The organism is Pseudotabrizicola sp. L79 (assembly GCF_036553525.1).
Classification (GTDB): domain Bacteria; phylum Pseudomonadota; class Alphaproteobacteria; order Rhodobacterales; family Rhodobacteraceae; genus Pseudotabrizicola.
In genome coordinates, this window is record NZ_JAZHDA010000053.1 from 166,890 (window position 1) to 277,618 (window position 110,729).

Genomic DNA, 110,729 nt, shown 5'->3' on the forward strand with positions numbered 1-110,729 from the left:
TGGCGCATCCGGATGGCGCGCGGCATGCCAAGGTTTTCCAGCACTTCGGCCTGCTTCTGCATCGGATCGGCGGGCGGGGTGCCCACATGGAATTCCAGATCCACCATCGCACTGGCAACGAATTCGACCGTGGCAAAGCCTTGATCATAAGTGCCCGCCGCCAGCAGCCGGTCAAGCATGTCGCGCGGCATGGCCGTGCCGGTCTGCCAGTGCCGGGCATGGGTCTCCAGCACTTCGGGCACTTCCAGCCAGTGTTCATACAATTGGCTGGGCAGTTCGACAAAATCACGCGCAACCGAAGTGCCGCTGACAAAGCCATGCGTCACGTTTGACAGCATCTGATGCAGCGCATGGCCGAATTCGTGAAACAACGTGCGCGCATCATCATAAGACAGCAGCGTCGGCGTGCCCTTGGCAAAATTGCAGACATTGACCACGATGGGCCGCACCTCGCCGCCCAATTTGCGCTGCGACCGCATGGCCGAACACCACGCGCCCGAACGTTTCGAAGCGCGGGCGAAGTAATCGCCCAAAAACACCGCCACATGCGCCCCGTCTCGCGTCACTTCCCAGCCACGCACATCGGGGTGATAAAAGGGGCCGTCGATTTCGCGGAACGTCAGGCCGAACAGGCGGGTTGCACAGTCAAACATCGCGGCCAGCATGTGATCGAGCGACAGATAGGGCTTGAGCGCGGCCTCATCCAGATCATGCTCGGCCTTGCGGCGGCGTTCGGAATAATAGCGCCAGTCCCAGGGTTCCAGCGGGGCGGCGTTGCCATCGGCCACCAGCATCGCTTCCAGCACGCCCGCATCTTCGGTGGCCTTGCGCTTGGCCGGTTCCCACACCGCCATCAGCAGATTGCGCACCGCATCGGGCGTCTTGGCCATTTCGGGTTCCAGCTTGAAATCGGCAAAGCTGTCATAGCCCAGCAGTCGCGCGCGTTCATGGCGCAGGGCCAGAATCTCGGCCGCAATGGCGCGGTTGTCATGGGCATTGCCATTCGCCCCCCGCGCCACCCACGCGTCATAGGCCCGCTGGCGCAAATCGCGGCGGGGCGAGAATTGCAGAAACGGCACAATCAACGACCGGTTCAGCGTGACCACCGGCCCGGCCTTGCCACGCTCGGCCCCTGCGGCGCGGGCGGTTTCCACCACGAAATCGGGCAGGCCCACCAGATCGGCCTCGGCCAGTTCCATGAACCAGTCACGTTCATCTGCCAACAGGTTCTGGCTGAACTGGGTGCCCAGAACCGCAAGCCGTGCCTTGACGGCCGTCAGCCGCTCGGCAGCCTCGCCCTGCAACAGCGCGCCCGAGCGGACGAACATCTGCCGATACAGCGTCAGCACCCGCATCTGTTCGGGCGTCAGCGCCAGATCATCGCGGCCCTGCCACAGCGCCTCGATCCGGGCGAAAAGCGCCTTGTTATTGGTGATTTCGCTGGAAAACGCGCTCATCTTCGGGGCCAGATCACGCATCAAAGCCTCACGCGGGTCGGTCGAATCTGCCCCGGCAAGGTTGTAAAACACCCCGGCAACGCGGTCGAGCAGACCCTCGGCCAGTTCCAGCGCCTCGATCGTATTGGCAAAATCGGGGGCGTCGGGATTGGCGGCGATGGCGGCAATATTGGCCCGCGCCTCGGTCAGCGCCGCGTCAAAGGCGGGGCCGAAATCCTCATCCCTGATCGCGGCAAAGGGCGGCAGGGCAAAGGGGGTAGACCAGTCGGACAACAGGGCATTCATGCGAAATCTCCTTTGCCCGGAAAGCTAGGCTTGCGGGGGGCAAAGGTCCAGCCCCCCGGCGGGGGCAGCGTGCGCCGGGTAAGGTTACTTGAAACGATCCAGCAGCTTTTGCATCGGGCTGCGGCTGTCTTCGGGCGGCGATGGCGCAGGTTTTGCTGGCTTTTCAATCCCTTCGCCCTTGCCCGAAGACCGGGGCGGGGCTGTGCGCAGGGCCACTGCATTCATGAATTTCGCCCCATCGCCCGCCGCAAGTGCCGCTGCGCCATCAGAAATGCCGCGCAGCAGATCGTCCAGCCAATCCTGATCGGCCTTGGCAAAATCATGCAGCACATAATGGGCCACCGCATCCTTGTGGCCGGGATGGCCAATGCCAAGGCGCACCCGGCCATAGGCCTCGCCGATATGGGCGTGGATCGAGCGCAAACCGTTGTGCCCGGCATGACCGCCGCCCTGTTTCACGCGGCATTTGCCGGGGGCCAGATCAAGCTCGTCATGAAACACCACCACATCGGCGGGGGTCAGTTTGTAGAAATCAATCGCGGCCCGCACCGACTCTCCTGACAGGTTCATAAAGGTCATAGGCTTGAGAAGTAACAGTTTTTCACTGCCCAAACGGCCCTCGCTGACCAGCCCCTTGAAGGCCGATTTCCAAGGGCCAAAGCCATGATCCCCGGCCATCCGGTCAAGCGCCATAAAGCCGATGTTATGGCGGTTGGCTGCATATTTCGCGCCCGGATTTCCCAGACCCACAAAGAGTTTCATCGTGATCTCCTGACTTGCAACCTTCCTTGACGAACCGGGGTGCAGCCGTCAAGCATCGGGGGGAAAAACGGGGGTTTCATGCGGGTTTCTGTGGTGTGTTCGGTGCGCAATGAAGGCCCTTTTCTGGTGGAATGGGTCAGTTGGTATCGGCTTTTGGGCTTTACCGATATTGTGATCGTCACCAATGATTGCACCGACCATTCGCCGCAACTGCTTGATCTGTTGCAAGAAAACGGGTGGATCACGCATCTGCGCCATGAGGTAGAGGACGGCCAGCAGATCACATCCAAGAAGTTGCAGGCCGCCAAGGGGCTGCCGCAGGTGGCAGGGGCGGATTGGGTGTTGGTCTGTGATGTGGATGAGTTTCTGGTGATCCACAAAGGGGCCGGGGCCATCACCGATCTGATCCCGCAAGATGCTGATTTCATTGGCATGTCGATCAACTGGAAGGTCTTTGGCACCAGCGGGCACACCCGGTTTGAAGATGGTCTGGTGCATCGGCAATTCACCCAGGCGGCGGCGATTGATGACCCGACCTCGACTTGGGTCAAGTCGATCTGCGGCCATCCCGACTGGTTCCGAAAACTGGGCGAGCATGGGCCTAAGAGATTGATTCCAAAGCACTCTCGTCGGTGGGGGCAACCGGGGATGCGGTGGGTGGATGCGGCGGGGCGCACCTTGCACGACTGGCACCCCGAGGGCGATTACCTGCGCCGCATGTCGCCGGGGCGGCAGGATCACAGCGTTGCCCAGATGAACCATTACATGGTGCGATCCGAGGAAAGTTTCTGGTTGAAAAAGGGCAGTCCTTCGGCGGTGGCCGGGAAAGACCGCTATACCGATGGCTTTTTCGATCGCTATAATCTGAATGATACCAAAGACTTAAGCGCAATGTCCCAGAGCCTGGTCTTTGATGCCATACATGCCGAAGCGATGGCTATGCCTGGCTTGGCGGCGCTGCACCACCAATGCTGCGCCGATTATCTGGCCCGGATCGCGGCCAAGGCGGGGCGAGAGGCCGGGGACGACCCCCGGTTTGTGGCACATCTGGCGCAGGTTACGGCCTTGGGCGGGTTAACCATCTGATATGGCAGAAAAACCGATGTGCCCCCGGCGTGGGATAGCCGTGGTTTTTCTGTGCCACATCTGTGGTCACGCGCGGAGGGTGGGGGGGATGTTAACCTTTGCCCGGCCCTTGCAGGCACCCTGCCCTGCCCTGCCCGCGCCCATCAGCCTGACAAGACAAAAAGGGCGCGGCAGGTTGCCCTGACGCGCCCCATCTGTGCGACTTGCAAAAGCTTACGCTTCGGCTTCGTCCCCAGCTTCTTCGTTGTCCGACGACCGCAGGCCCGACGGGGCTGCGATGTTCGCGATCACGAAGTTGCGGTTGATCGTCGGCTTGGCGCCAGCGGGCAGCTCGATATCGTTGATGTGGATCACATCGCCGATGTTCTTGCCGGTCAGGTCCACCGTGATGTGATCCGGGATGTCACCGGCGGTGACTTCCAGTTCCACTTCGGGGCGCACGATCGTCAGGGTGCCGCCGCGCTTGATGCCCGGAGCCTTGTCGGCGTTATCAAAGTTCACATGAATGAACAGGTTGATCCGCGAGGTGCGGCGCAGACGCATCAGATCGACGTGGGTCGGAAGATCCTTGACCACATCGCGCTGAACGGCGCGGCAGATCACGCGGACGTCTTCCTGACCTTCAACCTTGAGGTTGAACAGCGTCGAAAGGAACCGGCCCTTGCGCAGCTTGGTCAGCAGATAGTTGTATTTGATGTTGATCGGTTGCGGATCAATGCCGCCACCGTAAACAATACCGGGCACGAGTTGCTCTCTGCGAGCTTGACGGGCGGCCCCCTTGCCTGTCCCCGTCCGTGCCTCGGCGATCAGATCAGGGATCTCACCAGCCATTGCAGTTCTCCATATATAAATAAGTCCACCGCCCTCCAAGGGTGCGCGGTGCGACCGGGGGCCTATAGCGGGGAATCGGCAGGTTGGAAAGGGCAAAAGCAGTGGCTTGCTGCTGCGGCCCCTGCGGGCTAGCTGTCAGGGCGGGCCGCAACAGGTGTGGCCGGAGTGTGTCATGCCCTTTGGTCAAAGCCTAGCCCTTGCCCGTGCGCCGCTGCTGGCCTTTGCCGCCATGGGCGTGCTGTGGGGCACCTTTGCCGCTGTGCTGCCCGATCTGAAGGCGATGCTGGGGGTGGATGAGGCGCGGCTGGGGCAGTTGATGCTATTCACGCCACTGGCGGCGGTTGGCGCGATGCTGGTGGCGCCGCGCTTTGGCGCGCTTGCGGGGCGGATGGCCCTGCCCCTGGCCGCCGTGGCCATGGCCTGCGCCTTTGCCCTGCCGGGGCAGACGGCATCGCTGCTGCTGTTTCCGCTGGCGATGATGGCCTGTGGCGCGGCAACGGGGCTGACCGATGTGCTGATGAATGCCCGCGTGGCGCAGATCGAGAATGATCGCAAGCTGCATCTGATGAACCTGTGCCATGCGGCCTATAGCTTTGGCTATGCGGGGGCGGCGATTGGCACCGGGGTGATGCGCGGCGCGGGTTGGGCACCGGGCGCGGTGATGGGGGCGATGGCGGCGGTGGCGGGGGCGATGGTGCTGCTGACTTGGGAGGCCGATGGCCGGATCACGGGCCTGCGCAAGCCAACCGACGGCAGTTCGGCCCGGCTGGGCTGGTTGCCGGTGCTGGGGGGCGGGATCGTGCTGATCGCCTTTCTGACCGAGAATGCCGCCGAAAGCTGGTCGGCGCTGCATATCGAGCAGACGCTGGGCGGCAGCCCCGAGCAAGGGGCGTTGGGGCCTGCGGCCCTGGCGCTGACCATGGCCTTTGCGCGGCTGGCGGGGCAAGGCCTGCTGTCCCGGATCAACCCGTTCCGGCTGTTGATGGGCGGGGCGGTGATTGCGGCGGTGGGGGCCTTGGGCGCGGCGGTGGCCAGTTCGCCCGCCATGGCCTATGCGGGGTTTGTGGTGATGGGCATCGGCGCCTCGGTCATTGCGCCCACGGCCTTTTCGCTGGTGGGGCGGCTGAGTGCGCCGCAGGCGCGGGCGCGGGCCGTGGCGCGGGCCACGCTGCTGGGCTATTTCGGCTATTTCTTTGGCCCGCCGGCCTTGGGCATGATCGCGGGCAGCTTTGGCCTGCGCTTTGCCTTTGTCTTTGCCGCCGTGATGCTGATGGCGGTGCTGGTGCTGTCGCCGCTGATGCAGCGCGCCAGCCGCGGCAGCGGCCCGTAAAGGGCCGCGCGCGGTTACTGCCAGTCGCCCGAGAAATTCTTGGGGATCAGCAGGTTGTGGCGGCCAAGATCGTTCACATCACGTTCGCCGCACAGGGCCATGGTGGTGTCCAGCTCCTTGTGGATCACCTCTAGCGCCTTGGTCACGCCTGCCTGCCCCATCGCGCCAAGGCCATAGATATAGCTGCGGCCGATCATCGTGCCCTTGGCCCCCATCGCCAGCGCCTTAAGCACATCCTGCCCCGACCGGATGCCCGAATCCATCCAGATCTCGACCCGGTCGCCGACGGCATCGACGATGCGCGGCAGCATGCGGATCGAAGACAGCGCGCCATCGAGTTGCCGGCCACCGTGGTTTGACACGATGATGGCATCGGCCCCGAAGTCTGCGGCTTTGCGGGCATCGTCTTCGTCCAGGATGCCTTTCAGAATGAACTTGCCGCCCCATTGGTCGCGGATGCGGGCGATCTTGGTCCAGTCAAGTTGCGGGTCGAACTGGTCAGAGATCCAGCTCATCAGGCTGGCGGTGTCGCCGACGTTTTTCACATGGCCAACGATATTGCCGAACTGGCGGCGTTTGGTGCCCAGCATTTCCAGCCCCCAGCCCCATTTGGTGGCAAGATCGAGCAGCACCGGCAAAGTCAGTTTCGGCGGGGCCGAGAGGCCGTTTTTCAGATCCTTGTGCCGCTGGCCAAGGATTTGCAGATCAAGCGTCAGCACCAGCGCGCTGCAGTGGGCATCTTTGGCGCGCTGAATGATGCGATCGACGAAATCTTCGTCTTGCATGACATAAAGCTGAAACCAAAAGGGCGCGGGGCTGTTGGCGGCCACATCCTCGATCGAGCAGATGGACATGGTCGAGAGGGTGAAGGGCACGCCGAATTTGGCGGCGGCGCGGGCGGCCTTGATCTCGCCATCGGCGCATTGCATGCCTGTCAGGCCGACCGGGGCCAGCGCCACGGGCATGGTCACCTTTTGGCCGATCATCGTGCCTTGGGTGCTGCGGCCCGACATATCGACCGCCACCTTCTGGCGCAGATGCAGATCGGCGAAATCATCGGTATTGGCGCGGAAGGTCTGCTCGGTATAGCTGCCCGATTCCGCGTAATCGTAGAACATCTTGGGGGTGCGCCGTTTGTGCAGGCGTTTCAGATCGTCGATGCTGGTGATCACTGGCATGGGGCGCCCCTTGTGGCATGCGAATTTGGTAAGCGTTTGTTACCAATTCCGACGCCTGCATGCAATGATCTTGGCACACAGGGTCGGGCGCACAGGTTCGGGCGCAGGTCTGGCTTGGCGCGGCCAGATGGTGTAGGAGGGGGGCCAACGCAAAGGGGGGCCCGATGGCAGCCAAGGTATTCATTGACGGTGAAGTGGGAACGACCGGGTTGCAGATCCGCGATCGTCTGATCAAGCGCAGCGACGTGTCGCTGATCCAGATCGCACCCGAGCGCCGCAAAGACCCCGAGGCGCGGCGCGAGGCCTATGCTGCGGCGGATGTGGCCATTTTGTGCCTGCCGGATGACGCGGCCAAGGAATCGGCGGCGCTGGCCGCTGACCTGCCGGTGCGGATCATTGATGCCTCGACCGCGCATCGGGTGAACCCGGATTGGGCCTTTGGCTTTCCCGAGATGACGGGCGCGCAGCGCGACCGGATTGCGGCGGCCAAGCTGGTGTCGAACCCGGGCTGCTGGTCAACCTGTGCCATCGGCCTGCTGGCGCCCCTGGTTGCGGCCGGGCTGATTGCCCCGGATGCGGGCCTGACCATCAGCGGCGTGTCGGGCTATTCGGGCGGCGGCAAGGCGCTGATCGCCGAGTTTGAGGCCGGAACGGCGGGCAGCCAGTTCATCTATGGGCTGGATCACAAGCACAAGCATTTGCCCGAAATCGTCACCCATGTCGGCTTGACGCGCAAACCGATCTTCATTCCGTCGGTCGGGAAATACGAACAGGGCATGATTGTGCAAATCCCGTTGCATCTGTCGGCGGGCCAGACCCCGGCGATGTTTGCCGAAGCCTTGGCCGCGCATTATGCGGCGGAACGGTTCGTCAAGCTGGTGGACCCGGCCCATGTGGGCGCAAAGGCCAACCCCGAGCGGCTGAACGGCACCAATATGATGGAGCTTTCCGTGCATCCGTCGCCCGAAGGCGACCGGGTGGTGTTGCTGGCCTGTCTTGACAACCTGGGCAAAGGGGCGTCGGGGGCTGCGGTGCAGAACATGAACCTGATGCTGGGCATGGATGAGGGCGCGGGGCTGTAAGCGCCGCCCCCTTGCCCCGCAATGCCTGAAACAAAAGGCCCGCCAGATTGGCGGGCCTTTTTTCATAGGGGCGCTGACACTCAGGCGCGGTGGGCACCGTCGGCAAGGCCGCGCACGAATGCCAGAATATCGGCGACCGGGTGTTTTTCTTCGATCATCTTGACGATGGCCGAACCGACCACGCAGCCATCAGCCACCCCGGCAATCGACTGGGCGGTTTCGGGGCTGCGGATGCCAAAGCCCACAATCACCGGCAAATCGGTGCTGGCCTTGATACGGGCCACTTCGGGCGCGACATCGGCGGCCTGGGCGGCGGCGGCCCCGGTGATGCCGGTGATCGAGACGTAATAGACAAAGCCCGATGTGTTTTGCAGCACCTTGGGCAGGCGTTTGGCATCGGTCGTCGGCGTGGCGAGGCGGATGAAGTTCATCCCGGCCTTGGCCGCAGGCAGGCACAATTCGCTGTCTTCCTCGGGCGGCAGATCAACCACGATCAGCCCGTCGATGCCAGCCGCCTTGGCATCGGTCAGAAAGCGGTCAACCCCGCGCGAATAGATCGGGTTGTAATAGCCCATCAGCACGATCGGGGTGGTGGCGTCGCCTTTGCGGAAATCGCGCACCATTTGCAGCGTGCGTTCCAGTGTCTGGCCCCCTTCCAGCGCGCGCTGGCCGGCAAGCTGAATGGTGGGGCCATCGGCCATCGGATCGGTAAAGGGCATACCCAGTTCGATCACATCGACCCCGGCGCCGGGCAGGCCCTTCATCACCGCAAGCGAGGTTTCCACATCGGGATCACCGGCCATGATATAGGCGACAAAGCCCTTTTTCCCCTCGGCCTTGAGGCGTGCAAACGTATCGTCGATTCTGGTCATGGCTGGCCCGTCCCTGTTCACTTGTCTTGCGGTTTGCACGGGCCGGGCGGGAAAATCAATGGCTGCTGACCCCAGAGAGGCAACGGCGCAGGTGAATTTCGGCGGCCAAAGGGGCACGCGCTTGCGAAAACCGGTCACTGGCCCTAGAAGCCCGATAAACCAGACAGGAAGGGTGCAGCCATGGGTTTCAAGATGGGTATTGTCGGCTTGCCGAACGTGGGCAAATCGACGCTCTTCAATGCGCTTACCCGAACGGCGGCGGCGCAGGCGGCGAACTTTCCGTTCTGCACGATCGAGCCGAATGTGGGCGAAGTGGCCGTGCCCGATGACCGGCTGGACAAGCTGGCGGCGATTGCGGGCAGCAAGCAGATCATCCCCACGCGGATGACATTCGTTGACATTGCCGGGCTGGTGCGCGGTGCCAGCAAGGGCGAAGGTCTGGGCAACCAGTTTCTGGCCAATATCCGCGAATGTGATGCGATTGCCCATGTGCTGCGCTGTTTTGAAGATGGCGACATCACCCATGTCGAAGGCCGGATTGATCCGGTGGCCGATGCCGAGACGATTGAAACCGAGCTGATGCTGGCCGATCTGGAATCGGTCGAGCGGCGGCGGGCCAATCTGGCGCGCAAGCTGAAGGGCGCGGACAAAGAGGCCGCCGATCAGGACCGGTTGCTGGCCCTGGCGCAAAAGGCGCTGGAGGATGGCAAGCCCGCCCGCACGGTGCAGGTGGCCGCCGATGATCTGCGGGCCTGGCGGTTGTTGCAGTTGCTGACCTCAAAGCCGGTTCTTTATGTCTGCAACGTCGAGGAATCCTGTGCCGCCAAGGGCAACAGCCAGTCGGCGCGCGTGGCCGAGATGGCGGCGCGGCAGGGGGCCGGCAGCGTGGTGATCAGCGCAAAGATCGAGGAAGAGATCAGCCAGTTGGCCGAGGATGAGGCCGCCATGTTCCTTGAGGAAATGGGGCTGGAGGAAGCGGGCCTCGATCGTCTGATCCGGGCGGGCTATGAACTGCTGGGCTTGCAGACCTATTTCACCGTTGGCCCGAAAGAGGCCCGCGCCTGGACGATCACCAAGGGCACGCTTGCGCCGCAGGCGGCGGGTGTGATCCATGGCGATTTTGAAAAGGGCTTTATCCGGGCCGAAACCATCGCCTATGCCGATTATATCGCGGGCAAGGGCGAAGCGGGGGCCAAGGAAGCGGGCAAGTTCCGCGTGGAAGGCAAGACCTATGAGGTCAAGGACGGCGACGTTCTGCACTTCCTGTTCAACGGCTAAGGCCGTGCGCCGGGCGATGCCCTAGCCCTGACTGGTCAGCACTTCGGCCAGCAGCGGGTTGGGAAAGCGGCGCGACAGGGTGACGGCCATGAAGGTTTCGCTGATGCCTTCCAGCGTGGCGGCCTCGACCAACAGGCCGCTGGCCAGTTCGTCGCGCACGACGATGGGCGGGATGATGGCAAGCCCGGCATCGGCCCGCGCCAAAAGGCGGATCATCGCCATGTCATCCACCTCGGCTGCGGCGACGGGGGTGATGTTCAGCCGGGCGGTCAGCGCATCAAAGGCCGCGCGCAATGCCGTTTCGCGGGTGGGCAGGATCAGCGGTTGTGACAGCAGCAGGTCGCGCAGCGGCCCCGCCTGCCCCGCCACCCGCGCAGGCGTGCCGATCAGGCTGACGGGTTGGTCGTCAATGCCATGGATCAGCCAGGGGCTGGCGGCATCGCGGGCCGGGGCAAGGTTGGTCAGCACCACATCCAGCGCCAGCGATTCCAGCCCGCGCAGCAATTCGGCCTGAGAGCCAGAGCGCAGCACCACCTCGACATCCGGCCGCCCGATCAGGGGGCGCAGGAACTGCATCTGAAAGTTGCGCGACAGCGTGGCCAGCGCCCCCACCCGCAGCGCGCGGCGGCCGCGCTGGGTTTCGCGCAACGTATCGGCCAGATCATCGGCGGTGCGAAAGATCGCCTCGGCATGGTCCAGCGCGATGCGGCCTGCCTCGGTCAGCACAAGGCCACGGCCAAGGCGCTGGAACAGATCCTGCCCCAAAGACGCCTCTAGCGCGCGCAATTGCGTGGACAGCGCCGATTGCGACAGGTTCAACTGCCGCGCCGCCCCGGTCAGGGTGCCATCCTTGGCGACGGCCCGGAACAGGCGCAGGTGATGCAGGTTCAGTTGGGCCATTGTTCGATCCTGTAGAACGATAACGCATAATATATGTAATTTTATGAATGACCAGCAAGGGCTAAACCCCCGGACAGTGTCATCAAATCGGTGCGTTCCATGCCAGACCTGTCGTTCCTGTCGCTCTCTCCGCCCCTTTTGCTGCTGATGGCGTCGCTGTTTCTGCGCCGCCCCGGTTGCCGCCCCGGCCATTTGCCCGCACTGGCCGAAGCGGTGATGCTGGCCAGCCTTGGGCTGGCCCTGGCGGCGCTGGCACAGCTGATGCTGGGCGGGCCGCGGCTGGTGGGCTTGGGTCAGGCCCTGTCGCTGCGGCTGGATGCAATCAGCGTGACGATGGGGCTGCTTGTGTCGTTCGTGGGCTGGATCGTGGTGCGGTTTTCGCGGCGCTATATGGATGGCGAGGCGCGCGAGGGCGCTTTTCACGGGCTGACGCTGGCGGCGATTGCCAGTGTGCTGGTGCTGGTGCAGGCGGGCAGTCTGCCGGTGTTGGTGCTGGGCTTTGCGGCCACCGGGCTGGTGCTGCGGCAGTTGCTGCTGTTCTACCCCGACCGGCCCGAAGCACAGCGCGCAGCGGCCAAGTTCACCCGCGTCTGGGTGGCGGGCGATCTGGCGGTGGCCATGGCTGCGGCGCTGCTGTGGGCAGGTTTTGGCACGGCCGATATTGGCATGGTGCTGGCCGCGGCACAAGCCGATGCGCTGCCGCTTGCCGCCCATGCGGCGGTGGTGTTGCTGGTGCTGGCGGCGGTGCTGAAGACGGCGGCTTTCCCGCTGCATGGATGGCTGACCGAGGTGATGGAGGCCCCGACCCCGGTTTCGGCCTTGCTGCATGCGGGCATCATCAATTCGGGTGGCGTGCTGTTGATCACGCTGGCCGGGTTGGTGCAGCAAAGTGCCGGGGCGATGGCGGCGCTGGCGCTGATTGGCGGGCTGACTGCGCTGTTCGGTGCGCTGGTGATGCTGACGCAAAGCGCGGTGAAAACGGCCTTTGCCTGGTCAACCGTGGCGCAGATGGGCTTTATGCTGCTGCAATGCGGCTTGGGCCTGTGGGCGCTGGCGCTGCTGCATATCGTGGCCCATTCGCTGTATAAGGCGCATGCTTTCCTGTCGGCGGGCGGTGCGGTGCAGGTGGTGAATGCCATCCGCAAGCCGGGGCCTGTGGCGGTGCCGGGCTTTGGGGCGGTGGCGCGGTCTTTTGGCCTGGCGCTGGTGCTTTATGCGGCTGTGGCCACGGGCTTTTCGCTGGTGATGGGACCGAAATCGGCACAGGCGATTGCGCTGGGTGCGATGCTGATCTTTGGCGTGTCGTATCTGATCGCCCAAGGGCTGGCCGATGCGGCCCCCGGCGCGCTGACGCGGCGCACGGTGCAGGCCTCGTTGGGCGCGGCGCTGGCCTATTTCGGCTTTCAGGTGGTGGCGCAGGCGGTTTGGGGGCAGGCCCTGCCCGCGGCCCCCGTGCCCGGCCCGCTGGAATGGGCGCTGATCGTGCTGGCGGTGCTGTCCTTTGGTCTGGTGGCCGTGGCGCAGGCGCTGTTCCCGCTGTGGGCGCATCACCCCTCGACCGCCGGGCTGCGGGTGCATCTGGCCAATGGGCTGTATCTGAACGCGGTGTTTGACCGCCTGTCGGGCGGTTTTCGCCTGACGTCCAAATCCTGATTTTCAGTGGAGACTGGTTCGATGTTTCTGAAACCCTTGCAGATCCCCGCCGCCAAAGCCTCGCATTTCCTGCGGGCCGCCGAGGCCGCGGCCCGCGCCATTCCGCCCGCCTTTCCGCTGGAGGCCACGATTGCGGTGAACCCGTTTCTGGGCCAGACGACCGAGGATCTGGCCCAGACCGCCGCGCGGTTGGGCCGGGTGGCGGGCACGGCGCTGACGCCGCCGCGGTCGCGGATCGCGGCCCAGATTGCGGCGGGCGAGGTGAACGACGATGATCTGGCGGCGGCGCTGATTGCCTGCACCTCGCCGCTGAAGCCGCAGGATCTGGCGCTGCTGAAGGCGCGGATTGCGACCGAAGCCCCGGCCCCGGTGGCGCTGCCCACGGTGGCAGAGCTGGCGGCGGGGGCCAGTGACACTGATTGGCCCGCGATCATGGCGCGCAGCTTTGGGCTGTGGGCGGCGGGCCATTTCGACCGGGGGCAGGCGCTGTGGACGCCGCGCCCCGGCCAGGGGGCCTATGCCGCGTGGCGCGAATGGGCCACCCATGATCTGACCCCGGAAATCGCCGGGCTGACCGGCTTTTGCGCCCATGTTGCCACCGCCCCCGACACGGCCGAACGCGCCGTGCTGCGCGCGGTTGACCGTTTGGGCCTGACGGTTGAGGCCGCGGAAACCGCGTTTCACCGGCTGCTGATCGACCTTGGCGGTTGGTCGCAGCATGCGCGCTGGATGCTGTGGCAGGCCGAACTGGCCGGCGAGAGTGACAGCGCGTTGACCGATCTGCTGGCGATCCGGCTGGTCTGGGACGAGGCATTGCTGGCCCATGTGCCGCAGGTGGCGGGGGATTGGCAGGCGGTGGTTGCCGCCCATGCCGCCCCGGTCAGCGCCTCGGCCGATCAGGTTGTTGACGCCATTTTGCAAGAGGCCGCCGAGCGCGGCTATCAGCGGCGGCTGGCGCGGGTGTTGGCCGGCCCGGCCCAGCGCAGCGGGCGTGCGGCGATGCAGGCGGCGTTTTGCATCGATGTGCGGTCAGAGGTGATGCGGCGCGCGCTTGAGGCGCAGGATGGCGGGATCGAGACGCTGGGCTTTGCCGGGTTCTTTGGCCTGCCGCTGGCGCATCGGGCGCAGGGCACCGATGAGGTGCAGGCCCATCTGCCCGCCCTGTTGCAGCCTGCGCTGGTGGCCAGCAGCCATGGCGATGCCAGTGCCGAAGAAACGCTGCGGATCGGCGCCCGGGCCGCCCGCGCCTGGGGCCGGTTCCGGCAGGCGGCGGTGTCGTCCTTTGCCTTTGTCGAGGCGGCGGGCCCGGCTTATGGCGCCAAGTTGGTGCGCGATGCGCTGGCTTTGGGCGCACGGCCCCTACCCCAAGGCCCCCTGCCGCAGATCGAGGGCGGGCTGACGGCGGCGCAAAAGGTGCAGACTGCGGCTGCGGTGCTGCGCGCCATGAGCCTGACCACCAATCATGCGCGGCTGGTGCTGCTGATCGGGCATGGGGCGCAGATGACCAACAACCCGCATGAAAGCGCCTATCACTGCGGGGCCTGCTGCGGCCAGACGGGCGAGGTTTCGGCGCGGGTGCTGGCGGCTTTGCTGAACGATGCCGAAACGCGGGCCGGGCTGGCGGCGCATGGCCTGCATCTGCCGCAAGATACGCTGTTCGTGGCGGGCCTGCACAATACGGTGACGGATGCGGTGACGCTGTATCCAGACACCCCGGCCCCCGCCCATGCCGAGGATCTGGCGCGGGCCGGGGCTTGGCTGCGCGCGGCAGGCCAACAGGCGCGGGCCGAGCGCGCCCTGCGGCTGCCGGGTGCGGCCGGCGAGACGCTGGCACGGCGCGCGCAGGATTGGGCCGAACCCCGGCCCGAATGGGGGCTGGCGGGCTGTGGGGCCTTTATCGCCGCCCCGCGCAAGGCCACGGCGGGCCGCGATTTGCAGGGCCGGGCGTTTTTGCACAGCTATGACTGGCAGGCCGATCAGGGCTTTGCCACGCTGGAGCTGATCCTGACCGCGCCCGTGGTGGTCGCCAGCTGGATCAGCCTGCAATACTATGGGTCCAGCGTCGCGCCTGCGGTTTTTGGCGGCGGCAACAAGCTGATCCACAATGTCGTGGGCGGCATTGGGGTGGTTGAGGGCAATGGCGGGCTGTTGCGCACCGGCCTGCCGTGGCAGACGGTGCATGACGGCACCAAACCCGCGCATGAGGCATTGCGGCTGTCGGTGATGATCGAGGCCCCGACAGAGGCGATTGCCGCCGTGCTGCGCAAGCATGACGCTGTGCGCGCGCTGTTCGACAATGGCTGGTTGCATCTTTTCGCGCTGGAGGAGGGCCAGATCAAGGCTCGCTATCGGCCCGGCCTGATCTGGCAGCCCACCAGCCCTGCCCACCCGGCAGCCTGACATCCTTGCGGCGCGGGGCAAACAGCGTCTCTGGGTCGGGGCATGTCTTGGACAGAAGAAATTGATCCGCTGCCACGGGGCCGTCGGCCCTATGACGGTTTTGCCATCACAGAAGATGTCTCACCTGCGGATACGATGAATCTGGAGAAAAGCTGGGCTTGGCTGGAAATGCCAAGCTTTCGATAGGCGTTCTTGCGGTGAACCTTGACCGTGCCTTCGCTGATTTCCAAACCCGCGGCGATGGCGGCAGCGGAATAGCCTTTCAAGACCAAGGCAATCACCTCGATTTCACGGGCCGTCAAAAGATTTCCCGCCATGCGGCGCAACACATGATCCAACTCGGGCTGCTCGGCTGGCGCGGCCAAAGGCTGGGCTGCCTCTGTCTGGCGCCAGTGTGCCGTCATCAGGGCCTGAACAACGGGCGCAACATCGGCGAAACGTGCACGCTCTGCCCGCGTGAAAACCGCAGATTCCATCGTGCGCGCGATGCTGACAACGGCCGTCACACCCTCGGCAATCGTCGCCGGAATGCCCATTTCATCACGAATTGCCGTGCGGCGGTAATGCTTGAGGTAATATTCGGACCGAAAAAAGCCGTCTGGTGCCAATTCGCGCAGATAAAACACCCCCTCACGGCGCCCGGCCCGCAGTTCGGTGTAGAACGGGTCCAACAGATAGGGACCAGCGGCATAATCCTTGACCACGATCGAGGCAACCTCGGGCGCCATGTTGTGATACAGCGACCGCGGCTTGTCTTTTCCGTCATAGGAGAAAACCATGCAGACGCGGAACGGGACAAGGCTTGCCAGCGCATCTTCCAGCACCGAGGGAAAAGCGGGCCTGCCGACTGCGCAGATCGCCAAGGCAAGCTTTCGGTTCCAGACTGACATCTTGCCCCTTCCGATCTTGCAGCCGCTCTACCCCCTTGGGGATATTTTCACAATGTCATCCCGCCGTCACACTGGAATTCCCAGATTGACGGAGAGCGACTTCATCATGACCCGCAGTGAAACTGGCACAAGACATGATTTGGCCGGCTATATAGCCGAAACCGGGGCAACCCATGTCCACATCGGGGTCTTTGACACGGACGGCGCGCTGAGGGTCAAGCGTGTCCCCGCGGGCAAGGCGGTGAAGATGGCCGCTTCGGGGTATCAGTTCTGCGATGTGCTTTATGCATGGGATACCGCCGAGGTCACCTATGGGTCCGGTGTTTACATCGACCGTCCGGCCACGATCTTTGCAGATACGATCAGACCCTGGCCATTCGAAGGGAATGAAGCCATCTGCATTGCCGATTTCGATGCGCCATTCGGCGCAGTATCGGCCCGCAATCAACTGATCGAGCAACTTCAAAAGGCCCAACGGATGGGGTTCTCGGTGCATTCGGCCTTTGAATTCGAGTTCAACATCCTGGAGGAAACGGCAGAAAGCCTGCGCAAGGGTGGCTTTGCCGATCCAACACATTTTGCGATGGGCAACCGCACCTACTCACTTGGAACGCTTGCCGAGCAGCACGACCTGCTGACCGGGCTGGAAGATGTCATGCGCCGGCTTGGGATAAGCTTTGACGCTTTGCATACCGAATTGGGGCCAGGCTGTCTGGAAGTGCCCCTGTCCCATGCCGAAGGGATCAAGGCGGCTGATGATGCTGCACTGTTCAAGAATTTTACCAAAACCTATTTCCGGCGCCATGGGCTGACGGCCTGCTTCATGTCCAAACTGAAAGAGACGCTTTCAGGCCAATCGGGCCACCTGCATGTATCCTTGCGCAACCTGTCAGACGGCTCAGCCGCATTCCATGATCGCTCTGCGCCAGATGCCATGTCACAAACCGAGCGCTGGTTCATTGGCGGGCTTATGCAACTGATGCCGGAAATGCTGGCCCTGTGCAGCCAGACGGTGAATGCCTACAAACGGATGGTTCCCGGTATGTGGGCCCCAACCTATGCGTCCTGGGGCATCCAGAACCGCACTGTGGCATTGCGCGTCATGAACGACAGCGCGGCCTCTGCACGGGTGGAATTCCGTGTACCTTCAGCCGATACGCACCCCCATGCAGCCTTGGCCATGTGCCTTGGTGCAGGGCTGTGGGGCATCGAGAACCGAATCGAGCCCTGCCCACCCAGAACAGATGATTGTTATCTGACCCCCGCACCGGCGGGCGCAGCTTTTCCCCGTGATCTTGCCGATGCAGCCGATCGGTTGGATGCCAGCACTGCCGCCCGCGCGATCTTTGGCGACACGTTCATCACCACCTTTGTCGCCGCACGCAAAGCGGAAGATGCGGCGTGGCGGCGCCATGTCAGCGCTTGGGAGGTGACCCGCTATCTGGAGACTGTCTGAAACCCGCAATCAAACGGAGAGTGACATGCAAAAACGACCGATGAACCAGATGTTCAGCCCAGCGCGGCGCGATGTTCTAAAGGGGCTTGGCGCCCTTGGCCTGACCGGCGCGGCAGGTTTGACGCCGAGACGTGCCCGCGCCGCGACAGCCATGAATTACATGTGTTGGGAAGGCTATGACAAGGCGTCGATCATTGACCCTTTCGAAGCAGCAAATGATGTGGAAATCGCGATCGACCTGATCACGGACAGCCCCGGTGGTTTTGCAAAGCTGGCAGCGGGGGCTTGGCGGGACTTTGATGTCGTCTCCTCTGACAGCCCATGGATTCAGCGCATGGGCCCGGCAGCCATTGCCGAATTCATTGAGGCAGCAGAATTCGCCGATGTTTACGACGGGTTTTACGACCAGTTTCGCGCCCCCTTTGCCCCGCTTGAATTCGAAGGCCAGATAACGGGCCTGCCCACGCGCTGGGGCTGGGTCGGGCCAACGGTGAACACCGAATATGACAGTTTGGAAGCCTGGTCGAGCTATGATCCCTGCTTTGACCCTGCCTACAAAGACAAGATTTGCGTTCTTGATTGGGGCGACTGGCCCATCATGCCGATGGCCCTGCATGCAGGCATCAACCCCTATGAGGAATTGGATGATGCCGCACTGAACGAGATAAGGCTTGTGCTGCGCGCCTTGTTCAAGAACACCCGCGCCGTGGTGGCCGACCTTTCGGTGGCGCAAAAGGGCTTGATGGACGGATCATTCCGCACCCTGATCGGCGGGGGCACCTATTGCACCAGTGCCCTGCGCAAGGACGGCATGAAGCACATTCAGTCCATCGTGCCAGAGCCCCGCAACGGACTGAAGCAAGGGATCATCTGGATGGAAGCGACCGGGATCGTCAAAGATCCAGTCGATCTGAGCAAAGCCAAGGCCTTGCTGCGGCATCTGGTATCGCCCGAAGTGGCCGTGGAACTGGCCTGGACCGAAGCGACCTGCAACCTTGTGCCGTCGAAAGAGGCCGAGGCGCTGTTCAGCGATGACCAAAAGGACGTTCTGCAGATGGATTACATGTGGGAAGCCTGGGACAAATCGCAGTTCCACAATGTTGCGCCGAACATCGACCAGATGCTTGAGATCTGGCAGCAGGAACTTGCTGCGGCGAACTAGGACTGAACACGCAAGCGGACCGGCAAAGCCCGGTCCGCGCCTGAAAGCGATGAAGGAACCCGTTAAGTGTCTGACCAGATCATTGAAGCGCGCGGCATCCAGAAATTCTATGGCCAATACCACGCGCTGAAAGCTGTCTCACTCTCTGTCGGTGCGGGAGAGTTTCTGGCATTGGTTGGGCCCTCGGGCTGTGGCAAGACATCACTTCTCAAGATCCTCGCAGGCTTTGAGGCCCCCAGCGACGGCAGCTTGCGGATTGCCGGGCAAGACATGACAGGTGTTCCGGCCTCGGCGCGCCCCACCCGGATGGTCTTTCAGAAACTGGCACTATTCCCACACAAGACAGTGGCCGAAAATATTGGCTTTCCCCTCATGCTGGCGGGCAAATCGGTGGCCGAAATCCGGGCTTCGGTCGGTGCGATGCTAGAGATGATGCATCTGAAGGAAAGCTATCTGAACCGATACCCGAACCAGCTTTCCGGTGGAGAGCAACAGCGGGTGGCTTTGGCGCGGGCGCTGGTGTCGAAGCCGCCCGTGCTGCTCTTGGACGAACCCATGAGCGCGCTTGACGCCAAGCTTAGAAAATCACTGCAAGCCGAGTTGAAGCACCTGCATCGCAATATGGGCACCAGTTTCGTTCATGTAACCCATGATCTGGAAGAGGCCATGATGCTGGCAGATCGGATCTGCGTGATGCGCGCGGGCGAAGTGGTGCAGGTTGGCACACCTGCCGATATCTACTACCGACCCGCCGATGCCTTTGTCGCCGGCTTTATCGGCGAAACCAATCTTTTGCCGGCGACCTTCACACGATCAGGCAACGCGGTGCGGTTCGACTGCCCGCAGCTAAGGTGCACACACCCCTTGTTGGCGGCCACTCAGGTCTCTGAAACCTTGACCGACAGATCTGGCCTGCTGATGATCCGCCCCGAACTCTTGCGCATTCTGGAACCAGGCGAGTCTGCAGATTGCCTCATCTCTGGGAGGGTATCGGAATTCTTCGTCCGCGGCGGGTCGCTTCAGTATCGGGTCACGGGCGAAGGTGACACGACGTTGATCCTGGATCTGCCCGGAACGATGGCCTTGCCCCTTGGTGTCGGCGACCCCGTAAGGCTTGGATGCGGGACTGCTGATCTGTTCGCCATGAGGGGATAGTGATGGCTGTCGAAAAATCTTGGCGCGACAAGGCGCTTCAACTCTCGACACTGCCGCTCTTGGTGGTCTTTGGCACCTTTTTCCTTGTGCCCCTTGTGATGACGGCCGTGCTGAGTTTTCAGGGGACACAGTATTACCGGCTGGTCTGGAACTGGGATCTGCAAATCTGGAGCGATGTTTTCTCGCAACGCCATTACTGGTCAATCATGCTGCGGACACTGGGCATGGCTTGCGTCGCCACGTTCCTCTGCGTGGCTTTTGCGCTTCCTGTCGCCTATGCGCTGGTGAACCGGCTGCAAGATTGGGCGGATCACATCACCTTGCTGATCGTGTTTGCCTTTCTGACGGATGCAGTTCTGAAAACCTTTGGCTGGGTGCTGTTTCTTGACCGAACCGGCGTTTTGAACGGCGTTCTTGAGGCACTGGGGATGGGCAAGGCGGCAACAGATATCCTGTTCACCCCTTATGCCACCATGATCGGCATGGTTTACAACCTGTTGCCCTACACGATTTTTACCATTGCACTGTCGATGGCGCGCCTTGATCGCGACCTTGTGCTGGCCGCTTACGATGCTGGCGCCTCGCGCTGGAGGGCGCTGCGGGAGGTCACCCTGCCCTTGGCAATGCCGGGAATAGTTGCCGGAGGGGTGCTGGTCTTTGTGCTCTCTCTGGGCGTGTTTCTTGAACCCAAGGTCATGGGCGGGGGCACATCACCGATGGCGGCAGAACTGATCCGGCAAAGCTTCGAAACGCGCGTGAACTGGCCTCTGGGCGCAGCGCTGACCTTGGTCGTGATCGTGATCGGCGCGATAAGTCTTGCGGCCTTTGGCGGCTTGGCCCTGCGCGCCAGCCGCAAGCGGGGGACGCAGGCATGAAAAGACGCGGCATCATTGATATTCTTTTGCCACTTTCGGTCGTGCTGGTGCTTGTCTTTTTCTACATCCCGATTGCAACGCTGGTGCTGTTCTCGTTCACGTCTAACCGCTTTCTGTCCTGGCCGATCCCCAGCTACAGTCTGCGCTGGTACGGGGAACTGCTGGCAGATCGTAATTTCTGGAACGCCCTGACCAATTCTGCGGTTCTCGCTGGGGTTGCCACCCTTCTGGCGACCAGTTTTGGCCTTCTCGGGGCCTTTGGCTGGCTGCGCTATCGCTATCGGTTCCAGCGCGCCTTTCAGGTGCTGACATTCGCCCCGCTCTTGTTCCCGCAGCTTTTGCTGGGGGTGGTCATGCTGCTGTGGTTTTCCGTCTTGGCCGGATGGTTCAACACCTCGCCGGGATTGTGGTCTGCCGTGATCGGCCATGTGATCTACATCACGCCCTTTGCCATTGTGATCATTTCAGTCCAGATGCATGGTTTTGACATGACACTGGAGCAAGCGGCAGAAGATGCCGGCGCGACCCGGTGGCAAATCATGCGTCAGGTCACCTTGCCGCTGCTTTGGCCAGGCATCTTTTCGGCGCTGACCTTTTCGTTCCTGCTGTCATGGGGGAATTTCTACATCACCTACAGCCTTTCAGGCACGACGCGTACCTTGCCGACCTATGTCTTCTCTGGAATCGCTGTCGGGTCTTCCCCCATCTATCCCGCACTGGCAGCGCTTACCTTTGCGCCGGCGCTTGTGCTGATTGTCATTGTTGACCTTGTCCGCCGACGCAGCGCCAAACGTAGACTGCGCCGTCAGGCACGCGAATAAAGCCCAAAGCGCGATACGAAAAGCCAATCTGCAATCCCCAAGGGGAGAGCGAGAGCCAAAGCGTCCCGCGCTTTCAAGGCCGGACCGCATTGTCGAAGCCTGCGGTGAATCGGGTCGGGCTTCAGACGCACCAGTTTAGACATCGGAGATATGCTGGGGCAGGCTTTCGCTCCATTTCCTAAGTTCATCGAGAAACCCGAGCGCCGTGCAGCCCAACTCGGTGATCTGGTACTGCACTGATACCGGCGCGGTATCCATGACTTCACGAGTCAGCAGGCCTTGCACTTCCAACTGGCGCAGCCGTTCGGTGATCATCTTCTTCGATGCGCCGCCGACCATCCGTGCAAGGTCGTTGAACCGGACCGGCCCATCCTTGAGATGCCAAAGGATCGACCCGGTCCATTTGCCGCCGATGATCCGCATCCCGCGTTCGATGGCGCAAGGCTCGACACATGCGTCGTGAACGTGTCTTCGGCCCTTTGCGTCTTCTTCAACTCGCGCCTCCACGGCATGTCTCTCCTGTCTTTTTGCAGGTTACCAAAAGTATACTGGTTGATCTTAGTTCCTTGCGCCCGCAATTTCGTCTCGAGCGCGCCGCGTGTCAAGCGGCCCGGAATAAACAGACAAGGACGAAAAAGATGAGCAAGATCCTGATCCTGAACGGCGCCCAACCGTACGCATTTGCGCCCGGCGGGCTGAACGCGACTCTCGCCAAGCGGGCGAAAGACCATCTGGAAGCGCAAGGCCACGAGGTGCGCATTACGACCGTGGCCGACGGTTATGACGTCGAGGCCGAGGTCGAAAGCCACCGCTGGGCCGACACGGTCATCATGCAGTTTCCGGTGAACTGGATGGGGGTGCCGTGGTCGTTCAAGAAATACATGGATGAGGTCTATACCGTCGGGATGGACGGTCGACTGACTGCGGGCGACGGGCGTACCGCCGAGGCGCCCAAGGCGAATTACGGCATGGGCGGCACGCTGACTGGCACGCGCTACATGCTCTCTGCCACCTTCAACGCCCCGAGCGAAGCCTTCGACGACCCCGAAGAGCCCTTCTTCGAGGGCATGAGCGTAGATGACCTGCTGCGGCCCGTGCATCTGAACGCAAAGTTCTTCGGGATGGCGCCGCTGCCCACTTTCTCTGCCCACGACGTCATGAAGAACGCCGAGATCGAGCGCGATCTGGCTCGGTTCGACGCCCATCTCGAAACCCTTTTCACCGAGGCCTCCCATGTCGCAGCCTGACATCCATCTCTACACCGCCGCGACGATGAATGGCTACAAGCCGGTCATCCTGCTCGAAGAGCTGGGTGTGCCCTATGACCTGACGTTCATCAACTTCGCCAAGAGCGAACAGAAGGCGCCAGACTATCTGCGGCTCAATCCCAACGGCAAGATCCCCACGATAGAAGATCGGGCAGAGGGCCGTGCCATCTTCGAAAGCGGCGCGATCCTGTGGCATCTGGCCGAGAAATACGGAAAGTTCCTGTCGGACGATCCGGTCGAGCGCTCTGAGACACTACAATGGTTGTTTTTCCAGGTTGGCCATGTCGGGCCCATGATGGGGCAAGCGATGTATTTCCAGCGCATCGCCGCGCCCAATGGCCATGAGGAGCCGTTCTCGATCAAGCGATACGTCGATGAAAGCCGTCGCCTCATGGAGGTGCTCAACACCCGGCTTGAGGGACGCGACTTCCTTGTCTCAGACTACTCGATCGCGGATATGGCGACGTATCCGTGGGCACGCGCCTATGTCTGGGCGAAGGTGGAGGTCGATGATCTGCCGCATCTCAAGGCCTGGTTCGATCGCATAGACGCACGCCCCGCTGTGCAGAAGGCCCTGACCATCCCCAAGGCGCAACCGCAATTCTGGGACGCCAAGGCCGATGACGGGGCTTTCGCTGCCGAAAATGCCGCCCGCTTTGCAAGCGACGTGAAGAAAGGGTGATGGGATAGCGGTTACCGGCGTCGTGGATTTGGCCGCAACCTCGACGCCCGGGCGCAGCTTGAAGGTTCCCGCGCGCAGGTCGTCGCCGAACCAGGCGACGACGAGGCTGACGCTCTCGACGGATGGCGCCATGGCCTGCAGCCGGTCGAGCGCCACGACCATGTCGGCGGTGTCGGGCAGCGCGTTGAGGTTCTCGGCCTGCGTCGCGCCGCCGGAGGATTTGCGGATGGCCTGGGTGGCATAGGTGAACTCGCCCGAGGCCGGGATCATGGTGACGGCGCGGGTCAGCCCCTCGGCGGTGTCGGGGTCGGCGAGCGGTCGGAACACCTCGAAGGAGAGCTGCGGCAGGCGGTTGCCGTAGCTCGACAGCGGCAGGTCCTCGAAAACGACATAGGCCGTGCCGCGATGCTGGCCGACATCGACGACGGGCTGATCGACGTGGTCGTGGTCTACAAGATCGACCGGCTCAGCCGCGCCCTGATGGATTTCTCGAAGCTGGTCGAGGTGTTCGACCGCAACGGCGTCACCTTCGTCTCGGTCACGCAGTCCTTCAACACGACCACCTCGATGGGGCGGCTGACGCTGAACATCCTTCTCAGCTTCGCCCAGTTCGAACGCGAGGTCATCGGTGAACGAATCCGCGACAAGGTGGCTGCCTCGCGCAAGCGCGGGATCTGGATGGGGGGCTATGTGCCGCTCGGCTACGATGTGCAGGACCGCAAGCTGGTCATCAACGAGGCTGAGGCCGCCTCTGTGCGCCGGATCTTCGACCGGTTCGTCGAACTCGGCTCGGCCACGATGCTGGCGAAGGAACTGCGGCGGGAGGGGGTTCGCAGCAAGCAGGGCACGCTGATCGACAAGGGCTATCTCTATCGGGTGCTCCGCAATCGCGTCTATCGCGGCGAGGCCGTCCACAAGGGCAAGGCCTATCCGGGCGAGCACGAGGCCATCGTCACCGACAAGGTCTGGGATCAGGTCGACGCCATCCTGCAGGGCAACCGCCACGCCCGATCCAGCAACAGCCGAATGCAGACGCCCGCGCCGCTGAAGGGGCTGATCTTCACCGACACCGGCGCAGCGATGACCCCGACCGCGACCAAGAAACGCGGCAAGCTCTACCGCTATTACGTCTCGATGGACGTGATCAAGAACCGCACCACGGAGGATGACTGCGGCGATCTCGCGCCGACCCGCCTGCCAGCGGGCATGGTCGAGGACACCATCGTCACCGAGGTCCGGCGCATTCTGCAGACCCCCGAGGTGGTTACGCAGGTGCTGGCGGCGCTGAAGCGCGATCAGGTGTCCGAGGCCGAGGCCATCGCGGCGCTGCATGATTTCAACACGCTCTGGGCGCAGCTGTTTCCGCTCGAGCAGGCGCGGATCATCCAGCTTCTGGTCCGGCGCGTCACCGTCACCGCCGCCGGGCTCGAGGTCGACATCCGCCGCGAAGGCGTCGCGGGCGTCATCCGCGAGATGATCGCCCCACGCGACATGGAGGTCGCCGAATGACCCGTGGCAGTGACACGATCCGCGTGCTGATCCCCCTGACGCTGCGCAAGAAGAACGGTCGGCCCAAGATCATGCCGCCCGCCGATTACAGCCCGAGCGAGGATCAGGCGCAGGACCCCCACATCCTGCGCGCAATCGGCCGGGCATGGGGCTGGCGGCGGCGCATGGAGGCAGGCGAGTTCGCCACGATCCAGGAACTGGCCGAGGCCGTCGGCTTGGCCGAACGCCATGTCAGCCGCCAGCTGCGCCTCGCCTATCTGGCGCCAGAGGTGCTCAAACGCCTGACCTGCGGCCGCGAGGCATCGGCGGTCAGTCTGTACGACCTGTGTTTTCTGGCCGGGGAGACATGGCAGGAGCAGGCTGAGCGGGTTTTCTAGAAAAAGAAAGTCAAGCGTTCCGTGAACTTACTCCATCCGTGAAGTTCCGAATGCTGTGACCCACGACAGTTCTCGGAACTGCCAAAGAGCTGGTCGATAGGCCATACTCAGTAGTGTCGGCCAATTCTCACTACTTGACGAAGTGGATCGGGCCAGATCATTTCATGTCTCATGAGCAGATACTATCAGACATTCGCACGGATCGGCGCAGGCCTAGCAGCCATTGCAATGCTTGTTTGGTTCTTGTGGCCCGGCGGGGCATGGCAGTTCGAACCTGAGCCGTTTTTCGCTTTTGGTGTTGCGGTGGTCGTCTGGGCATTTACCGAGTTTAAGTTGAGCGAGGAGGTGATCTATCGAGCATCTACGCCCAATGATATCCGGCTTGGCCGAGAGATCTTTGCGTATGGAACCTGGAACTTCCGAGAACTTTTGAAAGATCACGACTACCATCGCGGCATACACCCTAGATTTCTGACTGAAGCGTCACTGTTGGTCAGCGAAACAGAGCTCGGAATTGCACATTTCCAGGATGGGCGGGTCCAGAAAAAATACTTAGACTTCTTCGAGCGCCTGAAGGCCTTTGTCGACTATTTTGGAATGCATTCATCACCCGAGCGGTTTGGATCTGTGATGCTGCAATCCGTCATTCCAGCCAGCCAGTTTGATGAAATGAATGTAGCCCCGCATCATCAAGCTGAGATTAATGAAGTAAATCGGCTAGCTACTGAAGCTTGGAAAGCCATGCGGCCTCTCATTACGGAGATTAAAGAACGAATTCCCGAAGTGTTCGACGAACAGATTAGGGGCGGTTGGATCAGGAGTCCCGAAGAGTAAAGAGCGTCGACGCGCGACATGCCGCAATTGACACGTCTGACACCCGCGTCGCTGTCAGTGAAAACTCGCCTGAAAGGACGTCGCGGTCAGCGAGACATGCGCGTTCAGCGGCGGGTGCAGCTCGAACGCCTTCGGCTCGCGCGCAAAGTTCCAGAGCCGGAACAGGGACCATTCCGAGCGCCGCTCTTCGGCCACGGCCAGCTCGTTGCGGCTGATGTGGAAGGGGGTGCGTTCCCAGCCATTCGTCGTCTTCACCTCGATCAGGCGCGGACGGCCATCCGGCGCGAAGCTTGCGATATCGTAGCCGGCACCATCGCCATCCTCCTCCGATACCCACCGGACCTTGCGCGCAAGATCGTCACGGCCCTCTGATTTCAGGGCCGCACGTTCGTGCGCCAGGACGCACTCCTCACCGGCACGGCCGAGGGCGCGATTTCGCTCATCTCTCGCCGCGACATCGAATTTGCGAGCGATGTGCAGCATCTGCTCCAGCTCCTGCGGCGCCGGTTGGTTCGACAGCGTCGGCGGCGGCCCGATCCAGATCGGCCGCGCCTCCGCCAGGCCAGTCGGCGCTCCTGTACCCGAATGGCGGCCGAGCCACGCCGGATTCAGCGCCAACCAGCGCGCCACGGCATCCACCAAGGTCATCTGAAAATTGAACGCAGGCTTGTAGCCTGGGATCCAGTCTTCCCCGAGCCCCTTGAGCACTGCGCTGATGTTCTGATGCTTGAACTCGACCGATCCCTCAGATCTATCATTCAGGAATGGCAGAAGCGCCCGTCGATGCTCGGCCTTGTTATAGCGATGCCCACAGATGTCCTCGGCCAGCATCGCGAAGTAATCTGCGACGATCAGGTCGTTTTCTTCGTCTGTCCAGGGCCCATTCGACATGCCGCCAGGCTACGAGCGGAAAGTCTGTTTGTCATCCGAGACTTCTCGTGGTCGTTCGCACCAACACGCACAACCACGCCGCCTCCGGGTGTCTCTGGTTGCATCGATAGCGGTCGAAGTTGCCTCAACTGCGGCGCAGCCCATTTCTGACAAGCATCGGAAAATACGTAAGTTTTTGAATCCGTCTCGATTTGGGTGAAGGGCGGGTGGAAAGAGACGCGGGGCGATCAGAGACCGATTTCGGCCAAAGCCGCAGTCTCCGAAAGTCGGATGGCCCCGCTAAACCCCTTTGAAACAAAAAGAAAAAAGGCCCCGCGAGGGACCTCATCTCGGGTTCGCGATGTGTAAGTGGCGGAGTGGAAGGGATTCGAACCCTCGAGACGTTGCCGTCTGCACCCTTAGCAGGGGTGTGCCTTCGACCACTCGGCCACCACTCCGCCGACCCGTTTAATGATGTGAAAAGGCAGGGGCAAGCGGAAAGAGGGGCCGGGAGGCGCCAAAATCCGACAAAGCGGCCAGCCCTACCAGCGCAGAGCGCGCGCGCCGATCAGGGTAGAGGCCAAAGTGACACCGACAATCGCCAGGCCATACCAGGTGACATAGAACAACGGGCTGTCCTCGGTGCAATGCAGCGCGTAAATCGCTGCCGCCAGGCCGCCGCTGCCCAGGCCCACCATCGCCCCGGCCAAGGCGGGCCGTGTGGGCGCGCCACGCCGCAGCGCCAGCAGGCCAGCCACCACCGGCAGAACCGACAGCGCCGGAATCGTCGTCAGGCAGGCGCTTAGCGTCTTGCCCACCATTGCCATCTGCCGGCCCTCATCGGGCGTGGCGACCCAGGCCCAGATCCACAGCGCCCCCGCCACCGCCGGCACAACCAGCACCGGCAATACCACGCCGCGCCCCTGCCCCGGCCGCGCCAGACGCAGCGCCGCGATCAAGGCCAGCGCGCCCAGCGCCAGCCCCAGCACAAAGCGCATCACCGACAGCGGGTTGGCCAGCGCCTGCACCAGATCGGCCCGTGGCCCCATCACCCCCAGCAACCCCGCCAGCGCAATGGCCAGCGCGGGCACCAGCCCAGCCATCAGCCCCCGCACCAAGGGCGGTTCGGCCAGCGTATCGCGCGCCAGCACCCGGATCAGATCATCGGTCTTCATTCCACAAACCTTTCTCGCAGGGCCGCCAGCCGCTTCAGCGCCCGGTGCAACGCCACCCGCACCGCGCCCTCGCTCATCACCAGCGCGGCCCCCGTTTCGGCGATGCTGTCCCCCTGCACACCGATCCGCCGCACAATCTCGGCCGACCGGTCATCCAGCATGCCGATCATCTTTTCCCGGTCCCAGGCCTGCGTCGGGTCTGGTCCGGCCTCGGCGGGCAAGACCTCGGCGAAATCGTCGATGGGCACCGTCACCCGCCGCCCGCGTGCCCGAAACGCATCCACCACCTTATAGCGCGCGATGGCATAGACCCAGGGCCGCACCGGGCTGCCCTCGATCCAGGTATGGCGCTTCAGGTGAATGGCCAGCAAAACCTCTTGCACGATATCCTCACACACCGCCTCGCCCATTGCGCCACCGCGCGACCGCGCAATGCCCCGCACGACCGGAGAGATGGCATGCAGAAAACGCGCATAGGCCTGCGCATCGCCAGCATTCGCTGCCGCCAAAAGCAGCCCCCAGTCATCGCTTTCCTGTGCCATCGTCCCTTGCCAATTCGCGCCATGTCGGGCCAATGTTACACAGCCCTGCCCCGGGCCATCATTATCACGTCCAAACCGCCGAACCAGCCCGGCAACAGCCCTTAGAAAGCCAATTGATCAGGCACAGGTCGCTTTGATTGCCACTTTCTTGATCAACGGTCCAAAGCCACCGATCCAGGCTAAATTTGCAAAAAACCCTCAATTTCAGGGCACTAACGCAAAATAAACTGCCATTATCAATTTTCTCAATAAACTCCTTCTGCCAATCCCGAATTGCCCTGTTGGCGGGTAACAGAACATCCTTTCCCCAGATAAAAAGGGGTGCCGCACCGCGCGCCCCACCATAGGGGAGTTACCAGATGTTCCGCCACGCCTTGGCCAGTTTTGCCGCCTCGGTCCTGATCGCCACCACGGCACAGGCCGAAACCGCCATGCCCTTCGCCCTTGATTGGAAGTTCGAAGGCCCCGCCGCACCCTATTTCGTCGCCCTCGACAAAGGCCATTTCGCGGCCGAGGGGCTGACCGTCGAAATCTCCGAAGGCGCGGGCTCGCTTGATGCCATTCCAAAGGTCGCCACCGGGGCTTTTCCGGTTGGCTTTGCCGATATCAACAGCCTGATGAAATTCCTTGACCAGAACCCCGGCGCACCTGTCACCGCCGTGATGATGGTCTATGACAAGCCACCCTTCGCCATGGTGGGCCGCAAATCGCTGGGCATCACGGCCCCGGCCGATATCGCGGGCAAAACCCTTGGCGCCCCGCCGCCAGATGGGGCCTGGGCGCAATTCCCGATCTTTGCCGCCGAAAACGGGATCGACATGGCCACAGTCACCGTCGAACCCGTGGGCTTCCCGGTGCGCGAACCCATGCTCGCCGAAGGCAAGGTGGCCGCTGTGACCGGCTTTTCCTTCTCCTCTACCCTCAACCTCAAGCGCCTTGGTGTGCCCGCCGATGACATCTCGACCATCCTGATGGCCGATCATGGCGTGGCGCTGTATGGCAATGCCGTCATCGTCAACACCGACTTTGCCAAAGCCAACCCCGAGGCGGTCACCGGCTTTATCCGCGCCGTGGCCAAGGGCTGGAAAGACACCGTGGCCGATCCGGCCATGGCCATCGAAAGCCTGATCCAGCGCAACCCCGCCGCCGATGCGGCCCTGGAAACCGAGCGTCTGGAAATGGCGATCACCGACAACGTGCTGACCGATTACGTCAAGGCCAACGGCATGGGCGGCATTGATGCCGACCGCATGGCCAAGGCCATCGAGCAGACCAAATCGGTCTATACCTTCACCAATGCCCCCGATGCCGCTCTGTATTTCGACCCCGCCTATCTGCCCGCTGACGGCAGCCTGACCATGCAGTAAAGGGCCCGGCCCGGCACCCGCCGGGCCACCCGTTTCCCCATGGCAAACCTGATCGACATCAAGGGCGTGACCCACGCCTATCGCACCAAGGCCGGCCCTCTGCCGGTCTTGGACAATCTGAACATCGCCGTCCCCGAAGGCGAATTTGCCGCCGTGGTCGGCCCCTCGGGCTGTGGCAAATCCACCCTTACCCGGCTGGTGGCGGGCCTGATGAAACCCGATCAGGGCGAGGTCTGGCTGCATGGCGAACGCGTCACCAGCCCGCGTAAGACCGTGGGCATGGCCTTTCAGAACCCGGTCATGCTGGAATGGCGCAGCATCATCGAAAACGTGATCCTGCCCTTGGAAATCGTCGCCCCCCGCATGTCGCAATCCGACCGCGAGGCCCGCGCGATGGAATTGCTGGAAATGGTCGGCCTTGCCGGGTTTGAACGCAAACGGCCCAGCGAGCTGTCGGGCGGCATGCGCCAACGCGCCAGCCTGTGCCGCGCCATCGTGCACAAGCCCGATGTGCTGATCATGGACGAACCCTTTGGCGCGCTGGACAATTTCACCCGCGAGGATCTGTGGCAAACCATGCGCGACCTGCGCGCGAAAGAACCCTTTACCTGCGTTCTCATCACCCATGACCTGCGCGAAAGCGTGTTTCTGGGCGATCAGGTCTTTGTGCTGTCGGGCCGCCCGGCCCGCACCCAATATGTGATGGATGTCGATCTGCCCGCAGACCGCACCATTGATGTGCTTTATGACCCCAAGGTGGTCGATATGCTGCATGTCCTGCGCGATCAGATCCGCATCGCCCAAGGCCGCGATGGGGGGGCACATTGATGGAACGCCTGCAAAAGATCGCCGTTCCGCTGGCCGCCATCCTTGGCTTTCTGGCGCTGTGGGAATTCATCGTCTGGGTCAACGGCTGGCCCAATTACGTCATGGCCTCACCCTCTGACCTGCCCGCCGCCTATGCGCGGTTTTGGGAATTGTTCTTCATCATGGGCTGGCAAACCCTGTGGCGCACCATCCTGGGTCTGGCACTGGCTGTGGCTTTTGGCACGCTTTTGGGCATGGCCATGGGCTTTTCGCGCATCGCCCGCGACGCGCTTTACCCGCTGCTGGTGGGCTTCAACGCCATCCCCAAGGCCACATTGGTGCCGGTCATCGCGCTGTTGTTCATCGGCCAGCACGATTTCAACACGGTGCTGATGGCCTTTCTGATCAGCTTTTTCCCCATTGCCGTCTCGGTCGGCATCGGCCTTTCGACGCTGGAACCCGAATACCGTGACATCCTGCGCAGCCTTGGGGCCAGCCGAACCACAATCTTCTGGAAAATCGCCCTGCCCAAAACCCTGCCCGAGTTCTTTGGGGCGCTGAAAGTCTCGGTCACGCTGGCCTTCATCGGCACCAATCTGGTGGAAATCGTCTCGCCCCATGGGCGCGGCCTTGGGGCGCTGTTCAAATCGGGCGAAACCAATGGCGACTATCCCCTGATGTTCGCCGTTCTCATCGCCCTGGCGGCCCTTGGCATCCTGCTTTACTACGCCGTTGTGGCGCTGGAACGCATCTTTGCAGGCTGGGCTGAACGCCCGCAAGGCTAAGGCATCGTGGTGCGTCTGTGGTCACAGGTGCACCACGCAAAAACCACGCTTATCCCACGGCAATAACACAGCATTTTTTCAGGCAGATCAGGGCCTTAGGCGAACGGGTCGGTCGGATAGCCCACACCCGTCAGATACAACCCCTGCGGCGGGCAGACCGGGCCACAGGCTGCGCGATCGCGCGCCTCCAGCGCTTCGGCCACCCGCTCGGGCGCCCAGGCCCCGGCCCCCACCCGCTCTAGCGTGCCAACGATCGACCGCACCTGATTGTGCAGAAAACTGCGCGCCCGCAGGGCAAAGCGCACCTCAGTGCCCCCGGCATAGGGATGTTCCGAAATCTCGATTGAATCCAATGACTTGACAGGCGATTTCGCCTGACAGATCGACGACCGAAAGGTGGTGAAATCATGGTGCCCCACCAGATGCGCCGCCCCCGCGCGCATCGCGGCCAGATCCAGCGGGTTCAGCACCTGCCACACCCGCCCCCGATCATGCGTCACCGGCGCCCGCCGCACCACAAGGCGAAACAGATAGCGCCGCTGAATCGCGGAAAAGCGGGCATGGAAATCATCGGCCACACGAGAAACGCCAAGGATTGCAACAGGTTGTGGGCGCAGGTGGTAATTCAGCGCCTCGCCCAGCCGAAACGTGTCCCAGTCCCGCTCCAGATCAACCGTGGCCACCTGCCCCGTTGCATGCACCCCCGCATCCGTGCGCCCCGCAGCCGCAATCGTATGCGCCCGCGGTTCCAGCCGCGCAAGCGCCGCCTCGACAGCCGCCTGCACACTCGGCTGCCCCGCGGCCTGCCGCTGCCAGCCCTGAAAAGGGCCACCGTCATAGTCAATTTTCAAGGCAAATCTGGGCATTCCCCCCTGTTACCCGATCCTGTTCCCGCTGCAAGACCCAAGGCATATTTCCCCCTGTAAACCCCGGCTGTCCCTGCTTATGTTAAGCCTGACAATACAAAGGGCAGACAGTGGTTCTTTCAACCCTCACCGATGGCATCACCCGCAGCGTGGAAAGTGTAAGTGCCTCTATCAACGGCATTTTCGAACCCAGCTTGCGGCTTGGCGTCACCGGGCTTTCGGGCGCGGGCAAGACGGTTTTCATCACCTCGCTGGTCGCCAACCTGCTGGATCGGGGCCGCATGACGCAGCTTGTAGCGCAGACCCAGGGCCGGATTGAAACCGTTGTCTTGCAGCCCCAACCCGACCTGACGCTGCCCCGCTTTGATTATGAAACCCACCTGACCGCCCTGATGGGCGACAGCCCGCGCTGGCCCGAGTCGACCCGCGCCATATCGGAATTGCGGCTGTCGTTCCGCCTGCGTCCGCAGGGGTTTTTCGCAGGCCTGACCGGGCCGCAGACCCTGCATCTGGACATTGTCGATTACCCCGGCGAATGGCTGCTGGATCTGTCCTTGCTGGACAAGAGCTATGAACACTGGGCCGAAGAAACCCTGTCGCGCCTGTCGAAACGCCCCGAAGCCGCCGCCTTTCTGGCCGAGGCCCGCGCCGCCGATGCCAGCCTTGATCTGGACGAATCCCAGACCCAATCCCTTGCCGCCAGCTTTACCGCCTATCTGCATGCGGCGCGCAAACAGGGCTGGTCTGATCTGACGCCGGGGCGCTTTCTGTTGCCCGGTGATCTGGCCGGCTCTCCGGTGCTGACCTTTGCGCCCTTGCCCAAGCCCGCCAGCCATGGGCGTGGCAGTCTTTGGCGTGAAATGGAGCGCCGGTTTGACGGCTATAAATCCAAGGTTGTCAAACCCTTCTTCCGCGATCACTTTGCCCGGATCGACCGCCAGATCGTGCTGATGGATGTGCTGGGGGCCATTCACCAAGGCCCCCGCGCGGTGGAAGATCTGCGCCGCACCATGGCCGAGATTCTGGCGACCTTTCGCCCCGGCCTGAACGGCTGGCTGACCGCGCTGTTGGGCGGAAAACGGGTGGAACGCATCCTGTTTGCCGCCACCAAGGCCGATCATCTGCACCACCACCAGCACCCGAAACTGACCGCCATTGCCGAGGCGCTGCTGTCTGATGCCAAACGCCGCGCCGATTTTTCGGGGGCGAAAACCATGGCGCTCTCGATGGCCTCGCTGCGCACCACGGTGGAAGATACCGTGCAGCGCGATGGCGCCGCACTGGATGTGGTGCGCGGCCGGCTGGAAAGTGGCAAGCAGGCGGCGATGCATGCGGGCGATCTGCCATCAGACCCGGCCCGCATCCTTGCCCCCGCCCGCGAAGGGGCCGAGGCGTGGTTGGGGGCCGAATATGGGCTGATGCAGTTCTATCCGGCGCGGATGACCCTGAAACCCGGCGAAGGCCCGCCCCACATAAGGCTGGACCGCGCCGCCGAATTCCTGATCGGCGACAAGCTATGACCGACACCCCGCGCAAACCCCTGATCCTGGAGTTGGATGACGAGGCAGACCCCAGCCTTGCCCCCCCGGTGCCCGACCCCGAGCCCCAAGGGCAGGCGATGCAACTGGCCGCCCGCGCCACACAGCCGCGCTCTGCCCTGACCCGGTTGGCGCTTTGGGCGTTTTCGGCCTTTTTCAGCTTTGCCCTGTCGGTTGCGGCATGGGATTTCGTGACCAACCTGCTGGCCCGCAACGCCCTGCTGGGCTGGGTTGCCTTTGTGCTGTTGGCCGCAGCGGTGCTGGCGGCGGTGCTGTTGGCGCTGCGCGAATGGTCGGCCTATGCGCGGCTGATGCGGCTGGATACGCTGCGCCAGCAATCGGAACTGGCCCGCGCAAGTGCCGATCTGAAACACGCGCGCCGGCTGACCAGTGCCTTGACCGCGATTTACGCCAACCGCCCCGACACGGCATGGGGCCAGTCGCGGTTCAAGGACCGCGCGGCAGATGTGCTGGATGCCGATGCGCTGCTGAACCTTGCCGAAACCGAGCTTTTGGCCCCGCTTGACGCCTTGGCCCGCGGCGAAATCGAACGCTCGGCCCGACAGGTGGCCACGGTCACGGCCCTTGTGCCGCTGGCTTTGGCCGATGTGGCGACAGCGCTGTTTTCCAACCTGCGGATGATCCGCCGCATTGCGGAAATCTATGGCGGCCGATCTGGGGCCTTGGGGTCTTGGGGCCTGTTGCGGCGGGTGTTTTCGCATCTGGTGGCAACGGGTGCCTTGGCGCTGACCGATGATCTGATCGGGTCTGTCGCGGGGGGCGGGGTCTTGTCAAAGCTGTCACGCCGCTTTGGCGAAGGTGTCGTCAACGGCGCATTGACCGCCCGTGTTGGCCTTGCCGCAATGGATCTGTGCCGCCCCCTGCCCTTTTCCGCGCTTGACCGCCCCTCGACCAGCGGCACGATCAGCCGCGCCCTTGCCGGGCTGATCGGACGCGGGGCAGATCAGGCCTGAACACCCCTACAGCGTTTACCGTGTGGTCTTTTCGCGCAACCGCGACTCAAGCTGGCGCAGGATCAGGCTTAGGCCGATGGTCATCGTCAGATACAGCAGTGCCGCCACGTTATAGGTTTCAAAATACCGAAAGTTCCCGGCGGCCGTAACCTTGGCCAGTTGCGCAATATCGCTGACCCCCAGCACCGACACCAACGAGCTGTCCTTGACCATCGCCACGAAATCATTGCCCAAGGGCGGCAAGATCAGCCGAAAGGCCTGGGGAAAAACGATGTGGCGAAACCGCAGCCAGCCATTCAGGCCAAGGGCCTCGGCGGCCTCGATCTGGCCCTTGTCCACCGCCTGCAAACCGGCGCGGAAAATTTCGGCCAAAAAGGCGGAATAGGCCAGCATCAAGGCGATCACCGCCCGCGCGATCAGCGGGAAATCCCGCGTGCGCCATGGGTCCAGCCCCAAAGGCTCCAGCAGCCAATTCACCACCGCAACCAGCGCCGGGGCCAACACAAAGGCCACATAAAGCAGCAGCACAATGATCGGAATGCCGCGCATCACCTCGATATACAGCCGCGCGATCTGGCGCAGCACGACAAAGCGCGACAGGCCCATCATCGCAAGGCCCAGCCCGATCAGGCAGGCCCCAAGATAGGCAATCACCGCCACCACAATGGTGATCGTCACGCCTTTCAGCAGCGTGTTCAGCGCCGCGGCATACACCGCGCTGGACGCCACTTCGTAAAACATCACCGCCCCGGTGATCAGCAAGATCACCAGCCACCATGGAAAATCGGTATCGGGCTTGGGGTTTGGGGTCATTGCTAACGGGCCCCGGCAAACGGCCTGCGCCGCCGGGGCCTGTGGTCTTTACTGACCCATCTTGTAATCAAGGAACCACTTCTTGTTCAGCGCCTCGATCGTGCCATCGGCCTTAAGCGCGGCAATGCCCGCATTCATCGGGGCCACAAGGTCAGACCCTTTGGGGAAGATGAACCCGAAATCCTCGGTGCCCAGCTTTTCGCCCACGATCTTCAGCCCGCCAGCCGATGCCTCGACATAGCCCGCACCTGCCGTGCCATCGGTCAGCACCAGATCGACATCGCCCGCCTTCAACGCCTCGACCGTGGCGCCAAAGGTTTCAAACAGCTTGATCCGCGGATTGGCCTCATCGCCATCCAGCACTTCATAGACGCCAACGTAGAACGGCGTGGTGCCGGGTTGGGCGGCCATCAACAGATCCGCATCGGCGGCAAACCCGGCCTTGTCGGCAAAACGCGTCTCATCGCCGCGCACCAGCATGACCATTTCGCTGGTCATGTAGCTGTCGGAAAAATCGACCTTTTCCTTGCGATCATCACGGATGGTGATACCCGTCATGCCCAGATCAAACTGGCCTTCCGACACGGCTGGGATCATCGCATCCCAACTGATGTTTTCATAGGTCACGGTGAAATTCAGCCGCTTGGCCAGCTCGGCCATGGCGTCATATTCCCAGCCAATCGCAGCGCCCGAGGCATCCAGAAATTGCAGCGGCGGATAGGCGTTTTCCGTGACAACGACAATCTCTTTGCCGCCCAGATCGGGCAAATCCTGCGCCATGGCGGCGGGGGCAAAGGCCAAGGCGGTCGCAAACAGCACGGCGGTGGTCTTCATTCTGTGAACTCCCTGTCATCAGACTTTGGCGCGACTATGACCCGGCCCTGTGCCACCCGCAAGACATGGCGGGGGGCTGGGCAGGCAAATCACGCGCTCTGCCCAAAAGCAGGGCTGCGCGGGCCGCTAGGCCACGGCCCGACGGGCAGCACAGATCGGGCAATCGGGGCGCGGCTTTACGGCAATCATCCGCGTTTCGCTGTAAAGCGCATCGTGAATCATCAGCCGCCCGCGCAGGCCCAACCCCGCCCCGGTCAGCTCTTTCACCGCCTCCATCGCCATCATGGCACCGATCACACCGGGCAGGGGCGCGGCCACCCCTGCCTCGGCGCAGGTGGGCACCATGCCGGGCGCCGGCCGCACCGGAAAGACGCATTCATAACACGGCCCGCCCTGCGCCGGATCATACAGCGACATCTGCCCTTCCCATTGGGTGATCGCCGCCGAAATCAGCGGTTTGCCCAACCGCGCGCAGACCCGGTTCACCAGATAGCGCGTCTCAAAATTATCGGTGCCATCCAGCACCAGATCATACTCGGCGATCAGCGCCTCGGCACTGTCCTCGTCCAACCGACGATGATAGGGGCGCAGCTCGATAAAGGGGTTCAGTGCCCGCATCTGCATCTCGGCCGAAAACACCTTGGGCATCCCGATACGATCATCGACGTGAATCACCTGCCGTTGCAGGTTGGAATTATCGACCACATCCGCATCGACAACACCGATCACCCCAACGCCCGACGCCGCAAGATACAGCAGGGCCGGAGAGCCAAGCCCCCCCGCGCCCACAACCAGAACCCGCGCCGCCTTAAGCCGTTTCTGCCCCGGCCCGCCGATTTCACGCAAGATGATATGGCGGGCATAGCGGTCCAGCTCGGCCGGGCGGAAGGTGCCCTTTGGGGCCTTGGGCACGGCTGCCTCGCCCGCCTTGGCACGGTTGCGCAACCGTGCAATCAACGCGCGATAGCCAAAGCCAAGCCCGGCCACAACCCCAAGCGCCAGCCAAGGCCGCACATCGCCCCCGGTTGCCTCGCGCAGGCCATTGCCCGCAGGCAGCGCCAGTTGCGCCAGAACCACCGCCAGCCACAGGCCAAAGATCATCCCCAGCCGCAACCGCAGCGGGGTTTTCATCACAACCCCCAGCCCCCAGATCGCCGCCGCCATGACCAGAACCAGTATCATCAGCGCGTCCCCGTTGATCCGAACCCGCCTGCACCGCGCAGGGTTTCATCCAGCACGTCCACCACGGCAAAGCCCACCTGCACCACCGGCGCCACAATCATCTGCGCCACCCGATCCCCATGCTGGATCACATAGGGTTCAGCCCCCAGATTGATCAGCGCCACCCCCAGCGGGCCGCGATAATCGCTGTCGATGGTGCCGGGTGTGTTCGGCAGGGTGATGCCATGTTTCAGCGCCAGACCCGAACGGGGCCGGATCTGCATTTCATAGCCAAAGGGAATTTCCACCCGCAGCCCGGTGGGGCAGATGGCGCGCTGCATCGGCTGCAACACAAAACCCGCGGCCCGCATGTCAGGCGGCAGATTGGCCCGCAAATCGGCGCCCGCCGCGCCAGGGGTTTCATAGCTGGGCAAGGGCAAGGTGCGGTCGGCCCAATCTTCGAACACGACCTTGACGATCAAGCCCATATCAGCCCCCCGCGCCCGAGCCGCGCTTTTGCACCGGCCGGGCAAATTTTTTCGAAAAAATTTGCCGCGCTCATTGCAAGGCCTCGGCGATGCGGCCCGCCAGACGGCGGGCGACCTCATCCTTGCTCATCCGTGGCCAATCCTCGGCCCCTGCCTCAGAAATCAGGGTCACGGCATTTTCGTCACCGCCCATGATGCCCGTGCCCGGTGATACGTCGTTGGCCACGATCCAGTCACAGCCCTTGCGCGCGCGTTTGGCCGTGGCATGCTGCACCACGGTCTCGGTTTCGGCGGCAAAGCCCACCACAAGGCGCGGGCGATCTGGCGAATGCGAGACAGTGGCCAGAATGTCGGGGTTTTCGGCAAACTCCAGCCCCGGGGCACGGCCCGAGCCATCTTTTTTCATCTTCTGCCCCGCTTCGTTGGCAACCCGCCAATCGGCCACAGCCGCCGCCATCACCGCGGCATCGGCTGGCAGCGCCGCCAGAACCGCCGCCAGCATCTGCCGCGCGGTTTCCACCCGGATCACATCCACCCCCGCCGGGGGGGGCACGCTGGCGGGCCCGGTGACAAAGCTGACCCGTGCGCCCAGATCACGCAACGCCGCCGCAAGTGCCGCCCCCTGCGCCCCGCTTGATCGGTTGGCGATATAGCGCACTGGATCAATCGGTTCATGCGTGGGGCCGCTGGTCACCAGAACATGCTTGCCAAACAGCGGCCCCGAGGTCAGCGCGGCCGTCGCCGCGGCGAGAATTTGCGCCGGTTCCGCCATCCGCCCCGGCCCAAATTCGCCACAGGCCATATCGCCGTCATTGGGGCCCACCGTCAGAATGCCGTCGCCCTGCAAGGTGGCCAGATTGCGCTGCGTGGCCGGGTGCAGCCACATGCGCACATTCATGGCAGGGGCGATCATCACCCGCTTGTCCGTGGCCAAGAGCAAGGTTGACGCCAGATCATCGGCCCGGCCTGTCGCCATCTTGCCCATCAGATCCGCCGTGGCCGGGGCCACAACCACCAGATCGGCAGCGCGAGAAAGCTGGATATGGCCCATCTCGGCTTCGTCCGTCAGATCGAACAGATCGGTATAGACCTTGGTTCCGGCAAGGGCTGACACCGACAAAGGCGTCACGAATTCGGCCCCTGCCTTGGTCAGAACTGGCACCACCTTGGCCCCGGCCTTTGCAAACAGCCGGATCAACTCCAGCGATTTATAGGCCGCGATGCCACCCCCGATGATCAGCAAGATACGTTTTCCAGCCAGCATGCAGCGCCCCCTTTTGTTGCGCCCGACGTTAGGCGGCGCGGGGGGCAAACTCAACACCCCGCCGCATCCCCCAGTTAGCGAAAGCCGGCACAGGGGTCGGGGCGCTCGGCCGGGGCGGTGATCAGCCACAGATCAAAGGGCGCATACGGGCCGGGGTCGGACTCGACCTGCCCTACAGACAACACCGTTACATCGGGGGCCGCAAAGGCCAGCACCGCGGGCAGACCCCAGTCCTTGCGGGCATGGCCCGATCCGGTGATCACCGCCACGGGCGGGCCCACATCCTGCAACGCCTGCAACACCGCACGGGCAAGTGCCGCGTCCCGCAATCGCTGGGCCTGCACCATGCCTGGCAACAGATCTGCCGGAAGGGCGTCGCAATGGGCCTGCATCTGCTCGGCCTCACGCGCAGATTGCTCGTCATCGGGCAAAGCGCGGTCAAGGCCGAAGCGCGCGCCATCGGCCGCCACGGCCATGGCCCCGTCAGACACGGCCTTGCGTGCCGCCTCGCGCCCGACCTCGGCCCCGTAATGACGCGCCTTGGGGGCGGCTGCAAAGATCGGGTAATACATCGAGAACTCGGGCCATCCGCGTGCAGCCCACTCCAGCGCCGCACCCAATTCGGCCTGATCCGCCCATGTCGCTGGCACGGCCATATCCTGGGGGATCATTTCCCAAACCACGGCTTTGGGGGCAAGTGCGGCCACCGCCGCCGCCTGATGGGCATGGTGCTGTGCATTGTCATGCACCTCACCCAAGACCACCACATCGGCAGCGGGCAATCGCGACAGGTCAGCCGGGGCAATCTCGGCCGCAAAGGCCGGGCTGGCCAGCAAAAGGGGAATGAACCAACGCATCACAAGAAGTGATGCACTTCCCGGCTCTGGCTTTCAAGGCTGCGCTTCATCTTGATAAAGGCTGCCGCTTCCAACTGACGCACCCGCTCTTTCGACAGGCCCAATTCCTCGCCCAAGGATTCCAGCGTCCGCGGCTCGTCGCGCAACTTGCGCTCGGTCACGATAAACCGCTCCCGCGCGTTCAGTGCCTGCATGGCGCGCACCAGCCACTGGCGCACATGGTCGCGGTCATGCTCGGCCTCGACCAATTCTGCCGATTGCGGGCCATCATCTTCCAGCGCGTCAATCCATTCGCGCCCGTCTTCGTCAGACGACTGCGTGGCGTTCAGCGAAAAGTCCGATCCTGACAGCCGGCCTTCCATCATTTCGACATCGGCAACCGAAACGCCCACTTCGGCCGCAACCAGTTCGCGCAGCTGCGCACCATCCAGTTGCTCTCCGCGCTGAGACGCCTCACGCTCCAGCTTGGCCTGAACCCGGCGCAGATTGAAGAACAGCGCCTTTTGACTGCTGGTGCTGCCCGTGCGCACCATCGACCAGTTGCGCATCACATAATCCTGAATACTGGCCTTGATCCACCACACCGCATAGGTCGAGAACCGCACCCCGCGATCAGGATCGAACTTGTCGGCAGCCTTCATCAGGCCCAGACTTGCCTCTTGGATCAGGTCATTCATCGGCGCGCCATAGCGGCGGAATTTCGACGCCATCGAAATCGCCAATCGCATGTATGCGGTGATCAGGCGATGCAAAGCCTGCTCATCCCGCTGGTCCCGCCAGGCATAGGCCAAACGCAATTCTGTTTCTGCGTCCAGAAGTTCGGCCTTCATCGCTTGGCGCGACATGGTTTGATCGCTATATCCGTCCAGTGCCATCTTCGACCCCCCGGTCTAGGTTTGGCGCGATTTATCTGCGCTCAAAAAGGTATACGCGGCATGTCGCCAACTGGTTCACCGACAGGATCGACTTTTTCACTTCCCGGCCTAAGTCTTGTCGTTGGCGGTGCCAGATCGGGCAAATCGCGCGTGGCCGAGGGGTTGGTCAGCCTGTCAGGCCGCCCCCGCACCTATATTGCCACAGCCCAAGCCTTTGACGACGAAATGGTCACCCGCATTTCCCAACACCGCACCGGGCGCGGCACGGATTGGCACACGATCGAGGCCCCGATGCATCTGGCCCCCGCCTTGGCCGCGGTGCCCGCCGGGGGGGTGGTGCTGCTTGATTGCGCAACCCTCTGGCTGTCAAACCATCTGCTGGCCGAATCCGATCTGGTGCAGGAAACCGCGGCCCTGCTGGCCGCCCTTGCCGCTTGCCCGGCCCCGGTCGTTGTCGTGTCGAACGAAGTTGGGGCGGGCATCGTGCCTGAAAACCGGCTGGCCCGGCTGTTTCGTGATGAACAGGGGCGGCTGAACCAAAGGCTTGCCGCACAGGCGGGGCTGGTTTTGGGGGTGATGGCGGGCCTGCCCTTTGCGCTAAAGGGCGATCTGCCCCAAGGGTTGGCCTGATGCGCCTGCATCTGGTGCGCCATGGCCCGACCCATGCCAAGGCCATGGTCGGCTGGACAGACCTGCCCGCCGATCTGTCGGATACCGCCGCCATTGCGCGGCTGTCGGCCCATCTGCCCAGCCACGGCACCCTGATTTCGTCTGATCTGTCACGCGCCATTGCCACCGCCGATGCCTTGGCCAGCCCCCGCCGTTTGCGCCTGCCCCATGATCCCGCCCTGCGAGAGATGCATTTCGGCGCTTGGGAAATGCGTGGCTTTGCCGAGGTCGAGGCCGAAGACCCCGCCCACATCCGCGCCTTTTGGGAAACGCCCGGCGATATCAGCCCGCCCGGCGGCGAAAGCTGGAACCAGATCTGCGCCCGCGTCAGCAACGCCTTGGCGCGGTTGCAGGCCCACGGGCCAGATCTGATCGTTGTCTGCCATTTCGGCGCCATCCTTGCCGCGCTGCAAACCTGCCTTGGCCTGACGGCGCAACAGGTGTTTTCCCACAAGATCGACAACCTGTCTGTCACGGCCTTGCACAGAACCGATGCAGGCTGGCAGGCCGGCACGATCAATCAGCGACCGTGATGGACATCCCCACAAACAAACACTTTCCGGTTTGGGGCTTTGTGGCTTAGCACCGTGGAGTGAACCAACACGGCAGCATGCAGGCCACAAAGCAGGAGAAGACGGGAATGACCGAAGCCTATGATCTGGTGATTGGCGATCGCGCCTATTCCAGTTGGTCGCTGCGCGGTTGGCTGTTGTTTGACGCCTTTGGCATTCCCTATCGCCTGCACCGCGCCCGGCTTTATACCGATGAATTGCCCACCCTGCTTGGGCAGTTTTTTCCGGCCCGCACCGCGCCCACGATCCGCACCCCCGATGGTATCGTCATGCCCGAAAGCCTGGCAATTGCCGAGGAACTGGCCAGCCGACACCCCACGGCAGGCATCTGGCCCGAAGGCAAGGGCCGCGCCATCGGGCGGGTGCTGGCTGCCGAGATGCATGCAGGCTTTACCGCGCTGCGCAGCCATTGCCCGATGAACCTGCGCGTCAGCTACACCGATTGCGCCCCTCCGCAGGCGGTGCTGGATGATCTGAACCGCCTTGAAACCATATGGACATGGGCTTGGGAACAGACCGGTTCAACAGAATGGCTTTGTGGCCCCTATTCAGCGGCAGATGCCTTTTTTGCCCCGGTGGCCACCCGCATCGCGACCTATAATCTGCCGGTGTCAGACCGCGCCATGGCCTATGTGCAGGCCCATCTGGCGCATCCGTCCTTTCGCCGCTGGCGGGCCATGGGGATGGTCGATGGCGCCGATCAGGCCTTTTACCGCCGCGAGTATCCCACCCGGCCCTGGCCCGGCCCGCAGCCATTGGCGGCGCGGGCGGTCGATGGCGTGGGCGGCGTGGAAAACACCGCCTGCCCCTATTCGGGCGATCCGGTCACCCATGCGCTGGAACTGGCCGATGGCCGCCGCTTTGGCTTTTGCAACGCCTTTTGCCGCGACAAAACAGTCGCCGACCCCAAGGCCTGGCCCGCCTTCATGGCACTGCTCAAGGGTTAACGCGCGTTAACCCTTCCCTAACACCCGCCCTGCTAAACCTTTGCAAGGGGTTAAGGGGTGAGTTGATGGTGGCCAAAACCTATACCGTCGCCTTTGAAGGCGTCGAAGCGAAAATGGTCGAAGTTCAATGCGCCGTAACACCCGGCGTTCCCGGCTTTATGCTGGTCGGCCTGCCCGACAAGGCCGTGTCCGAGGCGAAGGAAAGGGTGCGCGCCTCGCTTCAGGCCATGTCGATTGCGCTGCCGTCGAAAAAGATCACCATCAACCTTGCCCCGGCCGATCTGCCCAAGGAAGGGTCGCATTTCGATCTGCCCATTGCGTTGGCCCTGCTGGCCGCAATTGACATCTTGCCCAAGGATGAGGTGGAAAGCACCGTGTCCATCGGGGAACTATCGCTGGATGGCCGGCTGATGCCCGTTCTGGGCGCGCTGCCCGCCGCCATGGCCGCCGCCGAGGAAGACCGCGCCCTGCTGTGCCCGCGCGCCTGCGGGGCCGAGGCCGCGTGGGTGGGCGCGACCGAAGTGCTGGCCGCCGCCTCGCTGTCCGAGGTGGTGCGCCATTTCACCGGTCAGGCCCCGCTGCACCCGGCCGAGGCAGGCGAGGTGATCACCCCGGCACAGGGGCGCGATCTGCGGGATGTAAAGGGCCAGGAACGCGCCAAACGCGCGATGGAAATTGCCGCCGCAGGCCGCCACCACATGCTGATGATCGGCACGCCGGGGTCGGGCAAATCCATGCTGGCCGCCCGCATGCCCAGCATTCTGCCACCGCTGTCCGCGACCGAAGCCCTTGAAACCTCGATGATTCATTCACTGTCGGGCCTGCTGACAGAAGGCGGCATCTCGCGAGAGCGGCCCTTTCGCGAACCCTATCACACGGCCTCAATGGCGGCCATCGTGGGCGGCGGGCGGGGGGCGAAACCCGGCGAAATCAGTCTGGCCCATAACGGCGTTCTGTTCATGGACGAATTTCCCGAATTCCCCCGCACTGTGCTGGAAACCCTGCGCCAGCCGATTGAAACCGGCGAAATCATGGTGGCCCGCGCCAATGCCCATATTCGCTATCCCTGCCGCTTTTTGCTGATGGCCGCGGCCAACCCCTGCCGCTGCGGCTATCTGTCTGATCCGGCACGGGCCTGCGGCAAGGCGCCCTTGTGCGGCGATGACTATCTGGGCCGCATTTCCGGGCCGTTGATGGACAGGTTCGATCTGCGCGTCGATGTGCCCCCGGTGGCCTATACCGATCTGGATCTGCCCGCGACGGGCGAAAGCTCGGCCATTGTGGCGGCGCGGGTGGCACAGGCCCGCAAGGTGCAAGAGACACGCTTTGCCGCCCTGCCCGAAATCCGCGTGAACGCCGATGCCGAAGGTCAGGTGCTGGAAGACATCGCCACGCCAGATGCCGAAGGCCGCGCGCTGATTGCGCGGGTGGCGGAACGCTTTGGCCTGTCGGCCCGCGGCTATCACCGCGTCTTGCGCGTGGCCCGCACGATTGCCGATCTCGACGGCGCGGCCGATGTGCGCCACCCCCATGTTGCCGAGGCGATCAGCTATCGCCTGTCGATGACGGCCAAGCCATGAAAAAGGCCCGGGCACAAAGAGCCCGGGCCAGAAGGGGGACTGACAGGGAGGAGGAGAGTCAGCCCTTGGAAACAAAGGGCCCCGCAAGCAGGGCCCTTGTCAGCATCAGGTGTTGTAAGCGCGCTCGCCATGCGACACGAGGTCAAGGCCTTCACGCTCTTCGTCTTCCTTGACACGCAGGCCGGTGACAGCCTTGCAGATGTAAAGGGCGACCAGCGAGACAACGCCCGACCAGATGATGGTGATCACCACACCCAGGATCTGGGCATAGACCTGTGCGCCCATCGTGCCACCTTCGGCCACAAAGCCCGTGCCACCCAGCGACGGCGCGGCCAGAATACCGGTGGCGATGGCGCCAACGATACCGCCAACCCCGTGCACACCAAAGACGTCCAGGCTGTCGTCATAGCCCAGCTTGTGCTTGATCGTGGTGACAAAGAAGAAGCAGGCGATGGCTGCGACAAAGCCAAGGGCAATCGCGCCGACCGGGCCAGTGGTGCCGCAAGCCGGGGTGATGGCGACAAGACCAGCCACCATACCCGAGGCAGCACCCAGCATCGAGGCTTTGCCACGCGTCAGCACTTCCATCAGCATCCAGCCCAGGATCGCGGCGGCCGGGGCGATAAAGGTGTTGATCATGGCAAGGGTCGCACCAGCGGTTGCTTCAAGGTTTGAACCGACGTTGAACCCGAACCAGCCAACCCACAGCATCGACGCACCAACCATGGTCAAGGTCATCGAATGCGGGGCCATGTTGTCTTTGCCATAGCCAAGGCGCGGGCCGATCACGATGGCCGCAACCAAAGCGGCGATACCTGCGTTGATGTGCACAACCGTGCCGCCGGCAAAGTCGATGGCGCCGTGGTTATAGATCACGCCTGCCGCATCCCAGACCATGTGGGCCACCGGGAAATACGAGAAGGTCAGCCAGATCACCGAGAACAACAGCGCCGTGCTGAACTTGATCCGCTCGGCAAAGCCGCCGATGATCAGCGCCGGGGTGATGGCCGCAAAGGTCATCTGGAACACGATGAACAGATATTCCGGGATCATGACCCCGTCGCTGAACGTCGCCGCCAGCGAATCCGTCGTCACACCCGCCAGGAACAGCTTGGCAAATCCGCCCCAATAGGGCGAGGTGCTGCCGCCGAACGCCATCGAATAGCCATAGACGACCCAGATGATCATGCCGACAGCGGCAATCACCGTGGTCTGCATCAGAACCGACAGCATGTTCTTGGTGCGCACAAGGCCACCGTAGAACAGCGCAAGGCCCGGAACCGTCATGAACAGCACCAGAACCGAGGCCATCATCATCCAGGCCACGTCACCCTTGTCGACGGTCGGCACCACCTCGGCGGCCACTTCGGCCGCGGCTTCGGTCGCCTCTTGCGCCCAAGCGGGCAGGGCCATCAGCAGCGAGGCGCCAAGCGCCGTCAGCCCTGAAAGTTTCACGTCATTTTTCATAGTCTGAATTCCCCTTCCCCCAGACGCTTACAATGCGTCGTCATTGGTTTCGCCGGTGCGCACGCGAACAGCATGGCTGACATCCAGCACAAAAATCTTGCCATCCCCGATCTTGTCGGTCTTGGCGGTCTTGCGAATGGTTTCGACAACCGCTTCGGCGAGGCTGTCACTGACAACGATTTCCAACCGGACTTTCGGAACGAAGTTCACGGCATATTCGGCGCCACGATAGATTTCGGTATGGCCGGACTGGCTGCCGAACCCCTTGATTTCGGTCACCATCATGCCGCGCACGCCGATGGTGGTCAGCGCTTCGCGCACCTCCTCGAGCTTGAACGGCTTGATTGCTGCAATGATGAGTTTCACTGTCTTCCCCTCTGGTCACAGGGGCCCGGGGTGGGCCCTCGCCCCTAGGAACGCGCCAGAGCCGGGGCAGAACAAGGAAAGGCAGGCGGTTTCCTGCCCAAAAACCCGCATTATTGCACAATTTTTGCACTTTTCGCGGCAATAGCCCAAATTTTAATCACCTTTAGCACTCGAATCGGGCAAGCACACACTCCACATCGCCACAGGTTCGGGGTAATCTTGCGCAAAAGAACACGGCTGGTTTTGGCGTAAATCGGGTATCGGGCATGGCAATGGGCAATGGGCGTAAACCGCTGGTGGCGGATCGGCGGTATGCGGCACGCAAACCTGCGGCACCATCGGGCGGATCGGGGAAAAAGGCACCGCGCAAACCCGCAGCCCGCAAACCCGCCCGCAAACATGGGCTGATCGTCGGGGCCATCCTGGGCCTGTGGCGCCTGATCTGGCGCATGATCTGGGCCATCACCTGGCGCATGACGGCGGCCCTTGGCCTCGTTGTCGGCCTGGCCACCTTTTACTTCTACAGCCAGATGCCCGAAGTGACGGCCCTGCTGGATGGCCGCGCCCGCGGCTCGGTCACCATGCTTGACCGTGACGGACAGGTTTTCGCCTGGCGCGGCGAAACCTTTGGCGGCCAGATCAGCGCCGATCATGTCTCGCCCTATTTGCGCGATGCCGTCATCGCGACCGAGGACAAGCGGTTCTATACCCATTTCGGCATCTCGCCACGCGGCATCGCCGGGGCCATTCGCATCAACCTGTCCGAAGGCCGTGGCCCGCTGTCGGGCAACGGCGGCTCGACCATCACGCAGCAGGTGGCCAAACTGCTGTGCCTTGGCGTGCCCTATGATCCCTCGCAGTGGAAATCCGAGGCCGAGTATGAGCAAGACTGCCGGGGTGGCGGCGTCTGGCGCAAGGTCAAGGAAATCCCCTTCGCTTTGGCGATGGAGGTGAAATACACCAAGGCCGAAATCCTGACGATCTATCTGAACCGCGCCTATCTGGGTGCCGGCGCGCGGGGGTTCGAGGCTGCGGCGCAACGCTATTTCGGCCGTTCGGCGAATGAGGTGAAACCCGCCGAGGCCGCCATGCTGGCGGGCCTTTTGACGGCACCGTCCCGCTTTGCCCCGACCAACAATCTGGAACGCGCACAGGGCCGCGCCAATGTGGTGATCGGCCTGATGGAAGACCAAGGCTATCTGACCGCCGCCGAGGCCGCCGAGGCCCGCGCCAACCCGGCGCAATTGTCAAAGGCGGCCGAAACCAAATCGGGCGGGGCCTTTGCCGATTGGGTCATGGAATCCACCCCCAGCTTTCTGTCGTCAGAAACGACCGAAGATGTGATCATCCAGACCACGCTGGACCAGCGCCTGCAACGCGCCGCCGAAGAGGCGATGTCCTATATCTTTGAAACCAAGGTGAAATCCGGCTCAAAGGCCGAGGCCGCCATCATCGTGATGTCCGCCGATGGGGCCGTGCGCGCCATGGTGGGCGGGCGCAATCCGGCGGCACCGGGCAGTTTCAACCGCGCCACGCAGGCCAAGCGGCAAACCGGGTCCAGCTTCAAACCCTTTGCCTATGCCGCCGCGCTTGATCTGGGCTTCAGCCCGGCCGATTACGTCGAAGACACGCCGCTGACGATCAACATTCCCGGCTCGGGCCCCTGGACGCCCAAGAACTACGACAACCAGTTCAAGGGCATGATCACCCTGACCCAAGCCCTTGCCGAAAGCCGCAACATCCCCGCCGTGCGCGTGTCCGAGGCCGTGGGGCGCGATGCCGTGCGGCGGGTGGCCGAAGGCTTTGGCATCCAGTCGAACCTGGCCGATGGCCCGGCACTTGTGCTGGGTGCCTCGGAAGGCACGCTACTGGAAACCACCGGCGCCTATGCGGGCATCCTGAACGGTGGGCGCGCCGTAACCCCCTATGGCCTGCTGTCACTGCGCCTGCAGGGCGAATCCGACCCGCTGATGGGTGCGGCGGGCGGGTTTGGCGACCGTGTGATCAGCGAACAGGCCGCCCGCTATCTGACCTATATGATGACCAAGGTGATCGAGGAAGGCACCGGCACCCGCGCCCGCATTCCGGGCTGGCAGGCCGCTGGCAAGACCGGCACCACACAGGCCGCCCGCGACGCTTGGTTCATCGGGTTCACCGCCGATTACGTCGCGGGGGTCTGGATGGGCAATGACGACAACAAGCCCCTGACCGGCGTCACCGGCGGCGGCCTGCCCGCCGAGATCTGGCACGAGGTGATGGTGCGTGTGCATCAGGGTGTGACGCCCGTGCCCCTGCCACTGGACATACCGGCCTATAAAGAGCCGCCGGATGGCGCCTATGCCCCCTCGCCCGGCGTGATGCAAGACGGCCAGTCCCCCGCCCCGGTGACCAACCCCTATGCCACGCCCGAAACCTATGATCCGGTGCCACCCTTCGTGAACGAAGGCCCGGTCGATGGCGGGCAGGTGATGACCGGCGAAGAAATCGCCGACCAGATCCTGCGCGATGTGCTGGGAATATTCGGAAATTGATCCCACCTCTGCCCTTGGGCGGGCACGGTCTTGCCCTTGGCAACACGCAGGGCTAGCGTGCCGTCGCAGCCGCCTTGGCGGTCGGCCAAGACTGCCCGCCAAGACTGCCAAGAACAGGCACCACCACCAACAGACGGAGTCCCCCATGTCACAGATCGAAACCCGCCTTGCCGAACTGGGCGTCACCCTTCCCGATGCCCCGGCCCCCGCCGCGAACTATGTGCCTTGGGTCATTTCGGGCAACACGGTCTATATCTCGGGCCAGATCAGCCAAAATGCAAACGGCATGATCAAGGGCAAGCTGGGCGCTGACCTTACCATCGAAGACGGGGCCGAGGCCGCGAAATGCTGCGCCATTTCCTTGCTGGCGCAACTCAAGGCTGCCACCGGGGGCAAGATCGACCGCATGGTGCGGCTGGTCAAACTGGTGGGCTTTGTCAACTCGACCGCCGATTTCACCGACCAGCCCAAGGTCATCAACGGCGCGTCCGATTTCTTTGTGGCAGCCCTTGGCGATGCGGGCCGCCATGCCCGTTCGGCGGTTTCGGCGGCCTCGCTGCCCTTTGGCGTCGCGGTTGAAATCGAAGCCATCTTCGAAATCGCCTGACCGATGCGCGCGCCCCTGCCCCCCGATTTCCTGCGTATTCCCATCGCACACCGGGCCTTGCACGACCGGGCGCAGGGGCGCATCGAAAACGCGCCTGCTGCGATCGCTGCGGCCATCGCGGCAGGCTATGCCATCGAGATCGACGTGCAACTGTCGTCTGATGGCGTGGCCATGGTCTTCCACGACGAAGAGCTTGACCGCCTGACCCCGGCCCATGGCCCCCTGAACCGCCACAGCGCGGCCCAGCTTGGCCAGATCACGCTGACCGGTTCGACCGACCGGATCCCGACACTGGCGCAGGTGCTGCACCTCGTTGCAGGCCGTGTGCCGCTGCTGATCGAATTGAAGGACCAGACGCTGGATCTGTCTGACAGCGACGGCGCATTGGAACGGGCCACGGCGGCGGCACTGGCGGGCTATACCGGGCCCGTGGCGCTGATGTCGTTCAATCCGTCGATGGTGGCCCACATGGCGCGGCTGATGCCCGACACCCCGCGCGGGCTGACGACCTCCAGCTATGATTACGACGACTGGCACCCTGTCCCTGCGGCCACCTGCGACCGGCTGCGCGACATTCCCGATTACGATGCCGTCGGGGCCAGCTTCCTCAGCCATCAGGGCGATGATCTGGCCCGCCCCCGCCTGGCCCAGCTTCAGGCTCAGGGGGCCGACATCCTGTGCTGGACAATCCGCTCGCCCCAGCAAGAGGCACTGGCCCGGCAAGTGGCACGGAATGTCACCTTTGAAGGCTATCTGCCCGCAATTCCCGCGGCTGCATCTTGACCCAGGGGCCGGGGGCGTCACCTTTGCCAGATAGCCCCTGCCCATCATGGACACCATGCCCGACCTGATCCTGCGCGACAGCCTGGCCGACATCGCCGCCCCCGACTGGGATGCGCTGGCCGCCCCCGAACAGGCGACCGGCCGCCCGCATGATCCGTTCACCACCCACCGTTTCCTCAGCGCGCTCGAAGCCTCAGGCTCGACCGGCACCGGCACCGGCTGGACGGCACGCCCGCTTGTGCTGCAAGATGGCAGCGACATTCTGGCCGCCACACCGCTTTATGTGAAATCGCACAGCCAGGGCGAATACATCTTTGACCACGGCTGGGCCGATGCCTTCGCCCGTGCCGGAGGGCGCTATTACCCCAAACTTCAGGTCGCCGTGCCCTTTACCCCCGCCACGGGCCGCCGCTTTCTGGGCCCCGATGACCACCGCGAAACCCTGTTGCGCGGGCTGATCGGCGTGGCCGCGCAAAACCGCCTCTCCTCGCTGCACATCACCTTTTGCACCGCGGATGAGGCCGAGGCCCTGGCCGGCGTCGAAGGCACCCTGCACCGCATCACCCAGCAATTTCATTGGGAAAACCGCGGCTATGGCAGCTTTGAGGATTTTCTGGCCGATTTGTCCAGCCGCAAGCGCAAGACCATCCGCAAGGAACGCGCCACGGCACAGGCCAGCGGGCTGACCATCCAGTGCCTGACCGGCGATGCCATCGAACCCAGGCACTGGGATGCGTTCTGGCAGTTCTATCAAGACACCGGCGCCCGCAAATGGGGCACCCCCTACCTGACTCGCCGCGCCTTTGATCATCTGCACCAGACGATGCGCGATGACATGCTGCTGGTGCTGGCCTGCGATGGCGATCGCCCGGTCGCCGGGGCGCTGAATTTCATTGGCCGCGACACGCTGTTCGGCCGCTATTGGGGCTGTATCGAGGACCACCCCTGCCTGCATTTTGAACTGTGCTATTATCAGGCCATCGACTGGGCCATCACCCATGGCCTGCACAGGGTCGAGGCGGGGGCACAAGGCGAACACAAACTGGCGCGCGGCTATCTGCCCACACCCGTGCATTCCCTGCACTGGATCGCCGAACCGTCGTTCCGCCGCGCCGTGGCCGATTACCTGCAAGCCGAACGCCGCGCCGTGGACGAAGATATTGAGGTATTGACGAGTTACGGCCCGTTCCGAAAACTGTCTGCCGAACCCCAAGCCTGAAAGGACCGGCCATGCCCGCCAAGAAACTGACCGACCGCAAGGCCCTGTTGCCGCTGCTGGCCACCGGCTGGGCCGAGGAAAAAGACCGCGACGCCATCCGCAAGGACTATCTCTTTCGCAATTTTGTCGAAGCTTTCGGCTTTATGACCCGCGCGGCGATCTGGGCCGAAAAGCTGAACCACCATCCCGAATGGTCGAATGTCTATCGCACCGTCACCGTGGTGCTGACCACCCATGATGTCGATGGGCTTAGCCAGCTTGATCTGGATCTGGCCCAAAAGATGGATGAGCTGGCAAGGTATTGACCCTGCCAGCCCGATACCCGGCCGTCAGATCGCCGCCAACAGCGCCTCACCACCCGAAATCTCGCACTGACCGGGGCTTTCTTCCAGATGCAGCGTCTTGACGACCCCATCCTCGGCATACAGCGCATAGCGCTTTGACCGGTCGATCAGGCCCACCGGCGGGGCGGTGAAATCAAGGCCAAGCGCCTTGGTAAACCCCGCGTCGGCATCGGCCAGCATCGAAATCCCCGCAGCCGTCGCCCCAGTCGCCTCGCCCCAGGCCTTCATCACAAAGGGATCGTTCACCGAGATACAGATGATCTCGTCCACACCCTTGCCATCAAACCCGGCCTTGCTGCGCACAAAGCTGGGCACATGCGCCGAATGGCAGGTGGGGGTAAAGGCCCCCGGCACGGCAAAAATCACGATCTTGCGGCCCTTGGCCAATGCGGTCACCGAAACCGCCTCGGGGCCAGCCTCGCCCAATTTGATCAATTCAGCCTCTGGCAGCCGGTCGCCCACTGAAATCGCCATTGTGATTCATACCTCTCGCGTTGCGTTTCCTTGGCCCAAGGTTATAGGGTCCGACGGGCAAGCGACCAGAGGGAAAACAGCCATGCATGTGGTGATCGTCGGGGCGGGACAGGCGGGTGCAGCCTTGGCCGCCAAACTGCGCAGCCTTGGGGCCACCGGGCCGATCACGATGATTGGCGACGAACCAAGCCCCCCCTATCAGCGCCCCCCCCTGTCCAAGGCCTATCTGATGGGCCAGATCGGCCCCGAACGGCTGTGGCTGCGCGCGCCCGAATTCTGGGCCGATCAGGGCATCACCCTGCACTTGGGCGACCCCGTCCAATCCATCGACACCACGGCCAAGACCGTCACGCTGGGCGGCAAGACCATCGCCTATGACCATCTGGCCCTGACCACCGGCAGCACCGCCCGCCGCCTGCCCGCGGCCATCGGCGGCGACCTTCCCGGCGTCTATACCGTGCGCACACTTGCCGATGTCGATGCGATGCGCCCCGAATTCATCGCAGGCCGCCGTGTGGTGATCGTGGGGGGCGGCTATATCGGGCTCGAGGCCGCAGCCGTCGCCGCCAAACTGGGGTTGCAGGTGACCGTTCTGGAACTGGCCCCGCGCATCCTGCAACGGGTCGCCGCACCCGAAACCTCTGACCACTTCCGCCGCCTGCACAGCGATCACGGCGTGACCATCCTCGAATCCACGGGCCTTGACCGCCTCTTGGGCGACAGCCACGTCACGGGCGCACGCCTGTCAGACGGGCGCGAGATTGCGGCCGATTTCGTGATCGCGGGCGTGGGCATCACCCCCAACACCGCGCTGGCACAGGCCGCAGGCATCGCCATCGACAATGGCATCGCCACCGATGCCACCGGCGCCACCTCGGCCCCGCAGGTCTGGTCGGCGGGCGATTGCGCGTCATTCCCGTGGCAGGGCGGGCGGCTTCGGCTGGAATCGGTGGGCCATGCGATTGATCAGGCCGAAGTGGTGGCCGAAAACATCCTTGGCGCGGGCAAGGTCTACACCGCCGCGCCATGGTTCTGGTCAGATCAATACGATTGCAAATTGCAGATCGCCGGGCTGAACACCGGCTATGACCGCATCATCACCCGCCCGGGTCAGGGCGGGTCCGTATCGTTCTGGTATTATCAGGGTGACCGCCTGCTGGCGCTGGATGCCATGAACGACGCCCGCGCCTATATGGTGGGCAAACGCCTGATCGACATGGGCAAATCACCCGATCCCGCGGCCGTCGCCAACCCGGAGACCGATCTCAAGGCCCTGCTGAAATGAGGATCATCGGCGGCAAATCGCGCGGCCTGCATCTGGCCCCGGTGGGCGAAGGCGATGCCAAGGCGCATCTGCGCCCCACCTCCGACCGCGTGCGCGAGGCGATTTTCAACCTGCTGATCAACGGCGGCTATGGCAACCCGGTGCAAGATGCCCGCGTGCTTGATCTCTTTGCCGGAACGGGTGCTCTGGGGCTTGAGGCTCTGTCGCGCGGCGCAGCCCGCGTGGCCTTTGTCGATGACGGCACCGCCTCACGCGCGCTGCTGCGCCGCAATATCGAACTGATGCGCGCCATGGGCCAGACCGATGTCTGGCGCCGCGATGCCACCCGCATGGGGCCAAACCGCGGCCCGGGCTACAGCCTTGTGTTCCTCGATCCACCCTATGGCATGGGCTTGGGCGAAAAGACCCTGGCCTCTCTGGCCGCAGGCGAATGGCTGGCCCCGGGTGCGATCATCGTCTGGGAAGAGGGCCTCGCCCCCCTGCCCCCACAGGGCTTTGATCAGCTCGATCAGCGCAAATACGGCGATACCGTCGTCACCTTGCTGTCCCCCGGCCCTGCCGCAACCCCCACCCCATGACCCAGCCCATACCCCCGGCCGCCGTGATCTTTGACTGCGACGGCGTGATCGTCGACAGCGAAGCGATGACCTTTGATCTGTTGGTCGAAGACTTCGCCCGACACGGCCTGCAACTCAGCCACGATCAGATTGCCCAAGACTACCTCGGCGGAACCATGGCCGATGTCGCCCGCCGCGCCCGTGCCGCCGGGGCCAGCCTGCCGCCCGATTGGGTCGAAACCTTTTACCAGCGGCTCTATACCCACCTTGCCACCGGAACCCCGCTTGTGCCCGAGGTGCTGACCGTCCTCGATGCGCTTGATGCGGCTGGCATTCCCTATGCCATCGGCTCGAACGGATCAGATCAAAAGATGCAGATCACCCTGGGCCAACACCCCGGCCTGATCGCGCGGTTTCGCGGCCATCTCTATTCCGGCCAAACCCTCGTCGCGCCGAAACCGGCCCCAGACCTCTATCTTCACGCCGCCCGCCAGTTGGGCACGCGCCCAGATACCACCATCGTCATCGAAGACAGCCCAACAGGCGCCCGCGCCGCCCATGCCGCCGGAATGCGCTGCTTTGGCTATGCCGCACAAACCCCGGCCCCAAGGTTGACGCAAGAGGGCGCCATACCCTTCACCCGGATGGGCGATCTGCCCCGCCTCCTTGGCTTGGGCTGAATACGCCCCTCCGCCCATCCTTCATCTTGGCCACAATACTCCGGGGGTCAGCGGGTTGCGCAGAAACCCGCGACAGGGGGCAGCGCCCCCTGCCTTTGGCGCACCACAAACAGCGCTCGCCGCGCTTAACCAGCGGATCGCAGCACCTGCGCCGGACGCACCGCCAAGGGGCGCAGCGCAAAGGCCAGCCCGGCCAACAGCGTCGCCAAGACCCCCCCCAGAACGATGGCAATGGCCGAGACCGGCTCGAACACATAATCCACCTCCATGACAAAGGTCATCACCGCCCAGCCGGCAATGCCCCCCGCCACGATGGCCACCACGCCGGCGGCAGCCCCCATCAGGGCTGAACGCAGGGCAAAACTGGCCAGAATCCGGCCGCGCGTGGCCCCCAGCACTTTCAGCACCGCCGCCTCATAGACGCGGGCCCGCTCTCCGGCGGCGGCAGCGCCGATCAGCACCACAAAGCCCGTCAACAAGGTCGCCGCTGCGGCCCAGGCCGTGGCCGTGGCAATCGCCGACAGCGCCTCGGCCACCCGGTCGATCGCATCCTTCACCCGCACCGCCGTGACATTGGGCATGGTCTGCGAAATCTCGCGCAAGATCGCCGCTTCGGCCTCTGGCTCGGCATAAACGGTGGCGATGTGGGTATGCGGGGCACCTTGCAAGGCTGCCGGGTTGAAGGTCATCACAAAGCCCATCCCGGCGCTTGAAAAATCAACCTGCCGAAAGCTGGTGATCGTCGCCGTGATGTCGCGGCCCAGAATGTTCACCGTCACCGTGTCGCCCAGGTTCAGGCCGATCTCCTCGGCCTCTTCGGCGGCAAAGCTGACCTGCGGTTCTCCGGCATAATCCGCAGGCCACCATTCGCCCGCCGTCACCGTGGTGCGCTCATCGGGGGCGGCGGCATAGGTCACGCCACGGTCGCCCCGCACCACCCAATGCTCACCCGCCACCTCACGCGCGTTGCGCCCGTTGATCTGGGTCACCACACCGCGCAACATCGGCGCGCTGTCCACCCGGCTGACCGCCGGATCCCCCTGCAAGCGGGCCAGAAACGGGTCAATCTGATCCGGCTGGATATCGACGAAAAAGAACGACGGTGCCTTGTCGGGCAGATCGGTCTGAATTGCCGCGCGCAGGTTGGCATCAATCTGCCCCACGGCCGCCAGCACCGACAGCCCCAGCCCCAGCGACAGCACGACCGAGGTTGCCTCGGCCCGTGGCCCGCCAATCGCCGACAGCGCCAGACGCAGCGCCACCCGGCCCCGCGCCAGCTTGGCGCGCGCCAGACGCCCCGCCCCACGGCGCAGGCCATAGGCGGCGAGGGCCAGCACCAGCAAGGCCCCGGCCACACCCGCGGCAGACCCCAAGGCCAGTTCGGGCACGCCCGAAAACAGCACGGCGCCCCCCACCAACAGGGCCAGCAGCACCAGCACGGCAAAGGCCGCGGGCCACCCGGCCCAGCCTTCCCGCCCGGCCCCGCGATACAGCGCCGCCGCCCGCACCGACCGCGTGCGCGCAAGCGGCCACAGCGTGAACAGGAAGGCCGTCACCAGCCCGTAAAAGCCCGCCTCGATCAATGGCAAGGGATAGGGCGCAAACACCACCGGCAGCGGCAAGACAGCGGTGATCACCGGCGCCAGCAGCAACGGCAGACCCGCCCCCAGCACCAAGCCGATCACCACGCCAATCCCGGCCAGCACGGCAATCTGCAACAGATAGATGCGGAAAATCATCCCGCCCTCGGCCCCCAGCGTCTTCAGCGTGGCAATGGTGCTGATCTTGCCCTCCAGATAGGCGCGCACCGCCGCCGACACGCCCACGCCGCCCACGGCCAATCCGGCCAGCCCGACCAAGATCAGAAACGATCCCATCCGATCGACAAAGCGTTCAACCCCCGGTGTGGCGCGGCGGCTGTCTTGCCAGCGCATCCCCACATCGCCCAGCCGCGCCTCGGCCGCGGCCTCGGCTGCCGCCAGATCAGTGCCCGGCGGCAGCATCAGCCGGTATTCGGTTTCATATAACGACCCCGGCCCAATCAGCCCCGATTGCGCCAGATCGCTGGTCAGCACCATGGTGCGCGGCCCCAGCGTAAAGCCTTGGGTGGCGCTGTCAGGTTCGCGCACCAAGACCGCACTCAGCCGAAACGCCTGCACCCCCATGCGGAACGTGCCGCCAATCTCCAGCCCCAACCGGTCCACCAGCACACGGTCCAGCACCGCGCCGGGCACGCCCTCCACCGGGGCAAAGGCCTGCGCCAAGGTCATCGGCGGGTCCAGTTCCACCGCGCCCAGCAACGGATAGGCCGGATCAACAGATTTGACCTGCGTCAGCGCCGTCTCATCGCCCACCACTGCCATCGAGCGGAAATCGACCACCTCGGAAACCCCGGTGGCAATGCCCGCCATATAGGCGCGCTCCTCCTCGGTCGCAAAGCGATAGGTGAATTCCATCTGCGCATCGCCGCCCAGCAGGATCGCCCCCTGATCTTTCAATCCGGCCTCGATCGCGGCGCGCACCATGCCCACCCCGGCAATCGCCATCACGCCCAGCGCAAGGCAGGCCAGAAAGATGCGAAAGCCCTTGAGGCCCCCACGCAATTCGCGCCGCGCCAGACGCCAGGCAAGGGAAAGATCGCTCATTCTGCTGCCGCCTTCTTGGCCCGCACATCGCCCGCAATCCGGCCATCGGCCAGCCGCACCACGCGGTCACAACGCTCGGCCAGTTCCGGCGCATGGGTCACCAGAACCAGTGTCGCGCCATGCCGGTCGCGCAGACCAAACAGCAGATCCATGATCGCCTGACCGTTCACCCCATCCAGATTGCCCGTCGGCTCATCCGCCAGCAACAGCGCCGGGCGGGGTGCCGCCGCACGGGCCAAGGCCACCCGTTGCTGCTCGCCCCCCGACATCTGGGTGGGGTAATGGTTCATCCGCGACCCCAGCCCCACGGCGGTCAGTTCGGCCTCGGCCCGGTCAAAGGCATCGGCCACCCCGGCCAGTTCCAGGGGCACCGCGACGTTTTCCAAGGCGGTCATTGTCGGGATCAGGTGGAAAGATTGGAACACAACCCCCATATTCCCCCTACGAAAGCGGGCCAGCTGGTCTTCGTCCATCGCTGTCATGTCTTGCCCCAGTGCAATGACCGACCCACCGGTGGCACGTTCCAGCCCGCCCATCAGCATCAGGAGAGACGACTTGCCCGACCCAGATGGCCCGATCAGCCCCAGCGTCTCACCGCGCTTCACCTCCAGATCAATGCCCTTCAAGATCTCGACCGGCCCCGCATTGCCTGCCAATGTCAGCCGCGCGCCCTGCAACGCCAGAACAGTCTGATCCATGATAACGTCCTTTTTCAATGCTTCTCTCGGATATGGCGCAATGCGCGCCGCCCGCAACCTTATCCTCACGCTGGCGTTACCAGTTTCCGCCGCTTTCGCCGAACCTGTGCGCATTTTGGCCCTGGGGGACAGCCTGACCGCCGGTTATGGCCTGGTCGAGCAAGAGGGCCTGGTGCCGCAACTGAACGCCTGGCTGGCCGAACAGGGGGCCGAGGTGACTGTGGTCAACGCGGGCGTTTCGGGCGATACATCGGCTGGCGGGCTGTCACGGCTTGCCTGGTCGCTGGATCCGACGATCAATGCCATGATGGTCATCCTGGGCGGCAATGATCTGCTGCGCGGCCTGCCCCCCGCCACCACCCGCACCAGCATCGACGGCATTCTGGCCGAGGCGCAGACCCGCGGCCTGCCGGTCTTGCTGGTCGGCATGAAGGCACCCGGCAATTTCGGCCCCGACTACAAGGAAAGCTTCGACCGCCTTTATCCCGACCTTGCCACCCAATACGGCGCACTGCATATCGACAGCTTTTTCGGCCTTCTGGCGCCCGAGGCCACCGACCCGGCGGCCCTGCAACCCTTCATGCAACCCGATGGCATCCACCCCAATGCCGAAGGCGTGCGCATCATCGCCGCCAATCTGGGCCCCCACCTTCTGGAACTGGCCCAAAAAGTGCAGTGACCCCCGGTTTGTAACCGTCACATTCTGCCCCTTGCGGGGTCGCGCCATTGGGTCCACTCCTGTGGCGCGACCAAGGATGTCCCGATGACGCTGCACCCCACTGCCCTGCTGGCCGACCTGATCCCGCTTCTGGGGGCAGCCCATGTGCTGACCGGCCCCGATACCGACCGCTACACCCACGACTGGACAGGCAAATACACCGCACAGCCCTGTGCCGTTGCCCGCCCCGCCAATACCGAACAGGTCGCGGCCTGCCTGCGACTGGCCAGCCAGCATGGCATCCCGGTGGTGCCCGTTTCCGGCAACACCGGCCTGACCGGGGCCACCTATACCAACGGTGGCCTGATGATCAGCCTGGAACGGCTGAACCGTATCCACCGCGTCAACCCGGCGGCGCGCACCGCCCATGTCGATGCTGGCGTGATCCTCTCCGCGCTGCATCAGGCCGCCGCGCAGCATGGCCTTTACTTTCCGCTGTGGTTCGGGGCCAAAGGCTCGGCCATGATCGGCGGCGCATTGTCCACCAATGCGGGCGGGTCCAATGTGCTGCGCTATGGCTCGACCCGCAGCCTGTGCCTGGGGCTTGAGGTGGTTCTGGCCGATGGCCGCATCCTGAACCTGATGTCGGAATTGCACAAAGACAACTCGGGCTATGATCTGAAAGACCTGTTCATCGGGGCCGAGGGCACGCTTGGCATCATCACCGCCGCCGTGGTGAAACTGGTGCCCGCCCCGCGCGCCCATGCCACCGCCAGCCTTGCCCTGACCCGGCTGACCGATGCGCTGACCGTGCTGAACCAGTTGCAAGAGACGACAGGCGGTCTGGTCGAGGCGTTCGAATTCATGCCCGCCAGCTATAGCCAGCGCCTGCAACAGGTGCGCCCCGATCTGGGCCAGCCCTTTGCCACCATCCCCCCGGTCACCATCCTTGTCGAACTGGGGGCCACGGCCCCCGATCTGACGACAGCGCTGCCCGATGGCACTGTGCCACTGACGACCCTGCTGCAAACCACCCTTGCCCAGGCGCTGGACCAAGGGCTGATCCAGGATGCCGTCATTGCCCAGACCGAGGCCCAGCGCAGCGCGATGTGGGCACGGCGCGAGGCTGCGGCGGAAATCACCTTTGCCGTCAAACCCTTCATTGATACCGACATCGCCGTCCCCTTGGACCGTGCCCAGGATTTTCTGACCGCGCTTGATGCCCGCCTGCCCGCCATCGACCCCGGCGCCAGCACATTGGTCGTGGCCCATCTGGGGGATGGCAACCTGCATGTCACCGTCTTTCCCACCCCCAGCCAGGCCGCACCCGACCAGATCGACCGCATCACCGCCCTGATCGAAGATGTGGTGCAAGACCTGTCGGGCAGCTTTTCTGCCGAACATGGCGTCGGCCTGTCAAAACTGCCCTCGATGGCGCGGCGCAAATCACCCGTTGCGCTTGATGTGATGCGCGCGATCAAAGCCGCCCTTGATCCGCAAAACCTGATGAACCCCGGCAAGGTCATCCCGTCAGGCCAATCAGAATGACAGCCCTGCGCCTTGTGCTGACCCTGCCGATCTTTCGCCTGCTGGCCGCCGTGATCGGCCTTGTCGGCTGCGTGAATGCTTCGATCATGCCCTATCAAAGCCTGATCGGGATCGAGAGGATCGGCCTTTCCCATGCGGCTTTTGCCGCCGTCATGGTGCTGGCCTCGGCTGTGGCGGTCACCACCTCGGTCTATGTCGGTATCCTGTCTGACCAACGCGCCAACCGCCGCCAGATCGCGCTGGTGACAGCCAGCTTTGGCCTTGCCGGGGCGGCCCTGATGCTGATGCAGCCCAATGCCCTGACCTTTGTCATCGCCAACGGAGTGCTGCTGCCTGTGGGCACGTCGGTCTTTGGCCAGACCTTCGCGCTCAACCGCCTTGCCTCTGGCCCCCACCCCCAGCACCGAGAGGGCATTCAGGCCACCATCCGCGCCGCGATGTCGGTGATGTTTCTGGCCATGCTGGTGTTCTGGACCTTTGCCTTTGCCGCCGGGGTTGATGTGATGGCCGTCTATCTCAGCGGCGCGCTGGCCAGCCTTACGCTGGTGGCGCTGATCCTGGGCTTTTGGCCGCGCGACGGGCAAACCACATGGGCCGACAGACCCTCGGGCCTCAAACTCTCGCGCGCGCTGGCACAACTTGCCCGGCCCATGGTGTCGCTGCGGCTGCTGTGTCTGGGGGCCGTCGCCTCGTCCGGCATCCTCTATATGGTTCTGGTCTCGCTGATCTTTGAACAGGCCGCAGGTCGGGGGCCATCGGATGTGGCGCTCTATGTCGGCCTTGTCGCGGGCTGCGAGGTGCCCTTCATGCTGCTGATGCCGCGCTATCTGGCGCATATTCCGCGCGCCCGCCTGATCCTGATCGGCACCGCGCTGTATATCTGCCACCTTGTCTTCATGCCGGTCCTGGCCCCCACCCCCGCGATCTGGGGCATGACGCTGGTGGCGGGGCTTGGTGGCACGGCCATGCTGGTCTTGCCGATTTCCTATTATCAGGATCTGCTGGCCACCCAACCCGGCACCGCCGCCGCACTTATCGCCCTGCAAAAACTGGTGGGCGATGTGTTCGCGGCCATCGCCTTTACCATCGGCACCGCCCTTGGCGGCTATGCCCTTGTGGCCCTGATCGGGGGCGGTGTCGCCCTGACCGGGGCCGTGGCACTGTGGTGGCTGGATGCCCGCAGGCCCTTTGCGCAACCCACCTGACCCGGCCACCTGACCCAGCCGTCTGATCAGGCCGGATCGTCCAGCCGCGCCAGATAGTCCAGCGACCAGACCAGTGCCCGCACCTCACGCGAATGGGGGCGAAACCGCAGCACCAGCCGCGCCAGCGGCGCAAGCGGCACCAACAGCCGCGCCCAGGACTCTATCGCCTGCCACGCGCCCAAGGGTGCCGACGCCCGATACAACCGCAACGCAAGGTCCAGCAAATCCGTCTGCCCCTCCTTGCCATTGCGGCGGGCAAACCAGCTGTGCACAAAGATCACCACATCCAGCGCCTGCGTCCGCAACCGCCGCCGCCGGGCCTTGAACCGCTCCAGATCAATCATCGTCAGCCGGCCCTCGGCCCAGCAGAAATCCCGCAGCGCCGGCCTGCCATGGGCATATCCCGCCCGGTGCACCGCCGCCAAAGCCGCCCCCACAGCCACAAAGGCCCGCTGCGCAGCCTCATGCGGCCACGCGCCCTGCGCCAGCAGATGTTCCAGATTCGGCCCCGCATCGGCCAGAACCATATGCTCTGGCCCCTCGTCCAACAGCACGGGCCCCGGCAACCCTGCCGCATCCAAGGCCCGGATCGCCGCGCGTTCGGCCAGAAACCCCTTGGCCGGATCGCCCTTTTGCCACCGCAACAGACCGTGCAGACGCTCTACCTGCTTGATCCACACCACCCGCCCACCGGGCAGATCCACCCGCTGCACCCGCTGATGCCCGGCCCGCAGCCGTGCGGCAATCGCGTCGTTTTCGTCCGAGGTCAGCACATATCCGTCAAAGCCAGCCATCAGCGCCAGTCAAAGAAACCGGCAGGGGCCTGCGCCAGCAATTCATCCGCCAAGGCCTGCCCCAGATCAGCCGCATCCGAAATCAGCCCATGCCGCTCTCCGGCGATCGATTCCGAACCATCGGGGCGCAAAATCTCACCCCGCAGACGAATCGTGCCGCCCGAAATCTCGGCCAACCCGGCAATCGGTGTCTCACAAGATCCGTCCAGCCGCGCCAGAAACGCCCGTTCCGCCCCCAGCCGAATGCCCGTATCGCGGTCATGCACCGCCGCCAGCAGCGCCGCCACCCGATCATCGGCCAGCCGCCGTTCCACCCCGATGGCCCCCTGCGCCACAGCGGGCAACATGTCCTCGGGCGCAATGGCCGACCGCGCCACATGCGCCATGCCCAGCCGGTTCAGCCCCGCCATCGCCAGAAACGTGGCCACCGCAACGCCATCTTCCAGCTTTTTCATCCGCGTCTGCACATTGCCGCGGAATTCGACCAACCGCAGATCAGGCCGCCGCAGCCGCAACTGCGCCCGCCGCCGCAGGCTTGACGATCCAACCACAGCCCCCTCGGGCAAATCGGCCAACCGCGCCACATGGGGCGACACAAAGGCATCGCGCACATCTTCGCGCGGCAGATAGCAGTCCAGCACCAGACCATCGGGCTGCACCGTCGGCATATCCTTCATCGAATGCACCGCAATATCGATGCCACCCTCCAGCAGCGCCTCCTCGATCTCGCGGGTGAACAAACCCTTGCCGCCGATCTCTTTCAGCGCCTTGTCCAGAATCTGGTCGCCGGTGACCTTGATCACCACGATGTCAAACGCCGCTTCGGGCAGGTCAAAGGCCGCCATAAGACAGCGCCGCACCTCATGCGCCTGCCACAGCGCAAGGGGCGATCCACGGGTTCCAATCTTCAGCGGGGCGGCGGGCGAGGGAAGGTTTTGCATCATCCCAAAGCCATACAACTGTCACGATGGCCTGACAACGCTTGACATTGCCCGCCCGGCAAAGGACGCATGGGGGAAAGGAGCATCCGATGACGAAAAAGACCATCCTGCGCGCACTTGCCGGCGAAACCCTAGCCACGCCGCCAATCTGGATGATGCGTCAGGCAGGCCGCTACCTGCCCGAATACCGCGCCACCCGCGCCCAGGCGGGCGACTTTTTGTCGCTGTGCTATAACCCTGATCTGGCCGCCGAGGTGACGCTGCAACCGATCCGCCGCTATGGCTTTGATGCGGCCATCCTGTTTGCCGACATCCTTTTGCTGCCGCAGGCGCTTGGCCCCAAGCTCTGGTTTGCCGAGGGCGAAGGCCCGCGTATGGAAACCACCACCACCATGGATCAGGTCAAGGCGCTGAAGCCGACCGAGGCGATTCACGATACCCTGTCGCCGGTCTATGAAACGGTGCGCATCCTGTCGCGCGAACTGCCACGCGACACCACGCTGATCGGCTTTGCCGGCGCGCCTTGGACCGTGGCCACCTATATGACCGCAGGTCGCGGCACCCCCGATCAGGCCCCCGCCCATGCCGTCAAGAACACCGACCGCGCCACCTTTCAGGCCCTGATCGACCGCCTGACAGAGGCGACCATCGAATATCTGTCAGCCCAGGTTCAGGCCGGGGCCGAGGTGGTCAAGCTGTTCGATTCCTGGGCCGGCTCGCTGAAAGGCGATGATTTCGAAGATTTCGCCGTCAAACCCGCCGCCCGCATCATCGCCGAGCTGAAAGCCCGCCACCCCGGCCTGCCCATCATCGCCTTCCCGCGTGAGGCAGGGAATGGCTATATCGGCTTTGCAAAGAAAACTGGTGCCGATTGCGTGGCGATCGACAATTCGGTCACGCCCGAATGGGCGGCGCAGAATGTGCAGAAAGATGGCTGTGTGCAGGGCAACCTTGCCTCGCACCATATGGTCACCGGCGGGCAAGATCTGATCGACGCCACCCGCCGCGTGGTGCAGGCCTTCCGCAACGGCCCCCATATCTTTAACCTGGGCCACGGCATCACCCCGGATGCCAACCCCGACAACGTGCAACTGATGATTGATACGGTGCGCGGGGCGTAAACTGCCCCCCCGCGCCCGGCGGCCCTGTCAGCCCTGTCAGCCCTGTCAGCCCACGAACATCTGGCCCAGCATCTCGCGCAAGGCGGCAACCGTTTCGTCTGCGTCCTCGCAGTCGGGGCCGATGCGAACCGACACCACTTTGGCCCAGCCGATATGTGCCACCGCTTCGGGCCGAATGCTGATGTCCAGGCCCTTGTCCGTCCGCGTCACCTGCGCGACGGCATCCTCGGCCCCCAAGGACTCGTCGCCCGCTTCAAACCAGATCGGCCCGCCAGTCAGCGCCTGACGAAACAGCACATAGGGTTCGTCCTCATCCTCGCCTTGGGCAAAACCGATGAACAGGAACCCGTCCTCATCATCTTCGACCACGCTGCCATAGGCCGCTTTCACCACGATATCGGCCATCACAGGCTTCCTTTGCATCTTTGCGCTGCGCACAGATCACCCTGTCACCCGCGCCCATTGTGCGAAAATCGCGTGACACGGATGCACCACGCAAAAACCAAGCGAACACTACGATAAATCTACGTCCATTTTGCAATGGGCGGCAGGCTCATCAGCACCGCATTGGCATCATGCCCGGTTTCCAGCCCGAACTTGGTGCCACGGTCATAGACAAGGTTGTATTCCGCATAAAGCCCGCGATGCACCAATTGCGCCTCGCGATCCGCCTCGGTCCAGGGCGTGTTCAGCCGCCGTTCCGTAACCGGCAGAAAGGCGGGCAAAAAGGCGCGGCCCACATCTTGGGTAAAGGCAAAATCCGCCTCCCAATCACCGGTGTGCAGGTCATCATAAAAGATCCCCCCCACCCCACGCGCCCGACCCCGATGCGGCACGAAAAAGTATTCATCCGCCCAAGCCTTGAATTTTGCGTAATAATTTTCGTCATGCGCATCGCAGGCCTGCTGCATCTGGGCATGGAAATGCACCGTATCCTCGTCATATTCCAGCGCCGGGTTCAGGTCGGCCCCACCCCCAAACCAACAGGCATGGGGCGTCCAGAACATGCGGGTGTTCATGTGAACAGCCGGGCAATGCGGGTTCTGCATATGGGCCACAAGACTGATTCCACTGGCCCAAAAGCGCGGGTCGCTGTCCATCCCCGGCACCCCCCGCGCGGCCATCGCCTTTTGTGCGCGCGCGCCCAGGGTGCCATGCACTTCGGACCAGTTCACCCCGACCTTTTCAAAGACCACACCCCCCCGCATCACCGACATGATCCCCCCCCCACCACCATCGGCGCGGCTGGTGGGCGTCACTTCAAAACGGCCAGCGTTTTCAGGGTCTTGGCGGGTTTCCAACGCCTCAAATGCGGCCACGATCTGGTCACGCAGACTGCAAAACCAACCGGCAGCACGGGTTTTGCGGGCGTCGAAATCCTCGGTCATCGGGGCGGTTCCTCCTTGGGCTTTGGGCCATGCGTAACACCGCCAAAGCCCTACGCCAACATGGCATTTGCCGATGGCCTTGCTATACTTGCCCCAACAAAAGGAAAGCCCATGACCCGCGGCCTCATTCTTCTCCCGCTGCTCTTGCTTGGATGCGGCACCCCACAAGAACGCTGCATCCAGCGCGAAACACGCGATCTGCGCACGGTTGAACGGCTGATTGCCGAAACGCAGGCGAATCTGGATCGTGGCTATGCGATCGAAGAGGTCACGGTCTGGCGCACCCGCTGGGTGGCCTGCCCCAGACAACCCACAGTCGCCCTGCCCGAGGGCGCAATCCCCCCACGGCCCCAGATGTGCCTTGACGATGAACCGGAAACCGTCAAGCGCCCCAAAGCCATCAATCTGGCGGATGAACGGGAAACGCTGGCCGGATTGCAGGAAAAACGGGCCGATCTGATGCGGGCCGCCACGCCGGCAATCGCCCAGTGCAAGGCGACCTACCCGGAATAGCGATCAATAGGCCGGAACAGTCACCCGGTCCAGCAAGCTGCGCCCCCCATCGACCGAAAGCACCTGCCCGGTCATGAAACTTGACGCATCCGAGGCCAGAAACTGCATGGTTTCGGCCAGTTCGTCCGGCGCCGCGATCCGGCCCAAGGGGGTGCCGCCGACAATCGCGGCCCGGCTCTCGGGCGCGTCTTTCAGGGCCGCTTGCAGGCTGGCGCTCATGACTGAACCAAACGACAATGCGTTGACGCGTATCCCCTTGGGCGCAAGGGCCACGGCCAGCGTGCGGGTCATCTGCTCAACCGCGGCGGATGACATCGAATAGGCCAAAAGTTCGGGCTGGGTATGGCACCCGGCAATCGACGACAGGTTGATGATCGTGCCAATCGGGCCTTCGGTGCCCTGTTTCTCGGCCTGCGCAATCATCCGCCGCGCCGTCATCTGCGACAGGCGCAGGCTGGTCAGCACATTCTCTTGCCACAGGTTTTCAACCGCGTCTTCCTCGGGGTTCAGCGGATCAGACGTGGCCCAACGACGGCTGGCATTGACCAGAATATCCACCCGGTCAAAGGCATCAATGGTGGCCGAAAGCAGGTTGGCAATCGTCAGCTTTTGCCGCAAATCGCCCGCAAACATCCGCGCGGCGCGCTCTGCCCGCGCCTCTTCGCCGACAGCGGCCTCTAGCGCCGGTTCGTCAATATCGGCGAACATCACATTCGCGCCCTTGGCCAGAAAATGCCGCGCCACGGCCAGACCAATGCCCTTGGCTGCCCCCGTCACGATGGCGGTCTTGCCAGTAATCGAAAACGACATGTCAGCAGTCCTTTGGTCAGCGCGTCTTGATCGGGTGGCTGGCACGGGTCAGCCGAAAAGCGGAATCGCCGCCAATATCTTCCACCTGCCGGAACAGCGTGGGCAAGGCGGCAGCATAGGGCAAGTGCCGGTTCGCCACCAGCCACAGGGTGCCATCTGGCACCAACATGCCCGCAGCCGCCCGCAAAAAGGCAAGGCCAAGGCCGGGGTCTGCCTCACGCGCGGTGTGGAACGGGGGGTTCATCACCACCGAATGGGCCGGGCGCAGCGGCTTGAAGCTGCGCGCATCGGCCCAATGAAAGCGCACCCGCGCATCTTCGCCCAGATTGGCGCGCGCGCAATCCAGCGCATCATGCTCGGCCTCGACCACATCAAGTTCGGTCACCGAGGGGCGTTCCAGAATATGGCGCGACAGAAAGCCCCAGCCAGCACCAAGGTCAATCACCCGTGCCCCCAGCTTTTCCGGCAAGGCCGCCGCCAGCAGCACCGACCCCCGGTCGGGGCCATCGGCAGAAAAGACGCCGGGCACGGTTTGAAAGCCCCCCTCGATCAGATGGGGCTTGGCTTCCCAGCCATGCAGGGCGGGGCCAGCCTGCACCACGAAAATCTTGCCATGCGCCTTGGACAGGGGGCCAGCCACCTGCAAACCCAAGGCCCGGCAATCCTTTAGCATGCTGTCGATGCCATCGGTCTTTTGCCCGTCGATGGCCACCGGGCCACCCGGCGTGACCTCGGCCATGGCGCGGGCCACTGTGGCGCGGGCGGCATCGCGTGACCGGGGCAAGCACACCAGTGCCGCCGCATAGGGCAGGCCGTTGCCCATCCGATAGCCGCGGGCCGAGAACCAGTCGGCATCGGGGCGAAACCCCGTCACGATCTGGGCCCGGCTGATCGACAGGGCGGCAAAATCATCGCCCTCACGCGGGCGATAAATGGCAATGTCGCCCTCGGGCGGCGGCGTAAAGACCTTGGTTTCCAAGGCCATATCAAGGCGGGCTGATCGCATGGTCTGCGGAACGGCGCGGGGCCTATTCCTTCTCCATCGTGCATTGCAGGGGGTGTTGATGGCGGCGCGCGAAATCCATCACTTGCGCCACCTTGGTTTCGGCCACTTCGAACGAAAACACCCCCACCACGGCAAGCCCCTTTTTGTGGACTGTCAGCATGATGTCAAAAGCCTGGGCATGGTTCAGGCCAAAGAACCGTTCCAGCACATGAACGACGAATTCCATCGGGGTGTAATCATCATTCAGCAGCATCACCTTATACATCGGCGGGCGCTGCGTCTTGGATTTGGTCTTGGTCAGAATGCCCGTGTCATCGCCCGGGCCATCGGTCTTGTCCGACATGCTGAAGGGGAAATGGGTCACAGGATCAGCCCTTTGCTGCGATGGATTCGAATGGTTGGCGTTGCTGCGCAATATAGCGGCTTTTGGCTGCGGGGAAAGGGGCGTGGCCAAAAGCTTGCGACAGAAGCGTAAACAGGCCATGAAACACGGCAGGAGAGACACCATGACCCTGACCACCATCGGCTTTGATGCAGACGATACCCTTTGGCAGAACGAAACCTTTTTTCGCCTGACCCAAGACCGGTTTACCGACCTGTTGGCCGATTATGCGGGCCAAGACCACCTGCATGACCGGCTGCTGGCCGCCGAACGGCGCAATCTGGGCCATTACGGTTTTGGCGTCAAAGGCTTTACCCTGTCGATGATCGAAACCGCGATCGAGGTGACAGAGGGCCGGGTGCCCGCGCGCGTAATTTCCGAAATCATGGCCGCCGGGCGCGACATGCTGGCCCACCCGATCGAACTGCTGCCCCATGCCCAGGCGGCGGTGCAGGCGCTGGCCGCCAGCCACAAGGTGCTGCTGATCACCAAAGGCGATCTGCTGGATCAGGAACGCAAGCTGGCGCAATCGGGCTTGGGCGATCTGTTCCACGGGGTAGAAATCGTGTCTGACAAGAAACCCGTCGTCTATGCCCAGATCTTTGCCCGCCATGGCACAGATCCGGGTCAGGCGATGATGGTGGGCAACTCGATCAAATCCGATGTTCTGCCGGTTCTGGATGTTGGCGGTTGGGGCGTTCATGTGCCGCATGGCATCACTTGGGCGCTGGAACAGGCCGACGCGCCCTTGGGTCACCCCCGGTTCATCGAGATTGCCGACCTTGGGGCCCTGCCCGATCTTGTGGCGGAATTCGGCTGATCTACCAGTGATAGGCGGCACCTTGCCAGTGTTGCCAGTTTTGCAACAGCTTTAGCTCTTTGCGCAAAACCATTGATAAATCCGGGTTTTATCGAATCTGATGCCGTGCTAGCGTTGACGCTGAACAAGCCCCACCAAAAATAATCGGGGCGGTCGAGGCAGAGCAAGGATCAGCGGTGTGAATACGCTTTTAGGGCAAATTGTCCGCAATTTTCTATGTCTGTTCGCCATTGTGGTGGTGGCGGCATGCTCCTCTCCCCAGCCCTCGGGCGCGGCCCCCTTTGCGGCCTTTGTGCAAGATGCGCGCACCGGCGAGGTGTTGTTGTCTGACAATGCCGACACCCGCCTGCACCCGGCCTCGCTGACCAAGATGATGACGTTGTATATCGCGTTCGAGGAAATCGAGCGCGGCAATATCAGCCTTGATACACTGATCACCGTTTCCCAGAATGCGGCGTCGAAACCGCCGTCGCGGCTTGGCCTGAAGGCGGGGCAGAAAATCGCCCTGCGCTATCTGATCCGTGCCGCTGCGATCAAATCGGCCAACGATGCCGCATCGGCCATCGGGGATGCCATCGGCGGCGACGAGGCCCGCTTTGCCGCCCGCATGACACGCACCGCCAAGGCCCTTGGCATGAAGAACACCACCTTCAAGAACGCAAACGGCCTGACCGCCAATGGCCACCTGTCTACCGCGCGCGACATGACAACGCTGGGCCGCCGCCTGTTCTATGATTATCCGCAATATTACAACATCTTCTCGCGCCGCACGACCGATGCCGGCATGACGCAGGTGCGCAACACCAACACCCGGTTTCTGGATGCCTATAAAGGTGCCGATGGCATCAAGACCGGCTATACCGTGGCCGCAGGCTTTAACCTGACCGCTTCGGCCGAGAGGGATGGCGTCCGCATCATTGCCACGGTGTTCGGCGGCCCGTCGACCGCAGGCCGCAATGCCAAGATGGCCGAACTGCTTGACCTTGGTTTCCGCCGCGCGCCCAAGAACGCCCCGGTCAAGGCCCCCGCCGCCCCCTCGTATCAGGCGGATGAGGAAAACGCGCTGGTGGCCCAAGCCGATGGCCTGCCCGAAGTTGAAGGCGGCGCCGCCAAGACGATTCGCCTGCAAACCGCCGTTGCCACATCGCCGCGCCCGCTGGCCCGCCCGTCGGCGGCCAAGATCGCCGCCGCAACCGAGGCCGTGGCCGCCATTCAAGACGACATCGCCGCCGCACTGGCCGAAGCCACTGGCGCGCCGGCCCCTGCGGGCACGCTGGATGCGCAAGCCGCCGATATGGCTGTCGAACTGGCCGAGGCCCCCGAACAAGCCCAACCTGACCAAGCCCCGATTGACGCGGTCACCGAGGTGGTCGCTGCCCTGCCGCGCCCCCCGGCCCGCCCGGACGAACTGGCCAGCGTCGAGGACAGCCCCGCCGTCGCAGCGGATGACACCGATCTGTCTCTGGCCGCCAACGAAGATACGACAGAACCCGAAGAGCTGATGGCCGAGGCCCCGGTGGATCAGGCCATCGAGCTGGCCCTTGCCCCACAACCCGAACCCGGCACGCTGGATGCACAGGCCACGGCGCTGATTGCAGACCCCACGCTGGACGCACAGGCCGAGGCTTTGGCCGAAATGCCGATTTCCGAAGTGGCGCAAGTCGCCGCAGTGGCCCCGCCCAAGCGCAACGCCCCGATCTTTGACAGCGTCGCCCCTTCGGGCCCGCTGCCGCCTGAATCCGCACCGCAAGTCATCCGCCTGTCCACGTCAAACGCCCGGCATTTCGGCGTGAATCTGGGCAAGTTCAATTCCCGCAGCGAGGCAGAGCGCATCTTGCTGAAGACCCAGCTTGCCGAAAGCTCGACCCTGAACGAAGGGCTGCGCAAAGTGGTGCAGCGCGGTGGGGCGTGGCATGCGAATTTCATGGGCCTGACCCAGGATCAAGCCGACCTTGCCTGCCGCAGGCTGCAAGCGCGCGGCACTCAATGCTTTACGCTGGCCCCCTGATCGGGCCAGCCAACCGCCCCACCCAACAAAAAGCCCCCGGCAACGGCGTTGCGGGGGCTTTTCTTTTGGGGCAACCAACCGCTCAGGGCTTGGGGTGGTCGTCGTAATCCTTGGTCAGAATGCGGTTTGCATCCCCCTCGGGGTCATCGAACTGCCGCGTCTTCATGGCCCAGACAAAGGCCAACAGGCCAATGCCCCCCAGAAACAACGAAACGGGAATGAGGATTCCTAGAATTTCCATATCTATTTCAACCGCAATGCATTCAGCGAAACCGTGATCGACGACAGTGACATGGCCAAAGCCGCCGCCAGCGGTGTTGCCATCCCGACAAGGGCCAAGGGCACCGCCACCACGTTATACAGTGCCGAGATGCCAAAGTTTTCCCGAATACGCCGCGTCGATTGCCGCGAGATCCGCACCGCATCCCCGATCACGGCCATATCCTGCCCCAAAAGCACGATGTCAGACGCCACCCGCGCCGCATCCAGCGCCGAGGCGGGCGAAATCGACACATGGGCGGCGGCAAGGGCCGCTGTGTCGTTCAGCCCATCCCCCACCATCAGAACGCGGTGGCCTTGCCCGGTCAGCTCTGCCACCAAGGCCGCCTTTTCGGCGGGCAGGGCCCCGGCCACCCAGTCGTCAATACCCAAGCGCCCGGCCAGATCGCGCACCGCGCCTTCGACATCACCCGAAATCAGCCGCACCGCCATGCCCTGACGGCGCAAATCGGCCACGGCCTGTTCGGCCCCCGGCCGCAGCCTGTCGGCAAAGGTAAAGGCGCGCGGCTTCCCGTCGCCGGTGCACAGATAGGTCGCCGTCACATCCAGCGCCTGCCCCCCGCACCACCCCGCACGGCCAAGCCGCACGCGCTGGCCCTTCCACTGGCCCTCGATGCCATAGCCCGGCACTTCCCGAATATCCTCAACCCGTGCAGGCTTGATGCCCGCCGCCCGCGCCGCTTCGGCCAATGCCATGGCCAGCGGATGCGACGACGCCCCCGCAAGCGCCAGGGCCACCTCGACCGCCGGGCCGGGGTGATCGGCCAGATTGGTCGGCTGAGGTGCGCCCATGGTCAGGGTGCCGGTCTTGTCAAACACCACCACATCCACTTCGGCCAGCCGTTCCAGCGCAGTGCCATCCTTGATCAGCAGGCCCTTGCGGAACAACCGCCCCGACGCCGAGGTAACAACCGCAGGCACCGCCAACCCAAGCGCACAGGGGCAGGTGATGATCAGCACCGCCGCCGAGATATTCACCGCATACCGCAGATCGCCGCCGGTTTTCCACATCCAGAACCCAAAGGCGCTGAACGACAACAGATGCACCAGCGGCGAATACCACGCCGCGGCCCGTTCGGCCAAACTGGTGTATTTCGTGCGCGCGCTTTCGGCCACGGCCACCAGATCGGCCATCCGGTGCAGGCTGCTGTCTTTGCCCGCCGCCGTCACCCGCAGGGTCAGAGGGCCGGTCAGATTGACCTCACCCGCCGAAACCACGCCGCCCGGCCCGCCATAAACCGGCAGGCTTTCGCCCGTCAGCACGGATCGGTCAATTTCACTGGTGCCGTCAACGATCACACCATCAACAGGCATCCGCCCACCGGGGCGCACGCGCACCAATTCGCCCACGATCACATCCGAAATGCTGACCGTCACCTCTTGCCCGTCGCGCAGAACCACGGCGCGCGGCACCTCCAGCGCGGCCAGTTCTTCGGCTGCCGAGCGCGCCACAGCACGGGTGCGGTGATCCAGATACCGCCCCAGCAACAAGAAAAACGTCAGCATCACCGCCGCATCGAAATAGGCATGATGCCCCGAAGCCCAAGTCTCGAACAGGCTGATGCTTGACGCCAGAATCAGCGCCAGCGAGATCGGCACATCCATCCCCAACCGCCCGGCCCGCAAACTGCGCCAGGCGCTTTTGAAAAATGGCTGGCCGGAAAACACCACCGTCGGCAGCGCAATGCTGGCCGAAATCCAGTGAAACAGATCGCGCGTCACGCCTTCGGCCCCCGACCAGACGGCCACCGACAGCAACATCACATTCATCATCGAAAAGAACGCCACCCCCAGCCGCATCAGCAGGTCACGCCCCTGCCGATCCGTTTCGGTGGCGCTCAGCAATCCGGGGTCCAGCTCATGCGCCTCATAGCCGACACCAGCCGCCGCCTGCACCAGATCGGCGGCCGTCACCTGCGACTCGGCCTCGACCGAAACGCGCTTCAGCGTCAGGTTCACCCGGGCCGATTTCACCCCCGGCACGGCCATCATGGCATGTTCAACCGTGCTGATGCACACCGCGCAATGCGCCTGTGGCAGCGACAAGATCAGCCGGGCATCGCGATGCGCCGCCGCTTCGGCAGCGATCCGTGCCGCCGACGGGGCCGCAACACAGGCCGGGCAGGCCGAAATGCCCCCGCCCCCCATCTCGCCCGGATCAACCGGTCCTGCCACAGACATGGATCAGCCTCTCACAAAGAAATCGACACGCTGTTCAAACAGGGTGCCATCGGTGGACAGCGCCTCGATCTTCAACAGCCACTTGCCCGGCCCCAGTTTCGCATCGGCCTCCCAGGCACCCGCCACAGGAACGAAATCGGGGGTCTGGTCTTCACGCGCTTCGGTCGTGCGGCCAAGCAGTCCCTTCAGGGCAGCCACATCGGCAGGGGCACCGGTGGCATCCGTCAGATCAACCACCAACCGCCCCGTTGACGGGTTATAGCTGTGCGCCATGGTCCACCCCAGCGACTGCTGGGCGCTGCGGCGGGCATCAAAGCCCTGACTGGCCACGTAGGAATTCTGCACCTCCAGCCCCGGAAAGGTGCTGATGGCCTTATAGGCCATCAACACATTCACCCCGATGATCACCCCAAAGGCACCAACCGTGAACAGCAAGACGTGTCGCCCGGTAATCTCTGCCATGTTACTGCCCTTTTCCGTTAAAGATGGTGTCTTTATGCACGCGCTCGCTGGCGTCCATATCCTCGACCCACAGACGCAGGGCCGTGCGGTCGCTGGTGGCCGCCGTGCTGCCCGGCGCTGCCAGCACATAAACCCGCTGCTCCAGCGTCTCATTGGCCGGAACCAGAACCCGCAACTCATCCGTGCCTTCCAAAGCAATCCTGAAATCCGCGTCCGAGGTCAATGACACATGGAAATAGCGGTCATCGCCATGCTTGTTGCGCAGCCGCAGATCATAGGTGTTGCGAATGGTGCCATCCGACAGCGTCACAAAGGTGGGGTTGCGCACGGGCGTTACGTTCACGTCAATCTCGGTCCGCAGGAACAAGGCCACGACAAGCCCAACCCCGACCGCCGCCCAAAGCGTGGTATACATGATCGTCCGCAGCCGGAACACATGCTTCCAGACCGATTTCGGCTCGCTGCCAGCCCGTTCGGCCGTTTCGTCGGTCAGCGCCAGATAGCCGATCAGGCCCCGCGGCTTGCCGATCTTGTCCATGATGTCATTGCAGGCATCAATGCACAGGCCACAGGTGATACAGGCCAGCTGCTGGCCATCCCGGATGTCGATCCCCATCGGGCAGACGTTGACGCAGGCCTTGCAGTCGATGCAATCGCCATGGCCTTCGACGCCTTGCTTGCCGCGCGGCTCTCCGCGCCATTCACGATAGCCGATGGTGATGGTGTCTTCATCCATCATCGCGGCCTGAATCCGCGGCCAGGGGCAGGCATAAATGCAGATCTGTTCGCGCGCGAACCCGCCAAAGGCAAAGGTCGTCGCCGTCAGAACCAGCATCGTCAGATAGGCAATCGGATGCGCCTGACCCGTGACCAGATCAACCAGCAGCGTGGGCGCATCGGTGAAATAAAAGATCCACGCCCCGCCCGTTGCCAGGGCGATCAGAAACCACAGCGTCCATTTCAAGCCATTCTTGCGGATCTTCTCGGCATCCCATTTCTGGCGATGCAGGCGGATGCGGGCATTCCGATCCCCCTCGACCCAGCGTTCCACCAGAATGAACAGATCGGTCCACACGGTCTGCGGGCAGGCATAGCCACACCACACCCGGCCCGCCGCACTGGTGAACAGGAACAACCCCAGCCCCGCCATGATCAGCAGGCCCGCGACAAAGTAAAACTCATGCGGCCAGATTTCGATCATGAAGAAAAAGAACCGCCGGTTCGCCATATCAATCAAAACCGCCTGATCAGGCAGGTTCGGCCCCCGGTCCCAGCGGATCCACGGGGTCAGATAGTAGATACCCAGCGTCACCGCCATGATCCACCATTTCAGATTGCGGAACTGACCCTTGACCCGGCGCGGGAAAATAGGCTCACGCGCGGCGTAAAGGCTTTCGGGTTGGCTTGGTTCAGGCGTGCTCACGGACTCACTCCGATTTCAAATTCATTTCAGTGTTCTGCACTGCCAACCCGGCCCCGGCTTTGACCTGTATCAAAATGCACATCGTTGATACGAGTTTACTTTGCCTTCCGCCCCAACAACATGGGCGCGAAGTGTCACAGCCGCCGAAAAAAGGGGGGGGGTAAACACCGGCGCCTTCAGGAAACGCGCGAACAGGAGAAGGCACCGGTGCTGGCCAAGCCCGTAGGCTGGTCACAGGCACTAAAGCCGCACCCGGCGCCCGCGTCCTTGACCTGAATCAACCGCCCCGGGCCCAGCCATTTTGTCGCAGCCCCCCCGACATGCCAAAGGGCCCAAGGTTTCCCCCAGGCCCCCGGCTGATCTTGGGTCAGAGGTTACTGACCACCACCCCGGCTGTGAACATACAGCGCCACGGCGCGGATCTCATCCTCGCTCAGACGTTCGTTCCAGTTCGGCATCACGCCGAAACGGGCGTTCACAACGGTATAGGTGATCGCTTCGCGCGAACCGCCATACAGCCAGATCGCATCCGACAGTTTCGGTGCCCCTTGCGCCGGATCGCCCGAGCCGTCTTCCATGTGACAGGCCGCGCAATTATCAAGGAAAACCGTCTCACCAGCCGCGGCCAGTGTGGCGTCATGCTCTTGGCCCGAAAGCTTCAGCACATATTCCACCACTTCGTCGATCTGCGGCTTTTCCAGCAATTCATCGGCACCAAACCGCGGCATCTCTGAATAGCGGGCATCATCATCGGTGGTGTTGCGAATGCCGTGGGTGATGGTCAGGTGGATATTCTCGATATCCCCGCCCCACAGCCAATCGTCATCCAGAAGGTTCGGATAGCCCTTGCCTTCCACCCCAGCCGCACCCGACCCGTGGCACTGTGCGCAATTGGTGCGGAACACAGCCGCCCCGGCACGTTCGGCAAAGCCCATCAGATCGGGATTGTCCGAAACCGTCGTCAGATCGGCCTCAACCAACTGCTGCTTGATCGCAGCATTGGCATCGTCGAACCGCTTGATCTCTACCGCCACATCGGCGCGGGTCGAGGCCCCAAGCAGCCCCGGCGTGGCCTTGGTGATCAAGGGCCAGGCCGGATAGGCGATCGAATAGCCGATGCCCCAGACGATACAGGCGTAGAACACCCAGACCCACCAGCGCGGCAAGGGGTTGTTATACTCCTCGATGCCGTCCCATTCGTGGCCGGTGGTTTCCACCTCGCCCTTCTTCGCGGGCGTCACTCTCTTGGCGCACATCGTCTTACGCCTCCTTGGCTTTGCTGGGCAGGCCAGCGGGCTTCACTCGGCCGGCATCGCCAGCGGGTTTCGTGTCGTTGCGAAAGATGGCATTGGCCGCTTCGTCATGGGCCTTCCGGCTGCCCGGCCGCCAGATCCAGACGCACACGCCCAGAAACACGGTGAACAGCGCCAAAAGCATCCAGCTGTCGGCAAATTCCCTTAGCAAGCTATAGGTTTCCATCGCGCCCCCCTTACCGGCTGGCGTCTGGGGTAAAGGTCGAGAAATCGACCATCGTGCCCAGAACCTGGATATAGGCGATCAGCGCATCCATCTCGGTCAGCGCGGGCTGACCATCAAAGTTGCGCACGTTGATGGCATTGCCAAACACCGCTTCGCCATACCGCTCTTGCAAGCCATCGCTATCGGCATTGGGGTCAGCCTGCGAGGTGAAATCGGCAACCGCATTCTCCATCATCTCGTCGGTATAGGGCACACCAACAATCCGATGGGTGGACATCACGTCCTGAATGTAACGGCCGTCGATCACCTTGCTGGCCAAAAAGCCATAGGGCGGCATCACCGATTCCGGCACAACCGACTTGGCATCATAAAAGTGGTCCTGATGCCATTCGTCCGAATACCGGCCACCGACGCGGGCCAGATCCGGCCCGGTCCGCTTGGACCCCCACTGGAACGGGTGGTCATACATCGACTCAGCCGCAAGGCTGTAGTGGCCATAGCGCTCCACCTCATCGCGCATCGGGCGGATCATCTGGCTGTGACAGCCATAGCAGCCCTCGCGGATATAGATGTCACGTCCCGCCAGCTCCAGCGGGGTGTAGGGGCGCACCCCTTCCACCTTTTCGATCGTGTTATCCAGATAGAACAGCGGCACGATCTGCACCAAACCGCCAATCGTCACAACCAGGAACGACAGCACCAGCAGCAGCGTGGCATGCGTTTCAATTGCCTTGTGTTTGTCAAGGAAAGCCATGTTGCGTCCCCTTCCTTATTCTGCCGGAACGGCGTTGTTGGCGTTGACGGCCGCTTTGGCCGGCTGTGCCTTCACCGTCATCCAGAGGTTATAGGCCATGATCAGCGCACCGCTCAGATACATCGTCCCACCCAAAGCGCGCACCACATACATCGGGAACTTGGCAGCCACCGTGTCGGCAAAGGCGTTCACAAGGAAGCCGTTGGCATCCACTTCGCGCCACATCAGGCCTTCCATGATGCCGGTGACCCACATGGCCGAGGCATAAAGAACGATCCCGATCGTTGCCAACCAGAAGTGCCAGCTGACCATTTGCAGGCTGTAAAGCCGCTCACGGTTCCACAGACGCGGCACCAGGAAATACAGCGCCCCAAAGGTGATCATGCCATTCCAGCCAAGTGCGCCAGAGTGAACGTGACCAATGGTCCAGTCGGTATAGTGCGACAGGCTGTTCACGGCCTTGATGCTCATCATCGGGCCTTCAAAGGTGGACATGCCGTAAAAGCCGACCGAAACCACCATCATGCGGATGATCGGGTCGGTGCGCAGCTTGTCCCAGGCACCCGACAGCGTCATCAGGCCGTTGATCATGCCACCCCAGGACGGCATCCACAGAATGACCGAGAACACCATACCCAGCGTGCCAGCCCAGTCAGGCAAAGCCGTGTAGTGCAGGTGGTGCGGACCAGCCCAGATATACAGGAAGATCAGCGCCCAGAAGTGAATGATCGACAGCTTATAGCTATAGACCGGACGTTCAGCCTGCTTGGGCACAAAGTAATACATCATGCCAAGGAAACCGGCGGTCAGGAAAAAGCCCACAGCGTTGTGGCCATACCACCACTGGATCATGGCATCCTGCACACCGCTGGTCACCTGCACCGATTGCGACCCGAAGATCGACACCGGAATGGCCATGTTGTTGACCAGGTGCAGCATGGCAATCGTCACGATGAACGACAGCAAGAACCAGTTGGCCACATAGATATGGGGCTCTTTGCGCTTCAGGATCGTGCCCATGAAGACCACAAGGAAGGCCACCCAAACCACGGTGATCCACCAGTCGATATACCAGACCGGCTCAGCATATTCGCGCGATTGGGTGCCGCCCAGAATATAGGACGATGCCGCCAGAACGATCATCAGGTTCCAGCCCCAGAAGACGAACCACGCCAGATTGCCGCCCCAAAGGCGGGCAGCGGTGGTGCGCTGGACGATATAGAAGGTGGACATGATCAGCGCATTGCCGCCAAAGGCAAAGATCACCGCACTGGTGTGCAGCGGGCGCAGCCGCCCAAAGTTGCCAATACCTTGCAGCGCCTCAAAGTTCAGCCACGGCCAGGCAAGCTGGCTGGCGATGATGACGCCGACCAGAAAGCCGACGACACCCCAGAACGTGGTGGCAATCACGCCTGCGCGCACCACACCGTCCATATATTCATTGTTGTTCAAGGCCAGCTTAGGCTCGCCCATGCCACGCAGCACCACCACAAAGACAATGGCGGCGGCCAGCATGACTTCGACCGCGTTGACCAGATAGGCCAGATCGCGGGCGTAGTTGGCAGCAATCGCGGCAGCCACCGCAATCACCCCAAGCACGACCAGTTTCAAGTAATCCCACATATTGCGTCCCTTCGTCTATGGCTGATTCGCCCCACGATTCGCCTCGTGGTTCGTTCGCACACTATTCGACATACTGCTTGTGCGGCAGTGCGGCACGAAAGGCCTTGATCCATGTCAATAAATTCACACCCCATTCTTGACCAAGGTCAATGTGATGGCGGTTTCACGGGCTTACACTGCCTTCGATGCAATTCAAGGAGGCAAGCATGGCCTATAAATCGATCCTCACGGTCGCCACAAATGCCGCGCAGATTCCCCTGTCGGTTCCGGGTGCCGCCCGCATTGCCGAAGCTAATGATGGCCATCTCGACATCCTGGCCCTTGGCGTTGATCGCACGCAGATCGGATATTCCTATGTCGGTTCGGGCGCGGTCATGATGCAGGTGTCGCTGGAACGGGCTGAAACTGACGCGCGCGACCTGGAAAAAGCCGCGCTCGCCGCCATCAAGGCCGAAGAGCTGGACCTGCGCGCCAGCACCGAGGCCGCCGTCGCCCAACTGGGCGCCCTGGCCGAACTGGTCGCCCAGCGCGCACGCTTTGCCGATCTGGTGGTTCTGGCCCGCCCCTATGGCAATGACCAGGGCCCCGAGGCCGAAGCCGTTGTCGAAGCCGCGATGTTCGAAGGCCAGGCCCCGGTTCTGGTTCTGCCCGCCAAGGGGCTGGCCACCGCCACGCCCAAGACCATCGTCATCGCCTGGAACCAAAGCCGCGAGGCGATGAACGCCGTCCGCCGCGCCCTGCCCCTGCTGAAATCAGCCGATCTGGTTGATATCACCGTGGTCGATCCGCCCAGCCACGGCCCCGAACGCTCGGATCCGGGGGGACTGCTGTGCCAGATGCTGGTGCGCCACGGGGTGCGGGCCGAGGTTTCGGTGCTGGCCAAAACCCTGCCCCGCGTGTCGGATGTGCTGGCCCGCCATCTGCGCGACCGCAATGCCGATATGATGGTGATGGGCGCCTATGGCCATTCGCGCTTTCGCGAGGCCATTCTGGGCGGCGCCACCCGCAACATGCTGGAACAGGCCGAAGTGCCCGTCCTGATGGCGCATTGATCAGCCGCTGGCCTCTGGCAAGGCCGGGTCGCGCGCACAGCGCGACAGCGGCAGGGGCTTCAACTCGTGTACTTCAAGAATTCGGCCCGATCCTACCGGGCCGAATTCCCCCTGAATGCAGGCACAACCGTAACCATAGGCCCCATTCACAATCACCCAAGCCGACCCGAAATCGAACGACGCCCGAGGAAGGTCGGCAAAGCCCTTTGCCTCCAATCCGGGGCTGGCAATCGTCCATTCCCCATCGGCATCTGTCAGAAAATGGGTCTTTGGTCTGGGATTTTCATACCAGCCACAGCGCAACTCATCTTCTGCTGCCATGGCGGCGTTGCATGCACCACCCGCCACCACGCAAAATGCGAAAAGCCTAGACCAAGAAGCCGCCATCGCTGTCATCACCTGTTTCTTCCAGCAGCACGTCAAAATCGGGCACAACGATATGCCGCTTGCCCTCCAGCTCGATGATGCCATCCTTTTTCAGCGCGCTCATCTGGCGGCTGACGGTTTCCAGCGTCAGGCCCAGATAATCGGCCATTTCCTCACGCGTCAGGGGCAGGTCAAACACCAAAGACCCCTGCGCCGCCCGCAACTTCAGGCTGGCATCCCGCCGCGCGATGATCGACAGCAGGCTGGCGATCTTTTCCCGCGCCGTCTTGCGGCCCAACAGCAGCATCCACTCTCGCGCGGCATCCAGTTCATCCAGCGTCATCTCCAGCAAACGCTGCGCCACATGCGGGGTCTGGGCCATCATTTCTTCAAACGGCTTGCGGCGGAAACAGCACATCACCAGATCGGTGGTCGCGGTCACATCATAGGCCGCCGTCGCGCGCCCCGGCCGGCCCACGAAATCCGATGGCAACAACAGCCCCACCATCTGGCGGCGGCCATCCTCCATCGTCTGGGTCAGCGTGGCGATCCCGGTCACGACCGAGGCCACAAAATCCATGCGGTCGCCCGACCAGATGATCGTCTGCCCAGCCTGATAGCTGCGGTAATACTTGATCTGCTCCAGCCGCTGCAATTCATCCGACTCACACCGGGCGCAAACAGCGCGGTGACGGATGGGGCATTCAGCACAATCGTGAACCAATGTCGCCAGGTCATGCGGAGGTGTCATGATCTGCCTTTCTTCGCTTGATCTGCATCAAAGGCAGATCCCGTTTCAATGCATAAAGCTATTTGAATGACACAAGAATCGCAACTCACACGGCTCGGTCTTTTTGACGCGCGCGTCCCACGGTACACCAGTTACCCGACGGCGCCACATTTTTCCGCGTCGGTGACGCCGGGCAATTTCACCTCGTGGATCGAACAGATCCCCGAAGGCTCTGCCATATCGCTGTATATGCATGTGCCCTTTTGTCGGCGGTTGTGCTGGTTCTGTGCCTGCCGCACCCAAGGCACCAGCAGCGATGATCCGGTCATTGCCTATGCGCAAACGCTCAAGGCTGAAGTCGCCTTGCTGCAACGCCATCTGCCGCGCGGCGTCACTCTGTCGCGGCTGCACTGGGGCGGCGGCACGCCCACCATGTTGCCGCCCGACCAGATGAAGATGCTGGCCGATGCCGTGTTCACCCTGCTGCCACTTGGGCCGGGGGCCGAATTCTCGGTCGAGATTGATCCGAATGAAATTGATGCAGCCCGGCTTGATGCGCTGGTTGCCTCGGGCATGACCCGCGCCTCGATCGGTGTGCAGGATTTTGATCCCGAAATTCAGAAAACCATCGGCCGCGAACAAAGCTATGAGTTGACGAAACAGGTGGCCGATATGATCCGCGACCGGGGCGTTACCTCGCTTAACGCCGACATCCTTTATGGCCTGCCGCACCAAACCAATGAACGCATCGCGGATTCGGTGCAAAAGCTGCTGTCGCTGTCGCCTGACCGCGTGGCCCTTTACGGCTATGCCCATGTCCCGTGGATGAGCCGCCGCCAGCAGCTGATCCCGTCAGATGCGATGCCCACCCCGGAAGAACGCCTGCGCCTGTTCGAAACCGCAACGCAGCTTTTCGAATGGGATGGCTATCGCTCGATCGGAATCGACCACTTCGCCCGGCCCTCGGATGGCCTTGCCATCGCGCAGGCCAAGGGAACGCTGCGGCGCAACTTTCAGGGCTATACCGATGACACCGCCCCCGTGCTGGTCGGCCTTGGTGCGTCCTCTATCAGTCGCTTCCCGCAGGGCTTTGCCCAGAACGCCCCCAGCACCTCGGCCCATACCAAGGCCATTCGCGACGGCATGTTCTCTACGCATAAGGGCCACGCCTTTACCGGCGAAGACGTGTTGCGCGCCCGCATCATCGAGTCGCTGATGTGTGACTTTTTCCTGTCGCGCGCCGAAATCCTGCGCGACTTCAAGGTCACGCCCGAGCGGCTGGACATGCTGATGCTGCGCGCCGCCGATGCCTTCCCCGGCATGGTCAAACTCAATGCCAATGGGCTTAGCATCCTGCCACATGGTCGCCCGCTGACCCGGATGATCGCGCGGGCCTTTGACGCCTATGACCAGACCAAGGCCCAGCACTCTGCTGCAATCTGACAGTGCCGCCTGTCTGCCAAGGCCCCCATCCCGATGGGGGCTTTTTCACATGCGCCCCGCCCCGGCGTGGCGGGGGTGTATATACAGATGCACCACGCAAAAACCACGGCTGAACCACGCAAAAGCCACGGCCATCCCGTCACGGCCGCTCACGCTTTCGGCAAAACTTTGCAATTCTTGACAAAGACAGATGCGAGAAGGTTTCAGGTGCCATATATCACGATCATGAACCGTCGCACCGCCATACTGGCCCCGCTCGCCCTCCTCGCTCTGGGTGCACCCGCCCAGGCCGCCCCGCTTTCACTTGGGGAATTGTCAAATTATCTCAATGGCTTGACAACTGTCGAGACGGATTTCACCCAAGTGAACGCCGATGGCAGTATCGCCACGGGCAAGCTGTTCATCCGCCGCCCCGGTCGCGTGCGGTTTGAATATGCCCCGCCGGACAAAAGCCTTGTCATCGCAGGTGGCCAGCAAGTCGCTGTTTTTGATGGAAAATCCAACCAAGCACCCGAGCAGTATCCGCTGGCGCGCACCCCGCTGAACCTGATCCTGGCCGCCAATATCAACCTTGCCCGCGCCCGTATGGTGGTGGGGCACAAACAGGTGGAAAACACCACCCGCGTCGTCGCCCAAGACCCCGACAACCCCGGTTATGGCACCATCGAACTGGTGTTCACCGGCAACCCGGTCGAGTTGCGGCAATGGGTGATCACCGATGACATGGGCAGTCAAACCACTGTTATTCTTGGCGAAATGAAAAAGGGCGGCAATCTGCCACCCTCTTATTTCGACATCACCCGAGAGGTCAACAAGCGCGGGCTTTAACGCCCGCAGCTTGCCAGTTGCTGGGCATACATATTCGCCCGCGACTGCACCCGCGCGGCAACCTCAACCAACCAGGGCTTGCCCAGATAGCTTTGGCGGGCATAGCCCGTCCGCCCTTCGTGATAGGCCAGATACTGCCCCTGCGCATCGTTTTTCGAGATGCCCAGACGTTCGGTCGAGGCGTTCATATACCAGCCCATGAAATCGGTCGCATCATTGATCCGATCCCGCTTCGCGCCTCTGCGGCGCTGCTCGACTTGGTATTCTTCCCAAGTCGCATCAAGGGCTTGGCTATAGCCATAGGCTGAAGATTGCCGCCCCATCGGGATCACGCCAACCGCAAAACGATGCGGTGTGCGGGCATTGCCGATGAACTTCGACTCTTGGTGAATGGTCGCCATCTGAACATGCACCGGAATGCCCCAACGCCGTTCTGTCGCCTTCATGGCGCTGTAATATTGCGGACGTTCCCGCACAATCGCGCAGGCATTGTCCAAATCACGAGGCGCCGAAAAGTTACCCCCCCCGCAGGATGCAAGGGCCAGAAACAGGATCGACGCGCGGAGAAATCTGCTCATTTGCCCCTCGCACGTTTCTTTATTGCCTTGCACGATACGCGAAATCGGCCCGGGTGCAAATGGGGCGCAATGTCCCCCTAGATCAGAAAACCAAGAGTAAGCGGCAACGAGGCCACGGCCAGAATGGTCGAGGCAATGACCATGCCGGCCACGGCCTCTGAATCCGCCCCGTATTTCTCGGCCAGCATATAAGACGTCACCGCCACCGGGGTCGAGATTTGCAGCACCAACACCGCATAGGCCACAGGCTCCAGCCCAAACCACTGCCCAACCGCCACGGCCACCCCGACGCAGACGCCCGCCCGCACCAGCGACAGCACAAAGGCCCGCCCCAAGCGGCCCGCACTCAGCCGGGCCACAGCCACGCCAAGGGTGATCAGCATCACCGGAATCGCGATCTGGCCCAACAGCGACAACGCATTGGTCAGCCAGCCCGGCGTCTGCCACCCCTGCCACAGGAAAACAGCCCCCAGCAAGGTGGCCCAAGTCACCGGTTCGCGCAGCGCCCGCAGCGGCGACCCGCCACCTGACACCAGCCAAACCCCTGCAGTGAAAGAGAAAATGGCCATCACGGCAAAGACGACCACGGCATAGGCAAATCCCGCCTCGCCAAAAGCAAACAGCGCCAGCGGCAGCCCGACATTGCCCGTGTTGCCAAAGATCATCGGCGCCAGAAAGGTGCGCTGCGACAGGTGCCCCAGCCGCAACAGCGCCCAAAAGATCAGTGTCAGCACCAGATAGGCCACCACCGCCGCCAGCGTCAGCGCGGTCAAAGCGGCAGGCTCGATTTCGGTTTTCATCAGCGCCGTAAAGATCAGCGCCGGCACCGAAAGGGTCATCGACAGGCGGGTGATGAACTCCATCCGGTATTCATGCCCGGTCTTGACCCAGACAAACCCGATGGCCCCCAAAAGGCCGACAGGTGCGACAATTTCAAGCACTGTGAGGATAAGGTCCACAGTTTGTTTCCCTATTTCATCGCCCGTCAATGTGGACAAGCAGACCCCTTCGGGATTACTTATGAAGCCAAGGGGATGCAATGCGATGCTGAAATCGATGCCAAAATACCACCTCGGGCAGGTGGTTCGCCACCGCAAGCACCCGTTCCGCGGCGTCGTGTTTGATGTCGATGCAATGTTTTCAAACACCGATGAATGGTATGAAAACATCCCCGAAGACAGCCGCCCGGCCAAGAACCAGCCGTTTTATCACCTGTTGGCGGAAAACGACCAAAGCTATTATGTGGCCTATGTTTCTGAACAGAACCTTGTTCCCGATGAAACCGGCCAGCCCATCAGCCACCCCGATCTGCATGATCTGTTCGGCGACTTCATTGATGGCCGCTACCCGTTGCAATTTCAACTCAACTGAATGGCATTGACCATCCGGTAAGACTCGCGCGGTAGCTTGCCCCCAGTAATGGAGGCCCAAATGCAGATCGCAACCACACTCTCGAACGACCTTTTGATCATCCATGTGCAGGAACCGCGGATCGACGCGGCCTGCGCCATCGACTTCAAAGAGGCGATGCGCGCAGCCATCACGCCACAAGGCCAGCGGATCGTGCTGGATCTGGCGCAGGTCAATTTCATCGACAGTTCTGGTCTGGGGGCCGTTGTTTCGGTGCGCAAGATGCTGTGGCCTGACCGGGTGCTTGAACTGGCCTGTCTGACGGCGCCGGTTGAAAAGGTGTTTCACCTGACCCGCATGAACAGCATCTTTCCAATTCACGCCACCCTGCCCGAGATTCGTCAGCAGGCTGTTTGATCTGGTCATGGCATCGACGCATCTTGTCATTGCGGCAACAGCCCCCGCCGTTCGGGCGGCCCTGCGGCAATTGTTCGACCCGCCTGCCCAGGTCGATCTGCCCGATACGCTGCGTGACTCGGCCCAGATCGTGCTGGCCGAGGCGTTGAACAACATTGTTGAACATTCCTACGCACAAAGCGCAGGCGAGATTGCGGTTTCACTGACCCCCGGCCACGCGGGCCTTGTTTGCCATATCTGGGATACCGGGCGCCCTATGCCCTTGGGGGTGCTGCCCAACGGTGAAAACCCGATGTCTTGCGCGCCAGTCGATCTGCCAGAAGGGGGGTTTGGCTGGTTTCTGATTCGAACCTTGGCGCAGGATCTGCACTATCAACGGCGCAACGGCAGCAATCATCTCAGCTTTTGCATCCCGGCGGAAACAAAGCTGGCCTAAGGTGGGGCATTGTTGCTGCCCGATCAAAATTGACGCGAAAGGGCCTGAATTTCCCCCTAAAACCGCCCCGCCAAACCAGGATATTACCCCTGTAGCTGCATAAAGCTTCCCTCGGTGCTGCGGAAAATTGCCCCCACCCATTTCGTGGCACCGAGGATCTCTGCAGTTGGCAATTGCGCAGACGCGGCCTAGCTTGGCGCCAAAAGCAAGCAAAAGGTCAGCGATGCGTGATTTTCACCTGCCTGGGCGTTCGGCAACACTGGCGCAAACCGGAATGGTTGCCACATCCCACCCTTTGGCGGCACAGGCCGCCGTTCAAATTCTGCGAGCAGGCGGAAACGCGGCGGATGCCGCTGTTGCGGGTGCGGTTTTGCTGGGCATTTGTGAACCGCAAATGACGGGCTTGGGCGGTGATTGCTTTGTGCTGGTCAAACCCGCAGGGCAAGAGCGTGTGGTCGCCCTGAACGGGTCGGGCCGCGCGCCCAAGGGCCTTTCGGCGGCCGAAATGCGCGCACGCGGCCTGACGGCTGTGCCGCTGCACGGGATTGAATCGGTCACGATGCCCGGCGCTGTCGATGCCTTTTGCCGCCTGAACGCTGATTATGGCGCGGCCCCGCTGGCCGATCTGCTGGCCCCGGCCATCCACTATGCCGAAGCGGGCGTGCCCGTCGCCCCCCGCGTGGCCTTTGACTGGGCCGAAGATGCTGCCGATCTGCAAGGCATTGCCCGCGATTACTATCTGCTGAACGGCCAAGCCCCCAAAGCGGGCCAGATCTTCCGCGCCCCCGGTCAGGCCGAAGTGCTGCGCCGCATCGCGCGCGACGGCCGCGCCGGGTTCTACCAGGGCGAAGTGGCCGAGGATCTGATCAACAGCCTGCGCGCCCTTGGCGGCACCCATACGCTGGAAGACCTTGACGCCACCGCCTGCGATTGGGGTGACCCGGTTCAAGGCCCCTATCGCGGCATTGATTTGCTAGAGCACCCGCCGAATGGTCAGGGGGCAACGGCGATCCTGATGCTCAAGATCCTGCGCCATTTCGATCTGGCGGCGATGGATCCGTTTGGCCCCCTGCGCGCCCATATCGAGGCCGAGGCGACAAAACTGGCCTATGATGCCCGCAACCGCTTTGTCGCAGACCCCGCCCAGATGTCGCGGCTGGATCATATGATCTCTGACGACACCGCAGCCCGGTTGGCCGCCCTGATCGACCCCAAAAAGGCGATGCCATCCGCCGCGCCGCTGACCGAGGCGATCCACAAGGACACGATCTATATCACGGTGGTTGACCGTAACCGCATGGCCGTATCGCTGATCTATTCGGTGTTCTGGGGCTTTGGCTCGGGCTTTGCGTCGGAAAAATTCGGCATCAATTTCCAGAACCGTGGCGCTGGCTTTACCCTGACCCAAGGCCACCCGAACGAGGCAGCGGGCGGCAAGCGCCCGATGCATACGATCATCCCCGGCATGGTGATGCAGGGCGGGCGCGTGACCATGCCCTTTGGCGTGATGGGCGGAGGCTATCAACCCTGCGGCCATGCCCGGTTGCTGACCAATATGGTTGATTTCGGCCTTGATGTGCAGTCGGCCATCGACGCACCGCGCTGCTTTGCCGGCCCAGATGGGTTGCAGGTAGAGCGCGGCTACAGCGACAGCGTGCGCGCCGATCTGGCGGCGATGGGGCATGTGATCACCACCCCGCAAACCCCCTTGGGCGGTGCGCAGGCCATTGTCATTGGTGATGATAATGTGCTTATCGCTGGCTCTGACCCGCGGAAGGATGGCATTGCCCTTGGATACTGACATGACCCCCGATTACGACAGCTTGCGCAGCCAGATCATCGCGCTGACGCATGGCGAAACCGATGCCGTGGCGCTGATGGCAACCATCGCCTGCGAGGTGCATCAGCACCATCCGCTTTGCGACTGGACGGGGTTTTACCGCGTGGTCGCGCCCGAGTTGCTGAAGATCGGGCCCTATCAGGGCGGCCATGGTTGTCTTGTCATTCCGTTCTCGCGCGGGGTTTGCGGGGCCTGTGCGCGGACCGGGCAGGTGCAGAACGTGCCTGATGTCGATGCCTTTCCGGGCCATATCGCCTGCGCCTCGTCAACCCGGTCTGAACTGGTGCTGCCGGTCTGGAATGGCGCGGGAAAACTGCTGGGGGTGCTGGATCTTGACAGCAACACCCCTGCGGCCTTTACCCCCGCAGATGAGGCATTCTTCACCGCCCTGCTGGCCGAGGTCTTTCACGACGCGGCCTGACCCCGGCACCTTGCCCTGCCCGCTTTGACAAAGGAAACACGAATGGCTGACATCACGCTTCTGGACGGCGGCATGGGGCAGGAACTGGTGGCCCGGTCGGGCGATGATCCGACGCCGCTTTGGGCGACGCGGGTGATGATCGATCACCCCGGCCTGGTGCGCGACATCCATCAGGATTATTTTGCCGCAGGTGCCACGGTCGCCACGACCAACACCTATGCCATCCACCACGACCGGCTGGAACGGTTTGACCTTGACCCACTGTTTCACGCCCTGCATCTGCGCGCCCTTGTCGAGGCGCATGAGGCCCGCGCCCACCACGGCTCGGGCCGCATCGCCGCGTCGATGGGGCCTCTGATCGGCACCTATCGCCCCGAAGTGACCCAGCCCGTTGCGATTGCCGCGCCCAAATATGCCGAAATCGCCCGCATCCTGGGGCCGCATGTCGATGTGATCCTGTGCGAAACGTTGGCATCGGTGGAAATGTGCGAAGGCGCGGTGAAAGGCGCGGTCGAGGGCGGCAAGCCGATCTGGCTGGCGGTGACGGTCGATGACCATGATGGCAGCAAACTGCGCTCGGGCGAGCCGGTGACAGATCTGGCCCGGCTGATCGCAGCCTATCCGATTGCAGCGGTGCTGGCCAATTGCTCGGTGCCCGAGGCGATGGCCGATGCTTTGGCCGGGTTGAAAACCCTTGGCCTGCCGTTTGGCGCCTATGCCAACGGCTTTACCCATATTTCGGGCAACTTTCTGAAAGATGCGCCCACAGTCAAGGAACTGACCCACCGTCACGATCTGACCCCCGAGAAATATGCCGATTTTGCCATGGCTTGGGTGGGCATGGGCGCAACGATCATCGGCGGCTGTTGCGAGGTTGGGCCGGCCCATATCGCGCTTTTGGCTGAACGGCTGCGCAGTGCAGGCCACCAGATCGTATGAGTGCGCGCAGACCCCAAGGCAGCCCGCCCAGCCTGATCCCCGATTTCACCTATGATCCGCCCCCGGGCAAACCGGTTATCCTGTATGAAGATCGGCATATTCTGGTGGTGGACAAAGCGGCCGGATTGCTGAGTGTTCCGGGCAAGCTGGAGGGACGGTCGGATTGCCTGATCAGCCGCTTGCAGGCCGAACGCTGGGATGCGCTGGTTGTGCATCGGCTGGATTGTGACACCTCTGGCGTGATGATCTTTGCCCGCACCAAACAGGCTCAGGGGTTTCTGGGCCAGGAATTTGAAAAGCGCCGCGCCAAGAAAACCTATGTCGCCCGCGTGGCAGGGGTGGTGGCGGGCGACAGTGGCCATATCGACCTGCCGCTGTGCACCGATTGGCCGAACCGTCCGCGCCAGATGGTCAGCCACGATCAGGGCCGCCCGGCACAGACCGATTGGCAGGTGATCGGGCGCAGCGACACCGAAACCCGCGTGCGCCTGTCGCCCTTGACCGGGCGCAGCCACCAGTTGCGGGTGCATATGCTGGCACTGGGGCATCCGATCATCGGCGATCAGATTTACGCCACCGGCCCGGCACGAAATGCGCCCCGTCTGATGCTGCATGCCGAAACACTGGCGCTGCATCACCCTGACACGGGCGCCTGGGTCAGCTTTGCGGCCCCGGTGCCCTTCTGATCAAATCCACTTCCCCCGTGCGGCAAGAATAGGTTAAGCAAGGCGCATGAAATGGACGGTTCCCAACATCCTGACTGTGCTGCGCCTTGCAGCTGCGCCCGGCGTTGCTGTGATGTTTTTGTATTTCCACCGCCCTTGGGCGGATTGGTTTGCCCTGACGCTGTTCATCACCGCCGCGGTGACCGACTGGTTTGATGGCTATCTTGCCCGGCTTTGGCATCAGGAATCGAAATTCGGCGCGATGATGGACCCGATCGCCGACAAGGCCATGGTGGTGATCGCCCTGGTCATCATCACCGGCTATTCCGGCATGAACCCCTGGCTGATCCTGCCTGTCACCGTGATCTTGTTCCGTGAGGTGTTTGTTTCGGGCCTGCGTGAATTTCTGGGGGCCAAGGCCGGTTTGCTTAAGGTGACCAAGCTGGCCAAATGGAAAACCACGGCGCAGATGGTGGCGATTGCCGTGCTGTTTCTGGGCACGGGGCTAGAGCATCTGGAGGGCATCGCCCGCCGTGGCCTGTCGCTGGATCAATATGCCCGGCTGGTGTCCGAAGGTTTGGCAGATCCGATCAGATCCTGCGGCACGCGGGGCTGTTCGTCGATTGCCACCATGATCGGCCTGTGGCTGATCTGGATCGCGGCGCTGCTGACCGCCCTGACCGGCTGGGACTATTTCACCAAATCCCTGCCCTTCCTGCGCGAGGATAAGGAATGATCGAGGTCATCTATTTTGCCTGGGTGCGCGAACGCATCGGCCTGCCGCGCGAACAGATTGCCACCACGGCCACAACCGTTGCCGAACTGGTCGAAGAGCTGAAAGCCCGTGAAGATCGCTATGCCATGGCCTTTGCCGATCTGGCCTCGCTGCGGGTGGCGCTGGATCAGGAACTGTCGTCTTTCGACGCCCCCTTGGCCGGTGTGCGGGAAGTGGCCTTTTTCCCACCGATGACCGGGGGCTGAGATGCGACTTTCAGTTCAGTCTGATGTCTTTGATCTGGGGGCCGAGGCCAATGCCTTTGCCGCCGCCCAAACCGGCGCAGGGGCAGTGGTCACTTTTACCGGCATCGTGCGTGACAACGGCGGCACCCTTTCGGCGATGGAGATCGAGCATTATCCCGGCATGACTGAAAAGGCGATTGCCGCGATCATGGATCAGGCCATGGCACGCTGGTCCCTGGCCGATGCGCTGGTGATCCACCGCCACGGGCGGCTGGCCGCCAATGATCCGATCATGATGGTCGCCACCGCCGCCCGCCACCGGGCCGATGCCTTTGCCGCCGCTGAATTCCTGATGGATTACCTGAAATCGCGCGCGCCATTCTGGAAAAAGGAAATCCGCGCCGATGGGGCCGAATGGGTGGCCGCCCGCGACGAGGACGAAGCCGCCTTGTCGCGCTGGTAAGCCCGCTTTCCGGGCGCCTCTGTCCGTGCTAGGGCATAGGCATGGAACAGTTGCCCAGCAAAGAGCAGATCCTGCAATGGATCACCGAAAACCCCGGACTTGTCGCCAAGCGTGACATTGCCAAAGCCTTTGGCATCAAAGGCGCGGGCCGGATCGAGTTGAAGCGTCTGCTGAAAGAACTGGAAGAAGATGGCGCGCTGACCAAGAAAAAGCGCAGCTATCGCGATGCCGCCAGCCTGCCTCCGGTCTCGCTGCTGACCATGCTGCCGCCCGATGATCAGGGCGATCTGTTTGCCCAACCAATAGAGTGGGCGGGCGAAGACCCGGCCCCGCGCATTCTGTTTGTCGCCAAAAAGGGGGATCCGGCCTTGGCCGGGGGTGACCGCATTCTGGCGCGCCTGACCGAAGTCGCCGGCCATCCTTGGGCCTATGAGGCGCGCTTGATCCGCCGCCTTGGATCAAACCCGTTGAAAGTGCTGGGGGTGTTTCGCAGCACGGCCGAAGGTGGCCGAATCCTGCCCATCGACAAAGGCTCGGACAAGGAATGGCGCGTGGCGCGCGATGCCACGATGGAGGCCCGCGATGGCGAGTTGGTCGAGGCCGAAGCCGTGGGGCGGCGCAGCATGGGCCTGCCACAGGCCCGCGTCACCGCCCGTCTGGGCGACCCGACCGGCCCGCGCGCCGTATCGCTGATCGCCATTCACCAGCACGGCATTCCCGACCGCTTTCCCGATCCGGTGATCGCCGAGGCCGAGGCCATGAAACCCGCCGGCATCAAGGGCCGCGATGATCTGCGCGACCTGCCGCTTGTGACCATCGACCCGGTAGATGCGCGCGACCGTGACGATGCCGTTTATGTCGAGCATGACAAAGAGCAGGGCAATCCGGGCGGATTTGTCATCTGGGTCGCCATCGCCGACGTGGCGCATTACGTCCGCCCCGGATCGGCGCTGGACCGCGAGGCGCGCAAGCGTGGCAATTCCACCTATTTCCCCGACCGTGTGGTGCCGATGCTGCCCGATGTGCTGTCGGGCGATCTGTGCAGCCTGCACGAACATGTTGACCGCGCCTGTCTTGCGGTGCGCATGCGCATTGATGCGCAGGGCCACAAGATCAGCCACCGCTTTGTGCGCGGGCTGATGCGCTCGGCGGCCTCGCTGAATTACGAACAGGTGCAATCCGCCATTGACGGGCGGCCAGATGATGTGACGGGCCCGCTGCTCGACCCGATCCTGCGGCCGCTTTATGCCGCCTATGCGGCCTTGAAACACGCCCGCGCCATCCGCCAGCCGCTGGACCTTGACCTGCCGGAGCGCCGGATTGTGCTGTCGGAGGATGGCAAGGTGCTGTCGGTCGATTTCAAGGAACGCTTTGACGCCCATAAGCTGATCGAAGAATTCATGGTGCTGGCCAATGTCGCCGCCGCCGAAGAACTGGTGGCCAAGAAAACGCCGCTGCTGTTCCGGGTGCACGAAGAACCCTCGATGGACAAGATCGAGGCCCTGCGCGAAGTGGCCGAGGCCTCGGGCTTTACGCTGGCCAAGGGGCAGGTGCTGAAAACCTCGCATCTGAACCGGTTGCTGGCACAGGCCGAAGGCACCGAATTTGACGAATTGATGAACATCAGCGCCTTGCGCAGCATGACGCAGGCCTATTACTTCCCGGAAAACTTTGGCCATTTCGGGCTGGCCCTGCGGAACTATGCCCATTTCACCTCGCCCATCCGCCGCTATTCCGATCTGATCGTGCACCGCGCGCTGATCGCGGCGCATGGCTGGGGCAAAGACGGGCTGACCCCGCAAGACATCGAAAGCCTGGAAGAAACCGCCAAGCTGATTTCGGATACCGAACGCCGCAGCATGATGGCCGAACGCGACACCACCGACCGTTACCTTGCGGCCTTTCTGGCCGATCGGGTGGGCAGCGAATTCACGGGCCGCATCTCGGGCGTGCAGCGCTTTGGCGTGTTTGTGAAACTGGATGAAACCGGGGCCGATGGGCTGATCCCGATCCGCGATCTGGGGCGCGAGTATTTTCATCACGACCCCGACACCCAAACCCTGATCGGTGCCGACACCGGCCTGACCATCGGCATCGGCCAACGCGTGACCGTGCGCCTGGCCGAGGCGATTCCAGTGACCGGCGGGTTGATGCTGCAACTTCTGGCGATCGAGGGCGCGGCCCTGCCGCAGGGCAAACCGCGCCGGGGCCGCTATAGCCCGCGCAAACCGGGGCAACGCGCCGCCAAGGATGCAGCCATCAAGCGCAAGGTTCTGCGCAAGCGCAAGTAACGCGCGGCTTGGCGATTGCCTTTGCCCGCCCGCCCGTTACCCTGTGGCAGATCAGACAGGGGCAGGCAGATGCATCGCGTTACATGGTTTACGGCAGCCGGGCTGGGCGCCTTGGTGTTGGCACAGCCCGCAGCGGCGCAATCGCCCAACACATCCGAGACAGAGACCGAAGTGATGCGCGAGATGGGAACGGAAATCGGGTCGCAGGCCGGGTTTGACGCATGGCTGCAAGACTTCCGCCCCCGCGCCCGTGCCGCCGGCTTGTCAGACGCCACGCTGGACAGGGCCTTGGCTGGCCTTGTCTTTGACGAAAAGATCGTCAGCCGTGACCGCAACCAGAACGAATTCACCAAGACGATCTGGGACTATCTGGACACCGCCGTTTCTGCCGACCGCGTGGCCTTGGGGCAAAAGGCGATGCAGCAACACGCCGCCCTGCTGAATAGGATCGAGGCCGAGTATGGCGTTGAAAAACAGGTGGTCGCGGCAATCTGGGGCCTGGAATCAGCCTATGGCAGCTTTCGCGGCGATATATCGACCATCGCGGCCTTGGCGACCCTGGCCTATGATGGCAGGCGCGCCGCGTTTTTTGAGACGCAGTTGATCGCCGCACTGAAAATCGTGCAAAACGGCGATATCGCCCCGGATCGCATGCGCGGCAGTTGGGCGGGTGCGATGGGGCACACGCAGTTCATGCCCAGCAGTTGGTGGGATTACGCCGTTGATTTCGACGGCGATGGCAAGCGGAATATCTGGAGCGACGATCCCGCCGACGCTTTGGCCTCGGCCGCAAATTACCTGCGCCAGTGGGGCTGGACCAAAGGGGCCGCCTGGGGGCTGGAAGTGCGTCTGCCACAGGGCTTTGACTATGATCAGACGACCGAGCGGGTGAAAAAACCGGTGTCCGACTGGGCCGCGCTAGGGGTTACGCCTGTGGCGGACGGGGCCTTGCCAGACCATGGCCTGGCGTCGGTCTTGCTGCCGGGGGGCCATCGTGGGGCGGCCTTTCTGATCTTTTCCAACTTTCAGGTGATCGAGCACTATAACACGGCCGATGCCTATGTGATTGCCATCGGCCATCTGGCCGACAGGCTTGCGGGCGGCCCACCGATCAAGTCTGGCTGGCCCCGAGAGTTGCGGGCGCTGACGCTGGACGAACGGCTGGATCTGCAACGGCGGCTGACAGCAGCCGGGTTTGACACCAAGGGCGTCGATGGCCGGATCGGGCCAAACACGATTGCCGCCGTCAAAGCCTGGCAAAAGGCCAATGGCCGGGTGGCTGATGGCTATGCCAGCCTTGAGGTGCTGACCAACCTTCCGTGAAACAGGGTGCCGCCGCGGGGGGCATCGAGCCCCCGCTTGGCGGCCCTGCCGGGCCCCGGATCAACACCCGTGGCGCGCGGCCCAAGTCGGTTGCAGATCGCCCGGCACGGATCGCGCCAGATAAACCGCCCGCGCAATCGCCCGGGCAAGGCAGGTGGCCGCCGCATGGCCCAGTTGAAAGGCATCAACCACCGGGTCACCCAGCGGCTGTGCCCCGGTGGCCGCCGCAAAAACCAGATCGCCGTCCATCAGCGTGTGGCTGGGCACCAGCGCCCGCGCCATGCCATCATGCGCCGCCACTGCCATGCGCTGCGCCTGTGCTTGGGTCAGGGCCGCATCCGTTGCCACAATCGCAATGGTCGTGGCCTCTCCCATCCGCTTGCGCGGCATCGGCGCGTCGGCAGGCCCCCTGCGGGGCGCGGGGCCAAGGCCACCAAACTCTGTGCCTTCCTCCCACAGGGCCGCCCAGAAATGGCCCGTATCGCCCACCGTCGCAGACCCAAGCGCATTGACCGCCACCAGCGCCCCCACCGTCAGACCCGATGGCAACACCGCCGAGGCCGAGCCAAGCCCGCCCTTGAGATCCTGCGTCGCAGTGCCAAAACCTGCACCCGCACTGCCCAAGGCAAACTCTGACGCCGCCGCACGCAGCGCCGCCGCCCCCAGATCGGCATAGGGGTTGCGCGCCCACGCCTTGTCGCCGCCGTTCAGCAAATCAAACAAGATCGCCCCCGGCACGATCGGCACCCGCTGATCACCCACCGCAAAGCCCCGCCCCTGCGCCCGCAACAGATCCGCCACGCCCGAGCAGGCATCGAGGCCAAAGGCCGACCCACCCGACAGCACCAGCGCATCCACCTCTTGCACCAGCTTGTCCGGGGCCAGCAGATCGGTTTCCCGCGTGCCGGGCGCCCCGCCCATCACATGCACAGCCGCCGTGAACGGGCCATCGCCGACCAGCACAGTGCTGCCCGAGCGCAACCGCGCATCATGGGCATTGCCAACCCGCAGGCCGGGCACATCGGTGATCAGGTTCAGGGGGCCGGGTCGCATGATGCCAAGTTGGCCGCATCACCGGGGGTCTTGGCAAGCCCTATTCCGCCGCCCAAAGCACAGGGGTAAGCAGAAGGCCAAACCGGCCCCCCCATTCACCGCCGGCGATTGGTCCAAGCATCTGCCACATCGCCCATCGTCTTGGGCGCGCCATCCCTGATCCACGCCATGAAGGGCCGGTCGAATTTGAAATCCGCGCCGCACTGGGATATCAGAAAGCGCCTGACATTCTGCGTCGATCTGTAATCTTCGGTGACAGGGGTTTCGCGGCTGATCTTGTCGGCATGCCAGTCAAACTTGGCCATCCCTAACCTCCACGCTGAACCATGGATCAGCATAGCCCTCCGCGACCGTCAGGCAACCCAGTCACCGCGCCGCAAGGCGGCCAAGGCCCTATTCGGATTTGGCGTTGCCCGATGCGTTCTGGCCCCGATCTTCGGCCCCAAGGGCGCTTTGATCTTCGGGCGTCACAGACTCTGCGACCCGTGGTTTATAGGCGGCTCTGCCGCGAAAGCGGGTTTGCGACGGGCTGGCTTTTTGCGCCAGAAAAGCGGTCAGATCAAAGGCGGGTTTCGAGACAAAGTTTCCCATGGAATGGTCCTTTTCAAATCCCCAAAGCAAGACGCACGCCACCCGCCAGGGCCGGGTTGGGCCGAGGGTGGGCAAGGTTTGTCATGATCAGGCGATGCAGGCCCGGGCCGGGCGTCCGGTTCGGGCGACGGGAACCACAGTCGGCCCCGAAACGACGCCGCACGAGGATCCGCGCGTCTGGGGTGACTGTAGGGGGGGAAACCCGAAATAGCCAGCACCAACTGAGAACCGGCCCTTTCCCTTGTTTTTCGGGGGGCACCTTGGCCCGGTGTCCCTGCCAGAGACGCAAGGGAAATCAGGGGAGTTGGGGGTTTGGATTTGCTGGGTGTTAAGGTTTGGGGGTGTTTGAGTGGAACTGGACGGGGCGCTGAATTTCGCTGCGTTCTGGATGAACGCCGGCGAAGCGCAGGGAGCGACCATTACAAAGGTGAGGGTTACCTAAATGGCTTTTAAGGATCTCGCTTCCTTTGACAGGCTCGGATATCACTGGCTTTTGTTTGTATCGCTTGAGATCAATTGAACGAGGCGTGACGTCTTATGACTGAGGAGCTAACATATTATTGCGGGGAACACGTATTTCTGTCCTTTTTGAAGAGCAAGCAACTTTGGCTGACGTCTCTTTCGCAGTCAAACGACGCCGCTGAGGGACACTGGATGCGGCATTACTGGCTTGATCTCTTCAAGCGGGAACAAAGACTGGAGCGACAGGGCGCAGCACTTTGTATGGACACTGCCAGCCACGATCGTTTGGCATTAGGCGTCTGTTTTTCCGAGGAGCGCGACCTCCTAAGCCAGTGGCGGGGATATGCTGCGGATGGGGCTGGATTTTCCATTACGTTCTATAGGGAAGCCTTGGAGGCCGTGGCCAACGAACATCCCGCGAGCAAGCTTCAGCTAACTAAGATCGCTTACGGTTACCAAGATTTCGAAGAAATCAACGCGATTGTGCGTGTGCTTCACGATGCCTTCGGCGAAGACGCCCGGCTCTACAAATAGTCCAATGGCACCGGCTCTATGGCACTGGATTTCGGCCCTAATGGCGAAAAGCACGCGAAGTATGAAAATGCTGCCAAATCCCTCTTCATGGCCAAGAACGGCGCGTTCCGCGAGGAGAAGGAATGGCGGCTATTCACCTATGGAAACCTCTCTTCAATTAGCGGAGTGCAGCTTAGGGGGACGGGTAAGGCAATCTCTCCATACATCCCCATAACAATCCCCGCAGAAGCCGTATCACAAGTGACCCTGGGCCCGACTAATCAGACCCCCCGACACGTTTTGGAATTTGCTTTAAAGCACAATGGGCTTTCCAGGGTTTCAATCAGAGCCAGCAATGCGAGCTATCAAGCACGCTGACGCTCGGAGATTTGAATTTTCAACGGGACCACTCCGACTTGATTGATTGTTCGCTTCGGCCTTGAAGCGGCCATCTGCCGCGCAGTCCACGACCCTCCGCTCCAGGCCCCCCCCCCACGCACCCCACCGCCCCCATACCCCCTTGCCAGAACCCTCGGCCCGGTGCATCTTGCGGGCCGAGCCGTGGCGATGGCGTCGCCACAGGGAGGAGCCTCCCGACGCTTGCGGTTGTTGCCGCCACCGTCCTGCACGCCGGGACCTTTCGGGGTCTGGCACAGATGACCCCGTGTGAAAGGGTCTGAACCATGACACTTATCCGCCCGGAACAATACCGCTATCACAATGGCGGGCGCAAAGATGCGCTGCCCTTCGCCGATGAGGAATATGCCGACCGTCTGGCCGGTCTGCGCGACATCATGGAGCTGCATTCGCTGGATGCCATCGTGATGACCTCGATGCACAATGTCGCCTATTACTCGGGCTTTCTCTATTGCTCATTCGGGCGGCCCTATGCCTGTGTTGTCACTGCCACCGATTGTGTGACCATCAGCGCCGGCATTGACGCAGGCCAGCCGTGGCGCCGTAGCATCGGCGACAACATCACCTATACCGATTGGAAGCGCGACAATTTCTGGCGGGCGGTGGCCAGCGTCACGGGTGAGGGCAAATCCATCGGGGTCGAGGCTGACCATCTGACGATGGAACGTGCCGAAAAGCTGAACGCTTTCCTTAAGCCCAAGCGTGGCATGGATATTGCCCCCGCCACCATGCAGCAGCGCATGATGAAATCACCCGCCGAGATTGCGCTGATCAAGCATGGGGCGAATGTGGCCGATGTGGGCGGCTATGCGATCCGCGAGGCAATTCGCGAAGGCGTGACCGAGCTGGAAGTCTCGATGGCCGGGCGCGATGCGATGGAGCGCGAGATCGCCAAGCGTTTCCCCGATGCCGAATACCGCGACACCTGGGTCTGGTTCCAGTCGGGGCTGAACACCGACGGCGCGCATAACCCTGTCACCAACCGGGCGCTGAAGCGCGGCGATATTCTCTCGTTGAACTGCTTTCCGATGATCTCGGGCTATTACACCGCGCTGGAACGCACGTTGTTCGTGGGCGAGGTGGACGCCGCCAGCCTGAAGATCTGGGAGGCAAACGTGGCCGCCCATGAATATGGCATGACCCTGCTGAAGCCGGGTGCCAGCTGCGCCGAGGTGACCCACAAGATCAACGATTTCTTTGCCGAGCGTGATCTGCTGCAATACCGCACTTTTGGCTATGGCCACAGCTTTGGCGTGCTGTCGCATTACTATGGCCGCGAGGCCGGGCTAGAGCTGCGCGAGGATATCGACACGGTGCTGGAGCCGGGCATGGTGATCAGCATGGAGCCGATGCTGACCATCGCCGATGGCCAGCCGGGTGCTGGCGGCTATCGTGAGCATGACATTCTGGTCATCACCGAAGACGGCAATGAAAACATCACCGGCTATCCCTATGGGCCGGGATTCAACGTCGTCGGGTAAAGGGTGCCGCAGGATGGGGGCCGGGTTGGCCCCCATCTTGTGCTGGCCCCGCACAGCACGGGGGGGTCAGTAAAGGCCCTTCATCGCCGCGTCGGCGGCGGCTGACAGCACCACGACCTTGGCCCCGTGCGGCGCGCGATCATAAAGATCAATCGCATCCTGATCGAGCAGGCGAATACAGCCAGACGACACCGCCTTGCCCAGATATTCCGGCTCACAGGCCCCATGAATGCGATACAAGGTATCCTGCCCGTTCTGAAACAGATACAGCGCCCGCGCCCCCAGCGGGTTGCCCGGGCCTGGCGGCATACCGCCATTGGCCACCGAATAGGGCGCGAATTCAGGGCGGCGGGCGATCATGGTATCCGGCGCTTTCCACACCGGCCATTTGCGGGCGAATTGCAACCGCGCCGCGCCGGTCCAGGCAAAAGCCTCGGCCCCGGTTCCCGCCCCGTATCGCAGCGCACGGTCGGCGTCTTGCACCAGATACAGAAACCCCGCCAAGGGATTGACGATGATGGTGCCCTGCACCTCTTGGGGAAAGGGGTTGGGCACCTCTTGCCGCCACAAATGCGGGGCAACCACGCCTTCGGGCACGGCGGGCACCGGATAGGGTTCGCCCTGCACCGCGCCATAGCGGGCGGGCAAGGGGGGCCAGTCGGGGGCGGCCTCGGGCAATTCGGCCACGGGTCTGGCCGGGGCGCAGGCCGAAAGCAGCGCAGCCGCCGAAGCAGAGACGAAGTGTCTTCGGGTCAACATGTCATATCCTTTGCAGACTGATCAAACGCGGGGGCGGATCAGTCCAGCCGGGGAGGCGGCAAAGGCACTGCATCGTGCCAGGGGCTGGCAGGTGTGTCGTCATCTTGCGCAGGTGTGATGCCGTCTGGCGGCGTCTTTGTGGTCAGGCCCGCGTCATCTGCAAGAAACTCCAGACTGCAAACCGAGCCGGGCAAGGTGGCGGTGCGGCACCGATGCGGCGCCAGACCCGCCCGCACCAAAGACTGGGCCAAGACGGCAGGCGCGTCGGGCGGCGCCGCCACTTGTGCGGCGCGCACATAGGCCCCCCATGGCAACATCATCACCACAAGCAGCGAGAGTAAACCAAAACGCAACCTTTCCATGCCCCAGCCCTAGCCCAAGCCCCGCCCCCTGTCGAGAAAGCCCCCACACACAAAAGCGCGAGCCTTGGCCGGTTGCAGCCCCCCGGCAAAGCCCACCCCGCGATTGCCCCAAACGGCCAGCCCCCTTGATCCGGGGCCAATTCGCCCCCATCAGCCCCAGCTTTCGCAATCACAGCCCGCCAAAGCCCGGTTTTTGCATCACACACGGCCCCAATGCGCCATCACGACCGCGTTAACGGCTTTTGCCTTGCTGCACCTGCGTGATACCAAGTCGTGATTCTCATTGCCGCAGGTCGTTCATGTTCGTTGCCCAGCTCAGCCGCCGCCGTTTTCTCTCGATGACCGGGCTTGCCGCTCTGTCTGCCTGCGGGCCCGCCCCTTCGGATGTTGCACCCGCGACCCCCGGCCATATGGAAGGCTATGGCCCGATCTTTGACAGCGGCTATGCCTTGCCCGCCATTCCGGCCCAATACACCCAAGGCGTCAATCGGCGCATCACGGGCATCTATCTGGGCGAACAGCCCGTTGGCACCATTGATGTCGATCCCTATGCCAAATTCCTTTACTTCGTGCGCGAGGGGAACGATTCCATCCGCTTTCCGATTGGCGTCGGCCGGGCGGGCAAGGCGTTTTCGGGCAATGGCACCATTCAGCTTAAGCGCAAATGGCCGGGCTGGACCCCCACCCGCAACATGCTGCGCACCGAACCCGAGGTGTATGGCGCCTTTGCCCGTGGCATTCCGGGCGGCCGTCGCAGCCCCTTGGGGGCGCGGGCGCTGTATCTCTACAAAGGGGGGCGCGACACCTATTTCCGTATCCACGGCACCAATGATTGGGAATCGATCGGCAATTCCGGCTCGGCGGGTTGTATCCGCATGTTCAACCAGGATGTGATCGCACTTTATGACATGGTGCCGCTGGGCACGCCTGTTCACGTCCGGTCTGAGGAAGAATCGCTGCGCGTTGACCCCGAGAACTATAACCGCGGCGTCGAGTTGCCTGCCCGCTCGGTTGACCCCGAACGGATCTACAGCGCCGAGGCGATTGCCAATGATCCGCCGCCGGTGTTCGACGACCCGCGCGATGGCCTGCCCGCCGATTCTGGCGACGTGCCGTTGTAAGCTTTTCGACGTAAGCCTTAGACAAAACGGCCCCCCCACAGGGGGCCTTTTCTTTTGGAACATCGGCGGTGATAGTCGCGGCCATGAACACCCCGCGCCCCCTTTGGCTGATTGCCGCCCCTGCCATCTTTCTTGTGCTGTGGTCGGCCGGGTTTGCCATTGCCAAACTGGGGCTGACCCATGCCCAGCCGATCACCCTGCTGGCGCTGCGCTACAGCTTGGTTCTTGCGCTGCTGGCCCCCGTGGCGCTGGTGCTGCGCCCCCCGATGCCAAAGACATGGCGCGCGGTGGCCGATGTCGCACTGGTCGGCTTTTTGATTCAGGTGGTCTATTTCGGGATGGCCTATCTGGCCTTCAAGGCCGGTATGTCGGCGGGGGGCCTTGCCATCATCGTCTGCCTGCAACCCATCCTGATCGCCCTGCTGGCCCCCCGCCTGCTGGGCGAACCGGTGAACCGCAAGGCCTGGGCCGGTCTGGGCCTTGGGCTGGCCGGGGCGCTGATCGTGATCCTGTCGCGCGCCGGGGTGCGGGCGGAACCCATCCTCAGCGTGGTGCTGACCGTGGTGGCGCTGATCGGCATCACCGCAGGCACGTTGTATGAAAAGCGGTTTGGCGTCAGCCATCACCCCGTCACATCGAACCTGATCCAATATGCCGTGGGGGCCGTCTTTACCGTGCCCCTTGCCCTGATGACCGAGGATAACACCCTGATCTGGAACGGCGAATTCATCGCGATCCTGGCCTATCTGGTGATCGGCAATTCCATCCTTGCCATGTCACTGCTGCTGGCCATGATCCGCGCTGGAGAGGTCAGCCGCGTCTCGTCGCTGTTCTACCTTGTGCCAGCCCTGTCTGCCCTTTTCGCCTGGCCCCTGCTGGGCGAGGCGATGCCCGCCCTTGCCTGGCTTGGGCTGGCACTGGCCGGGGCCGGGGTAGCCATGGTCAGCGCCAAGCCCCGTCCCAAGGACCGGGCTCAGGCCCGGATCACATAATCCTTCAGCGTGGTTTCCACCACTTCCCACGTCCCCTCAAACCCCGGACGGATGATCCAGCTGTCCCCGGCCCGCAAATGCGTCACGCTGCCATCGGCGCCGGTCAGGATCGAATGGCCTTGCAGAATATGCACATATTCCCATTCGGCATAGCTGACGCGCCAGATGCCGGGGGTTGATTGCCACATCCCGCAATACAGGCCATCCACCTCCTCCAGGTTCCATGTGGTATGCACGGGGTCGCCGGAAACCACTTTGGCCGGGTCGGGCCGGTCCACCTCGGGCGGGCAGGCATCACGCGTCAGGCGTTCGATCAGGGTCATGCGCATCTCCATCTTTGCGCTGATTGGGCATGGCGCGGGCCGCAGCGTCAAGCCTTGGCAACGTGCCGCGGTGCAGCGCAAAAATCTTGCGCATTGCAGGCGAGTGATGCACTTATGACAGGCAGTTGATGAATCTGCGGTCCAAGGAGACCTGACGATGAGTGCCACCGCCCCCACCCGTCCGGTGCTTCCGCCCGACATCAAGGCCCGCAAAGGCAGCGCCCCGCTTGTGGTGCTGACCGCCTATACCACCCCCGTCGCCCGTCTGGTTGATCCGCATTGCGACGTGGCGCTGGTGGGTGACAGTCTGGGCATGGTGCTGCATGGCCTGCCCTCGACCGTGGGCGTCACGATGGAGATGATGATCCTGCATGGCCGCGCCGTGGTGCGCGGCCTGTCCAAAGCCATGGCGGTGATCGACATGCCCTTTGGCAGCTATGAAGAAAGCCCCCAGCAGGCCTATCGCAACGCCGCCCGCCTGATGGCCGAAACCGGCGCCCCCGCCGTCAAGCTGGAAGGCGGCGTGACCATGGCCGAAACCATCGCATTCCTGACCGCGCGCGGCGTGCCGGTGATGGCCCATATCGGCCTGACCCCACAGTCGGTGAACACCTTGGGCGGCTACAAGGTGGTGGGCCGCGCCGATGAGGCCGACAAGGTCATGGCCGATGCGCGCGCCTGCGAGGCAGCCGGGGCCTTTTCCATCGTCCTGGAAAAGGTGCCTCAGGGCCTTGCCGGGCAGATCACGCAGGCGCTGACCATCCCCACCATCGGCATCGGCGCGGGCGTCGATTGCGACGGTCAGGTGCTGGTGGTTGACGATATGCTGGGCCTGTTCACCGATTTCCGTCCGAAATTCGTGAAACGCTATGCCGATCTGGGCAAACAGGCCGATCAGGCCATTGCCACCTATGCCGCCGAAGTGCGCGCCCGCAGCTTTCCAGCCGCCGAACATGCCTTTCCTGATGTCCTTCCCGCAAAGGCGAAATCGTGACCCTTCCCCTGATTTTGCGCAGCGTCGCCGACCTGCGCCAGCATGTGCGTGCGTGGAAATCTGCCGGGCAGACGGTGGGCGTTGTGCCAACCATGGGCGCGCTGCATGACGGGCACCTCAGCCTTGCCCGCGCCGCGCGGGCCGAATGTGACCGGGTGATCACCACCATTTTTGTGAACCCCAAACAGTTCAACAACCCCGAAGATCTGAAACACTATCCCCGCAGCGAAGAGGCCGATGCCGCGCTGCTGGCCACGGTGCCGGTGGATGTGATCTTTGCCCCCCAGCCAGAGGAGGTTTACCCCGACGGCTTTGCCACCACCGTTTCGGTCAGCGGCGTTTCTGAACCGCTGGAAGGCCGGATGCGCCCCGGCCATTTCGATGGCGTCGCCACCGTGGTGACCAAGCTGTTTGGCATGACAATGGCCGACCGGGGCTATTTCGGCCAGAAAGACTGGCAGCAATTGCAGGTCGTGCTGCGTCTTGTGCGCGATCTGAACCTGCCGGTGCATATCGTCGGCTGCGAAACCATCCGCGAGGATGATGGCCTTGCCATGTCGTCGCGCAACCTGCGCCTGACAGCCGCGGGCCGGGCCAAGGCCCCGGTGCTGTATGCCGCGGTCACCGCCGCCGCCGCCGATATCCGCGCCGGGCAATCTGATCGCATGGCCATCCGCGAGGCGGCCGAGGCCATCCGCGCAGCCGGCTTTGACCGCGTCGAATATATCGAATTGCGCGATGCCGAAACGCTGATGCCATCAGACGATCCGACCCGCCCCCGGCGGATGCTGGCCGCTGCGTGGTTAGATGGTGTTCGACTGATCGACAACATTCCGGTCTGATTCCCGCCGTCTTCTCGCCGATTTCCTTGCCCAATATGCAGCTTAGGCGTGTACGGGGGTAAAGGTGAATGCGTATTCTGATTGCTGACGGCCAGCCGCCGCTTCCCCAAGGCTTTGCCACCGCCTTGCAAATTGATCAGATCGACATGCTGGCGGCAGATGGGTTTGCCGCGGCACTGGATATGGCCCGCCAGAACGGCCCCTTTGATCTGCTGCTGCTTGATCTATCCCTGCCCGAGATGGCGGATTTGGCCGGGCTGAAACAGGCCGTTGCCCAATTCCCCGATCTGCGGATCGCGCTGATGGCCGAAACGATCCCGTCGGGGCTGGTGGAACAGGCGGTCGGGCTGGGGGCAGTGGGTTGCCTGCCCAAACTGGTGGCGCTTAAATCCCTTGTCCATGCCATCCGCTTCATGGCCAGCCCCAAGGTCTAGGCCCAAGGTCCGGGCCCAGGATCTGGCCCCCTCGGCCATCAAAAAACCGCCCAGGGTTTCCCCCGGGCGGTTCTGGCAGATCGGTCAGACGATCAGTTCAGATCAGCCGCACGTTCGGCCGCAATCTTGGCCTCGGCATCGGCAGCGGCCTTCATAAAGGCGTCCAGCACTTCTGGCCCGCCCTTCACATTGCCTTTGAACCAGTCAAACACCGGGGCAACCGCTTCCTTGAACGCGGCCTTTTCCGCCGCTGTCGGCACATAGATCTCGCCACCCGCAGCCTTGAAATCGGCATAGGCCTGAATTTCCTTGCGCTTGGGGCTGGCAAAAGTTGCCTGTTGCAGCGCGGCCATGCCATCCAGCACAACACGCTTTTGATCGTCGGTCATGCCCATGAAGCGGTCGTTGTTCATCCACCAGAAGGCGCCCATATAGCTGTGCCCATCCAGCGTGATATATTTCACGCCTGCATCGGTGAACTTCATCGACATGATGTCGGTGATGCCGTTTGCCGTGCCCTCTACCACACCGGTTTGCAGGCTGGTGAACAGTTCCGGCCACGGAATCGGCGTGGGCGAGGCCCCCAGCGTGGTGGCCAGCGTCTGCGGCAGATCAGCCGGCACCGTGCGCATCTTCATGCCCGCCAGATCGCCCGGGGTGGCAATGCGCTTTTTCGTGTTGGCATAGTTGCGCCAGCCACCGGTGTTGCCAATCGCCATCAGACGAATGGTGTTGCCGCTGTCGGCCAGGGCCATGCCGCGCATCATGCGGGTAAAGTCACCGGTCAGCACTTCTTCGGCCACACGGTCATCGCTCATCAGATAGGGCAGGTCCAGCACCTGCACATAGGGGAACAGACCTGCCGCCCCGCCACTGGTCGAGATATAGATATCAATCGTGCCATCCGACACGCCCGCCATGCATTCATCGGGCTTGCCGCACAATTGCGTGCCCATGAAAATCTCGACGCCGATCGCCCCGTTCGAGGCGTTTTCGACATAGTTCTTGAACACGACCAGACCGTCATAGTCTTCGTCATTTTCATTCGAATTGGCCGTGGCCCGCAGCATGATGTCTTGCGCCATCGCCGTTCCGGCCGTGCCCGCCAAAGCCGTCGCCAGCACCAGCGACTTCAGGGTTTTCTTCAGCATTTAGGTTCCTCCCTTTGGTATCTGAAGTTTATTGGATGAACCCGAACAGACGCGGAATGGTCAGCGTCAGCGCGGGGAAATAGGTCAGCAAAAAGATCACCGCCACTTCAACCAGAAGAAACGGCATCGCAGCACGGGCCACGGTTTCCACCCGCAGCCCCGAGACGGATGAGGTGACAAACAGCACCAGCCCCATCGGCGGGGTCAACAGACCCACCGTCAGGTTCACCGCCATGATGATGGCAAAATGAACCGAATTCACCCCCAGTTCCACAAAGATCGGCCCCAGAATTGGCCCCAGAATGATGATCGCCGGGCCCGCATCCAGAAACATCCCCACGATGAACAGCAGGATGTTGATCAAAAACAGCAGGATATAGGGGTTATCAGACAACGACAGGATGAAATCGGCCAGTATTTCGGGCGTGTGGGCAAGGCTTGCCACCGTCTTGAAGGCCATCGCCGCCCCCACCAGCAACAGAACCACAGCCGAGGTGATGCCCGACCGGATCAGAATATCGGGCAGGTCGCTGAATTTCAGCGTGCGCATCACGAACAGCCCGATGATCAGCGAATATCCCACGGCAATGGCCGCGGCCTCGGTCGGGGTGAAGATGCCGCCCAGAATACCGCCCAGAATGATCACCGGCGTCATCAGCGGCCAGATCGCCCGCAGACTGGCCGTGCCCCTCTCGCCCCAGGTGGCACGCTTGGTCGCGGCCGGCAGATCATACTTGTCGGCCATCAGCCAGATCATGATCATCAGCGAAATCCCGATCAGCGCCCCCGGCACGATCCCCGCCAGAAACAGCGCCGCCACAGACTCGCCCATGACATAGGCGTAAATGATCATGATGCCTGACGGCGGAATGATCGGCCCGATGATCGAACTGGCCGCCGTGATCGCCGCCGCAAAGCGCCGGGTATAGCCCTGCTTTTCCATCGCCGGAATCAGCATCGACCCCAGGGCCGAGACATCCGCCACGGCCGAGCCGGACAGCCCCGCAAACAGCATCGACGACAGCACATTCACATGCGCCAACCCGCCCCGCAAATGGCCCATCATCGCCTGACTGAACTCCACCAGCCGCAGGGTGATGTTGGACTTGTTCATCACCTCGCCCGCCATCATGAAGAAAGGAATCGCCATCAGCGGAAAGCTGTCCATCCCGTTATAGACATTGCGATACAGCAGCGTGATGTCGCGCTCTTGCCCGTTCATCCACAGCAAGATGCCGGGGGCGGCGATCAGGCCGAAAAACACCGGCAGGCCCAGAAACAGAAACACCATGAACAGCGGCAGGAAAAAGCTCAGCATCATTCCGCTCCCAGGCTGACAGCATCGGCAATCTCGGGCAGGCGATCATGCCCCCCCATCAGGCTGACAAGGTTGCGCAACATCAACTCGACGCAGACGGCAATCAGCAAGATCAGCCCGACCAGCATGCCCGCCATCTGTGCGGCCCGTGGCACCTTGGTCCAGACCGACAGATCCAAGGTGGCCGGATAGCGCAGCGCATCCATTTCAAAGCGCCCGCCGATCCCCGTCACCTCACTCCAGGAAATGCCGATACCCACCCACAACACCACCAGACACAGGCCCAGCAAGATCAGGGACAGAACCGACGCCGCCCGCACCGGCAGCAACCGCACGAACAACTCGATCGACACGAACCCGCCACGCCGAAAGGCCGTGGCCGCCATCAGCCCGGTGGCCCAGATCATCAGAAAGCGCGCGGCCTCTTCGGGCCAGGGAAGGGCGTTGTTCAGCACATAGCGCCAGAACACCTGCACCAGAATGATCACCACCATCAGCGCCATGCACAGGGCCCCAAGGCCCCGGCCCAGCGTCAGAACGGCGGCATTCACCTGCCCCAAGGCCCGCGTCAGGCCCAGCACTGCACCCATTGGTGCCTCCTCCCTCTGCCCCCTCTCCCAAGGGGGATGACGCCAGGGCCCCTCAGGCCCCCGGCACAAACCGTCCGTATTGCCCTTGCGAGAACACCAGCGGTGCGCCCTCGCGATGCGCGGCCCGCAACACCCGGCCCACAACGATCAGGTGATCGCCTCCCTCGTGGGTCGCATGTTGCACACAATCGAACCGTGCCAAGGCGCCGTGAATCACCGGCACGCCTTCGGGGTTGATCTCATGGCTCAGCCCGTGAAATCCCTGCCCGCCCCGGTTGAAACGGGTCAGCCAGTCGGCATGATCCTGATCCAGAACATGAATCGCATAATGCTGTGCCCCCGCAAAATGGGCAAAGCGGGTCGAGGATTTGGCCGGCGACCACAAAACCAGTGCCGGGTCCAGCGACACGGCGGCAAAGCTGTTGGCCGTAAACCCCATCGCACCCTCGGGGCCCGCAATCGTGACCACGGTCACGCCGGTTGCAAACCGCCCCAAAGCATCGCGAAACGCCCGCGCATTGCCCTCTGGGGTAAACACCATCTCTGTCATAGCCGCTCCATCTGCCATTACGGCACTTCATGCCCAAGGGCACAAGTGTAGAGCTCGAACCACGTCTGACGATCCATCTCGACCTTCATCGCGTCAGAAATCCGGCCAATGCGTTCAAGGCTGTTGGTGCCCATCACCGGCAAGATCCGCGCCGGATGCCGCAGCAGCCAGGCCACAGCCACCGCCGACCAATCCACCCCCTGCTCGGCCCCCACACGGTGCAGCGCCTCGCGCAGCGGGGCTTGCGCGCCCGACAACAGGCTACCCCCCGCCAGCGGGCTCCAGGCCATCAGGGGAAGGCCGCGCTCTTGGTGAAAGGCGATATCGCCATTGGTAAAGGGCGCATTGCAGGTCAGCGAGATTTCGATCTGGTTCGTCACCAGCCGGGTCTGCATGGCCGATTGCAACAGCGTGAAATCCCATGGCCGGAAATTCGACACCCCCACCGACCGCACCTTGCCACTGGCCACCAGCGCATCAAGACAGGCCCCGGTTT

Annotated in this window: 117 protein-coding genes, 1 tRNA gene and 1 pseudogene (2 of these 119 cut by a window edge); 63 read left to right on the plus strand and 56 right to left on the minus strand. The window is 63.0% G+C overall.

The window, feature by feature from the left end; translation table 11 throughout:
• A protein-coding gene (locus tag V3C85_RS15715; protein ID WP_331796260.1) for a M3 family metallopeptidase crosses the window boundary here: on the minus strand, nt 1-1,742 show its 5' portion. It extends 274 nt beyond the left edge of the window; only the first 1,742 of its 2,016 coding nucleotides appear in the window; its start codon is at nt 1,740-1,742; its stop codon lies off the left edge, out of view.
• An 84-nt stretch (nt 1,743-1,826) separates the two neighbouring features.
• On the minus strand, nt 1,827-2,504 hold the full coding sequence (gene pth, locus V3C85_RS15720; RefSeq protein ID WP_331796262.1) for an aminoacyl-tRNA hydrolase: 678 nt from the start codon (nt 2,502-2,504) through the stop codon (nt 1,827-1,829).
• A gap of 78 nt (nt 2,505-2,582) precedes the next feature.
• Here pth and V3C85_RS15725 point away from each other — a divergent pair, with 78 nt between their 5' ends.
• The gene (locus tag V3C85_RS15725; protein ID WP_331796264.1) at nt 2,583-3,590 is read left to right on the plus strand and encodes a glycosyltransferase family 2 protein; all 1,008 of its coding nucleotides are present in this window, start codon (nt 2,583-2,585) and stop codon (nt 3,588-3,590) included.
• Between the two features lie 213 nt (nt 3,591-3,803).
• Here V3C85_RS15725 and V3C85_RS15730 read toward each other — a convergent pair whose 3' ends face one another.
• Nucleotides 3,804-4,421 carry a 50S ribosomal protein L25/general stress protein Ctc gene (locus V3C85_RS15730; protein ID WP_331796266.1) on the minus strand — a complete coding sequence of 206 codons (618 nt, stop codon included), beginning with the start codon at nt 4,419-4,421 and terminating at the stop codon, nt 3,804-3,806.
• Between the two features lie 172 nt (nt 4,422-4,593).
• Here V3C85_RS15730 and V3C85_RS15735 point away from each other — a divergent pair, with 172 nt between their 5' ends.
• Entirely contained in the window at nt 4,594-5,751 is a 1,158-nt protein-coding gene (locus V3C85_RS15735; protein ID WP_331796268.1) for an MFS transporter, read from the plus strand.
• Nucleotides 5,752-5,765: 14 nt separating this feature from the next.
• Here V3C85_RS15735 and V3C85_RS15740 read toward each other — a convergent pair whose 3' ends face one another.
• Nucleotides 5,766-6,929 (minus strand): alpha-hydroxy acid oxidase, encoded by a 1,164-nt coding sequence (locus V3C85_RS15740; RefSeq protein ID WP_331796270.1) that lies wholly within the window; start codon nt 6,927-6,929, stop codon nt 5,766-5,768.
• A gap of 164 nt (nt 6,930-7,093) precedes the next feature.
• Here V3C85_RS15740 and argC point away from each other — a divergent pair, with 164 nt between their 5' ends.
• Nucleotides 7,094-8,011: an N-acetyl-gamma-glutamyl-phosphate reductase gene (argC, locus tag V3C85_RS15745; RefSeq protein WP_331796272.1), complete on the plus strand. Its 918-nt coding sequence runs from the start codon at nt 7,094-7,096 to the stop codon at nt 8,009-8,011.
• 80 nt (nt 8,012-8,091) lie between these two features.
• On the opposite strand, the gene trpA is transcribed toward argC, so the two are convergent.
• Complete coding sequence (gene trpA / locus V3C85_RS15750) at nt 8,092-8,883, minus strand: tryptophan synthase subunit alpha (protein ID WP_331796274.1); 792 nt, start codon at nt 8,881-8,883, stop codon at nt 8,092-8,094.
• Nucleotides 8,884-9,063: 180 nt separating this feature from the next.
• On the opposite strand from trpA, the gene ychF reads away from it, so the two are divergent.
• Entirely contained in the window at nt 9,064-10,161 is a 1,098-nt protein-coding gene (ychF, locus tag V3C85_RS15755; RefSeq protein ID WP_331796276.1) for a redox-regulated ATPase YchF, read from the plus strand.
• A gap of 21 nt (nt 10,162-10,182) precedes the next feature.
• On the opposite strand, the gene V3C85_RS15760 is transcribed toward ychF, so the two are convergent.
• Nucleotides 10,183-11,061 (minus strand): LysR family transcriptional regulator, encoded by an 879-nt coding sequence (locus V3C85_RS15760; protein WP_331796278.1) that lies wholly within the window; start codon nt 11,059-11,061, stop codon nt 10,183-10,185.
• A gap of 99 nt (nt 11,062-11,160) precedes the next feature.
• Between V3C85_RS15760 and V3C85_RS15765 the strand changes: the two genes are divergently transcribed.
• Nucleotides 11,161-12,714, plus strand: coding sequence for a proton-conducting transporter transmembrane domain-containing protein (locus V3C85_RS15765; protein WP_331796280.1), 1,554 nt, complete (start codon nt 11,161-11,163; stop codon nt 12,712-12,714).
• A gap of 21 nt (nt 12,715-12,735) precedes the next feature.
• Nucleotides 12,736-15,114 (plus strand): YbcC family protein, encoded by a 2,379-nt coding sequence (locus V3C85_RS15770; RefSeq protein ID WP_331796281.1) that lies wholly within the window; start codon nt 12,736-12,738, stop codon nt 15,112-15,114.
• 89 nt (nt 15,115-15,203) lie between these two features.
• On the opposite strand, the gene V3C85_RS15775 is transcribed toward V3C85_RS15770, so the two are convergent.
• Complete coding sequence (locus V3C85_RS15775; protein ID WP_331796282.1) at nt 15,204-16,004, minus strand: helix-turn-helix transcriptional regulator; 801 nt, start codon at nt 16,002-16,004, stop codon at nt 15,204-15,206.
• A gap of 106 nt (nt 16,005-16,110) precedes the next feature.
• On the opposite strand from V3C85_RS15775, the gene V3C85_RS15780 reads away from it, so the two are divergent.
• The 5 genes from V3C85_RS15780 (at nt 16,111) to V3C85_RS15800 (ending at nt 21,473) form a co-directional block, all read left to right on the plus strand.
• Nucleotides 16,111-17,460, plus strand: a complete 1,350-nt coding sequence (locus tag V3C85_RS15780) for a glutamine synthetase family protein (RefSeq protein WP_331796283.1) — start codon at nt 16,111-16,113, stop codon at nt 17,458-17,460.
• A gap of 25 nt (nt 17,461-17,485) precedes the next feature.
• Nucleotides 17,486-18,622, plus strand: coding sequence for an ABC transporter substrate-binding protein (locus tag V3C85_RS15785; protein ID WP_331796284.1), 1,137 nt, complete (start codon nt 17,486-17,488; stop codon nt 18,620-18,622).
• Between the two features lie 66 nt (nt 18,623-18,688).
• Complete coding sequence (locus V3C85_RS15790) at nt 18,689-19,777, plus strand: ABC transporter ATP-binding protein (RefSeq protein ID WP_331796285.1); 1,089 nt, start codon at nt 18,689-18,691, stop codon at nt 19,775-19,777.
• 2 nt (nt 19,778-19,779) lie between these two features.
• Nucleotides 19,780-20,652, plus strand: coding sequence for an ABC transporter permease (locus V3C85_RS15795; protein WP_331796286.1), 873 nt, complete (start codon nt 19,780-19,782; stop codon nt 20,650-20,652).
• Nucleotides 20,649-21,473, plus strand: coding sequence for an ABC transporter permease (locus V3C85_RS15800; RefSeq protein WP_331796288.1), 825 nt, complete (start codon nt 20,649-20,651; stop codon nt 21,471-21,473). Before V3C85_RS15795 ends, V3C85_RS15800 begins: the two co-directional genes overlap by 4 nt.
• Before the next feature lie 135 nt (nt 21,474-21,608).
• Here the strand turns inward: V3C85_RS15800 and V3C85_RS15805 are convergent, their stop codons facing one another.
• Nucleotides 21,609-21,980 (minus strand): winged helix-turn-helix transcriptional regulator, encoded by a 372-nt coding sequence (locus tag V3C85_RS15805; RefSeq protein ID WP_331796290.1) that lies wholly within the window; start codon nt 21,978-21,980, stop codon nt 21,609-21,611.
• A gap of 131 nt (nt 21,981-22,111) precedes the next feature.
• Here V3C85_RS15805 and V3C85_RS15810 point away from each other — a divergent pair, with 131 nt between their 5' ends.
• Both V3C85_RS15810 and V3C85_RS15815 read left to right on the plus strand, forming a co-directional pair.
• Nucleotides 22,112-22,720, plus strand: coding sequence for an NAD(P)H-dependent oxidoreductase (locus tag V3C85_RS15810; protein ID WP_331796292.1), 609 nt, complete (start codon nt 22,112-22,114; stop codon nt 22,718-22,720).
• Nucleotides 22,707-23,423, plus strand: a complete 717-nt coding sequence (locus tag V3C85_RS15815; RefSeq protein ID WP_331796293.1) for a glutathione S-transferase family protein — start codon at nt 22,707-22,709, stop codon at nt 23,421-23,423. The genes V3C85_RS15810 and V3C85_RS15815 overlap by 14 nt, the downstream gene beginning before the upstream one ends.
• A 15-nt stretch (nt 23,424-23,438) precedes the next feature.
• Here V3C85_RS15815 and V3C85_RS15820 read toward each other — a convergent pair.
• Nucleotides 23,439-23,831, minus strand: a pseudogene (locus tag V3C85_RS15820) (hypothetical protein); the annotation flags it as partial.
• On the opposite strand from V3C85_RS15820, the gene V3C85_RS15825 reads away from it, so the two are divergent.
• From V3C85_RS15825 to V3C85_RS15835, 3 genes are all read left to right on the plus strand, one after another.
• Nucleotides 23,829-24,932 (plus strand): recombinase family protein, encoded by a 1,104-nt coding sequence (locus tag V3C85_RS15825; protein WP_331796295.1) that lies wholly within the window; start codon nt 23,829-23,831, stop codon nt 24,930-24,932. The pseudogene V3C85_RS15820 and the gene V3C85_RS15825 sit on opposite strands and share 3 nt — an antisense overlap.
• Nucleotides 24,929-25,309 (plus strand): hypothetical protein, encoded by a 381-nt coding sequence (locus tag V3C85_RS15830; protein WP_331796297.1) that lies wholly within the window; start codon nt 24,929-24,931, stop codon nt 25,307-25,309. Before V3C85_RS15825 ends, V3C85_RS15830 begins: the two co-directional genes overlap by 4 nt.
• 171 nt (nt 25,310-25,480) lie before the next feature.
• The gene (locus V3C85_RS15835; RefSeq protein ID WP_331796298.1) at nt 25,481-26,143 is read left to right on the plus strand and encodes a hypothetical protein; all 663 of its coding nucleotides are present in this window, start codon (nt 25,481-25,483) and stop codon (nt 26,141-26,143) included.
• Between the two features lie 54 nt (nt 26,144-26,197).
• Here the strand turns inward: V3C85_RS15835 and V3C85_RS15840 are convergent, their stop codons facing one another.
• The 4 genes from V3C85_RS15840 to V3C85_RS15855 all read right to left on the minus strand — a co-directional run bounded on the left by V3C85_RS15840 (nt 26,198) and on the right by V3C85_RS15855 (nt 28,730).
• A complete protein-coding gene (locus V3C85_RS15840) occupies nt 26,198-27,034 on the minus strand; it encodes a DUF3883 domain-containing protein (protein ID WP_331796299.1) in 837 nt (278 codons plus the stop codon).
• 349 nt (nt 27,035-27,383) lie between these two features.
• Nucleotides 27,384-27,471: transfer RNA gene (locus tag V3C85_RS15845), tRNA-Ser, on the minus strand.
• An 84-nt stretch (nt 27,472-27,555) separates the two neighbouring features.
• Nucleotides 27,556-28,188, minus strand: a complete 633-nt coding sequence (locus tag V3C85_RS15850) for a DUF1109 domain-containing protein (RefSeq protein WP_331796300.1) — start codon at nt 28,186-28,188, stop codon at nt 27,556-27,558.
• Nucleotides 28,185-28,730: a sigma factor gene (locus V3C85_RS15855; RefSeq protein ID WP_331796301.1), complete on the minus strand. Its 546-nt coding sequence runs from the start codon at nt 28,728-28,730 to the stop codon at nt 28,185-28,187. The genes V3C85_RS15850 and V3C85_RS15855 overlap by 4 nt, the downstream gene beginning before the upstream one ends.
• Before the next feature lie 359 nt (nt 28,731-29,089).
• On the opposite strand from V3C85_RS15855, the gene V3C85_RS15860 reads away from it, so the two are divergent.
• Genes V3C85_RS15860 through V3C85_RS15870 form a run of 3 tightly spaced genes read left to right on the plus strand, consistent with a single transcriptional unit; the run spans nt 29,090 to nt 31,689 of the window.
• A complete protein-coding gene (locus V3C85_RS15860; RefSeq protein ID WP_331796302.1) occupies nt 29,090-30,097 on the plus strand; it encodes an ABC transporter substrate-binding protein in 1,008 nt (335 codons plus the stop codon).
• Between the two features lie 39 nt (nt 30,098-30,136).
• Nucleotides 30,137-30,925 (plus strand): ABC transporter ATP-binding protein, encoded by a 789-nt coding sequence (locus V3C85_RS15865; protein ID WP_331796304.1) that lies wholly within the window; start codon nt 30,137-30,139, stop codon nt 30,923-30,925.
• A complete protein-coding gene (locus tag V3C85_RS15870) occupies nt 30,925-31,689 on the plus strand; it encodes an ABC transporter permease (protein WP_331796306.1) in 765 nt (254 codons plus the stop codon). Before V3C85_RS15865 ends, V3C85_RS15870 begins: the two co-directional genes overlap by 1 nt.
• A gap of 95 nt (nt 31,690-31,784) precedes the next feature.
• On the opposite strand, the gene truA is transcribed toward V3C85_RS15870, so the two are convergent.
• Entirely contained in the window at nt 31,785-32,555 is a 771-nt protein-coding gene (gene truA, locus V3C85_RS15875; RefSeq protein WP_331796308.1) for a tRNA pseudouridine(38-40) synthase TruA, read from the minus strand.
• Between the two features lie 110 nt (nt 32,556-32,665).
• Here truA and V3C85_RS15880 point away from each other — a divergent pair, with 110 nt between their 5' ends.
• Both V3C85_RS15880 and V3C85_RS15885 read left to right on the plus strand, forming a co-directional pair.
• Nucleotides 32,666-34,075 carry a YcjX family protein gene (locus tag V3C85_RS15880; RefSeq protein WP_331796310.1) on the plus strand — a complete coding sequence of 470 codons (1,410 nt, stop codon included), beginning with the start codon at nt 32,666-32,668 and terminating at the stop codon, nt 34,073-34,075.
• The gene (locus tag V3C85_RS15885) at nt 34,072-35,067 is read left to right on the plus strand and encodes a YcjF family protein (protein WP_331796312.1); all 996 of its coding nucleotides are present in this window, start codon (nt 34,072-34,074) and stop codon (nt 35,065-35,067) included. Before V3C85_RS15880 ends, V3C85_RS15885 begins: the two co-directional genes overlap by 4 nt.
• A gap of 15 nt (nt 35,068-35,082) precedes the next feature.
• Here V3C85_RS15885 and V3C85_RS15890 read toward each other — a convergent pair whose 3' ends face one another.
• From V3C85_RS15890 to V3C85_RS15920, 7 genes are all read right to left on the minus strand, one after another.
• The gene (locus V3C85_RS15890; protein ID WP_331796314.1) at nt 35,083-35,880 is read right to left on the minus strand and encodes an amino acid ABC transporter permease; all 798 of its coding nucleotides are present in this window, start codon (nt 35,878-35,880) and stop codon (nt 35,083-35,085) included.
• A gap of 48 nt (nt 35,881-35,928) precedes the next feature.
• The gene (locus V3C85_RS15895; RefSeq protein ID WP_331796316.1) at nt 35,929-36,714 is read right to left on the minus strand and encodes a transporter substrate-binding domain-containing protein; all 786 of its coding nucleotides are present in this window, start codon (nt 36,712-36,714) and stop codon (nt 35,929-35,931) included.
• A gap of 126 nt (nt 36,715-36,840) precedes the next feature.
• Nucleotides 36,841-37,896 carry a HesA/MoeB/ThiF family protein gene (locus tag V3C85_RS15900; RefSeq protein ID WP_331796318.1) on the minus strand — a complete coding sequence of 352 codons (1,056 nt, stop codon included), beginning with the start codon at nt 37,894-37,896 and terminating at the stop codon, nt 36,841-36,843.
• Nucleotides 37,896-38,363, minus strand: coding sequence for a dUTP diphosphatase (gene dut, locus V3C85_RS15905; protein WP_331796320.1), 468 nt, complete (start codon nt 38,361-38,363; stop codon nt 37,896-37,898). The genes V3C85_RS15900 and dut overlap by 1 nt, the downstream gene beginning before the upstream one ends.
• A gap of 70 nt (nt 38,364-38,433) precedes the next feature.
• Nucleotides 38,434-39,627 carry a bifunctional phosphopantothenoylcysteine decarboxylase/phosphopantothenate--cysteine ligase CoaBC gene (gene coaBC / locus V3C85_RS15910; protein ID WP_331796322.1) on the minus strand — a complete coding sequence of 398 codons (1,194 nt, stop codon included), beginning with the start codon at nt 39,625-39,627 and terminating at the stop codon, nt 38,434-38,436.
• Between the two features lie 74 nt (nt 39,628-39,701).
• Nucleotides 39,702-40,484, minus strand: coding sequence for a ChaN family lipoprotein (locus V3C85_RS15915; protein WP_331796323.1), 783 nt, complete (start codon nt 40,482-40,484; stop codon nt 39,702-39,704).
• Nucleotides 40,484-41,359 (minus strand): RNA polymerase factor sigma-32, encoded by an 876-nt coding sequence (locus V3C85_RS15920; protein ID WP_331796324.1) that lies wholly within the window; start codon nt 41,357-41,359, stop codon nt 40,484-40,486. The genes V3C85_RS15915 and V3C85_RS15920 overlap by 1 nt, the downstream gene beginning before the upstream one ends.
• Nucleotides 41,360-41,419: 60 nt before the next feature.
• Here V3C85_RS15920 and cobU point away from each other — a divergent pair, with 60 nt between their 5' ends.
• From cobU to V3C85_RS15940, 4 genes are all read left to right on the plus strand, one after another.
• The gene (gene cobU, locus V3C85_RS15925) at nt 41,420-41,989 is read left to right on the plus strand and encodes a bifunctional adenosylcobinamide kinase/adenosylcobinamide-phosphate guanylyltransferase (protein ID WP_331796326.1); all 570 of its coding nucleotides are present in this window, start codon (nt 41,420-41,422) and stop codon (nt 41,987-41,989) included.
• The gene (locus tag V3C85_RS15930) at nt 41,986-42,561 is read left to right on the plus strand and encodes a histidine phosphatase family protein (protein WP_331796811.1); all 576 of its coding nucleotides are present in this window, start codon (nt 41,986-41,988) and stop codon (nt 42,559-42,561) included. Before cobU ends, V3C85_RS15930 begins: the two co-directional genes overlap by 4 nt.
• A gap of 107 nt (nt 42,562-42,668) precedes the next feature.
• Nucleotides 42,669-43,547 (plus strand): glutathione S-transferase, encoded by an 879-nt coding sequence (locus V3C85_RS15935; protein ID WP_331796328.1) that lies wholly within the window; start codon nt 42,669-42,671, stop codon nt 43,545-43,547.
• 65 nt (nt 43,548-43,612) lie between these two features.
• A complete protein-coding gene (locus V3C85_RS15940; protein WP_331796330.1) occupies nt 43,613-45,127 on the plus strand; it encodes a YifB family Mg chelatase-like AAA ATPase in 1,515 nt (504 codons plus the stop codon).
• A gap of 105 nt (nt 45,128-45,232) precedes the next feature.
• Here V3C85_RS15940 and V3C85_RS15945 read toward each other — a convergent pair whose 3' ends face one another.
• Together V3C85_RS15945 and V3C85_RS15950 are read right to left on the minus strand one after the other, a co-directional pair.
• Nucleotides 45,233-46,594: an ammonium transporter gene (locus tag V3C85_RS15945; protein ID WP_331796331.1), complete on the minus strand. Its 1,362-nt coding sequence runs from the start codon at nt 46,592-46,594 to the stop codon at nt 45,233-45,235.
• Between the two features lie 27 nt (nt 46,595-46,621).
• Entirely contained in the window at nt 46,622-46,960 is a 339-nt protein-coding gene (locus V3C85_RS15950) for a P-II family nitrogen regulator (RefSeq protein ID WP_331796332.1), read from the minus strand.
• 266 nt (nt 46,961-47,226) lie between these two features.
• Here V3C85_RS15950 and V3C85_RS15955 point away from each other — a divergent pair, with 266 nt between their 5' ends.
• The 5 genes from V3C85_RS15955 (at nt 47,227) to V3C85_RS15975 (ending at nt 52,405) form a co-directional block, all read left to right on the plus strand.
• A complete protein-coding gene (locus tag V3C85_RS15955) occupies nt 47,227-49,491 on the plus strand; it encodes a transglycosylase domain-containing protein (protein WP_331796334.1) in 2,265 nt (754 codons plus the stop codon).
• Nucleotides 49,492-49,636: 145 nt separating this feature from the next.
• The gene (locus tag V3C85_RS15960; protein ID WP_331796336.1) at nt 49,637-50,098 is read left to right on the plus strand and encodes a RidA family protein; all 462 of its coding nucleotides are present in this window, start codon (nt 49,637-49,639) and stop codon (nt 50,096-50,098) included.
• A gap of 3 nt (nt 50,099-50,101) precedes the next feature.
• The gene (locus tag V3C85_RS15965) at nt 50,102-50,881 is read left to right on the plus strand and encodes a glycerophosphodiester phosphodiesterase family protein (RefSeq protein ID WP_331796338.1); all 780 of its coding nucleotides are present in this window, start codon (nt 50,102-50,104) and stop codon (nt 50,879-50,881) included.
• 46 nt (nt 50,882-50,927) lie between these two features.
• Nucleotides 50,928-52,100, plus strand: coding sequence for a GNAT family N-acetyltransferase (locus V3C85_RS15970; protein ID WP_331796339.1), 1,173 nt, complete (start codon nt 50,928-50,930; stop codon nt 52,098-52,100).
• A gap of 11 nt (nt 52,101-52,111) precedes the next feature.
• Nucleotides 52,112-52,405, plus strand: a complete 294-nt coding sequence (locus V3C85_RS15975; protein ID WP_331796340.1) for a 4a-hydroxytetrahydrobiopterin dehydratase — start codon at nt 52,112-52,114, stop codon at nt 52,403-52,405.
• 24 nt (nt 52,406-52,429) lie between these two features.
• Here the strand turns inward: V3C85_RS15975 and V3C85_RS15980 are convergent, their stop codons facing one another.
• Nucleotides 52,430-52,918 (minus strand): peroxiredoxin, encoded by a 489-nt coding sequence (locus tag V3C85_RS15980; RefSeq protein WP_331796342.1) that lies wholly within the window; start codon nt 52,916-52,918, stop codon nt 52,430-52,432.
• Between the two features lie 82 nt (nt 52,919-53,000).
• Here V3C85_RS15980 and V3C85_RS15985 point away from each other — a divergent pair, with 82 nt between their 5' ends.
• From V3C85_RS15985 to V3C85_RS15995, 3 genes are read left to right on the plus strand one after another with little or no spacing between them, the layout of a single operon-like run.
• Nucleotides 53,001-54,203 (plus strand): NAD(P)/FAD-dependent oxidoreductase, encoded by a 1,203-nt coding sequence (locus V3C85_RS15985; protein WP_331796344.1) that lies wholly within the window; start codon nt 53,001-53,003, stop codon nt 54,201-54,203.
• A complete protein-coding gene (rsmD, locus tag V3C85_RS15990; protein WP_331796346.1) occupies nt 54,200-54,781 on the plus strand; it encodes a 16S rRNA (guanine(966)-N(2))-methyltransferase RsmD in 582 nt (193 codons plus the stop codon). The genes V3C85_RS15985 and rsmD overlap by 4 nt, the downstream gene beginning before the upstream one ends.
• Nucleotides 54,778-55,440: an HAD family hydrolase gene (locus tag V3C85_RS15995; protein WP_331796348.1), complete on the plus strand. Its 663-nt coding sequence runs from the start codon at nt 54,778-54,780 to the stop codon at nt 55,438-55,440. Before rsmD ends, V3C85_RS15995 begins: the two co-directional genes overlap by 4 nt.
• Nucleotides 55,441-55,565: 125 nt before the next feature.
• On the opposite strand, the gene V3C85_RS16000 is transcribed toward V3C85_RS15995, so the two are convergent.
• Both V3C85_RS16000 and V3C85_RS16005 read right to left on the minus strand, forming a co-directional pair.
• Nucleotides 55,566-58,085, minus strand: coding sequence for an ABC transporter permease (locus V3C85_RS16000; protein WP_331796349.1), 2,520 nt, complete (start codon nt 58,083-58,085; stop codon nt 55,566-55,568).
• The gene (locus V3C85_RS16005) at nt 58,082-58,783 is read right to left on the minus strand and encodes an ABC transporter ATP-binding protein (protein WP_331796350.1); all 702 of its coding nucleotides are present in this window, start codon (nt 58,781-58,783) and stop codon (nt 58,082-58,084) included. The genes V3C85_RS16000 and V3C85_RS16005 overlap by 4 nt, the downstream gene beginning before the upstream one ends.
• Between V3C85_RS16005 and V3C85_RS16010 the strand changes: the two genes are divergently transcribed.
• The 3 genes from V3C85_RS16010 to V3C85_RS16020 all read left to right on the plus strand — a co-directional run bounded on the left by V3C85_RS16010 (nt 58,782) and on the right by V3C85_RS16020 (nt 62,194).
• Nucleotides 58,782-59,462, plus strand: a complete 681-nt coding sequence (locus V3C85_RS16010) for an arylesterase (protein ID WP_331796352.1) — start codon at nt 58,782-58,784, stop codon at nt 59,460-59,462. The genes V3C85_RS16005 and V3C85_RS16010 overlap by 2 nt on opposite strands.
• An 84-nt stretch (nt 59,463-59,546) precedes the next feature.
• A complete protein-coding gene (locus V3C85_RS16015; protein WP_331796353.1) occupies nt 59,547-60,989 on the plus strand; it encodes an FAD-binding oxidoreductase in 1,443 nt (480 codons plus the stop codon).
• Entirely contained in the window at nt 60,986-62,194 is a 1,209-nt protein-coding gene (locus V3C85_RS16020) for a hypothetical protein (RefSeq protein ID WP_331796355.1), read from the plus strand. Before V3C85_RS16015 ends, V3C85_RS16020 begins: the two co-directional genes overlap by 4 nt.
• Before the next feature lie 26 nt (nt 62,195-62,220).
• On the opposite strand, the gene V3C85_RS16025 is transcribed toward V3C85_RS16020, so the two are convergent.
• Entirely contained in the window at nt 62,221-62,988 is a 768-nt protein-coding gene (locus tag V3C85_RS16025; protein WP_331796357.1) for a lipopolysaccharide kinase InaA family protein, read from the minus strand.
• Nucleotides 62,988-63,932, minus strand: coding sequence for a hydroxymethylbilane synthase (gene hemC, locus V3C85_RS16030; RefSeq protein WP_331796359.1), 945 nt, complete (start codon nt 63,930-63,932; stop codon nt 62,988-62,990). The genes V3C85_RS16025 and hemC overlap by 1 nt, the downstream gene beginning before the upstream one ends.
• 86 nt (nt 63,933-64,018) lie before the next feature.
• Between hemC and hemE the strand changes: the two genes are divergently transcribed.
• Nucleotides 64,019-65,050: a uroporphyrinogen decarboxylase gene (hemE, locus tag V3C85_RS16035; RefSeq protein WP_331796360.1), complete on the plus strand. Its 1,032-nt coding sequence runs from the start codon at nt 64,019-64,021 to the stop codon at nt 65,048-65,050.
• A gap of 45 nt (nt 65,051-65,095) precedes the next feature.
• On the opposite strand, the gene V3C85_RS16040 is transcribed toward hemE, so the two are convergent.
• Together V3C85_RS16040 and hemF are read right to left on the minus strand one after the other, a co-directional pair.
• Nucleotides 65,096-65,455, minus strand: coding sequence for a hypothetical protein (locus V3C85_RS16040; protein WP_331796361.1), 360 nt, complete (start codon nt 65,453-65,455; stop codon nt 65,096-65,098).
• 119 nt (nt 65,456-65,574) lie between these two features.
• Nucleotides 65,575-66,438, minus strand: a complete 864-nt coding sequence (gene hemF, locus V3C85_RS16045; protein WP_331796363.1) for an oxygen-dependent coproporphyrinogen oxidase — start codon at nt 66,436-66,438, stop codon at nt 65,575-65,577.
• A 111-nt stretch (nt 66,439-66,549) separates the two neighbouring features.
• On the opposite strand from hemF, the gene V3C85_RS16050 reads away from it, so the two are divergent.
• Entirely contained in the window at nt 66,550-66,951 is a 402-nt protein-coding gene (locus V3C85_RS16050) for a hypothetical protein (RefSeq protein ID WP_331796364.1), read from the plus strand.
• Between the two features lie 3 nt (nt 66,952-66,954).
• Here the strand turns inward: V3C85_RS16050 and V3C85_RS16055 are convergent, their stop codons facing one another.
• The 3 genes from V3C85_RS16055 to clpS are packed head-to-tail and all read right to left on the minus strand — an operon-like array spanning nt 66,955 to nt 69,110.
• A complete protein-coding gene (locus tag V3C85_RS16055) occupies nt 66,955-67,761 on the minus strand; it encodes an SDR family NAD(P)-dependent oxidoreductase (protein ID WP_331796366.1) in 807 nt (268 codons plus the stop codon).
• Nucleotides 67,762-67,777: 16 nt separating this feature from the next.
• Nucleotides 67,778-68,767 (minus strand): class I SAM-dependent methyltransferase, encoded by a 990-nt coding sequence (locus V3C85_RS16060; RefSeq protein WP_331796368.1) that lies wholly within the window; start codon nt 68,765-68,767, stop codon nt 67,778-67,780.
• Between the two features lie 22 nt (nt 68,768-68,789).
• On the minus strand, nt 68,790-69,110 hold the full coding sequence (clpS, locus tag V3C85_RS16065; RefSeq protein ID WP_331796812.1) for an ATP-dependent Clp protease adapter ClpS: 321 nt from the start codon (nt 69,108-69,110) through the stop codon (nt 68,790-68,792).
• A gap of 163 nt (nt 69,111-69,273) precedes the next feature.
• On the opposite strand from clpS, the gene V3C85_RS16070 reads away from it, so the two are divergent.
• On the plus strand, nt 69,274-69,969 hold the full coding sequence (locus V3C85_RS16070; RefSeq protein ID WP_331796369.1) for an HAD family hydrolase: 696 nt from the start codon (nt 69,274-69,276) through the stop codon (nt 69,967-69,969).
• A gap of 178 nt (nt 69,970-70,147) precedes the next feature.
• Entirely contained in the window at nt 70,148-71,977 is a 1,830-nt protein-coding gene (locus V3C85_RS16075) for a serine hydrolase (RefSeq protein ID WP_445942028.1), read from the plus strand.
• A gap of 82 nt (nt 71,978-72,059) precedes the next feature.
• Here the strand turns inward: V3C85_RS16075 and ccoS are convergent, their stop codons facing one another.
• The 8 genes from ccoS to ccoN form a co-directional block, all read right to left on the minus strand.
• Entirely contained in the window at nt 72,060-72,218 is a 159-nt protein-coding gene (gene ccoS / locus V3C85_RS16080; RefSeq protein ID WP_331796370.1) for a cbb3-type cytochrome oxidase assembly protein CcoS, read from the minus strand.
• 2 nt (nt 72,219-72,220) lie between these two features.
• A complete protein-coding gene (locus tag V3C85_RS16085) occupies nt 72,221-74,437 on the minus strand; it encodes a heavy metal translocating P-type ATPase (protein ID WP_331796371.1) in 2,217 nt (738 codons plus the stop codon).
• Nucleotides 74,438-74,440: 3 nt separating this feature from the next.
• The gene (locus V3C85_RS16090) at nt 74,441-74,899 is read right to left on the minus strand and encodes a FixH family protein (RefSeq protein ID WP_331796372.1); all 459 of its coding nucleotides are present in this window, start codon (nt 74,897-74,899) and stop codon (nt 74,441-74,443) included.
• Between the two features lies 1 nt (nt 74,900).
• Complete coding sequence (gene ccoG, locus V3C85_RS16095; RefSeq protein WP_331796373.1) at nt 74,901-76,322, minus strand: cytochrome c oxidase accessory protein CcoG; 1,422 nt, start codon at nt 76,320-76,322, stop codon at nt 74,901-74,903.
• Nucleotides 76,323-76,696: 374 nt separating this feature from the next.
• Nucleotides 76,697-77,563: a cytochrome-c oxidase, cbb3-type subunit III gene (gene ccoP / locus V3C85_RS16100; RefSeq protein ID WP_445942029.1), complete on the minus strand. Its 867-nt coding sequence runs from the start codon at nt 77,561-77,563 to the stop codon at nt 76,697-76,699.
• Between the two features lie 19 nt (nt 77,564-77,582).
• Nucleotides 77,583-77,801 carry a cbb3-type cytochrome c oxidase subunit 3 gene (locus V3C85_RS16105; RefSeq protein WP_331796376.1) on the minus strand — a complete coding sequence of 73 codons (219 nt, stop codon included), beginning with the start codon at nt 77,799-77,801 and terminating at the stop codon, nt 77,583-77,585.
• Nucleotides 77,802-77,811: 10 nt separating this feature from the next.
• On the minus strand, nt 77,812-78,555 hold the full coding sequence (ccoO, locus tag V3C85_RS16110) for a cytochrome-c oxidase, cbb3-type subunit II (protein ID WP_331796378.1): 744 nt from the start codon (nt 78,553-78,555) through the stop codon (nt 77,812-77,814).
• Between the two features lie 15 nt (nt 78,556-78,570).
• Nucleotides 78,571-80,178, minus strand: a complete 1,608-nt coding sequence (gene ccoN / locus V3C85_RS16115) for a cytochrome-c oxidase, cbb3-type subunit I (protein ID WP_331796380.1) — start codon at nt 80,176-80,178, stop codon at nt 78,571-78,573.
• A 206-nt stretch (nt 80,179-80,384) separates the two neighbouring features.
• On the opposite strand from ccoN, the gene V3C85_RS16120 reads away from it, so the two are divergent.
• Nucleotides 80,385-81,230, plus strand: a complete 846-nt coding sequence (locus V3C85_RS16120) for a universal stress protein (RefSeq protein ID WP_331796381.1) — start codon at nt 80,385-80,387, stop codon at nt 81,228-81,230.
• Here the strand turns inward: V3C85_RS16120 and V3C85_RS16125 are convergent, their stop codons facing one another.
• Both V3C85_RS16125 and fnrL read right to left on the minus strand, forming a co-directional pair.
• Nucleotides 81,231-81,551, minus strand: a complete 321-nt coding sequence (locus V3C85_RS16125; RefSeq protein WP_331796382.1) for a DUF4087 domain-containing protein — start codon at nt 81,549-81,551, stop codon at nt 81,231-81,233.
• Between the two features lie 46 nt (nt 81,552-81,597).
• Entirely contained in the window at nt 81,598-82,347 is a 750-nt protein-coding gene (fnrL, locus tag V3C85_RS16130) for a transcriptional regulator FnrL (RefSeq protein WP_331796383.1), read from the minus strand.
• Between the two features lie 66 nt (nt 82,348-82,413).
• Between fnrL and hemN the strand changes: the two genes are divergently transcribed.
• Nucleotides 82,414-83,769: an oxygen-independent coproporphyrinogen III oxidase gene (hemN, locus tag V3C85_RS16135; RefSeq protein ID WP_331796384.1), complete on the plus strand. Its 1,356-nt coding sequence runs from the start codon at nt 82,414-82,416 to the stop codon at nt 83,767-83,769.
• A 225-nt stretch (nt 83,770-83,994) separates the two neighbouring features.
• Entirely contained in the window at nt 83,995-84,597 is a 603-nt protein-coding gene (locus V3C85_RS16140; RefSeq protein WP_331796385.1) for a LolA family protein, read from the plus strand.
• On the opposite strand, the gene V3C85_RS16145 is transcribed toward V3C85_RS16140, so the two are convergent.
• Nucleotides 84,594-85,175, minus strand: a complete 582-nt coding sequence (locus V3C85_RS16145) for a transglycosylase SLT domain-containing protein (RefSeq protein ID WP_331796386.1) — start codon at nt 85,173-85,175, stop codon at nt 84,594-84,596. The two genes, V3C85_RS16140 and V3C85_RS16145, sit on opposite strands and share 4 nt — an antisense overlap.
• Before the next feature lie 77 nt (nt 85,176-85,252).
• Nucleotides 85,253-86,134 carry an AEC family transporter gene (locus V3C85_RS16150; RefSeq protein WP_331796388.1) on the minus strand — a complete coding sequence of 294 codons (882 nt, stop codon included), beginning with the start codon at nt 86,132-86,134 and terminating at the stop codon, nt 85,253-85,255.
• An 85-nt stretch (nt 86,135-86,219) separates the two neighbouring features.
• On the opposite strand from V3C85_RS16150, the gene hspQ reads away from it, so the two are divergent.
• The 12 genes from hspQ (at nt 86,220) to V3C85_RS16210 (ending at nt 96,280) form a co-directional block, all read left to right on the plus strand.
• Entirely contained in the window at nt 86,220-86,546 is a 327-nt protein-coding gene (hspQ, locus tag V3C85_RS16155; protein WP_331796389.1) for a heat shock protein HspQ, read from the plus strand.
• A gap of 60 nt (nt 86,547-86,606) precedes the next feature.
• A complete protein-coding gene (locus tag V3C85_RS16160) occupies nt 86,607-86,942 on the plus strand; it encodes an STAS domain-containing protein (RefSeq protein ID WP_331796390.1) in 336 nt (111 codons plus the stop codon).
• A gap of 7 nt (nt 86,943-86,949) precedes the next feature.
• Complete coding sequence (locus tag V3C85_RS16165) at nt 86,950-87,378, plus strand: ATP-binding protein (RefSeq protein WP_331796391.1); 429 nt, start codon at nt 86,950-86,952, stop codon at nt 87,376-87,378.
• 223 nt (nt 87,379-87,601) lie between these two features.
• Complete coding sequence (locus V3C85_RS16170) at nt 87,602-89,179, plus strand: gamma-glutamyltransferase family protein (protein WP_331796392.1); 1,578 nt, start codon at nt 87,602-87,604, stop codon at nt 89,177-89,179.
• A gap of 1 nt (nt 89,180) precedes the next feature.
• Nucleotides 89,181-89,639: a GAF domain-containing protein gene (locus V3C85_RS16175; RefSeq protein WP_331796394.1), complete on the plus strand. Its 459-nt coding sequence runs from the start codon at nt 89,181-89,183 to the stop codon at nt 89,637-89,639.
• Between the two features lie 42 nt (nt 89,640-89,681).
• Nucleotides 89,682-90,578, plus strand: a complete 897-nt coding sequence (locus V3C85_RS16180) for a homocysteine S-methyltransferase family protein (protein ID WP_331796396.1) — start codon at nt 89,682-89,684, stop codon at nt 90,576-90,578.
• Nucleotides 90,575-91,264 (plus strand): pseudouridine synthase, encoded by a 690-nt coding sequence (locus tag V3C85_RS16185; RefSeq protein WP_331796398.1) that lies wholly within the window; start codon nt 90,575-90,577, stop codon nt 91,262-91,264. Before V3C85_RS16180 ends, V3C85_RS16185 begins: the two co-directional genes overlap by 4 nt.
• 46 nt (nt 91,265-91,310) lie before the next feature.
• On the plus strand, nt 91,311-91,979 hold the full coding sequence (pgsA, locus tag V3C85_RS16190; protein ID WP_331796400.1) for a CDP-diacylglycerol--glycerol-3-phosphate 3-phosphatidyltransferase: 669 nt from the start codon (nt 91,311-91,313) through the stop codon (nt 91,977-91,979).
• On the plus strand, nt 91,976-92,224 hold the full coding sequence (moaD, locus tag V3C85_RS16195; protein WP_331796402.1) for a molybdopterin converting factor subunit 1: 249 nt from the start codon (nt 91,976-91,978) through the stop codon (nt 92,222-92,224). Before pgsA ends, moaD begins: the two co-directional genes overlap by 4 nt.
• 1 nt (nt 92,225) lies before the next feature.
• Nucleotides 92,226-92,666: a molybdenum cofactor biosynthesis protein MoaE gene (locus V3C85_RS16200; RefSeq protein WP_331796404.1), complete on the plus strand. Its 441-nt coding sequence runs from the start codon at nt 92,226-92,228 to the stop codon at nt 92,664-92,666.
• A gap of 41 nt (nt 92,667-92,707) precedes the next feature.
• On the plus strand, nt 92,708-94,957 hold the full coding sequence (rnr, locus tag V3C85_RS16205) for a ribonuclease R (protein ID WP_331796406.1): 2,250 nt from the start codon (nt 92,708-92,710) through the stop codon (nt 94,955-94,957).
• Between the two features lie 69 nt (nt 94,958-95,026).
• Nucleotides 95,027-96,280 carry a lytic murein transglycosylase gene (locus tag V3C85_RS16210; protein ID WP_445942030.1) on the plus strand — a complete coding sequence of 418 codons (1,254 nt, stop codon included), beginning with the start codon at nt 95,027-95,029 and terminating at the stop codon, nt 96,278-96,280.
• Between the two features lie 60 nt (nt 96,281-96,340).
• On the opposite strand, the gene V3C85_RS16215 is transcribed toward V3C85_RS16210, so the two are convergent.
• From V3C85_RS16215 to V3C85_RS16225, 3 genes are all read right to left on the minus strand, one after another.
• A complete protein-coding gene (locus V3C85_RS16215; protein WP_331796408.1) occupies nt 96,341-97,333 on the minus strand; it encodes a P1 family peptidase in 993 nt (330 codons plus the stop codon).
• A gap of 95 nt (nt 97,334-97,428) precedes the next feature.
• A complete protein-coding gene (locus V3C85_RS16220) occupies nt 97,429-97,638 on the minus strand; it encodes a DUF6434 domain-containing protein (RefSeq protein ID WP_331796410.1) in 210 nt (69 codons plus the stop codon).
• 88 nt (nt 97,639-97,726) lie between these two features.
• Nucleotides 97,727-97,924 (minus strand): hypothetical protein, encoded by a 198-nt coding sequence (locus tag V3C85_RS16225; RefSeq protein WP_331796412.1) that lies wholly within the window; start codon nt 97,922-97,924, stop codon nt 97,727-97,729.
• A 537-nt stretch (nt 97,925-98,461) separates the two neighbouring features.
• Between V3C85_RS16225 and V3C85_RS16230 the strand changes: the two genes are divergently transcribed.
• From V3C85_RS16230 to V3C85_RS16240, 3 genes are all read left to right on the plus strand, one after another.
• Nucleotides 98,462-98,920 (plus strand): DUF2971 domain-containing protein, encoded by a 459-nt coding sequence (locus V3C85_RS16230; RefSeq protein ID WP_331796413.1) that lies wholly within the window; start codon nt 98,462-98,464, stop codon nt 98,918-98,920.
• A gap of 18 nt (nt 98,921-98,938) precedes the next feature.
• The gene (locus tag V3C85_RS16235; protein ID WP_331796414.1) at nt 98,939-99,277 is read left to right on the plus strand and encodes a hypothetical protein; all 339 of its coding nucleotides are present in this window, start codon (nt 98,939-98,941) and stop codon (nt 99,275-99,277) included.
• A 305-nt stretch (nt 99,278-99,582) separates the two neighbouring features.
• Nucleotides 99,583-100,797 (plus strand): M24 family metallopeptidase, encoded by a 1,215-nt coding sequence (locus V3C85_RS16240; RefSeq protein ID WP_331796415.1) that lies wholly within the window; start codon nt 99,583-99,585, stop codon nt 100,795-100,797.
• Between the two features lie 66 nt (nt 100,798-100,863).
• Here V3C85_RS16240 and V3C85_RS16245 read toward each other — a convergent pair whose 3' ends face one another.
• Nucleotides 100,864-101,556, minus strand: coding sequence for a L,D-transpeptidase (locus V3C85_RS16245; RefSeq protein WP_331796416.1), 693 nt, complete (start codon nt 101,554-101,556; stop codon nt 100,864-100,866).
• Nucleotides 101,557-101,594: 38 nt separating this feature from the next.
• Nucleotides 101,595-101,918 carry a hypothetical protein gene (locus V3C85_RS16250; RefSeq protein ID WP_331796417.1) on the minus strand — a complete coding sequence of 108 codons (324 nt, stop codon included), beginning with the start codon at nt 101,916-101,918 and terminating at the stop codon, nt 101,595-101,597.
• Nucleotides 101,919-102,217: 299 nt separating this feature from the next.
• Here V3C85_RS16250 and V3C85_RS16255 point away from each other — a divergent pair, with 299 nt between their 5' ends.
• Together V3C85_RS16255 and V3C85_RS16260 are read left to right on the plus strand one after the other, a co-directional pair.
• Nucleotides 102,218-103,039 (plus strand): L,D-transpeptidase, encoded by an 822-nt coding sequence (locus V3C85_RS16255; RefSeq protein WP_331796418.1) that lies wholly within the window; start codon nt 102,218-102,220, stop codon nt 103,037-103,039.
• Nucleotides 103,040-103,122: 83 nt separating this feature from the next.
• On the plus strand, nt 103,123-104,031 hold the full coding sequence (locus V3C85_RS16260) for a DMT family transporter (RefSeq protein WP_331796420.1): 909 nt from the start codon (nt 103,123-103,125) through the stop codon (nt 104,029-104,031).
• Here V3C85_RS16260 and V3C85_RS16265 read toward each other — a convergent pair.
• Entirely contained in the window at nt 104,013-104,354 is a 342-nt protein-coding gene (locus V3C85_RS16265) for a cupin domain-containing protein (RefSeq protein ID WP_331796422.1), read from the minus strand. The genes V3C85_RS16260 and V3C85_RS16265 overlap by 19 nt on opposite strands.
• A gap of 157 nt (nt 104,355-104,511) precedes the next feature.
• On the opposite strand from V3C85_RS16265, the gene panB reads away from it, so the two are divergent.
• The 3 genes from panB (at nt 104,512) to V3C85_RS16280 (ending at nt 106,624) form a co-directional block, all read left to right on the plus strand.
• Nucleotides 104,512-105,348: a 3-methyl-2-oxobutanoate hydroxymethyltransferase gene (gene panB, locus V3C85_RS16270; RefSeq protein WP_331796423.1), complete on the plus strand. Its 837-nt coding sequence runs from the start codon at nt 104,512-104,514 to the stop codon at nt 105,346-105,348.
• Nucleotides 105,345-106,190, plus strand: a complete 846-nt coding sequence (gene panC / locus V3C85_RS16275; RefSeq protein WP_331796424.1) for a pantoate--beta-alanine ligase — start codon at nt 105,345-105,347, stop codon at nt 106,188-106,190. The genes panB and panC overlap by 4 nt, the downstream gene beginning before the upstream one ends.
• A 68-nt stretch (nt 106,191-106,258) precedes the next feature.
• Nucleotides 106,259-106,624 carry a response regulator gene (locus tag V3C85_RS16280; RefSeq protein ID WP_331796425.1) on the plus strand — a complete coding sequence of 122 codons (366 nt, stop codon included), beginning with the start codon at nt 106,259-106,261 and terminating at the stop codon, nt 106,622-106,624.
• 92 nt (nt 106,625-106,716) lie between these two features.
• On the opposite strand, the gene dctP is transcribed toward V3C85_RS16280, so the two are convergent.
• The 5 genes in view from dctP to V3C85_RS16305 are tightly spaced (at most 52 nt apart) and all read right to left on the minus strand, a layout consistent with a single transcriptional unit that may run on beyond the window.
• The gene (gene dctP / locus V3C85_RS16285) at nt 106,717-107,775 is read right to left on the minus strand and encodes a TRAP transporter substrate-binding protein DctP (protein WP_331796426.1); all 1,059 of its coding nucleotides are present in this window, start codon (nt 107,773-107,775) and stop codon (nt 106,717-106,719) included.
• Nucleotides 107,776-107,803: 28 nt separating this feature from the next.
• Complete coding sequence (locus V3C85_RS16290) at nt 107,804-109,093, minus strand: TRAP transporter large permease (protein ID WP_331796815.1); 1,290 nt, start codon at nt 109,091-109,093, stop codon at nt 107,804-107,806.
• Complete coding sequence (locus tag V3C85_RS16295; RefSeq protein ID WP_331796427.1) at nt 109,093-109,683, minus strand: TRAP transporter small permease; 591 nt, start codon at nt 109,681-109,683, stop codon at nt 109,093-109,095. The genes V3C85_RS16290 and V3C85_RS16295 overlap by 1 nt, the downstream gene beginning before the upstream one ends.
• Nucleotides 109,684-109,735: 52 nt before the next feature.
• On the minus strand, nt 109,736-110,233 hold the full coding sequence (locus V3C85_RS16300; protein ID WP_331796429.1) for a flavin reductase family protein: 498 nt from the start codon (nt 110,231-110,233) through the stop codon (nt 109,736-109,738).
• A gap of 17 nt (nt 110,234-110,250) precedes the next feature.
• A protein-coding gene (locus V3C85_RS16305) for an aldo/keto reductase (protein WP_331796431.1) crosses the window boundary here: on the minus strand, nt 110,251-110,729 show its 3' portion. It continues 415 nt past the right edge of the window; only the last 479 of its 894 coding nucleotides appear in the window; its start codon lies off the right edge, out of view; it ends in the stop codon at nt 110,251-110,253.

Bases quoted from the DNA above. Each gene is read 5' to 3' on its own strand.
- dctP (WP_331796426.1), bottom strand. From the start codon at position 107,775: ATGCTGAAGAAAACCCTGAAGTCGCTGGTGCTGGCGACGGCTTTGGCG.
- V3C85_RS16165 (WP_331796391.1), top strand. From the start codon at position 86,950: ATGGCATCGACGCATCTTGTCATTGCGGCAACAGCCCCCGCCGTTCGG.
- V3C85_RS16145 (WP_331796386.1), bottom strand. From the start codon at position 85,175: ATGAGCAGATTTCTCCGCGCGTCGATCCTGTTTCTGGCCCTTGCATCC.
- V3C85_RS15795 (WP_331796286.1), top strand. From the start codon at position 19,780: ATGGCTGTCGAAAAATCTTGGCGCGACAAGGCGCTTCAACTCTCGACA.
- V3C85_RS16280 (WP_331796425.1), top strand. From the start codon at position 106,259: ATGCGTATTCTGATTGCTGACGGCCAGCCGCCGCTTCCCCAAGGCTTT.
- rsmD (WP_331796346.1), top strand. From the start codon at position 54,200: ATGAGGATCATCGGCGGCAAATCGCGCGGCCTGCATCTGGCCCCGGTG.
- V3C85_RS16085 (WP_331796371.1), bottom strand. From the start codon at position 74,437: ATGTCTGTGGCAGGACCGGTTGATCCGGGCGAGATGGGGGGCGGGGGC.
- hspQ (WP_331796389.1), top strand. From the start codon at position 86,220: ATGCTGAAATCGATGCCAAAATACCACCTCGGGCAGGTGGTTCGCCAC.
- V3C85_RS15865 (WP_331796304.1), top strand. From the start codon at position 30,137: ATGGCAAACCTGATCGACATCAAGGGCGTGACCCACGCCTATCGCACC.
- ychF (WP_331796276.1), top strand. From the start codon at position 9,064: ATGGGTTTCAAGATGGGTATTGTCGGCTTGCCGAACGTGGGCAAATCG.
- truA (WP_331796308.1), bottom strand. From the start codon at position 32,555: ATGCCCAGATTTGCCTTGAAAATTGACTATGACGGTGGCCCTTTTCAG.
- hemF (WP_331796363.1), bottom strand. From the start codon at position 66,438: ATGACCGAGGATTTCGACGCCCGCAAAACCCGTGCTGCCGGTTGGTTT.
- V3C85_RS15860 (WP_331796302.1), top strand. From the start codon at position 29,090: ATGTTCCGCCACGCCTTGGCCAGTTTTGCCGCCTCGGTCCTGATCGCC.
- V3C85_RS15770 (WP_331796281.1), top strand. From the start codon at position 12,736: ATGTTTCTGAAACCCTTGCAGATCCCCGCCGCCAAAGCCTCGCATTTC.
- V3C85_RS15840 (WP_331796299.1), bottom strand. From the start codon at position 27,034: ATGTCGAATGGGCCCTGGACAGACGAAGAAAACGACCTGATCGTCGCA.
- V3C85_RS15830 (WP_331796297.1), top strand. From the start codon at position 24,929: ATGACCCGTGGCAGTGACACGATCCGCGTGCTGATCCCCCTGACGCTG.
- V3C85_RS16070 (WP_331796369.1), top strand. From the start codon at position 69,274: ATGACCCTGACCACCATCGGCTTTGATGCAGACGATACCCTTTGGCAG.
- hemC (WP_331796359.1), bottom strand. From the start codon at position 63,932: ATGATGCAAAACCTTCCCTCGCCCGCCGCCCCGCTGAAGATTGGAACC.
- ccoS (WP_331796370.1), bottom strand. From the start codon at position 72,218: ATGGAAATTCTAGGAATCCTCATTCCCGTTTCGTTGTTTCTGGGGGGC.
- V3C85_RS16005 (WP_331796350.1), bottom strand. From the start codon at position 58,783: ATGGATCAGACTGTTCTGGCGTTGCAGGGCGCGCGGCTGACATTGGCA.
- coaBC (WP_331796322.1), bottom strand. From the start codon at position 39,627: ATGCTGGCTGGAAAACGTATCTTGCTGATCATCGGGGGTGGCATCGCG.
- V3C85_RS16185 (WP_331796398.1), top strand. From the start codon at position 90,575: ATGAGTGCGCGCAGACCCCAAGGCAGCCCGCCCAGCCTGATCCCCGAT.
- panB (WP_331796423.1), top strand. From the start codon at position 104,512: ATGAGTGCCACCGCCCCCACCCGTCCGGTGCTTCCGCCCGACATCAAG.
- V3C85_RS16040 (WP_331796361.1), bottom strand. From the start codon at position 65,455: ATGGCCGATATCGTGGTGAAAGCGGCCTATGGCAGCGTGGTCGAAGAT.
- V3C85_RS15970 (WP_331796339.1), top strand. From the start codon at position 50,928: ATGGACACCATGCCCGACCTGATCCTGCGCGACAGCCTGGCCGACATC.
- V3C85_RS15765 (WP_331796280.1), top strand. From the start codon at position 11,161: ATGCCAGACCTGTCGTTCCTGTCGCTCTCTCCGCCCCTTTTGCTGCTG.
- V3C85_RS16300 (WP_331796429.1), bottom strand. From the start codon at position 110,233: ATGACAGAGATGGTGTTTACCCCAGAGGGCAATGCGCGGGCGTTTCGC.
- hemN (WP_331796384.1), top strand. From the start codon at position 82,414: ATGACACAAGAATCGCAACTCACACGGCTCGGTCTTTTTGACGCGCGC.
- V3C85_RS16170 (WP_331796392.1), top strand. From the start codon at position 87,602: ATGCGTGATTTTCACCTGCCTGGGCGTTCGGCAACACTGGCGCAAACC.
- V3C85_RS15975 (WP_331796340.1), top strand. From the start codon at position 52,112: ATGCCCGCCAAGAAACTGACCGACCGCAAGGCCCTGTTGCCGCTGCTG.
- V3C85_RS16230 (WP_331796413.1), top strand. From the start codon at position 98,462: ATGACTGAGGAGCTAACATATTATTGCGGGGAACACGTATTTCTGTCC.
- rnr (WP_331796406.1), top strand. From the start codon at position 92,708: ATGGAACAGTTGCCCAGCAAAGAGCAGATCCTGCAATGGATCACCGAA.
- V3C85_RS16200 (WP_331796404.1), top strand. From the start codon at position 92,226: ATGCGACTTTCAGTTCAGTCTGATGTCTTTGATCTGGGGGCCGAGGCC.
- V3C85_RS15900 (WP_331796318.1), bottom strand. From the start codon at position 37,896: ATGATACTGGTTCTGGTCATGGCGGCGGCGATCTGGGGGCTGGGGGTT.
- V3C85_RS15980 (WP_331796342.1), bottom strand. From the start codon at position 52,918: ATGGCGATTTCAGTGGGCGACCGGCTGCCAGAGGCTGAATTGATCAAA.
- V3C85_RS15855 (WP_331796301.1), bottom strand. From the start codon at position 28,730: ATGGCACAGGAAAGCGATGACTGGGGGCTGCTTTTGGCGGCAGCGAAT.
- trpA (WP_331796274.1), bottom strand. From the start codon at position 8,883: ATGACCAGAATCGACGATACGTTTGCACGCCTCAAGGCCGAGGGGAAA.
- V3C85_RS16235 (WP_331796414.1), top strand. From the start codon at position 98,939: ATGGCACTGGATTTCGGCCCTAATGGCGAAAAGCACGCGAAGTATGAA.
- V3C85_RS15870 (WP_331796306.1), top strand. From the start codon at position 30,925: ATGGAACGCCTGCAAAAGATCGCCGTTCCGCTGGCCGCCATCCTTGGC.
- V3C85_RS15960 (WP_331796336.1), top strand. From the start codon at position 49,637: ATGTCACAGATCGAAACCCGCCTTGCCGAACTGGGCGTCACCCTTCCC.
- V3C85_RS15945 (WP_331796331.1), bottom strand. From the start codon at position 46,594: ATGAAAAATGACGTGAAACTTTCAGGGCTGACGGCGCTTGGCGCCTCG.
- V3C85_RS16215 (WP_331796408.1), bottom strand. From the start codon at position 97,333: ATGCGACCCGGCCCCCTGAACCTGATCACCGATGTGCCCGGCCTGCGG.
- V3C85_RS15940 (WP_331796330.1), top strand. From the start codon at position 43,613: ATGGTGGCCAAAACCTATACCGTCGCCTTTGAAGGCGTCGAAGCGAAA.
- V3C85_RS15985 (WP_331796344.1), top strand. From the start codon at position 53,001: ATGCATGTGGTGATCGTCGGGGCGGGACAGGCGGGTGCAGCCTTGGCC.
- V3C85_RS15885 (WP_331796312.1), top strand. From the start codon at position 34,072: ATGACCGACACCCCGCGCAAACCCCTGATCCTGGAGTTGGATGACGAG.
- pth (WP_331796262.1), bottom strand. From the start codon at position 2,504: ATGAAACTCTTTGTGGGTCTGGGAAATCCGGGCGCGAAATATGCAGCC.
- V3C85_RS16180 (WP_331796396.1), top strand. From the start codon at position 89,682: ATGGCTGACATCACGCTTCTGGACGGCGGCATGGGGCAGGAACTGGTG.
- V3C85_RS16010 (WP_331796352.1), top strand. From the start codon at position 58,782: ATGATAACGTCCTTTTTCAATGCTTCTCTCGGATATGGCGCAATGCGC.
- V3C85_RS16210 (WP_445942030.1), top strand. From the start codon at position 95,027: ATGCATCGCGTTACATGGTTTACGGCAGCCGGGCTGGGCGCCTTGGTG.
- V3C85_RS16175 (WP_331796394.1), top strand. From the start codon at position 89,181: ATGACCCCCGATTACGACAGCTTGCGCAGCCAGATCATCGCGCTGACG.
- V3C85_RS16255 (WP_331796418.1), top strand. From the start codon at position 102,218: ATGTTCGTTGCCCAGCTCAGCCGCCGCCGTTTTCTCTCGATGACCGGG.
- V3C85_RS16125 (WP_331796382.1), bottom strand. From the start codon at position 81,551: ATGGCAGCAGAAGATGAGTTGCGCTGTGGCTGGTATGAAAATCCCAGA.
- moaD (WP_331796402.1), top strand. From the start codon at position 91,976: ATGATCGAGGTCATCTATTTTGCCTGGGTGCGCGAACGCATCGGCCTG.
- V3C85_RS15725 (WP_331796264.1), top strand. From the start codon at position 2,583: ATGCGGGTTTCTGTGGTGTGTTCGGTGCGCAATGAAGGCCCTTTTCTG.
- pgsA (WP_331796400.1), top strand. From the start codon at position 91,311: ATGAAATGGACGGTTCCCAACATCCTGACTGTGCTGCGCCTTGCAGCT.
- V3C85_RS16240 (WP_331796415.1), top strand. From the start codon at position 99,583: ATGACACTTATCCGCCCGGAACAATACCGCTATCACAATGGCGGGCGC.
- V3C85_RS16055 (WP_331796366.1), bottom strand. From the start codon at position 67,761: ATGTCGTTTTCGATTACTGGCAAGACCGCCATCGTGACGGGGGCAGCC.
- V3C85_RS16020 (WP_331796355.1), top strand. From the start codon at position 60,986: ATGACAGCCCTGCGCCTTGTGCTGACCCTGCCGATCTTTCGCCTGCTG.
- V3C85_RS15935 (WP_331796328.1), top strand. From the start codon at position 42,669: ATGACCGAAGCCTATGATCTGGTGATTGGCGATCGCGCCTATTCCAGT.
- V3C85_RS16120 (WP_331796381.1), top strand. From the start codon at position 80,385: ATGGCCTATAAATCGATCCTCACGGTCGCCACAAATGCCGCGCAGATT.
- dut (WP_331796320.1), bottom strand. From the start codon at position 38,363: ATGGGCTTGATCGTCAAGGTCGTGTTCGAAGATTGGGCCGACCGCACC.
- V3C85_RS15890 (WP_331796314.1), bottom strand. From the start codon at position 35,880: ATGACCCCAAACCCCAAGCCCGATACCGATTTTCCATGGTGGCTGGTG.
- V3C85_RS15965 (WP_331796338.1), top strand. From the start codon at position 50,102: ATGCGCGCGCCCCTGCCCCCCGATTTCCTGCGTATTCCCATCGCACAC.
- V3C85_RS15735 (WP_331796268.1), top strand. From the start codon at position 4,594: ATGCCCTTTGGTCAAAGCCTAGCCCTTGCCCGTGCGCCGCTGCTGGCC.
- V3C85_RS16225 (WP_331796412.1), bottom strand. From the start codon at position 97,924: ATGGGAAACTTTGTCTCGAAACCCGCCTTTGATCTGACCGCTTTTCTG.
- V3C85_RS15850 (WP_331796300.1), bottom strand. From the start codon at position 28,188: ATGAAGACCGATGATCTGATCCGGGTGCTGGCGCGCGATACGCTGGCC.
- V3C85_RS16160 (WP_331796390.1), top strand. From the start codon at position 86,607: ATGCAGATCGCAACCACACTCTCGAACGACCTTTTGATCATCCATGTG.
- V3C85_RS15995 (WP_331796348.1), top strand. From the start codon at position 54,778: ATGACCCAGCCCATACCCCCGGCCGCCGTGATCTTTGACTGCGACGGC.
- V3C85_RS15835 (WP_331796298.1), top strand. From the start codon at position 25,481: ATGAGCAGATACTATCAGACATTCGCACGGATCGGCGCAGGCCTAGCA.
- V3C85_RS15775 (WP_331796282.1), bottom strand. From the start codon at position 16,004: ATGTCAGTCTGGAACCGAAAGCTTGCCTTGGCGATCTGCGCAGTCGGC.
- fnrL (WP_331796383.1), bottom strand. From the start codon at position 82,347: ATGACACCTCCGCATGACCTGGCGACATTGGTTCACGATTGTGCTGAA.
- V3C85_RS15955 (WP_331796334.1), top strand. From the start codon at position 47,227: ATGGCAATGGGCAATGGGCGTAAACCGCTGGTGGCGGATCGGCGGTAT.
- V3C85_RS16290 (WP_331796815.1), bottom strand. From the start codon at position 109,093: ATGCTGAGCTTTTTCCTGCCGCTGTTCATGGTGTTTCTGTTTCTGGGC.
- V3C85_RS15740 (WP_331796270.1), bottom strand. From the start codon at position 6,929: ATGCCAGTGATCACCAGCATCGACGATCTGAAACGCCTGCACAAACGG.
- ccoO (WP_331796378.1), bottom strand. From the start codon at position 78,555: ATGGCTTTCCTTGACAAACACAAGGCAATTGAAACGCATGCCACGCTG.
- V3C85_RS16250 (WP_331796417.1), bottom strand. From the start codon at position 101,918: ATGGAAAGGTTGCGTTTTGGTTTACTCTCGCTGCTTGTGGTGATGATG.
- V3C85_RS16090 (WP_331796372.1), bottom strand. From the start codon at position 74,899: ATGGCAGAGATTACCGGGCGACACGTCTTGCTGTTCACGGTTGGTGCC.
- V3C85_RS15760 (WP_331796278.1), bottom strand. From the start codon at position 11,061: ATGGCCCAACTGAACCTGCATCACCTGCGCCTGTTCCGGGCCGTCGCC.
- V3C85_RS16265 (WP_331796422.1), bottom strand. From the start codon at position 104,354: ATGACCCTGATCGAACGCCTGACGCGTGATGCCTGCCCGCCCGAGGTG.
- V3C85_RS15780 (WP_331796283.1), top strand. From the start codon at position 16,111: ATGACCCGCAGTGAAACTGGCACAAGACATGATTTGGCCGGCTATATA.
- V3C85_RS16220 (WP_331796410.1), bottom strand. From the start codon at position 97,638: ATGGCCAAGTTTGACTGGCATGCCGACAAGATCAGCCGCGAAACCCCT.
- V3C85_RS16140 (WP_331796385.1), top strand. From the start codon at position 83,995: ATGAACCGTCGCACCGCCATACTGGCCCCGCTCGCCCTCCTCGCTCTG.
- ccoN (WP_331796380.1), bottom strand. From the start codon at position 80,178: ATGTGGGATTACTTGAAACTGGTCGTGCTTGGGGTGATTGCGGTGGCT.
- V3C85_RS15915 (WP_331796323.1), bottom strand. From the start codon at position 40,484: ATGCGTTGGTTCATTCCCCTTTTGCTGGCCAGCCCGGCCTTTGCGGCC.
- V3C85_RS16050 (WP_331796364.1), top strand. From the start codon at position 66,550: ATGACCCGCGGCCTCATTCTTCTCCCGCTGCTCTTGCTTGGATGCGGC.
- V3C85_RS16245 (WP_331796416.1), bottom strand. From the start codon at position 101,556: ATGTTGACCCGAAGACACTTCGTCTCTGCTTCGGCGGCTGCGCTGCTT.
- hemE (WP_331796360.1), top strand. From the start codon at position 64,019: ATGACGAAAAAGACCATCCTGCGCGCACTTGCCGGCGAAACCCTAGCC.
- V3C85_RS15825 (WP_331796295.1), top strand. From the start codon at position 23,829: ATGCTGGCCGACATCGACGACGGGCTGATCGACGTGGTCGTGGTCTAC.
- clpS (WP_331796812.1), bottom strand. From the start codon at position 69,110: ATGTCGGACAAGACCGATGGCCCGGGCGATGACACGGGCATTCTGACC.
- V3C85_RS16295 (WP_331796427.1), bottom strand. From the start codon at position 109,683: ATGGGTGCAGTGCTGGGCCTGACGCGGGCCTTGGGGCAGGTGAATGCC.
- V3C85_RS15730 (WP_331796266.1), bottom strand. From the start codon at position 4,421: ATGGCTGGTGAGATCCCTGATCTGATCGCCGAGGCACGGACGGGGACA.
- V3C85_RS16260 (WP_331796420.1), top strand. From the start codon at position 103,123: ATGAACACCCCGCGCCCCCTTTGGCTGATTGCCGCCCCTGCCATCTTT.
- V3C85_RS15815 (WP_331796293.1), top strand. From the start codon at position 22,707: ATGTCGCAGCCTGACATCCATCTCTACACCGCCGCGACGATGAATGGC.
- V3C85_RS16060 (WP_331796368.1), bottom strand. From the start codon at position 68,767: ATGCGATCAGCCCGCCTTGATATGGCCTTGGAAACCAAGGTCTTTACG.
- V3C85_RS16105 (WP_331796376.1), bottom strand. From the start codon at position 77,801: ATGGAAACCTATAGCTTGCTAAGGGAATTTGCCGACAGCTGGATGCTT.
- V3C85_RS15810 (WP_331796292.1), top strand. From the start codon at position 22,112: ATGAGCAAGATCCTGATCCTGAACGGCGCCCAACCGTACGCATTTGCG.
- V3C85_RS15895 (WP_331796316.1), bottom strand. From the start codon at position 36,714: ATGAAGACCACCGCCGTGCTGTTTGCGACCGCCTTGGCCTTTGCCCCC.
- V3C85_RS16000 (WP_331796349.1), bottom strand. From the start codon at position 58,085: ATGAGCGATCTTTCCCTTGCCTGGCGTCTGGCGCGGCGCGAATTGCGT.
- V3C85_RS15785 (WP_331796284.1), top strand. From the start codon at position 17,486: ATGCAAAAACGACCGATGAACCAGATGTTCAGCCCAGCGCGGCGCGAT.
- V3C85_RS15800 (WP_331796288.1), top strand. From the start codon at position 20,649: ATGAAAAGACGCGGCATCATTGATATTCTTTTGCCACTTTCGGTCGTG.
- V3C85_RS16025 (WP_331796357.1), bottom strand. From the start codon at position 62,988: ATGGCTGGCTTTGACGGATATGTGCTGACCTCGGACGAAAACGACGCG.
- cobU (WP_331796326.1), top strand. From the start codon at position 41,420: ATGTCGCCAACTGGTTCACCGACAGGATCGACTTTTTCACTTCCCGGC.
- V3C85_RS15920 (WP_331796324.1), bottom strand. From the start codon at position 41,359: ATGGCACTGGACGGATATAGCGATCAAACCATGTCGCGCCAAGCGATG.
- V3C85_RS16015 (WP_331796353.1), top strand. From the start codon at position 59,547: ATGACGCTGCACCCCACTGCCCTGCTGGCCGACCTGATCCCGCTTCTG.
- argC (WP_331796272.1), top strand. From the start codon at position 7,094: ATGGCAGCCAAGGTATTCATTGACGGTGAAGTGGGAACGACCGGGTTG.